This is a genomic window from Castellaniella hirudinis (genome assembly GCF_042651965.1).
GTDB lineage: Bacteria > Pseudomonadota > Gammaproteobacteria > Burkholderiales > Burkholderiaceae_B > Castellaniella > Castellaniella hirudinis.
The window spans coordinates 110,781-225,016 of sequence record NZ_JBHSDY010000004.1 but is presented as its reverse complement, the minus strand read 5'-3'; the positions used below and the strand labels follow the sequence as shown (position 1 = coordinate 225,016).

General features: G+C 66.2%; 98 protein-coding genes, 1 tRNA gene and 1 riboswitch (2 of these 100 cut by a window edge). Of the genes, 57 read left to right on the top strand and 42 right to left on the bottom strand.

Annotated elements, in window-relative coordinates:
* The 4 genes from ACFO0J_RS08115 to ACFO0J_RS08100 all read right to left on the bottom strand — a co-directional run.
* Positions 1–463 carry the 5' portion of an AI-2E family transporter gene (locus tag ACFO0J_RS08115; protein WP_376812565.1) on the bottom strand. The gene continues 656 nt to the left of window position 1, outside the view, so 463 of the gene's 1,119 nt are visible here — the first part of the coding sequence; it begins with the start codon at positions 461–463; its stop codon lies beyond the left edge, outside the window.
* A gap of 23 nt (positions 464–486) precedes the next feature.
* Positions 487–1,716 carry a DUF3422 domain-containing protein gene (locus tag ACFO0J_RS08110; protein WP_376812564.1) on the bottom strand — a complete coding sequence of 410 codons (1,230 nt, stop codon included), beginning with the start codon at positions 1,714–1,716 and terminating at the stop codon, positions 487–489.
* A gap of 129 nt (positions 1,717–1,845) precedes the next feature.
* Complete coding sequence (locus ACFO0J_RS08105; RefSeq protein ID WP_376812563.1) at positions 1,846–2,079, bottom strand: hypothetical protein; 234 nt, start codon at positions 2,077–2,079, stop codon at positions 1,846–1,848.
* A 267-nt stretch (positions 2,080–2,346) separates the two neighbouring features.
* Positions 2,347–2,910, bottom strand: coding sequence for a DUF488 domain-containing protein (locus tag ACFO0J_RS08100; RefSeq protein WP_376812562.1), 564 nt, complete (start codon positions 2,908–2,910; stop codon positions 2,347–2,349).
* 123 nt (positions 2,911–3,033) lie between these two features.
* Here ACFO0J_RS08100 and ACFO0J_RS08095 point away from each other — a divergent pair, with 123 nt between their 5' ends.
* The gene (locus ACFO0J_RS08095) at positions 3,034–3,417 is read left to right on the top strand and encodes an RNA-binding S4 domain-containing protein (protein ID WP_376812561.1); all 384 of its coding nucleotides are present in this window, start codon (positions 3,034–3,036) and stop codon (positions 3,415–3,417) included.
* Between the two features lie 33 nt (positions 3,418–3,450).
* Here ACFO0J_RS08095 and ACFO0J_RS08090 read toward each other — a convergent pair whose 3' ends face one another.
* The 6 genes from ACFO0J_RS08090 to ACFO0J_RS08065 all read right to left on the bottom strand — a co-directional run bounded on the left by ACFO0J_RS08090 (position 3,451) and on the right by ACFO0J_RS08065 (position 12,240).
* Complete coding sequence (locus ACFO0J_RS08090) at positions 3,451–5,142, bottom strand: bifunctional diguanylate cyclase/phosphodiesterase (protein WP_376812560.1); 1,692 nt, start codon at positions 5,140–5,142, stop codon at positions 3,451–3,453.
* A gap of 200 nt (positions 5,143–5,342) precedes the next feature.
* Positions 5,343–6,221: a DUF6999 family protein gene (locus tag ACFO0J_RS08085; protein ID WP_376812559.1), complete on the bottom strand. Its 879-nt coding sequence runs from the start codon at positions 6,219–6,221 to the stop codon at positions 5,343–5,345.
* Positions 6,218–8,185, bottom strand: coding sequence for an iron-containing redox enzyme family protein (locus tag ACFO0J_RS08080; protein WP_376812558.1), 1,968 nt, complete (start codon positions 8,183–8,185; stop codon positions 6,218–6,220). Before ACFO0J_RS08080 ends, ACFO0J_RS08085 begins: the two co-directional genes overlap by 4 nt.
* Before the next feature lie 35 nt (positions 8,186–8,220).
* A complete protein-coding gene (locus tag ACFO0J_RS08075) occupies positions 8,221–9,129 on the bottom strand; it encodes a fatty acid desaturase (protein ID WP_376812557.1) in 909 nt (302 codons plus the stop codon).
* A complete protein-coding gene (locus ACFO0J_RS08070) occupies positions 9,113–9,889 on the bottom strand; it encodes a sterol desaturase family protein (RefSeq protein WP_376812556.1) in 777 nt (258 codons plus the stop codon). Before ACFO0J_RS08070 ends, ACFO0J_RS08075 begins: the two co-directional genes overlap by 17 nt.
* 212 nt (positions 9,890–10,101) lie before the next feature.
* Positions 10,102–12,240 (bottom strand): 3-hydroxyacyl-CoA dehydrogenase NAD-binding domain-containing protein, encoded by a 2,139-nt coding sequence (locus tag ACFO0J_RS08065; RefSeq protein WP_376812555.1) that lies wholly within the window; start codon positions 12,238–12,240, stop codon positions 10,102–10,104.
* A 151-nt stretch (positions 12,241–12,391) separates the two neighbouring features.
* Between ACFO0J_RS08065 and ACFO0J_RS08060 the strand changes: the two genes are divergently transcribed.
* The 3 genes from ACFO0J_RS08060 to ACFO0J_RS08050 all read left to right on the top strand — a co-directional run bounded on the left by ACFO0J_RS08060 (position 12,392) and on the right by ACFO0J_RS08050 (position 14,366).
* On the top strand, positions 12,392–13,318 hold the full coding sequence (locus ACFO0J_RS08060) for a LysR family transcriptional regulator (RefSeq protein WP_376812590.1): 927 nt from the start codon (positions 12,392–12,394) through the stop codon (positions 13,316–13,318).
* A gap of 69 nt (positions 13,319–13,387) precedes the next feature.
* Positions 13,388–14,062: a DUF3313 domain-containing protein gene (locus ACFO0J_RS08055; protein WP_376812554.1), complete on the top strand. Its 675-nt coding sequence runs from the start codon at positions 13,388–13,390 to the stop codon at positions 14,060–14,062.
* A gap of 82 nt (positions 14,063–14,144) precedes the next feature.
* Entirely contained in the window at positions 14,145–14,366 is a 222-nt protein-coding gene (locus ACFO0J_RS08050) for a hypothetical protein (RefSeq protein ID WP_376812553.1), read from the top strand.
* On the opposite strand, the gene ACFO0J_RS08045 is transcribed toward ACFO0J_RS08050, so the two are convergent.
* Positions 14,367–15,272, bottom strand: a complete 906-nt coding sequence (locus tag ACFO0J_RS08045; protein WP_376812552.1) for a LysR family transcriptional regulator — start codon at positions 15,270–15,272, stop codon at positions 14,367–14,369.
* 121 nt (positions 15,273–15,393) lie between these two features.
* On the opposite strand from ACFO0J_RS08045, the gene ACFO0J_RS08040 reads away from it, so the two are divergent.
* A complete protein-coding gene (locus ACFO0J_RS08040; protein WP_376812551.1) occupies positions 15,394–16,689 on the top strand; it encodes an SGNH/GDSL hydrolase family protein in 1,296 nt (431 codons plus the stop codon).
* Positions 16,686–17,906, top strand: coding sequence for an MFS transporter (locus tag ACFO0J_RS08035; protein WP_376812550.1), 1,221 nt, complete (start codon positions 16,686–16,688; stop codon positions 17,904–17,906). Before ACFO0J_RS08040 ends, ACFO0J_RS08035 begins: the two co-directional genes overlap by 4 nt.
* Before the next feature lie 12 nt (positions 17,907–17,918).
* On the opposite strand, the gene ACFO0J_RS08030 is transcribed toward ACFO0J_RS08035, so the two are convergent.
* The 7 genes from ACFO0J_RS08030 to ACFO0J_RS08000 form a co-directional block, all read right to left on the bottom strand.
* On the bottom strand, positions 17,919–18,359 hold the full coding sequence (locus ACFO0J_RS08030; protein ID WP_376812549.1) for a hypothetical protein: 441 nt from the start codon (positions 18,357–18,359) through the stop codon (positions 17,919–17,921).
* A gap of 56 nt (positions 18,360–18,415) precedes the next feature.
* Positions 18,416–18,781, bottom strand: coding sequence for a pyrimidine dimer DNA glycosylase/endonuclease V (locus ACFO0J_RS08025; RefSeq protein ID WP_376812548.1), 366 nt, complete (start codon positions 18,779–18,781; stop codon positions 18,416–18,418).
* A gap of 104 nt (positions 18,782–18,885) precedes the next feature.
* Positions 18,886–18,961: transfer RNA gene (locus tag ACFO0J_RS08020), tRNA-Asn, on the bottom strand.
* 70 nt (positions 18,962–19,031) lie between these two features.
* A complete protein-coding gene (locus ACFO0J_RS08015; protein ID WP_376812547.1) occupies positions 19,032–20,654 on the bottom strand; it encodes a DHA2 family efflux MFS transporter permease subunit in 1,623 nt (540 codons plus the stop codon).
* A complete protein-coding gene (locus ACFO0J_RS08010; protein WP_376812546.1) occupies positions 20,651–21,853 on the bottom strand; it encodes an HlyD family efflux transporter periplasmic adaptor subunit in 1,203 nt (400 codons plus the stop codon). The genes ACFO0J_RS08015 and ACFO0J_RS08010 overlap by 4 nt, the downstream gene beginning before the upstream one ends.
* Before the next feature lie 19 nt (positions 21,854–21,872).
* Positions 21,873–23,300 carry an efflux transporter outer membrane subunit gene (locus ACFO0J_RS08005; protein ID WP_376812545.1) on the bottom strand — a complete coding sequence of 476 codons (1,428 nt, stop codon included), beginning with the start codon at positions 23,298–23,300 and terminating at the stop codon, positions 21,873–21,875.
* A 103-nt stretch (positions 23,301–23,403) separates the two neighbouring features.
* Positions 23,404–23,952, bottom strand: a complete 549-nt coding sequence (locus ACFO0J_RS08000) for a MarR family winged helix-turn-helix transcriptional regulator (RefSeq protein ID WP_376812544.1) — start codon at positions 23,950–23,952, stop codon at positions 23,404–23,406.
* Between the two features lie 24 nt (positions 23,953–23,976).
* Between ACFO0J_RS08000 and ACFO0J_RS07995 the strand changes: the two genes are divergently transcribed.
* Positions 23,977–24,915 (top strand): DMT family transporter, encoded by a 939-nt coding sequence (locus ACFO0J_RS07995; RefSeq protein WP_376812589.1) that lies wholly within the window; start codon positions 23,977–23,979, stop codon positions 24,913–24,915.
* On the opposite strand, the gene ACFO0J_RS07990 is transcribed toward ACFO0J_RS07995, so the two are convergent.
* From ACFO0J_RS07990 to norR, 6 genes are all read right to left on the bottom strand, one after another.
* Positions 24,912–25,262, bottom strand: a complete 351-nt coding sequence (locus ACFO0J_RS07990; RefSeq protein WP_376812543.1) for an ArsC family reductase — start codon at positions 25,260–25,262, stop codon at positions 24,912–24,914. The genes ACFO0J_RS07995 and ACFO0J_RS07990 overlap by 4 nt on opposite strands.
* Entirely contained in the window at positions 25,259–26,443 is a 1,185-nt protein-coding gene (locus ACFO0J_RS07985; RefSeq protein WP_376812542.1) for a DUF3734 domain-containing protein, read from the bottom strand. The genes ACFO0J_RS07990 and ACFO0J_RS07985 overlap by 4 nt, the downstream gene beginning before the upstream one ends.
* A complete protein-coding gene (locus ACFO0J_RS07980) occupies positions 26,430–27,329 on the bottom strand; it encodes a LysR substrate-binding domain-containing protein (RefSeq protein WP_376812541.1) in 900 nt (299 codons plus the stop codon). Before ACFO0J_RS07980 ends, ACFO0J_RS07985 begins: the two co-directional genes overlap by 14 nt.
* A gap of 38 nt (positions 27,330–27,367) precedes the next feature.
* The gene (locus ACFO0J_RS07975; protein ID WP_376812540.1) at positions 27,368–27,745 is read right to left on the bottom strand and encodes a SirB2 family protein; all 378 of its coding nucleotides are present in this window, start codon (positions 27,743–27,745) and stop codon (positions 27,368–27,370) included.
* 7 nt (positions 27,746–27,752) lie between these two features.
* Complete coding sequence (locus ACFO0J_RS07970; protein WP_376812539.1) at positions 27,753–29,543, bottom strand: ABC transporter ATP-binding protein/permease; 1,791 nt, start codon at positions 29,541–29,543, stop codon at positions 27,753–27,755.
* A gap of 106 nt (positions 29,544–29,649) precedes the next feature.
* Positions 29,650–31,254 carry a nitric oxide reductase transcriptional regulator NorR gene (norR, locus tag ACFO0J_RS07965; RefSeq protein WP_376812538.1) on the bottom strand — a complete coding sequence of 535 codons (1,605 nt, stop codon included), beginning with the start codon at positions 31,252–31,254 and terminating at the stop codon, positions 29,650–29,652.
* A 195-nt stretch (positions 31,255–31,449) separates the two neighbouring features.
* Here norR and ACFO0J_RS07960 point away from each other — a divergent pair, with 195 nt between their 5' ends.
* Positions 31,450–33,729 (top strand): nitric-oxide reductase large subunit, encoded by a 2,280-nt coding sequence (locus ACFO0J_RS07960; protein WP_376812537.1) that lies wholly within the window; start codon positions 31,450–31,452, stop codon positions 33,727–33,729.
* A 96-nt stretch (positions 33,730–33,825) separates the two neighbouring features.
* Here ACFO0J_RS07960 and ACFO0J_RS07955 read toward each other — a convergent pair whose 3' ends face one another.
* The 3 genes from ACFO0J_RS07955 to panD form a co-directional block, all read right to left on the bottom strand.
* Positions 33,826–34,266, bottom strand: a complete 441-nt coding sequence (locus tag ACFO0J_RS07955; protein ID WP_376812536.1) for a nucleoside deaminase — start codon at positions 34,264–34,266, stop codon at positions 33,826–33,828.
* Positions 34,267–34,373: 107 nt separating this feature from the next.
* Positions 34,374–35,639, bottom strand: a complete 1,266-nt coding sequence (locus tag ACFO0J_RS07950; RefSeq protein ID WP_376812535.1) for a purine-cytosine permease family protein — start codon at positions 35,637–35,639, stop codon at positions 34,374–34,376.
* A gap of 53 nt (positions 35,640–35,692) precedes the next feature.
* Positions 35,693–35,785: riboswitch (TPP riboswitch) on the bottom strand.
* A gap of 156 nt (positions 35,786–35,941) precedes the next feature.
* The gene (gene panD / locus ACFO0J_RS07945) at positions 35,942–36,355 is read right to left on the bottom strand and encodes an aspartate 1-decarboxylase (protein WP_376812534.1); all 414 of its coding nucleotides are present in this window, start codon (positions 36,353–36,355) and stop codon (positions 35,942–35,944) included.
* Positions 36,356–36,541: 186 nt separating this feature from the next.
* Between panD and ACFO0J_RS07940 the strand changes: the two genes are divergently transcribed.
* Positions 36,542–38,158, top strand: a complete 1,617-nt coding sequence (locus ACFO0J_RS07940; protein ID WP_376812533.1) for a SulP family inorganic anion transporter — start codon at positions 36,542–36,544, stop codon at positions 38,156–38,158.
* Between the two features lie 54 nt (positions 38,159–38,212).
* On the opposite strand, the gene ACFO0J_RS07935 is transcribed toward ACFO0J_RS07940, so the two are convergent.
* Positions 38,213–38,779, bottom strand: a complete 567-nt coding sequence (locus ACFO0J_RS07935; RefSeq protein ID WP_376812532.1) for a TetR/AcrR family transcriptional regulator — start codon at positions 38,777–38,779, stop codon at positions 38,213–38,215.
* A 202-nt stretch (positions 38,780–38,981) separates the two neighbouring features.
* Between ACFO0J_RS07935 and ACFO0J_RS07930 the strand changes: the two genes are divergently transcribed.
* Positions 38,982–39,989, top strand: a complete 1,008-nt coding sequence (locus tag ACFO0J_RS07930; RefSeq protein WP_376812531.1) for an NAD(P)-dependent oxidoreductase — start codon at positions 38,982–38,984, stop codon at positions 39,987–39,989.
* Between the two features lie 17 nt (positions 39,990–40,006).
* Positions 40,007–41,017 carry a saccharopine dehydrogenase family protein gene (locus tag ACFO0J_RS07925; protein ID WP_376812530.1) on the top strand — a complete coding sequence of 337 codons (1,011 nt, stop codon included), beginning with the start codon at positions 40,007–40,009 and terminating at the stop codon, positions 41,015–41,017.
* A 6-nt stretch (positions 41,018–41,023) separates the two neighbouring features.
* Here the strand turns inward: ACFO0J_RS07925 and ACFO0J_RS07920 are convergent, their stop codons facing one another.
* Genes ACFO0J_RS07920 through ACFO0J_RS07900 form a run of 5 tightly spaced genes read right to left on the bottom strand, consistent with a single transcriptional unit; the run spans position 41,024 to position 44,805 of the window.
* Positions 41,024–41,203, bottom strand: a complete 180-nt coding sequence (locus tag ACFO0J_RS07920; protein WP_376812588.1) for a ribbon-helix-helix protein, CopG family — start codon at positions 41,201–41,203, stop codon at positions 41,024–41,026.
* Between the two features lie 11 nt (positions 41,204–41,214).
* Complete coding sequence (locus ACFO0J_RS07915) at positions 41,215–41,964, bottom strand: lipoyl protein ligase domain-containing protein (RefSeq protein WP_376812529.1); 750 nt, start codon at positions 41,962–41,964, stop codon at positions 41,215–41,217.
* A gap of 8 nt (positions 41,965–41,972) precedes the next feature.
* A complete protein-coding gene (locus ACFO0J_RS07910; protein ID WP_376812528.1) occupies positions 41,973–42,443 on the bottom strand; it encodes a TM2 domain-containing protein in 471 nt (156 codons plus the stop codon).
* 60 nt (positions 42,444–42,503) lie between these two features.
* Entirely contained in the window at positions 42,504–43,997 is a 1,494-nt protein-coding gene (glpK, locus tag ACFO0J_RS07905) for a glycerol kinase GlpK (protein ID WP_376812527.1), read from the bottom strand.
* Between the two features lie 34 nt (positions 43,998–44,031).
* Positions 44,032–44,805 (bottom strand): DeoR/GlpR family DNA-binding transcription regulator, encoded by a 774-nt coding sequence (locus tag ACFO0J_RS07900; protein WP_376812526.1) that lies wholly within the window; start codon positions 44,803–44,805, stop codon positions 44,032–44,034.
* Between the two features lie 132 nt (positions 44,806–44,937).
* On the opposite strand from ACFO0J_RS07900, the gene ACFO0J_RS07895 reads away from it, so the two are divergent.
* The 24 genes from ACFO0J_RS07895 (at position 44,938) to ACFO0J_RS07780 (ending at position 71,911) form a co-directional block, all read left to right on the top strand.
* Positions 44,938–46,011, top strand: coding sequence for an ABC transporter ATP-binding protein (locus ACFO0J_RS07895; RefSeq protein WP_376812525.1), 1,074 nt, complete (start codon positions 44,938–44,940; stop codon positions 46,009–46,011).
* 1 nt (position 46,012) lies between these two features.
* Entirely contained in the window at positions 46,013–47,092 is a 1,080-nt protein-coding gene (locus ACFO0J_RS07890; RefSeq protein WP_376812524.1) for an ABC transporter ATP-binding protein, read from the top strand.
* The gene (locus tag ACFO0J_RS07885; protein WP_376812523.1) at positions 47,089–47,982 is read left to right on the top strand and encodes a carbohydrate ABC transporter permease; all 894 of its coding nucleotides are present in this window, start codon (positions 47,089–47,091) and stop codon (positions 47,980–47,982) included. Before ACFO0J_RS07890 ends, ACFO0J_RS07885 begins: the two co-directional genes overlap by 4 nt.
* Positions 47,975–48,793 carry a carbohydrate ABC transporter permease gene (locus tag ACFO0J_RS07880; protein WP_376812522.1) on the top strand — a complete coding sequence of 273 codons (819 nt, stop codon included), beginning with the start codon at positions 47,975–47,977 and terminating at the stop codon, positions 48,791–48,793. Before ACFO0J_RS07885 ends, ACFO0J_RS07880 begins: the two co-directional genes overlap by 8 nt.
* Positions 48,794–48,823: 30 nt before the next feature.
* Positions 48,824–49,132 (top strand): DUF2160 domain-containing protein, encoded by a 309-nt coding sequence (locus tag ACFO0J_RS07875; RefSeq protein ID WP_376812521.1) that lies wholly within the window; start codon positions 48,824–48,826, stop codon positions 49,130–49,132.
* Positions 49,133–49,222: 90 nt separating this feature from the next.
* Complete coding sequence (locus ACFO0J_RS07870; RefSeq protein WP_376812520.1) at positions 49,223–50,956, top strand: ABC transporter substrate-binding protein; 1,734 nt, start codon at positions 49,223–49,225, stop codon at positions 50,954–50,956.
* A gap of 14 nt (positions 50,957–50,970) precedes the next feature.
* The gene (locus tag ACFO0J_RS07865; RefSeq protein ID WP_376812519.1) at positions 50,971–52,578 is read left to right on the top strand and encodes a glycerol-3-phosphate dehydrogenase/oxidase; all 1,608 of its coding nucleotides are present in this window, start codon (positions 50,971–50,973) and stop codon (positions 52,576–52,578) included.
* Between the two features lie 335 nt (positions 52,579–52,913).
* On the top strand, positions 52,914–53,234 hold the full coding sequence (gene flhD, locus ACFO0J_RS07860) for a flagellar transcriptional regulator FlhD (RefSeq protein ID WP_376812518.1): 321 nt from the start codon (positions 52,914–52,916) through the stop codon (positions 53,232–53,234).
* A 4-nt stretch (positions 53,235–53,238) separates the two neighbouring features.
* The gene (gene flhC, locus ACFO0J_RS07855; RefSeq protein WP_376812517.1) at positions 53,239–53,802 is read left to right on the top strand and encodes a flagellar transcriptional regulator FlhC; all 564 of its coding nucleotides are present in this window, start codon (positions 53,239–53,241) and stop codon (positions 53,800–53,802) included.
* A gap of 107 nt (positions 53,803–53,909) precedes the next feature.
* The gene (motA, locus tag ACFO0J_RS07850) at positions 53,910–54,782 is read left to right on the top strand and encodes a flagellar motor stator protein MotA (protein ID WP_376812516.1); all 873 of its coding nucleotides are present in this window, start codon (positions 53,910–53,912) and stop codon (positions 54,780–54,782) included.
* 18 nt (positions 54,783–54,800) lie between these two features.
* A complete protein-coding gene (motB, locus tag ACFO0J_RS07845) occupies positions 54,801–55,913 on the top strand; it encodes a flagellar motor protein MotB (protein ID WP_376812515.1) in 1,113 nt (370 codons plus the stop codon).
* 9 nt (positions 55,914–55,922) lie between these two features.
* Positions 55,923–58,004, top strand: a complete 2,082-nt coding sequence (cheA, locus tag ACFO0J_RS07840) for a chemotaxis protein CheA (RefSeq protein ID WP_376812514.1) — start codon at positions 55,923–55,925, stop codon at positions 58,002–58,004.
* A gap of 23 nt (positions 58,005–58,027) precedes the next feature.
* Positions 58,028–58,525, top strand: a complete 498-nt coding sequence (locus tag ACFO0J_RS07835) for a chemotaxis protein CheW (protein ID WP_376812513.1) — start codon at positions 58,028–58,030, stop codon at positions 58,523–58,525.
* 64 nt (positions 58,526–58,589) lie between these two features.
* Positions 58,590–60,329: a methyl-accepting chemotaxis protein gene (locus ACFO0J_RS07830; protein WP_376812512.1), complete on the top strand. Its 1,740-nt coding sequence runs from the start codon at positions 58,590–58,592 to the stop codon at positions 60,327–60,329.
* 23 nt (positions 60,330–60,352) lie between these two features.
* Positions 60,353–61,201, top strand: a complete 849-nt coding sequence (locus ACFO0J_RS07825) for a CheR family methyltransferase (protein WP_376812511.1) — start codon at positions 60,353–60,355, stop codon at positions 61,199–61,201.
* Between the two features lie 21 nt (positions 61,202–61,222).
* Positions 61,223–62,290, top strand: coding sequence for a protein-glutamate methylesterase/protein-glutamine glutaminase (locus ACFO0J_RS07820; protein ID WP_376812510.1), 1,068 nt, complete (start codon positions 61,223–61,225; stop codon positions 62,288–62,290).
* 64 nt (positions 62,291–62,354) lie between these two features.
* Positions 62,355–62,738 carry a chemotaxis response regulator CheY gene (gene cheY / locus ACFO0J_RS07815; protein ID WP_376812509.1) on the top strand — a complete coding sequence of 128 codons (384 nt, stop codon included), beginning with the start codon at positions 62,355–62,357 and terminating at the stop codon, positions 62,736–62,738.
* A 13-nt stretch (positions 62,739–62,751) separates the two neighbouring features.
* Complete coding sequence (gene cheZ / locus ACFO0J_RS07810; protein ID WP_376812508.1) at positions 62,752–63,396, top strand: protein phosphatase CheZ; 645 nt, start codon at positions 62,752–62,754, stop codon at positions 63,394–63,396.
* A gap of 254 nt (positions 63,397–63,650) precedes the next feature.
* Positions 63,651–65,204 (top strand): methyl-accepting chemotaxis protein, encoded by a 1,554-nt coding sequence (locus ACFO0J_RS07805; protein WP_376812507.1) that lies wholly within the window; start codon positions 63,651–63,653, stop codon positions 65,202–65,204.
* An 89-nt stretch (positions 65,205–65,293) separates the two neighbouring features.
* Positions 65,294–66,457, top strand: coding sequence for a flagellar biosynthesis protein FlhB (gene flhB / locus ACFO0J_RS07800; RefSeq protein WP_376812506.1), 1,164 nt, complete (start codon positions 65,294–65,296; stop codon positions 66,455–66,457).
* Positions 66,454–68,568 carry a flagellar biosynthesis protein FlhA gene (gene flhA / locus ACFO0J_RS07795; RefSeq protein ID WP_376812505.1) on the top strand — a complete coding sequence of 705 codons (2,115 nt, stop codon included), beginning with the start codon at positions 66,454–66,456 and terminating at the stop codon, positions 68,566–68,568. Before flhB ends, flhA begins: the two co-directional genes overlap by 4 nt.
* Positions 68,565–70,946 carry a flagellar biosynthesis protein FlhF gene (gene flhF, locus ACFO0J_RS07790; RefSeq protein ID WP_376812504.1) on the top strand — a complete coding sequence of 794 codons (2,382 nt, stop codon included), beginning with the start codon at positions 68,565–68,567 and terminating at the stop codon, positions 70,944–70,946. Before flhA ends, flhF begins: the two co-directional genes overlap by 4 nt.
* 265 nt (positions 70,947–71,211) lie before the next feature.
* Positions 71,212–71,553 carry a toxin-antitoxin system TumE family protein gene (locus ACFO0J_RS07785; protein WP_376812503.1) on the top strand — a complete coding sequence of 114 codons (342 nt, stop codon included), beginning with the start codon at positions 71,212–71,214 and terminating at the stop codon, positions 71,551–71,553.
* Position 71,554: 1 nt separating this feature from the next.
* Complete coding sequence (locus ACFO0J_RS07780; protein WP_376812502.1) at positions 71,555–71,911, top strand: HVO_A0114 family putative DNA-binding protein; 357 nt, start codon at positions 71,555–71,557, stop codon at positions 71,909–71,911.
* A gap of 3 nt (positions 71,912–71,914) precedes the next feature.
* Here ACFO0J_RS07780 and ACFO0J_RS07775 read toward each other — a convergent pair whose 3' ends face one another.
* From ACFO0J_RS07775 to flgA, 3 genes are all read right to left on the bottom strand, one after another.
* The gene (locus ACFO0J_RS07775) at positions 71,915–72,358 is read right to left on the bottom strand and encodes a flagella synthesis protein FlgN (RefSeq protein WP_376812501.1); all 444 of its coding nucleotides are present in this window, start codon (positions 72,356–72,358) and stop codon (positions 71,915–71,917) included.
* Positions 72,355–72,642 carry a flagellar biosynthesis anti-sigma factor FlgM gene (gene flgM, locus ACFO0J_RS07770; RefSeq protein ID WP_376812500.1) on the bottom strand — a complete coding sequence of 96 codons (288 nt, stop codon included), beginning with the start codon at positions 72,640–72,642 and terminating at the stop codon, positions 72,355–72,357. The genes ACFO0J_RS07775 and flgM overlap by 4 nt, the downstream gene beginning before the upstream one ends.
* A gap of 106 nt (positions 72,643–72,748) precedes the next feature.
* Positions 72,749–73,453, bottom strand: a complete 705-nt coding sequence (gene flgA / locus ACFO0J_RS07765; protein WP_376812499.1) for a flagellar basal body P-ring formation chaperone FlgA — start codon at positions 73,451–73,453, stop codon at positions 72,749–72,751.
* 224 nt (positions 73,454–73,677) lie between these two features.
* Between flgA and flgB the strand changes: the two genes are divergently transcribed.
* From flgB to flgL, 11 genes are all read left to right on the top strand, one after another.
* On the top strand, positions 73,678–74,091 hold the full coding sequence (gene flgB, locus ACFO0J_RS07760; protein WP_376812498.1) for a flagellar basal body rod protein FlgB: 414 nt from the start codon (positions 73,678–73,680) through the stop codon (positions 74,089–74,091).
* A gap of 23 nt (positions 74,092–74,114) precedes the next feature.
* Positions 74,115–74,522, top strand: a complete 408-nt coding sequence (gene flgC, locus ACFO0J_RS07755; RefSeq protein WP_376812497.1) for a flagellar basal body rod protein FlgC — start codon at positions 74,115–74,117, stop codon at positions 74,520–74,522.
* 11 nt (positions 74,523–74,533) lie between these two features.
* Positions 74,534–75,223 (top strand): flagellar hook capping FlgD N-terminal domain-containing protein, encoded by a 690-nt coding sequence (locus ACFO0J_RS07750; RefSeq protein WP_376812496.1) that lies wholly within the window; start codon positions 74,534–74,536, stop codon positions 75,221–75,223.
* 69 nt (positions 75,224–75,292) lie between these two features.
* Positions 75,293–76,978, top strand: a complete 1,686-nt coding sequence (locus tag ACFO0J_RS07745; RefSeq protein WP_376812495.1) for a flagellar hook-basal body complex protein — start codon at positions 75,293–75,295, stop codon at positions 76,976–76,978.
* 14 nt (positions 76,979–76,992) lie between these two features.
* On the top strand, positions 76,993–77,742 hold the full coding sequence (flgF, locus tag ACFO0J_RS07740) for a flagellar basal-body rod protein FlgF (protein WP_376812494.1): 750 nt from the start codon (positions 76,993–76,995) through the stop codon (positions 77,740–77,742).
* Between the two features lie 32 nt (positions 77,743–77,774).
* Positions 77,775–78,560, top strand: coding sequence for a flagellar basal-body rod protein FlgG (flgG, locus tag ACFO0J_RS07735; RefSeq protein ID WP_376812493.1), 786 nt, complete (start codon positions 77,775–77,777; stop codon positions 78,558–78,560).
* Between the two features lie 11 nt (positions 78,561–78,571).
* Positions 78,572–79,264 carry a flagellar basal body L-ring protein FlgH gene (locus ACFO0J_RS07730; protein WP_376812492.1) on the top strand — a complete coding sequence of 231 codons (693 nt, stop codon included), beginning with the start codon at positions 78,572–78,574 and terminating at the stop codon, positions 79,262–79,264.
* Between the two features lie 4 nt (positions 79,265–79,268).
* Positions 79,269–80,414 carry a flagellar basal body P-ring protein FlgI gene (locus ACFO0J_RS07725; RefSeq protein ID WP_376812491.1) on the top strand — a complete coding sequence of 382 codons (1,146 nt, stop codon included), beginning with the start codon at positions 79,269–79,271 and terminating at the stop codon, positions 80,412–80,414.
* Between the two features lie 7 nt (positions 80,415–80,421).
* Positions 80,422–81,393: a flagellar assembly peptidoglycan hydrolase FlgJ gene (flgJ, locus tag ACFO0J_RS07720; RefSeq protein WP_376812490.1), complete on the top strand. Its 972-nt coding sequence runs from the start codon at positions 80,422–80,424 to the stop codon at positions 81,391–81,393.
* Positions 81,394–81,512: 119 nt separating this feature from the next.
* Positions 81,513–83,192: a flagellar hook-associated protein FlgK gene (gene flgK, locus ACFO0J_RS07715; RefSeq protein ID WP_376812489.1), complete on the top strand. Its 1,680-nt coding sequence runs from the start codon at positions 81,513–81,515 to the stop codon at positions 83,190–83,192.
* 23 nt (positions 83,193–83,215) lie between these two features.
* The gene (gene flgL / locus ACFO0J_RS07710) at positions 83,216–84,475 is read left to right on the top strand and encodes a flagellar hook-associated protein FlgL (RefSeq protein WP_376812488.1); all 1,260 of its coding nucleotides are present in this window, start codon (positions 83,216–83,218) and stop codon (positions 84,473–84,475) included.
* 51 nt (positions 84,476–84,526) lie between these two features.
* Here flgL and ACFO0J_RS07705 read toward each other — a convergent pair whose 3' ends face one another.
* The 3 genes from ACFO0J_RS07705 to ACFO0J_RS07695 form a co-directional block, all read right to left on the bottom strand.
* Positions 84,527–86,692 carry a capsular biosynthesis protein gene (locus ACFO0J_RS07705; RefSeq protein WP_376812487.1) on the bottom strand — a complete coding sequence of 722 codons (2,166 nt, stop codon included), beginning with the start codon at positions 86,690–86,692 and terminating at the stop codon, positions 84,527–84,529.
* A gap of 75 nt (positions 86,693–86,767) precedes the next feature.
* Positions 86,768–88,852, bottom strand: coding sequence for a glycosyltransferase (locus tag ACFO0J_RS07700; RefSeq protein WP_376812486.1), 2,085 nt, complete (start codon positions 88,850–88,852; stop codon positions 86,768–86,770).
* A gap of 23 nt (positions 88,853–88,875) precedes the next feature.
* Positions 88,876–90,129 (bottom strand): glycosyltransferase family 2 protein, encoded by a 1,254-nt coding sequence (locus tag ACFO0J_RS07695; RefSeq protein WP_376812485.1) that lies wholly within the window; start codon positions 90,127–90,129, stop codon positions 88,876–88,878.
* Between the two features lie 305 nt (positions 90,130–90,434).
* Between ACFO0J_RS07695 and ACFO0J_RS07690 the strand changes: the two genes are divergently transcribed.
* From ACFO0J_RS07690 to ACFO0J_RS07650, 9 genes are read left to right on the top strand one after another with little or no spacing between them, the layout of a single operon-like run.
* The gene (locus ACFO0J_RS07690; protein WP_376812484.1) at positions 90,435–91,208 is read left to right on the top strand and encodes an ABC transporter permease; all 774 of its coding nucleotides are present in this window, start codon (positions 90,435–90,437) and stop codon (positions 91,206–91,208) included.
* Positions 91,209–91,228: 20 nt separating this feature from the next.
* Positions 91,229–91,957 (top strand): ABC transporter ATP-binding protein, encoded by a 729-nt coding sequence (locus ACFO0J_RS07685; protein WP_376812483.1) that lies wholly within the window; start codon positions 91,229–91,231, stop codon positions 91,955–91,957.
* A gap of 17 nt (positions 91,958–91,974) precedes the next feature.
* Entirely contained in the window at positions 91,975–93,138 is a 1,164-nt protein-coding gene (locus ACFO0J_RS07680) for a KpsE/RkpR family capsule polysaccharide export protein (protein ID WP_376812482.1), read from the top strand.
* Between the two features lie 28 nt (positions 93,139–93,166).
* On the top strand, positions 93,167–95,251 hold the full coding sequence (locus ACFO0J_RS07675; protein WP_376812481.1) for a glycosyltransferase: 2,085 nt from the start codon (positions 93,167–93,169) through the stop codon (positions 95,249–95,251).
* 30 nt (positions 95,252–95,281) lie between these two features.
* On the top strand, positions 95,282–96,364 hold the full coding sequence (locus ACFO0J_RS07670; RefSeq protein WP_376812480.1) for a polysaccharide biosynthesis/export family protein: 1,083 nt from the start codon (positions 95,282–95,284) through the stop codon (positions 96,362–96,364).
* 35 nt (positions 96,365–96,399) lie between these two features.
* A complete protein-coding gene (locus ACFO0J_RS07665; RefSeq protein ID WP_376812479.1) occupies positions 96,400–98,457 on the top strand; it encodes a capsular polysaccharide biosynthesis protein in 2,058 nt (685 codons plus the stop codon).
* On the top strand, positions 98,454–99,677 hold the full coding sequence (locus tag ACFO0J_RS07660) for a capsule biosynthesis protein (RefSeq protein ID WP_376812478.1): 1,224 nt from the start codon (positions 98,454–98,456) through the stop codon (positions 99,675–99,677). The genes ACFO0J_RS07665 and ACFO0J_RS07660 overlap by 4 nt, the downstream gene beginning before the upstream one ends.
* On the top strand, positions 99,674–100,438 hold the full coding sequence (locus tag ACFO0J_RS07655) for an SDR family NAD(P)-dependent oxidoreductase (protein ID WP_376812477.1): 765 nt from the start codon (positions 99,674–99,676) through the stop codon (positions 100,436–100,438). Before ACFO0J_RS07660 ends, ACFO0J_RS07655 begins: the two co-directional genes overlap by 4 nt.
* Entirely contained in the window at positions 100,428–101,933 is a 1,506-nt protein-coding gene (locus ACFO0J_RS07650) for an LTA synthase family protein (RefSeq protein WP_376812476.1), read from the top strand. Before ACFO0J_RS07655 ends, ACFO0J_RS07650 begins: the two co-directional genes overlap by 11 nt.
* Before the next feature lie 13 nt (positions 101,934–101,946).
* Here ACFO0J_RS07650 and ACFO0J_RS07645 read toward each other — a convergent pair whose 3' ends face one another.
* On the bottom strand, positions 101,947–103,290 hold the full coding sequence (locus tag ACFO0J_RS07645) for an aminotransferase class I/II-fold pyridoxal phosphate-dependent enzyme (RefSeq protein ID WP_376812475.1): 1,344 nt from the start codon (positions 103,288–103,290) through the stop codon (positions 101,947–101,949).
* Positions 103,287–110,855, bottom strand: a complete 7,569-nt coding sequence (locus tag ACFO0J_RS07640) for an SDR family NAD(P)-dependent oxidoreductase (RefSeq protein ID WP_376812474.1) — start codon at positions 110,853–110,855, stop codon at positions 103,287–103,289. The genes ACFO0J_RS07645 and ACFO0J_RS07640 overlap by 4 nt, the downstream gene beginning before the upstream one ends.
* Positions 110,856–111,319: 464 nt before the next feature.
* Between ACFO0J_RS07640 and ACFO0J_RS07635 the strand changes: the two genes are divergently transcribed.
* Complete coding sequence (locus ACFO0J_RS07635) at positions 111,320–113,152, top strand: methyl-accepting chemotaxis protein (protein WP_376812473.1); 1,833 nt, start codon at positions 111,320–111,322, stop codon at positions 113,150–113,152.
* Positions 113,153–113,154: 2 nt separating this feature from the next.
* A complete protein-coding gene (locus tag ACFO0J_RS07630) occupies positions 113,155–113,925 on the top strand; it encodes a hypothetical protein (RefSeq protein ID WP_376812472.1) in 771 nt (256 codons plus the stop codon).
* 54 nt (positions 113,926–113,979) lie between these two features.
* On the opposite strand, the gene fliR is transcribed toward ACFO0J_RS07630, so the two are convergent.
* A protein-coding gene (gene fliR / locus ACFO0J_RS07625) for a flagellar biosynthetic protein FliR (protein WP_376812471.1) crosses the window boundary here: on the bottom strand, positions 113,980–114,236 show its end. Its footprint extends 529 nt past the window's final position; the window shows 257 of its 786 coding nt (coding positions 530–786); its start codon lies beyond the right edge, outside the window; the stop codon is at positions 113,980–113,982.

Here is a 114,236-nt window from a genome sequence, read left to right as displayed (position 1 = left end):
GGCCGACGTTGACGGCCTGCTTGGCCAGGAGCTGGCTGACCTGCAGGGCGCCGGCGGACAGTTTTTCACGGATGCTGAGCAGATCGCCCAGGCCGAAGGAATCCAGCCAGCCATGCACGGAGGGCGGCAGGGCGGCGACGACCTGCTCGTAGTAGCCGCCCAGATTCAACTGGCCGGAATTGATGCGCGAGTACAGCCCCGCGACTTCGTTGGCCAGTGAGGCGGCGATGAACAGCATCGGCAGAATCACGATCAGGGTGATGCACAGCAGCGTCAGAAAGGCCGCCAGGCTGGGGCTGCGCCCGCCCATGAGGTGCAGCAGGCGCCGCTGCATGGGGCTGAAGATGACCGCCAGCACGCCGCCCCAGAAGATCGCCGCATAAAAGGGCATCAGGATGCTGATGAAGGCAATCGAGACGGCGGCCAGCAGCAGCAGGAAACTGCGAAAGTGCAGGGTGGGCATGGTTGGACTGTATGTCTGGGGCGTCAGTGGCGCCGGGTGTTATGGATGCGATAGGCGATGATGCCGATGATCAGCGCCGCCAGCGGCGTGCCGGCCAGCAGGGCCGTGCGGGGCGGCAGCTCGAATCCCAGCGTGAGGACGCCCTGGTACAGCAGTTTGAACAGGCTGAACAGATAATAGCTGATGGCGATGATGGACAGGCCTTCCACCGCCTTCTGGATCTTGATCTGGGTTTCGGCGCGGGTGCTCAGGTTGTACAGGATCTGGCTGTTCTGCTCCTCCATCTCGACCTGGACGCGGGCCTGCAGCAGATTGCTCAGGTGGGAAACCGCGCTGCCGATGCGGCCCAGGCGCTGGTCGGTGGAGGCGCAGTAGCGCACCGTGGGGCGAAAGCGCTGGGCGATGAAGGTGCCCAGTTGCTGGCAGTCGCCGGTGCGGCTTTCGTGCAGTTCCGCGATGCGCTCGAACACCAGTTCGGCATAGGCCTCGGTGGCGCTGAAGCGCAGCCGCGTGCGCGCGCTGGTCTGCGTGATCCGGGCCGACAGGCGGGTGATGCGTTCCAGCAGGGCCTTGATGTCCTGAGGCTCGGCGCGGGCGTTGGCGTCGGACAGGGTGGCCAGTTCCTGTTCGTACTGGCGCAGTTCGCCGCCCAGGTCGCGGGCGACGGGCAGGGTCAGGGATGCCATCAGGCGGTAGGTCTCGACTTCGAGCAGCCGGCGCACCATGCGGCCCAGCCGCCGGTTGTCGAACGCCCGGTTGAGCACCAGCATGCGATTCAGTCCGTTGCCGTTCAGGCGCAGGTCGCTCCAGACAGTGGCCTTGCCGTCGTCCAGGTTGGAGCCGACCGGATCCTTGAGACCGTAGTCGTCGATCGATCCGCGCCAGGTGGCCTCGGATTCCACGCAGACCTGGACGGCGTTGATCAGCAGGGCGCTGTGGACCTCGGCGACCTCAGCCAGGACGGACGGCAGGGCGGCCCAGGGGACGGGCTGGGCGCCGGGCATCACCAGGGTCAGGGTCAGGAATTCGGTGTGGCGTTCCCATTTCAACCGCGCGCCGCCCACGGGGAATTCGCCCTGGGGCAGGGCGGGGTCCGCCAGCGCGACGTGCCGGTCGCACAGCGAGCGGACGATGGCCTCCGCCGCCTCGTGCTCGTCGAGGAAAGCCAGGTGAAAGACCTGCGCCGGCGCGTCGAAATACATCGAGGGGCGGGCGTGCAGCTCGTTGTGCAGGGCGTTGCGGTGCGGGTGCATGCGGTGGACAGGAGGGAAACGGAAAAGGAACCCAGTGTATCGGAAGTACCCGTGCGGAAGTATGAAAAATAAAAACGTAAAAAAAACGCCGCAGGCATCGCCTGCGGCGTCTGAAGAAGCATGGATCGGTCAGGCGGGGGTTTTCGGCGCCTTGGCGTGTTGAGTCTTCATGCCGGTGTGGCTCTTTTTCGCCTTGGCGTGATGAGCAGGCATTTTCTTGTCGTGGTGGGGAGCGGCCTGCGTGCTCGATTGCGCGGCGGGCTGTCCGGCGGGCGCATTCGCGGCGAAGGCGGACGCCGTGGTGAGACCGAGAACGGCGGCCGAGCAGGCAACCAGGAAGGCAAGGCGGGAACGGGTCGTCATGACATCAACTCCAGTGAGTGCCCCGACACCCTTGTGTCCGGGCGGTGGCGGACCACCTGATGCTCAGAACGCCGGGCGGGGCGGAAGTTCGTCCCGGTTTTCCGCCGTTTGTAATGCTCCATTTCATCGGATCGAGGGTGCGGGAAGTGTGGAGCGAGGCGCAGCGCGGCTCTCCGGCCGAGGGGGCAATCAGGCCGGATGCAGGTGATTACGAGGCTGACGGCCGGTTGAACGTCGCTGCGGTTCGAGGGGTGGGGCAGCCCGGCGTCAGTGCGTGGAGGGCGTGGCTTGTGCATCCGTGGGCATCGGATAGACGACCGTGCCGTCGTTGCGGACCATGGCGCCGGGCGTCAGGCGGGCGGGCTCCAGCCGGCCGGCCCCCATGATGTGGAGCACGGGAATGCCCCGGGCGATCAGGTGGTCGGCCACGATGCGGCGATGGCAGCGCCACCAGACCGATTCCGAGCACATCATGGCAGCGGGCCGCGCCTGGCCCTGTGCGATGAGCGCGTCCAGCCCCAGGCGGAATTCGTCACTCAGGGCGTAGTCCGCATAATGGTGGAAGCTGTCGTTTTCCCAAAACCCGTTCGTGTCGGGCGGCACGGTCTTCGATTTGCCGCGCAGGCCGCCCAGGGCGCTCATGTGTTCGTACGCGATGCCATGGACGGCCAGCGATTCGGGCAGCGTGTCCCGGTTGAATTGCGGGTTGGTCCGCGAGCGCGGCACCGTGCGGATGTCGGCCAAGCATAGGATGCCGGCCTGCGTCAGCAGGGCGACGAAGTCGTCCAGGCTGCGGGTCGAGTGGCCGATGGTGTAGAGCGGTGATGTCATTCCTGGCCCCCGGATTCCCAGTATGCTTGAAAGCGTGCAAGCGGATGCGGGCAGTGGGCCCGTACGCCTTTCAGCACACGATAGTCCCATTGGCGCGCCGCGAACAGGCAGGATGGAGGGGTGATGGACAGGATGCGACTCGACAAGTGGCTGTGGGCCGCTCGTTTCTACAAGACCCGCAGCCTGGCGACGCACGAGATCGATGCGGGGCGGGTGCTGGTCGGCGGTCAGCAGGCCAAGCCTGCCCGCGAGATCGGCGAGGATGATCTGATTGAAGTGCGTCGGGCCGGCCAGCCGCCGGTGCAGGTCCGGGTGCGCGCGCTCAGCCTGGTGCGCGGGCCGGCGCCCCAGGCCGCGCGGCTGTACGAGGAAACGCCCGACAGCGTGGCGGCGCGGGCACATGCGGCTGAAATGCGCCGCCTGGCGCCTGAGCCGGCCCGGGATTTCGATGAAGGCCGTCCCACCAAGCGCGATCGGCGGCAGATGGACCGTTGGCGGGGGCGGTGAAGGTGCGCAGGGGCTTCCGTGCGCCTGCGGCGCTCAGCGCGATTCGCCCGATGTTTTTTTGTCGTGGTACATGGCCTGGTCGGCGTGCTTGAGCAGGGATTGCGGATCCTCGCCGTCGCGCGGGTACAAGGCCACGCCCATGGCGACGCCCAGCGTGACTTCGACGCCTTCAGGGATGCCCTGCAGCGTGCGTAGGGGCTGTTGAAGTTCGGCTTCGATTTTTTCCCGGACGCTTTGTATCTGGCGCTCTTGGCTGACGCCCTCCAGAACGGCGACGAATTCATCGCCGCCCAGGCGGGCCAACAGGTCGTCGTCGCGCAACTGGGCCTTGATGCGCTGCGCCACCTCGGTCAACGCGCGGTCGCCGTTGTCGTGTCCCCATTGGTCGTTGAGCGGCTTGAAGCGGTTGAGATCCAGGAACAGCAGCGCGAAGCGCTGCGGCGGCTGGCCTTCCGGCGTCGGCCCCGTCAGGGCATCGAGGCTGTGCTGCAAGGCATTGCGATTGATGCAGCCCGTGAGCGGATCGGTGAACAGCCGGTGGCGCATGTGCTGGAAATTGTCGGCCAGTTCGCCGATTTCATCCTTGCGCCTGAGGGTGATCGGCGTATTGATTTCGCCCTGGCCGACGCGGCGCACGGCATGGGTCAGCGTGCGCATGTCCCGGGCGACCCCGCCGAAGACCCAGAGGCCGAGCCCCAGGGCGATCCCGAGCGCGAGCAGGCCCAGCGCCATGACGAGGACGACGTCGCTGCGGATGCCGGCGACCATGTCATCGTGCGGCACCGCCACGATGGCCAGCCAGTCCAGGCCCTGGCCGTCGGTGACGCGGCGGTAGGCGTACTGGATGGATGTGCCGTCGGCGTCCGTGTACAGGGCCGTGTCCAGGACCGGGCCGTCGATCTGGAACAGCGGGCGCAGGTGCCGGTAGACGGACAGCAGCATCGGATCGACCCGGTGGGCCGCGTTGATGCGCTGCGGCGGGGCGTTCGGCATTTCGCGCAGATTGGGCAGGTCCGAACCGGCGATCAGTTGGCCGTTGGCCTCCAGAATGAAGGCCCGCGCACCCGCACTCAGGGAGAGGGCGCCCAGGAATTGCTGGAGTGAGCGCAGGGAAATGTCGGCCGCGACCACGCCTTCGAACTCGCCCGTGTCGGAAAATACCTTGCGTGCCCGGGTGATGACCAGGTCGTGCGCACTGAAGTCGATGTAGGTCGGTGTCCAGGTGTAAGCCTCTGCGGACGCCTGGGCCTGCTTGAACCAGGGGCGCGAGCGGGGCTCGAACAAAGCGTCCTCTGTACTCGTAAACACAGGGGCGGCGTTCATGCCGTGCTGAACGAAGAAATAGCGGTGCGCGCCGGCGACCGTCTTGATGCGCAGTTCCGCACGGTCCTGGCCTTCACGCTTCAGTCCGGCCCCCTGTCCGGCGATGTTGGCGTAGTAGACATAGGCGCCGGGCTGTTCATCGAGCCAGGTGGCGGACCAGAGGCGATCCTGCAGGGCCGGTAGGTTCTCGACCAGATCGGGCGCGGCCGTCATTTGCGTGGGGAAGGCGACTTCCAGCATGGCCCGGGACTGGTAGATGTTGCGGTCGATCGCTTCGCCGATGCGCTCCACCATTTCGATCATGAGCTGGCGCGAGAGCGTGGAGACCATGCGCGTTCCAGTCCAGTACCAGAGCACACCCAGCGACCCCGTCAGGAGCGCGATCAGCACCACGAAGGGCATGACCAGTGAAAGTTTGAGCGAAGAGCGTCTGTTGATGCGCTGCCTGGAGGAGGCGCGATGCTGGGGCGGCGTGGAGGTCAACGTGTGTCGGTTTCGTTACAAAATACGTCCTAAGTAGAGCAGAAATTGACTGACAAGGCCAATCACGCCGCTCGGACCCGTGAGACCCGCAGGGGCGATAGGGCCAATCGCCGGCCCCATCACGCGGGCTGCTCGTCGGCCGCCTTTGTTTCCATCAGCAGGCTGTGCAGCATCTCGGTCGACAGTCCATGCAGCACCAGGCGATGGCCGGCGCGCAGGGTGGACAGCGGCACCAAGGGATGGTGGTTGTTGACCAGGATCAGGTGTTGCGGCGCCCCCAGCAGCTTGGCCGCATAGATGCCGATGGTCTCGTCCAGTTGCAGAGAATTGGCTGCGCGCCAGAAGTCGTTGTCCGTCAGCAGCAACTGATAGAGCGGGGTGAACAGTTCGATGGCGCTTTGCAGATCCAGGAAGTTCAGCCGGCTTCGCGGCATGTCCTCCAGTAATAGCGCCGGGTCGCGGATCATCGAGAAGTCGAGCTGTTCGGGGGCGTGCAGGTCGACCCCGGCTTCGCGCAGCGCCTGGTTCAGGCGGATGACGAAATTGAACAGGTTCAGGTCGTGCTTGACGAAGAGTTCGTCTTTCAAGTCATCAATGTGACGCGGTTCGAGCGGCGTGGTCGTGATGGCGACGGGCGCATTGGCTGCGATGAAGGACAGGATCTGCGCGCCCAGATGGAAGTGCCGCAGAATGAGCCAGTTGGCTTCCGGCGAGACGAAGCGCTTGAGCCCCCAGGCAAGGATGCGGTGCAGCAGTCTGGAGTGCGACCAGCGGCGCGGCAAAAAGGTCTTGATGATCTGGATCAGGATGATGAAGGCGCGCGCCAGCGGCCGCAGAAACGGCAGCAAGTATTGGCGCGAGGCGCAACTGGAGTCCGTCAGCCACGCTTTTTTCACCTTGTCCGGCAGGGGCGTGCTGCGATCCAGATAGAGCGCCAGCCAGGGGCTGGGATTGGCGGGGTCGTGCCCCTGGGCCAGGAATTCCGGTTCCGGGTTCATGCGCCTTCGTCCTCCATGACGTGGTGGAACTGCATCAGATAGAGCGCGGCGGTGCGGCGGGCGGTGTCGATGATGCGTTGCTCCGCCCGGTCATCCTCGGCGCAGTCCAGCGCCAGTTCCACCGCCGACAGCCAGCGTGCCAGGTGATGTTCATCGTTGTGGCCATGGTATTCCAGGAAGCGGAACGCGTCGGGCGGCAGGCTCAGGCCGGCCCTGAGCAGCGGCAGCAGCGCCGGTACGATGCGCTGGCCCGTGCCTTCGATGATGTAGATGGCGCCCAGCAGCCCGATCGGGTCGCGTGTCGCCGCCAGGCCATGCAGATAGGCGTTCAGCGCCTCGCCGCCCGGGTTGCGGCGCAAGGCGCCGATCTCGTCCACAGTGCCGCCCGCGTGGCGGTAGTCGCGGAACAGGATCTCGAAGTCGTTCTGTTCTTCGCCGGCGTGCAGGTCGATCAGCGCGGCCAGCGGCGCATAGCGTCCGGACAGCGACGCCGCGCCTTCGCGCATCCATCGGCTGCCCTCGCGCACCTGCGGTATCCAGTGTTCCATCCAGCGCAGATAGTCGGCGGTCCGGAACCGGCGTTCGCGCAGGCGGCGCACGACCGGCGTGCGCCAGACCTGCGAACGGTAGCCGTGCCAGATCGCCGCCAGTTCGGTCAGCAGACCGCCCAGGCCGTGCGGCGCCGTCGCCGGATCGTGCGGCGGGGTGATGAGGTCGGCATGGGTGTGGGCGGCGGTATCAGCATCCGCGCCCGTGTGGCGCGCGTGCGCGCCGGCGGCGGTTGCGATGGACGCTGTGCCGGTCGCAGTGTCGGCCGCCGGCCGGGCCTGCGCGGCTTCGGCCTCCAGCAGCATATAGGCCGCCATGAAACGCCCGGACTCCGGGACGTAGCAGAAAATCTGCTCGCCCGGTTTCACCTCGCGCGTCTCCAGGAATTCCGCCAGCATGATCAGGATGGAGGCCGCTCCGGTATTGCCGCGCCACGCCAGATTGCTGAACCAGCGCTCGCGGGGGATCACCAGGCCCGCTTTGTGCATCAGGTCTTCGACGACGGGGATGAATTTCTCGGACGAATAGTGGCACAGGAAATGGTCCACCTGCGCCGGGTTCAGCCAGCCGTCGCGGACCAACTGGGCGTATTCATGGATACCGATGTCGAACAGGTGCGGCAGCAGGCGGATGTCCTGGCGCAAGGACAGCGCGCCGTCAGCCTCGGCTTCGGCCCAGGAAGGATAATCCAGGTGATTTTTTTGGCCGCCGACCGGCAGCCCCAGTTGCATGCAGACAGGATAGTCGCCGGAGAACGCGCGCTGGTGCACCCATTTCAGGCGCAGGCGGACGCCCTGCGAGGTGCCCGGCAACGGCCGGCCGGTGTGGCCGAGCAGCACCGCGCCTGCGCCGTCCGACAGCATCCAGCGCAGGAAGTGCGCGTCGAAATCGGCGTCGTAGCCTTGTGTCGCGAAGCGCGACCGCTTGAACAGCCGCGACGGCAGTTCGCTGGCCACCGCCAGCGCGCTGCCGTGCCCGCCCAGTTCCACGGCCTGCGCAGCCGCCTGGATGGCCGAGACGCTGGCCGCGCAGATGCCGTGTACCGATAGGGTTTCCATGGGCGGCGCGGCCAGCTCGCCCTGGATCATGTTCGCGAACCCCGGCATCAGCGCATCCCCGCCCGATGAGCCGCTGGCCAGCAGCGACACGGCCGACAGATCGCTGTCGCCGCGCCGCAGGCAGTCGCGGATGGCATGGGCCGCCATCTGCGCGTTGCTGAAGACCGTCGCGCCGGTTGAGTCGATCGCGTAGTGGCGTTGCCGGATGCCGTTCTCGGCCAGGATGCGGTGCTTGATCCGCTTGGACAGGCGGTTCAGCGGCGCGATGTAGTGGTCCATGTCCTCGTTGGACACGGGCTCGCCCGGCATGAAATAGCCGGCGCTTTCCAGATAGACACGATGAAATGCAGTGGGCATGGCGAGGGCCTGGGAGTCAGAGTGGGCGGGCGGCGCTAGTGAACGTGTTCGGGCGCCATGCGTGAGCGGCTGCGAAAACGCGGGGCGAAAGCGCCCAGCACGAAGACGCGGCACATGTAGGGCAGCAGGCCGCGCTCGCGCAGCGCCGGGTCGATGCGGTTGCGGTAGTGTTCGCGATGCAGCCGGGTCAGGTCGGCCCAATGCGCGCGTGAATGCTCGTGATGCGCGGTGTGCAGGCCGATGTTGAACAACAGCGGATTGACCAGCCCTTCGAAATTGCGCGCATAGTCCAGGCCGGCCAGGGACCGGGGGCCGCCGTCGGCATGCGCGTGTTGCAGGTAGTTGGTCGCCAGCAGCCAATGCAGTCCGTGCAACTGCGGGATGATGACGAAGATCAGGGCCTTGGCGGGATTCACGGCCAGCAGGCCGATCCACAGACCCAGCCAGACACCGTACTGCGCCATGCAGTAGCGCCAGACGCCCGGCCGGTGGCGGCGCAGGCGGCCCAGCCAGGAAAAGAACAGGGGATACAGCGCCCAGGCGGCCTGGAACGGATGGATCAGATAGCCTCGCAGATGGTTCGTATCGCCGCCGAAGCGATACGTCCGCGTCATGTCCCCCGGGCCGTGGCGGTAACGATGGTGATTGGCCACGTGCGCCGGATAGAAGACGAACGTAGGGTGCCCTTGCAGCAGCGTGATCCAGCAGTCGGTCGCGCGATTGGCCCAACGCCCGCGCCACATCCGCAGGTGTGTGTGATTGTGGTGGATGACGCCGACGCCCAGTGTCAGGAACAGCATCAGCCCGTACAGCGGCCACCAGAATCCGTATATCCACTGCCAGGCCGCCAGCGACGGCAGGGCGGCCAGGTAGACCAGGCTTTGCCAGTCGCGCCGGCGGCGCAGCGACGGCAGCCTGCGCGGTGGTTCAGGTCTGACTGTCAAGCGAGGCCCGTTGCCGGAAAGCCTTTAGCGGGCCGGCCGCCGCATCGGCCTGCAGCCGGGTGCGGAACAGGCGGTCCATGAAGGTGAATTGAAAGCCGTAGTTGCCGTTGTAGCAGGCATGGTGCAAATGATGGCGCCGGCTGGCGGCAAACCAATGCGCGTAAGACACGCGGGGGAAGAAATCGTAATTGGCGTGGCCGATGCAGTTGAAGAACAGGCTGAACAGCGGCACGGCAAGCAGCGACCAGAAGCTGAAATCATGCAGCACCATGGGCAGCAGGATCACATTGCCCAGCATCAAGGCCTCGATGGGATGGAAGCTGTACGTGGAGAAGGGCGTGGTCACGACCGAGCGGTGATGCGGCAGATGAAAGCGCCGCAGCAGCCTGGTATGCAGCAGTCGGTGGTTGATCCAGAAATGCACGTCGTTCCAGATCATCAAGACCAGGATCTCGGCCAGGATCTGCGGCCAGCCGGCATCCGGGGCCAGGCCGGCCCATCCCAGTTGCAGCAGCCCCCACGGGAAAATCATGCCTGTGCCGAACAGCAGGATGGACAGGCCGGACAGCGTGAGCTCGCGCCGCAACTGGCCGGGGGCGAGCGGACGCGGGTCCAGCCGGCGCCCGATGCCCAGGGCGGGCAGCAGACGGTGCGTCAACAGCCAGGTCGTCGCGCCGAAGACCAGGTAGATGCCGCCGAAAAACAGCAAGCCCGCCTGCATGACCTGCCAAGCAGACAAGGCCGCGAAAGCGTGGGCCATAACGGTTGGGTTTTACCGGAGAATGGCTTGCATCATAAGCGATTCGTTGGATGGCGGGGGGGGGAGGGGGACGGGGCAGCGCATATCCGAAGGGAGCGAAAGCGTTTGCACACTGCGACAGTGGTCCTGGTCAATCATGGAAAGCTTGTGTGGCACGCGCAGCGAAACGGATGTCTTGGTCGCATTGGCAAGCTCTCGCATGATCGGTCTCCTCAGCCTTGCTTGGACTGGTTCAAGTCATTGAAATGTCTGCCTTGCTCGACGAGTTCGACGAGCAGCGGCGATGGTTTCCAGAAATGGGGGTCTTCGGCCGCGAAGGCGCGAATGTCCGCCAGGACGACGTCCAGCCCGACGTGATCGGCATAGTGCAGCGGCCCGCCACGGTAGCGGGGAAAGCCGAAGCCGTACAGCATGGCCACGTCCACATCCAACGGCCGCAAGGCGATGCCCTGGTGCACGACGTTGGCGGCTTCGTTGATCATGGCGGCCATGTAGCGGCGCATGATGTCTTCTTGCGTGAAGGCGCGTGGGGCGGCCCCGGCCTTCCGCCGTTCTTCGTCCATGATGGCCAGGACTTCGGGATCTTCTTGTCCTGCGCGGCCGCCTTCCGGATACAGGTACCAGCCGCGGCCGGTCTTCTGTCCGAACCAGCCGCGTTCACACAGGCGGTCGGCGATCGGCACATAGCGCAGGTTTGGGTCCCGGGTGGGGGCCCGACGCTTGCGCGCGGCCCAGCCGATGTCGCCGCCGGCCAGGTCGGCGACCTGGAAAGGCCCCATGGGAAAGCCGAAGCCGCGTACGGCCTGATCGATCTGATAGGGCGAGGCGCCGTCAGCCAGCATGTAGTCGGCGGCCAAGCGGTAGACGGCCAGGATCCGGTTGCCGATGAAGCCATCGCAGACGCCCGCCCGCACGGCGACCTTCTTCAGGCGCCGCGCCAGGGCGAAGCCGGTGGCCACGACATCGTCGGCGACCTGGTCCGGCACGACGATCTCCAGCAGCTTCATGATGTTGGCCGGCGAAAAAAAGTGCAGCCCGATCACGTCCTGCGGCCGAGACACGGTTTTCGCCAACTGATCGATGTCCAGATAGGAGGTGTTGCTGGCCAGCACGGCGCCCGGCTTGCAGGCCCGATCCAGTTCGGCGAAGACGGCGGATTTCACCGCCATGTCCTCGAATACGGCCTCTACCACCAGATCCGCGTCCGCCAGGGCTTGATAGTCGGTGGCGCCGGACCACATGCCCAGGCGGCGGTCGCGTTCGGCGGCGTCCAGGCGGCCGCGCTTGACCAGACTGTCATAGACCTTGGCGACATTGGCCCGGCCGCGCTCGAGACTGGGCTCGTCGCGTTCGATCATGGTCACCGGCAAGCCGGCGTCCAGCATGGCGACGGCGATCCCCGCCCCCATCGTGCCCCCGCCGACGATGCCGACCCGATCCAGCGGACGCGGCTGCGCCCGGCCCGCTTCCGGGACCTTGGCCGCTTCGCGTTCGGCGAAGAATGTGTGGATCAAGGCTTGTCGCTGAGGGGTGTCCAGGCACTGCCGGAAATAGTCCCGCTCAAGGCGCAGGCCTTCGTCGAAAGGCCGGTCCAGGACCGCCTGGACGGCATCGATGATGCGCGCCGGGGAAAACAGGCCCCGGTATTTTTTGTTCAACGACGCCCGCGCGGCATCCAGCGCCTGGCTGGCGGCAGGCATGTCCGCAACGGCAATGCGCAGGTCCCGCGTCGGGCGGACCGGCGCCCCGGACGCCGCCAGCTCGCGGGCATAGGCCAGGCCGGCCTGCACAGGATCGGTTCCGTCGACCCATCGATCCACCAGCCCCAGGGCCTGGGCCTGCCGGGCGCCGATGGGCTTGCCGTCCAGCATCAGATCCAGGGCGGCTTCGACCCCCATCAGGCGCGGGGCGCGCTGTGTGCCGCCGGCGCCCGGCAGCAGGCCCAGCGTGACTTCCGGCAAGGCGAATTTCGCGCCCGGCAGCGCTAGGCGATAGTGGGCCGCCAGAACCACTTCCAGGCCGCCGCCCAGGGCGGATCCCTGTACCGCCGCGACGACGGGTTTGGTACAGGCCTCGATGCGATTGCAGACGTCCGTCAGCAGCGGAGGCTGCGGCGGTTTGCCGAATTCGCGGATATCGGCGCCTGCGATGAAATGGCGACCCGCACCCAGCACCAGAACGGCCTGGACCTCCGGATCCTGTTCGGCGGCCTCGATCGCTGCCATCAGGCCTTGACGCACCGCGACCCCCAGCGCGTTGACGGGTGGATGGTCGATCGTGATGACGAACACAGAACCTTCCCGACGGGAAGTCACGACGTCCTGCGTCGGGTGGGCTGGGTGGGGGGCCATTCGAGAGTCTCCATGCGATTGATCTTGATGCGCGCGTGGCGGCGCGCCGTTTGGAGAATCATTCTTTCACTGTTCAATAGGCTTTACAATGTCATAGGTGATTGACATACTGTCAAAAATTATTTGACAAAACATCATGCACCCTCATTCTTTGAATGCGGAATCCCTGGTATTCCTGGCGGACATCCTGGATGCGGGCAACCTCAGCGCCGCCGCCCGCAGACTGAAAATGACCCGGGCCAACGTCAGCTATCACCTGAACCGCCTGGAGCAAACCCTGGGGCAGCAACTGGTGCGCCGCACGACCCGTCGCACCGAACCCACGGAAGTCGGCTTGCGGCTCTACGAGCACGGCTGCCGGATCCGCACCGAACTGGCCATTGCGCAGGACTCTGTGCGCGAACTGGGCCATCAACTGCGCGGCCGCCTGCGCCTGAGCATTCCCAGCGGTTTCGGTCAGGCGGTGATGGGGCCCTGGCTGCTGGATTTCAAACGCCAGCACCCCGGCATCGTGCTGGACGTCACGTTTGAAAATCATCTGCCGGACATGCTGCGCGACGAAACGGACATTTCCGTGCGGGTCATGACCAATCCCCCCCAGAACCTGGTGGCCCGTTCGCTGGGGGCCGTGCGCCACATCGCCTGCGCAGCGCAAAGCTATATCGAGCAACACGGCCTGCCTGACACGCTGGAAGGCCTGCCCATGGCGCCCGTCCTCACCGCCGGGGTGGCGGGCCGCCAGTTGCGGCTGTCCGCCTATCGCGATCAGCAACGCCAGACAGTCCTGCTGGAGCCCACGCTGATGTCGGAAAACTTCCAGTTCCTGCACCAGGCCGTCATGGCCGGACTGGGCATCGGCATCATCCCGGATTACCTGGTGCAGGATGAGATCGCATGCGGCGCGGTGCGGACTATCCTGGACGACTGGCAACTGAGCATCTTCGGCACGGAAATGTTCATGCTCTATATGCCCAACCGCTACCACACGCGGGCGACGTCGACGTTCATCGAATACATCCTGGCCCGTGCGCAGGCCCGGGCGACCCCTGGTCGGCCAGGGGACATTGATCCGCATTGACATCGTCGGCCATCCCCTTTAAGTTTCAAGACTTTCTGTCATGAAAATAAACAGAGAGGGGGTAGGACAATGATGAAGCTATTCGCTGCAGGGGCCTGTCTGGCGCTGCTGACCGCTTGCGCCACGACGCAGCCGTCGCGGGCGCCCGTTGAGGCTCAGTCGGGTTTTCTGCATGACTACAGCCTGCTGACGTCCGACCCGCAGGATCCCGGTTTCCGGCATTACACCGCGCCGGACCTGCGTCCCGGGAAATACCGCAGCTTCCTCGTCGAGGATGTGTCGTTCATCATCAATACCAACCAGGGCTACCAGGTGCTCGATACTGCGCGCTTGCGGGACCTGTCCGACTACTTCAGGTCGCAGATGACGACGATGCTGCAGGCCCGGCAGTACAAGATCGTCAAGGCCGCCGGCCCGGGCGTGGCGCGCCTGCGGGTGGCCGTGGTGGGGTTGGCGCAGGTTTCACCGGGGTTCAAGGTGACGGATCTGGTTCCGGCGAAGATGCTGTTCAATGTCGCCCGCATGGCCACCGACACGAGCCCGCACATGCTGCGGATGACGATCGAAGGCGAGGTGCTGGATAGTGTGTCGGGCCGGGTGCTGGGGGCCACGATCGACGGCCGTGAAAGCGGTGCGACGGTGGCGGGGGGCGCCACGCCGGCCTCAGCCGATCAGGTGCACGAGCTGATCGATTTCTGGGTGGCGCGTTTGGGCCAGCGCCTGGATCGCGCAGCGGGACGCTGAGGCGGTACGCGGCGAACCGGAAAAATCCATTCCGGCCGGGGTCGAGTGCCTTCCCATCAACCTTACTGTCGGGGCCGATGATATGGCGACCTTTATCCTGATTGCCGGAGGCTGGCAGGGCGGGCGGGACGTCCCGCGCAAGACCTATGTCGGCGCGCATGGATGGGAGGGCAGCCCGTTTCGGGAACTCTTTGGACGCCTGAGCGCCGATCCGGAGTGGTCGACCATTGCCCTCGATTGCGGTCACAACGTGGCTCGGCTGAAGCCCGATGCCCTGGCCGAGATATTACTGGCCCAGCTCTGATCAATCCATGTCGACGTGTTCAGCCAGGAAATCCAAAAAAGCCCGCACGCGCAGAGGCAGGTAGCCGCCTTGGCCGACATAGACGGCGTGGACTTCTTCCAGGTCGCCGGGGTTGCTGTCTTCGAGTACGGGGATCAGGCGGCCGGCGGCAATGTCGTCCCGCACTTGGAAAGCGGCCAGGCGTGCCAAGCCCAGGCCCGCCAGTGCCAGGCGGTGCAGCGCTTCGCCGTCGCCGGCCTGCGCATTGCCGCCGACCGGCACGACGACATCCTGGCCGTGATGCCGTAAGGGCCAGCCGGGCTGCGCACGGACATAGTTCGCGCCCAAGCGGTTGTGGGCCGACAGTGCATCAGGTGTGGTCGGCGTGCCGTGGCGCATCAGATAGCCGGGCGCGCCGACGATCATCATGCGCGTGGCCCCCAGCGCGCGTGCCACCAGATTCGAGCTTTTCAAGGGACCGGCCCGTACAGCCACATCGGTGCGCTGCTCCAGGATGTCGATGACCTCATCGGTCAGCACGATGTCCAGCGTCACGTCGGGATGATGCGCCAGAAACTTCGGTACGAGCGGCAGCAGGAAGTGGTGGCCGAAGGGCACATTGGCATTGACCCTCAACCGGCCTCGTGGCGTGGCCTCGGCGCTTGCGCAGCGTTCCGCTTCATTCAGGTCGGCCAGGATGCGCACCCCTCGCTCGTAAAACGCGCAGCCTTCGGGGGTGAGCTGGAGCTGCCGCGTGGAGCGGTTCACGAGTCGCGTGCCCAGGCGCTGCTCCAGGCGCGCCACCAGCTTGCTGACGGCCGAAGGCGTCATGCCGCAGGCGCGCGCGGCGGCGGAGAAACCGCCCAACTCGATGACGCGCACGAAGACCTCCAGTTCGCCGGATCGGTTGACGTCCATACGGGCCATGCCTGCTCCTTGATGAGTTCGGCTCACAGGTGATGTGCCGGTGAAGAGTCTAGTTCATTCATGTCTTTGAATTCATAATTTTCTCATTAAATGATCTTGAATTCATCATTGAGGAATGAGCATGAAATCACTGTTTGAGGCCTCGGCCGCCGCCATGCTGGCTTTGGCATTGTCGGCAGGGCTTGCCGCGCCTGTCTGGGCACAGTCGCACTGGGTGGCCACGTGGCAAGCCAGTCCGCAGCCGGTATGGGGGGCGGATTTTCTGTTTCCGACCTATGTGCCAGCGGCGTTGAATGACCAGACCGTTCGTCAAGTGGCGCGGGTCAGTATGGGAGGGGAGCGTCTGCGCATCGTGCTGTCCAATGCTGACGGGCGCGCGCCGATCAAGGTCGGTCAGGCCACCGTCGCGCAGCCGGCTGGAGAGGGCGCCGTCGCCGCCGATCATCCGAGGACCGTGACGTTTGGCGGTCAGGAGGCGGCGACCATCTTGCCCGGCGCGTCGCTGCTCAGCGATCCGGTGGCTTTGCCGGTTCCCGCGCTGTCGCAAGTCGCTGTCAGCGTCTATCTGCCGCACGTGACGCCCATGCAGACCTTCCATTGGGATGGACGGCAGACCGGCTGGATTGTTGCGGGCGATCAGACCCGGGCGAGCGTGTTGCAGATGACCGCGCAAAGCAGCACCTCGGCCCGACTGCTGTTAGCGGGCATCCAGGTTGAGACGGAGCAGCCCGCACGCGCCGTGGCCGTGCTCGGCGACTCCATTACCGATGGCGCAAGCGCCGGCCTGGATCAGGACAGCCGTTGGCCGGATTTCCTGGCCGCCCGTCTCGTGCCGAGGGGTGTCGCCGTCGTCAATGCCGGTATCTCCGGCGCGCGGCTGTTGTCCGATGGCATGGGCGCCAATGCCTTGGCGCGACTCGATCGCGACGTGTTGTCGCAGCCCGGCGTGCAAAGCGTCATCGTGATGCTGGGTATCAACGACATCTCCTGGCCGGGCACGGCCTTCGCCCCTGATGCGGCGCGCCCGTCGCTGGACGAGATGAAGGCAGGATTCCGTCAGTTGATCGGGCAGGCTCATAGCCGCGGGGTGCGTGTCATTGGCGCGACGCTCACGCCGTTCGAAGGCGCGTTGCCGGATACGCCGCTGGACAACTACTACCGCGCGGATAAGGACGCCATGCGCCATGCGCTGAATGAATGGATACGCCACGGCGGTGCGTTCGATGCCGTCATTGACTTTGATGCGGCACTGCGTGATCCCGCGCATCCGGCCCGCATGGCGCGACGCTTTGATTCCGGCGACCATTTGCATCCGGGTGATGAGGGCAACCGGGCCATGGCCGAGGCCGTCGACCTCGAGGTGCTGCTGCCGGGGCTGGATGATCCGCTTGCGATGATGGAAGAGGTGGCGCGATGAGCCAGGACCGCCGCACACACCCTGGCGTTTGGGCGCTTGCCGTCACCGCGTTTGCCATCGGCGTGGCCGAGTTCATCGTGGTCGGGATTCTCCCGTCCATCGCCCTGGATCTGGGCGTGTCGCTGTCGCGCGCGGGCGGCCTGGTCGGACTCTATGCGCTGGCGCTTGCCATCGGAACGCCCGTCGTCGTGCTGGCCTTGGCGCGATGGCCGCGTAAACCGCTCTTGCTCGTTCTGGTCGCTCTCTTTCTGGCGGGCAACCTGCTGTCCGCCTTATCGACGAGCTACGCCGCCTTGCTGGCCGGCCGCATCGTCACGGCGGTGGCGCATGGCAGCTTTTTCGCAATCGGCGCCACCGTGGCGGCACGGCTGGCTCCGCGAGGGCAGGCCAGTCGCGCGATTGCCGTCATGTTTGCCGGGTTGACCGTGGCCATGGTGGTCGGCGTTCCGCTGGGCAGCCTGGTCGGCAATGGATTAGGATGGCGTTTGCCGTTCTTCGCCGTGGCTGCGCTGGCTGCGATCGCCTTGGTCGTGACTGCGCGATGGGTGCCAGTCTTGCCGGTGCAGGCGGCCGGCCCGGTCGGCACACAACTCGCCGCATTGGGGCGGCCGGCGATCATCGCGATGATGGGCATCACCATTTTTGGATTTGGCGCGAGCTTCACCGCCTTTACCTTCATTACCCCCATCCTGACCGACGTCACCGGATTCCCGACCCATGCGGCAAGCCTGCTGCTGGTGGTGTTCGGCGCGGCAACCTTGGTGGGCAATATGGCCGGCGGGCGCTGGGCGGCCACGCTTGGCTGGCCGCTTGCCCTGCGGCGGATGTTGCTGGGTTTGTCGTTTGTGCTTGTCGCCCTGGCGTTGGCGCTGCCCTGCAAAGCCGCGATGGCGCCGCTGCTCTTTATGTGGGGTGTGCTGGCGTTTGGCATGTCGCCGGGCTTTCAGGCCGGGATGCTGGAAACCGCGCAACGCTGGACGCCGCGTGCAGTGGACTTTGCCTCGGCCTTGAATATCTCTGCTTTCAACCTGGGGATCACACTGGGCGAAACGCTGGGCAGCGCCTTGGTCGCATGCGACCAGATGGTGATGACGCCCTGGGCGGGCGTCGTGCTTGCCGCGATGGCGCAATTGCCGCTGGCATGGCTGGTGCGTCGATCGGGTTTCGGCACCATTTCGCGCCCCGCTGAGTTGAAAGGTTCGCGGAGCGAATCTTAGGCGTCGCCTTTTTTACCACTGGCCTTGAGTTTCACACCGTGTCTGCCCGGACTCTGTCTTGCCGCATGCGGTCGTGCCTCTTTTGTCAAACCGGATCTCGGTACGACCTTTAGGCGCGGTAGTATCGCTGCGGTGTGGCGAGTGCACATTGCTGTTGAGCATGTCCTGGTTTTGCATTTGAGTGCGCAACGACTGTGCCTGAGCCTCTTGCTCTTTGCGCTTTACGTCCGATAGCGCTTTGTTGAATTTTTCGCTGAACTCGGAATCTCGTGCGGATCTGTCCTGAGGGGCTTGCAGGACACCTCGTGCGGCGCCGTTGGGTGAGGAATCGCCATGAGTCACGCGTAGGCTCTTGGCGTCTTCCCTGGAGAGGGTGTATTGCGCTTGCGCAATATTGCAGGTCTGAATGCCAAGGCTGAGTAACCCGACCAGTGCAAGAGTCCGTGTATTCATGTGTTCCCTTTTAGTGATCCTTGCTCGGCATAGCGTCGTTCATTATTACAAAAAGGTTATGCGCCTCGCTCCCTGATTCTGGCTCGGTTCAGTGCCAGCGCTTCGTCGGTCGGCTCCCAGTCGATCCAGTAGGCGTCGGGCGTTCCAGGGAAATCCTCCCTGCGGACACCGGAAAACGTGGGCTTGTACCCGCGCCTTTTCATCTCGCCGATCAGTTCCGCGTGGCGTCTGGCCAGGTACCCCAATCGGGTATAGAAGAAGAGCAGATGGCCTTTGCCGAGGGTGTATATCGCCGGCTGGGACAGGTTCCCGCGAGCAGCGGCTTTCTCTGCAAGCGCGAACACCCTGGGCAGTTCCCGGTACTCGGCGACGAGATGGGGGCCGCTGAGTTCTTCGACGGGGACGCAGTTGATGCGGGTCATGGTGTCCTGATTGGGCGAAAGCTGTTTGATGACAGCGTCACATAAACCGGCACATACGGACAAAACAAAAGGACCTAGGCTTTCACCTAAGTCCTTGAATTTCTTGGCTCCCCGACCAGGGCTCGAACCTGGGACCTGCGGATTAACAGTCCGTCGCTCTACCGACTGAGCTATCGGGGAACTGCGAAGAAGCGAAACTATAGCACAAATTTCTGGGCGCGCGCAAAGCGCATCGCTTCATGCAAAAAAATCAATGCGCGCCGCCTCCCGCGGCCGATCCGCCGTGGGCCGAGGTCTTCGGCCGGGCCAGCCAGATCAGGCCGATCAGGACCAGGAAAATCAGCGCCGAGGCGTAGAAGATGTCGGTGGCCGACATGGTGTAGGCCTGCTGATTGATGACCCCGTCCAGCATGCCCGCGCCGCGCTGCGGGCTCACGCCCAGGTTCTGCAGGCCGCCCATGATGTGGTCGAAAGCCGGCTCGCCGGGGCGGGCGACTTCGGTCAGGCGGCTGTGGTGCAGCGAGGCGCGGTTGTCCCAGATCGTGGTGGTGATCGAGGTCCCGAAGGCGCCGCAGACCAGGCGGAAGAAGTTCGACAGGCCGGCGGCGGCGGGGATCCGGTCGGGGCTCAGGCCCGACAGCGAGATCGTCGTCAGCGGGATGAAGAAAGTCGCCATGGCCGCCCCCTGGATGAAGGTGGGCAGCATCACCGTGTACAGGTCCACGCTGGTGTTGAACTGGGCGCGCATATAGCTGATCAGAGCGAAGATCAGGAAGGCGATGGTGGCGATGGGGCGCGGGTCGTGGCGGGCCAGCAGCTTGCCTACCACGGGCGACAGGATGATGGCCAGGATGCCCACCGGGGCCGAGGCGACGCCTGCCCAGGTGGCCGTGTAGCCCATGGTGTTCTGCAGCCACAGGGGCAGCAGCACGACGGTGCCGAAGAACACGCCGTAGGCGACCGACAGGGCGATGGTGCCGGAGGTGAAGTTGCGCTGCGCGAACAGGGTCAGGTCCACCACCGGGTGCGCGGCGGTCAGTTCCCAGATCACGAAATAGACGAAGGCCACGACCGAGACCACGGCCAGCACGCAGATCAGCGGGCTGGCGAACCATTCCAGTTCCTTGCCCTTGTCCAGCAGCAGTTGCAGGGCGCCGACCCAGACGACCAGCAGGATCAGGCCCATGCGGTCGATGGGCAGGTGGATGCGGCGCGTGTCCCGTTCCTTGTAGACCTGCCATGAGGCCCAGCCGGCGATCAGGCCGACGGGGACGTTGATGTAGAAGATCCAGGACCAGGCGTAGTTGTCCGAGATCCAGCCGCCCAGCAGCGGCCCGGCGATGGGGCCGACCAGGATGGTCATGGACCAGAGCGCCAGGGCCATGCCGGCTTTGGCCCGGGGGTAGCTGGCGAGCATCAGGGACTGCGACAGCGGGATCATCGGCCCGGCCACGGCGCCTTGCAGCACGCGGAAGAACACCAGCGATTCCAGCGACCAGGCGAAGCCGCACAGCCAGGAGCTGATGACGAACAGCATCACGGACAGCACGAACAGGCGCACCTGGCCGAAGCGCTGCGTCAGCCAGCCGGTCAGCGGCACGGTGATGGCGTTGGCCACGGCGAACGAGGTGATGACCCAGGTGCCCTGGGTGGCGCTGACCCCCAGGTCGCCGGCGATCGTGGGGATGGAGACGTTGGCGATGGACGAGTCCAGCACATTCATGAACACGGCCGCCGACAGGGCGATGGTGCCGAAGGTGCGGGCGCTGCCTTCCAGGGGCGGATAGCCCCCGGCGGGCGGCTGGGCCGGGGCGGCGGGGGCCTCCGGCGCCTGATCGGCCGCGTCGTCCGGAAGAGAGGATGCAGTGCTCATGAGGCGGTGTTGTCCTGGATGATCTGCTGGATGCGGGCGTCGACCTCGGCCGGGTCATGATCGTAGACCGGGGTGCTCAGGGCCGGTTCGGCCGCCTGGCCGCCTTGCCGGCTGGCGTCCGTCTGTTCCGGCGTGGAGGACAGGTCGACCTCGGCCGTCATGGACAGGCCCACGCGCAGGGGATGTGCCTGGAGTTCCTTCGGGTCCAGGCGGATGCGCACAGGTACCCGTTGGATGACCTTGATCCAGTTGCCGCTGGCGTTTTGCGCCGGCAGCAGGGCGAAGGCGCTGCCGCTGCCGGCAGCGATGCCGGCGACCGTACCGTGATAGGCGATCTTGCTGCCGTACAGGTCGGAGACCAGCTTGACCTGCTGGCCGGGCTGCATGGCGTCGAGCTGGTTTTCCTTGAAGTTGGCTTCCACCCACAGGCTGTCCAGCGGCACGATCGTCATCAGCGACGTACCCGGCTGGATGCGTTGCCCCAGTTGGACGGAGCGCTGGGCGACCATGCCGCCCACCGGGGCCAGGACGTGTGTGCGCACGCTGGACAGCCAGGCCTGGCGCACCTGATCGGCTGCCTGCAGCACGTCGGGGTGGGTGGCCACGGTGCTGCCCCGGGTCAGGGCCTGGTTGGTGGCCAGTTTGGCGCGCGCGGCGGCCAGGCCGGCGCGGGCCTGGGCCAGGCTGGCCTCTGCGGATTTCACGGCGACCTGGGCGTGCAGCAGTTCCTCGCCGCTGACGCCGCCGGTGCCGCGCAGCGCGTTGCGCCGCTGCAGGTCGTTGCGTGCCTTGCTGAGCTGGGTGTCCGCCTGTTCGACGTTGGCCTCGCCCACGGCGACGTCGGCCGCCAGGGCGTCGTTCTGCACGAACAGCGTCTGGGTGCGGCGCACGGTCTGGGCCAGGGCGGCTTCGGCCTGGGCCAGGGCGATGTCCGTGTCGCTGCCGTCCAGGGTCACCAGGCGGGTGCCCTGGGTGATGGTCTGGGTTTCCTCGGCGCCGATGGCGATGACCGTGCCGGGAATCTGGGCGCTGACCTGTACCAGATTGCCGTGCACGTAGGCGTCGTCAGTGGATTCGTAGTGGGAGGCGAAGATCAGCCACCACGCGCCATAGAGCAGGCCGGCCAGGACGAAAATGCCGGTGGCCCAGAGCATCAGGCGGGTGCGGGCGGGGGAGTTGCTGGGGCTGGATGCAGTCATGATGCGGTCGAAGAAAAGTTTATTGTCGGGTCGAGGTCGCGGCGGCGCGCGGGGCGCCGTCGTCCTGGACGTAGCCGCCGCCCAGGGCGGTCGCCAGTTGCACGTCCAGCAGATAGGCGCGGGCGTGCAGGTCGGTGGTCTGCACGGTCTGCTTCAGGGCTTCGCTTTGCGCCAGCAGCACTTGCACGAAGTCGCCCAGGCCGGCTTTATAGCGGCTCAGGGCCACGTCATAGGCCGAGGTGATGGCCTTCATGCTGGCTTCCTGGTGGCGGATCTGTTCTTGCAGCGACTGGATCGAATCGCGGGCATCGGCCACTTCGCGCAGCGCGCCCAGGACGGTTTCGTTGTAGCGGGCGATGGCCTCGTCGCGCTCGGCGCGGCGGCCCTCCAGCCGGGCGTTCAGGCCGCCGGCATTGAAGATCGGCAGGGTGATGACCGGGCCGGCGCCGTAGTTTTCGCTGCTGCTGCGCACCAGCTTGTCCAGGCCCAGCGACAGGTAGCCGAAGCTGGCCGACAAGTCGATGTTGGGCAGGAAGTCGGCCTTGGCGGCGGAGACTTCGGCGCCGGCGGCTTCGGCCTGCAGGCGGGCGGCGGTGATGTCGGCGCGCCGGCCCAGCAGGGCCATGGGCAGTCGACCCGGGATGTCGGGCGGCAGCGCGGCGCCCGGGCGTGCGGCCAGCGCCGGCAGTTGCTCGGGAGATCGGCCCAGCAGGGCGGCGAGCTGGTGGTGCAGCAACTGGACGTTGTTGTTCGCCTGGCTGAGCTGTACCCGGGCGGATGAGACCGCCGAGTCGGCCTGGTCCACGTCCACCTGGGTGCCCAGGCCGTTCTTGTAGCGGTCGCGGGTGATGTCCAGGGCTTCCTGCAGCTTGCTGGCGATGTGGCCGATGGCGTCGGCCTGGGCCTGGGCGTTTTGCGACTGAAAGTACGCCTGGGAGACGGCCGAGACCAACAGCACGCGGGCCTGCTGGCGGCTGGCTTCGGCAGCGGCGGCGCGCTGCCTGGCAGCGCCCGCCAGCGCGCGTTGGCGCCCCCACAGGTCCAGATTGAAGTCCAACTGCAGTCCCAGTCCGGTGTCGGTCTCGTATGAACCGCCCAGAGGGGGCGGATAGATGTAGTTTTCGCTGTAGCGCTGCCGCGTCAAATGGTAGTTGGCGTTGACTTGCGGCCATTGCACGGCGCGTGCGCCGCGCGCGGCCGCCCGGGCCACGCGCACGCGGGCGGCGGCGGCGTCCAGGGACGGGTTCGATTGCAGGGCCTGGTCGATCAGACCGTCCAATTGGGCGTCCTGGTAGCGCGTCCACCAGCGGTCGCCCGGCCAGGCGAGGGCGGTGTCGGTCAGTCCCAGGGCCTGGGCGTCGAGTGCCTTGGTGGCGGGGGAACCCGGGTCCATGGGGGCGCAGGCGGAGAGCGAGAGAGCGAGCAGCAGGGGGATGAGGGGTTTCATGCTGACAGGAAGCTGAATATTGTTGATCGGGTCTGTATCTGACTAGTCAGTGATCAGAGGGCAGTATGCACCTTTGCGAGGCGTTGTGGCGTGTCAGGGGGTGTCAGGGCGTGTCGGTGGGGGCCGAGGTGTCGGCCGACTGCTGCAGATAGTGTTCGCCGTTGACGATCATGCGCTTGAGCAGGGCGATCAGCATGTGGATCTCGTCTTCGGAGAAGCCGTTCAGGTGGACGTTGAGCGCCTGGGAAATGGCGGGCAGGATCTGGTCCGCCACCGCGCGGCCTTCGTCCGTCGGCACGATCTTGACGACGCGCCGGTCTTCGGGCACGCGTTCGCGCCGCACGAAGCCCTTGGATTCCAGCCGGTCCAGCATGCGCGTGGTAGCGCCCGTGTCCACGTCCAGGACGCGGGCCAGTTCGGCCGGAGTGTCGATGCCTCGGACCAGGATGAGCAGCAGGGGACGCCATTGGTTGGCCGTCAGGCCTATGGGGCAGGTCTGCAGGTCGATGACCCGGTGCAGCAGGTTATGGACATGTTTGACGAGCAGCCCGACGTTGCGTTCGGGGCTGAGGTCGCCGGAAGTGCCGCTGTAATACTGGCAGGCGCTGTCTTGCGGCAGAGGGGAGGGGCCGTTCGGCCTGGTGTCTTGCATGCTAAAATTCTACAGCATCAATATCTGACTAGGCAAGTAAAAATGGGGCTACCCTCCCGCAGCATGTTCTGGACCGGCTTTGTGCTGGCGGGTCTGGGAGCGGTGCTGTTCTCAGCCAAGGCGATCGTCGCCAAGCTGCTGTACCTGCACGGGGTGGATGCGCTGGATGTGATCGGTTTTCGCATGCTGTTGGCGCTGCCGTTTTTTGCCGCCATCGCACTGACCCAGATGGGGCGCGTGCGCCGAGGCCTGCTGACACCGCTGAGCCGGCGCGACAGCCTGCGCATCGCGGTATTGGGTTTCATCGGCTATTACCTGTCCAGCCTCCTGGATTTCCTGGGGCTGCAATACATTTCCGCCGGACTGGAACGCCTGATCCTGTTCCTGGCGCCGACCTTCGTGCTGCTGTTTTCCGCCTGGTTCCTGCGCAAGCCCATTGCCGCACGCCAGTGGCTGGCCATGGCCCTGGCCTACGGCGGGGTCGCCCTGGTGTTCTGGGCCGACCTGTCGATCACGGGAGAAGATGTCGTACTGGGTTCGGCCTGCGTGCTGGGTTCGGCGTTTTCCTATGCCATGTACCTGATCGGTTCGGGCGAACTGGTCGAGCGGGTCACGGCCACCCGGCTGACGGCTTACGCGATGACGGTCTCGGCCGGGGTGACGATGGTGCACTTTTTCACGGTCAAGGGGGTGGCGGGCCTGGACCAGGGCTGGCCGGTCTACGGCCTGTCGCTCATCCACGCGACGGTCAACACGGTGTTGCCGACCTTCATGATCATGTGGTCGGTGGCGCGCATCGGCGCGCCGCTGACGGCCCAGTTGGGCCTGCTGGGGCCGGTGTCGATCCTGTTCCTGGCCTGGCTGTTCCTGGGCGAGCCGATCACGACCCTGCAGGTGGCGGGTACGGTGCTGGTGGCGATTTCAGCCCTGGTGCTGGGGCACCGGCCTAAGGTCAAGGGCTAGAGCTTCTCCGCCCAGGCCGTCTCGTTGAAGCCCACGGTCACGCTGCCGTCGGGCCATTCGACCACGGGGCGCTTGATGAGGCTGGCCTGATCCCGCATCAGCCGAGTGGCGCCGGCGGCATCCTGGATCTGCGCCTGCAATTCGGGCGGCAGTTTGCGCCAGGTCGTGCCCTGGCGGTTGATGAGTTTTTCCCAACCCGTCTGGGCGATCCACTGCGGCAATCGCGCCTCGGGCACGCCGGCTTTCTTGAAGTCGTGAAACTGGTAGGGCTGCTGCCGCGCGTCCAGCCAGGCGCGGGCTTTCTTGACGGTGTCGCAGTTGGGAATGCCGTAGAGGATCAGGCTCATTTCATGTTCTCTTCGATTTCGTCGCGGTGCACGTCGTGGGTGACGAAGCCGGCCTCGTTGTCGGGCATGGCCAGGTAGCGGGGATGGGCCAGGGTGCTGCGGATGTCCTGCAGGCCCGTGGCCCAGTGTTCCCGCATCGTCGCCAGGCCGAACTGGAAGTCGCGGAAATGCTGCTCGTAGGGTTTGTCGCGGTAGATCAGGTGGATGATGTTGCTGCGCTTGTCGCTGGCCAGTTCGGCGGCCTGCCGGCAGGCCAGGATGTCGTTGCGCCGTCTGGCCGGCACCTGATCCAGGACTTCGCGCAGCAGGCGCTGCATTTTGCGGTAGGCGCGCATCTGGTCGGTGACCAACCGGGTGCGGCTGGAATAGCGGATGTCCTGGATGCGGTCGCTGACCTCGCTCAGGCTGCGCGGCACCGGGCCGCGCGCCGACCAGAGATCCACCTGGAACACCAGCGTGTCGCGGGCCAGGTTCCGCTCCAGGATCCGGGACAGCGGGGTGTTGGACACCAGACCGCCGTCCCAGTAATACTCGCCTTCGATCTCGATGGCCGGGAAGGCCGGGGGCAGGGCGCCCGAGGCCATGAAATGCTCCGGCCCCAGACGGGTGCGGCGGTTGTCGAAATAGGTGAAATTGCCGGTGCGCACATTCACGGCGCCGACCGACACGTGCAGCCCGCCGTCGTTGATGCGGTCGAAATCGCACAGGGATTCCAGCGTGTCCTTCAGGGGCCGGGTGTCGTAGTGGCCGACGCGGGCCGGGTCCAGTGCGGCGGACAGGGCGGCGGGTGGGAAACGCGGATGGAAAAAGCCTTTCTGGCCCACCATCAGGGCGCTGCCGGCATGGACCACCCCCAGAAACTGGCGCGCCAGGTCGTTGACCTGGAACAGGCTTTGTTCCAGCAGGGGATTGGCCGCCGGACCGACATAGGGCTGGCAGATGGTGTTCCAGAACTCATGCAGCCGTTCGACGCGCTGTTCGACCGGGTTGCCGGCGATGATGGCGGCGTTCAGCGCGCCGATGGAAATGCCGGCCAGGTCGGTCAGCTCGATCCCGGCCTCGTTCAGGCCTTCGTAGACACCCGCCTGGTAGGCGCCCAGCGCGCCGCCGCCTTGCAGCACCAGGGCGCGGGTTTCATAGGCCTGGGCGGCGGCAGCCGGGCGGGATTCAGTCTTGGACATGGGTTCCGGTCTCCAGGGAATGCAGAAAGGCTTCGATCAGGGCGCCGCGGTAGCGGCTGCGGTGCAGCACGATGGACAGGCGCCGGTCCAGTTGCAGAAAGGGCGTGCGCAGCACGCGCAAGCGGCCCGTCGCCACGGCGTCCAGGGTGGCGGCGTAGGGCAGGCAGGCGATGCCCAGGCCGGCGATCACGGCCTGCTTGATGGCCTCGATCTGACCCAGTTCCAGCAGGATTCGGCCCGGAGGCAGCGCGGTCATGGCCTGTTCCGTCAGGCTGCGGGTGGCCGAGCCGCGCTCGCGCAGGATCCAGCGGGCGTCCGAGAAATCCCGGGGCTGCAGGCGTGCGCGTTGCGCCAGCGGGTGCGCCGGCGCGGCGCAGACCACCAGCGCATCGTTGCGCCAGGGCAGGGTTTCCAGTTGGGCATGGTGCACGGGACCTTCGACGCAGGCAATGTCGACGGCATGGTCGAGCAGCATGCGTGTGATGTCGCGGGTATTGTCCACGGTCAGATGCAGGGCCACCATGGGATGTTGGGCCGTGATGGGCCCCAGAAGTTCCCCCACCAGGTAGTTGCCGACCGTGTTGCTGGCGCCGATGCGCAGTTCGCCCTCCAGGGCGCCGTGGGCGTCGCGGTGGCGGCGTTGCATGTCGCTGAGGCGCTCCAGGATTTCGCGGGCCAGCGGCAGTTGTTCCGCCCCCTGGGCGTTCAGGCGCAGGCGGCCCCGTTCGCGGTCGAACAGGGCGGCGCCCAGTTGGCGTTCCAGTTCGCCCAGCGCCATGCTGATGGCGGGCTGGGTCAGGTGGAGCTGGTCGGCGGCCTGGCGCACGCCCCCGGTCGTGGCGACCGCGACGAAGACTTCAAGCTGGCGGATGCTGAGGCCGAGCATGGAAAACGGGCCTCCGAATGATATAAATTTTATTTATATCATGCGAACCAGGAGGCCGGGTTCTTGGTCAGCGCCACGCCTACGATGTAGGCGAAGATCGCCACGGCGCAGACGGCGGCGATCAGCCGCGCCTTGGGCGTACGGCCGCGCTTGATGGCGTAGGTGCCCACGCCGATGTAGGCGATCAGCAGCACGATCTTGGTCAGGATCCAGGGCTGTTCGGGGCCGATCATGGCCGCCAGGATCACCCCGCAGGTCAGCAGCACGGTATCGATCACGTGCGGCAGAATGCGCACCAGGCGGTGCTGCAGCAGGGCCGAGCCGGTGACGGACCAATAGGCCCGGATGACGAACAGGATGATGCTCAGGCTGACGGCGGTGACGTGCAGGTGCTTGATAGGCAGATAGTAGTTCATGGGGTCCTTATTCGATCGGGTTTAAAGTCCAGCCGCCGCTTTCGCCTTGCAGCGACAGTTCGGCGCCGTGGTGCCGGCGCAGCGTGCTGCGGTGCCCCACGCTGATGATCCGGGCGTCCGGCAATTGTTCGCGCAGCAGGCGGTACATGGCGTCTTCCAGGCCCTCGTCCATGGCGGACGTGGCTTCGTCCAGGAAAGCAGCCTGGGGTTTTGCGATCAGCAGGCGGCCGAAGGCCAGGCGTTGCTGCTCACCCAGGGACAGGATGCGGCTCCAGTCGTCCTCGACGTCGAGCTGGTCGTGCAGATGGCCCAGTTGCACGCGGTCCAGGATGGCTTCGTCCTGGCCGGGCGGGACCGAGTCGGCGGGCTGGGGATAGTGTAGCGCCTGGCGCAGGGTGCCCAGGGGCAGGTAGGGCTTCTGGGCCAGGAACAGGGCGGACGTGTCCGGGCGGATGATTTCGCCCGAGCCGTGCGGCCAGATGCCGGCGAGCATGCGCAGCAGCGTGGTCTTGCCTGCGCCCGACGGGCCGCGTACCAGCAGCGGCTGGCTGGGGGTGACTTCGAGGTTCAGATCCCGGATCAGCGCATGGCCGTCGGGGCGGTTGACGGTGACGCCCAGCAGCGCCAGGCGGCCGCCGTCCTGGTGCGTGTGAGGCAGCTTCATGGCCCGGGCCGCGTCGATGGTGTCGTCGAATCCGGCCAGACGCTCCAGCGTGGCGCGGTACGTGGCGAAGCTGTCGTAGATGTTGCGGAAGAAGGACAGATTGTCCTGCAGGCGGCCGAAGGCCTGGGCGGTCTGGATCAGGTCGCCCAGGCTGATCTGCTTGGAAAAGAAGCGCGCCGCTTGCAGGATGAAGGGAAAGACCACGGCGGTCTGGGTCACGACGAAGTTGAAGCCCAGGAACTTCAGGGACCGGTAGATGATGTCCCAGGCATTGCCGATCACCCGCGCGAAGCCGTGCCGCAGCGTCCGGCCCTCGACGCGTTCGCCTCGGTAGAAGGCGATGCTTTCGGCGTATTCGCGCACCCGCACCAGGGCGTAGCGGTAGTCGGCGTTCAGTTTTTCGTTCAGGAAATTCAGCCGGATGAGCGGTTTGCCGATCCAGATGGCCAGGATGGTGGCCAGGAACACGTAGATGAAGACCAGGAACACCATGGCCCGGGGGATCTCGTGGCCCAGTACGGTCATGGGGCCGGACAGGTTCCACAGAATCGCGGTGAAGGCGATGGTGGACACGAGCGCGTTGATCAGCCCGACGGCCAGGGTCATGGAGGTCTGGGCGAAATTGGTGATGTCCTGCTGGATCCGCTGGTCCGGGTTGTCGGCCAGGTGACTGAGCGATTGCGAACGGTAGTAGGCCTGCCCTTGCATCCAGCGGCTCAGCAACTGCTCATTGAGCCATTCGCGCCAATGCACGACAAAGGCCTGCTGCACGTAGAAATCGAACAGCGAGCGGACCACGTGCACGGCGGCCAGCAGCGCGAACAACAGCATGGCCGCCCAGAAACCGGGCTCGTCCAGCTTCTGCAGCGCGCTGTACATGGTGTTGTACCAATTGGAAAACAGCACATCCAGGCGGACGGCTGCGAGCGTCAGCAGCAGGATCAGGGAGACGCCGGCCAGGGGTTTCCAACTGCGGCGCAGAGAAAAATAGCCGGCGCTCAGGCGCCGGAACTGCCGCCCCCAGCGCGTGAAGCGCGACAGGCCCCAGACCGTGGCAATACCGACCAGCAGAGTGAGCGCATACGCCTTGGCCAGCCACAGGCCGCTTTCGATCAGAAGGTCTTGCCATTGCATGGGACGCGGTTCCTTGAGGGAGGATCGGAGGCGCCCGCCAAAATGGGCCGGGCGAAAGGATTGTAGTTGGAGGCGGGGCGCTGCGGAATAGTTCCTGCGCCCGGGCTCAGCACATCGCGCCGGGCTCGTGCTTCATGCCCAGGCGGCGGGCGAGCTTGTGCAGATTGCTGGGGTCCAGCCCCAGCGTGCGCGCGGCCTGGGCCCAGTTGCCGTGGTGGGCGGCCAGGGCTTCGCCGATGGCCTGGCGCTGGCAGGCATCGACGCTGTCGCGCAGCGGCGGGATTTCGTCGGCGGGCCTGGGGTCTGACTGCGGCGCCGGCGTGTCGCCTCCCGGGGCGCGCAGGCCGGTCGGCGCGCGGGCGCCGGCTGGGGCCTCGGACGGGGCTTCGGGCTCGCCGACGTCCAGGTCCAGCAGTTCCGGGCCGATGGTCAGCACCTGATCGCGCGAGGCGCCGCGGCTGAGCATCTTCAGCGCGGCGCGGCTGATCACGTGCTCCAGTTCGCGCACGTTGCCGGGCCAGGGATATTGGCGCAGCGCGCGCTCGGCCTCGTAGGACAGGCGCACCCCGCGCAGTCCCAGGCGCGCGCGGCTGAACTCCAGGAAATGGCCGGCCAGGATCAGGACGTCGCGGTCGCGCTCGCGCAGCGGCGGGATCGGGATGGGGTAGACCGAGAGGCGGTGGTACAGGTCGGTGCGGAACAGCCCCGCCTGGGTGTTGGCCTTCAGGTCGCGGTTGGTGGCGGCGATGATGCGCACGTCGGTCTTGATCACCTGGTCCGTGCCCAGCCGCTGGATTTCACCGTTTTGCAGCACGCGCAGCAGCTTGGCCTGCAGGCTGAGCGGCAGCTCTCCGACCTCGTCCAGGAACAGGGTGCCGCCCTGGGCGGCCTCGAAACGTCCGGGGCGATCGGATGTCGCCCCCGAGAAGGCGCCCTTGACGTGGCCGAACAGCTCGCTTTCGGCCAGGGACTCGGGCAGCGCGGCGCAGTTCACCTGGATCATGGCCTGCTGGCTGCGGCGCGAATGGCGGTGCAGGCGCCGGGCGAACAGATCCTTGCCCACGCCGGTTTCGCCCAGCAGCAGAATGGGCAGGTCGGAATCGGCCACCAGGTCCAGTTCGTGCAGCAGCGACTGGATCGCCTCGCTGCGTCCCAGGATCTCGGTGGCTTCGCCGATGCGCTCCAGCCCTTGCTGCGTGCTGCCCAGTTGGCGCAGCTGGCGGTTTTCCCGTTCCAGGTCGGTGACCCGCACGGCGGCTTGCAGGATCAGGCCCAGCCGCTGCAAGCGCTCGTGCGCCGCTGCGTCAAAAGTGCCGGTCGTCAGCGCATCCAGCGTGATGATGCCCCAGGGGCGGTCTTGCCGGTACAGCGCCAGGCCCATGCAGTCGTGCACCGGCAGCGGGGAACCTTTGCGGTCGTCCAGCAGGCCGTCATAGGGGTCGGGCAGCACGCTCTGGGGATCGAACCAGGTGGGCTCCCGGCGCGCCAGGATGGTGGCAAAGCGTGGATGCTGGGCGACGATGAAGCGCCGCCCCAGGGCTTCGTGGGCCAGGCCGGAGGCGGCAACCAGGTGCAGGGTGTCGGCCGCGTCCAGCACCAGCAGGCCGACCGCGTCGCAGGCAAAGGCCTGGCGGATGGTCGTGGCGGCGCGTTGCAGGCGTACGCCGTCGGGCAGGTCGGCGGACAGATCGTCCAGGAGTGTGGTTTCCATGGGGTGATTTATACCATTTAACGGTATTTTTCACCCTGGCGTGGAGGGTAAAAAATACCGCTTTTGATCTATATCAGTAGTTTCCCTAGGTAATGAAGTTGGCACGATTATTGCTTGAAGAAAAGTGAAGCAATGAACGTGGCGCCATTCCGGCGTCGTATCCAGAACCTCTCGCGGCTGCAGAAGGAGCGCAGAATGGGTGAGTACAAGAAGTTATGGTGGACGCTGATCGGCGTTCTGATAGTGGCATTCGGCATCCTGGGATGGATGGGCAAAGAGGTCTACAACCAGGCGCCCCCCATCCCGGCCCAGGTGGTCACGGCTGACGGCAAGGTCCTCATGACCGAAACCCAGATCCTGGACGGCCAGAGCGCCTGGCAGTCGGCAGGCGGGATGACGGTCGGCTCGATCTGGGGGCACGGCGCCTACCAGGCGCCGGACTGGACCGCCGACTGGCTGCACCGTGAACTGTCCGCCTGGCTGGATCTGGCTGCGCAGGAAAAGTCCGGGGTGAATTTCGCCCAGTTGGACGGGGACGCCCAGGCCATGCTGCAGCGCCGCCTGAAGGAAGAATACCGCAAGAACACCTATGACGCCGCTACCGGCGCCGTCACGGTGTCCGACCGGCGCGCCCAGGCCATCGCCCAGACGGCGGTGTACTACGACAAGCTGTTCGGCGACGACGCCTCCCTGCACGAGTCGCGCAAGCACTTCGCCATGAAGGAAGGCACGCTGCCTTCGCCGGAAGCCCGCGCCCGTCTGGCGAACTTCTTCTTCTGGACGGCCTGGTCCGCCTCGACCAACCGGCCGGACATGGAATCCAGCTACACCAACAACTGGCCGCATGAGCCGCTGATCGACAACGTGCCGACGGCGGAAAACATCATCTGGTCCGTCATGAGCGTCATCATCCTGATCGCGGGCGTGGGCCTGCTGGTCTGGGGCTGGGCCTTCACGCGCAAGGAGCACGACGACGGCCCCGCGCCGGCGCGCGATCCGCTGCTGCAGATCCCGCTGACCGCCTCGCAGCGCGGCCTGGGCAAGTACCTGTTCCTGGTCGTGGCCTTGTTCGTCGCGCAGATCTTCATCGGCGGCTTCACGGCGCACTATACCGTCGAAGGGCAGACCTTCTATGGCATCAACGTGTCCGAATGGCTGCCGTATTCCCTGGTGCGCACCTGGCACATCCAGGCGGCCCTGTTCTGGATCGCCACCGGGTTCCTGGCCGCCGGCCTGTTCCTGGTGCCGATCCTCAACGGCGGCAAGGACCCCAAGCACCAGAAGCTCGGCGTGGACGTCCTGTTCTGGGCGCTGATCCTGGTGGTCGTGGGTTCGTTCACCGGCAACTTCGCGGCGATCGCCCACTGGCTCCCGGCCGAATGGAACTTCTGGCTCGGCCATCAGGGCTATGAATACGTCGAGCTCGGCCGTCTGTGGCAGATCGGCAAGTTCCTGGGCATCGTGTTCTGGCTGTTCCTGATGCTGCGCGGCATCGTGCCGGCGCTCAAGCAAAAGGACGGCGACAAGAACCTGCTGGCCCTGTTCAGCGCCTCGGTGATCTGCATCGGCCTGTTCTACGGCGCCGGCCTGGCCTACGGCGAAAAGACTCACCTCTCCGTCATGGAATACTGGCGCTGGTGGGTGGTGCACCTGTGGGTCGAAGGCTTCTTCGAAGTGTTCGCCACCACGGCGCTGGCCTTCATCTTCTCGACCATGGGTCTGGTGTCCAAGCGCGGCGCCACGATCGCCAGCCTGAGCGCGGCCATCCTGTTCATGCTGGGCGGTACGCCGGGCACGCTGCACCACCTGTACTTCTCGGGCACCACCACGCCGATCATGGCCATCGCCGCCTCGTTCAGCGCGCTGGAAGTCGTGCCGCTGGTCGTGCTGGGCTATGAAGCCTGGGAAAACTGGCGCCTGAAGGAACGCGCCCCGTGGATGGAAAACCTGCGCTGGCCGCTGAAGTTCTTCGTCGCCGTGGCCTTCTGGAACATGTTCGGCGCCGGGGTGTTCGGCTTCATGGTCAACCCGCCGATCGCGCTCTACTACATCCAGGGCATGAACACCACGGCAGTCCACGCGCACGCGGCGCTGTTCGGTGTGTACGGCTTCCTGGCGCTGGGCTTCACCTTGTTCGTGCTGCGCTACCTGCGTCCCAACATGCAGTTCAATGAAAGCCTGATGAAGACCTCTTTCTGGGGCATGAACCTGGGCCTGGTGATGATGATCTCCCTGAGCCTGCTGCCCATCGGCCTGATGCAGTTCCACGCCAGCTACAGCGTGGGTGTCTGGTGGGCCCGTGGCGAGACCTTCATGCAGCAGGAGATCCTGCAGACCCTGCGCTGGGTCCGGACCTTCGGCGACGTGGTGTTCATCGTCGGCGGCCTGGGCGTGATGTGGCAGGTCGTGACCGCGCTGTTCGACAGCAAGGCTGCCCCGGCCGCCGATGCCGGTCTGGCCGCGCAGCGCGCATAAGCAATCCCGTCTTGCAAAGGGGGCCCGAAACGGACCCCCGGCCTGGCCCGCCTCCAAAGGAGGCGGGCTTTTTCATGGTGCGTCCGCGCCCGCGCCTCAGACCCCGATGTCCTCGTTCCAGAGGTGCGGCTGTTCGGCGATGAAGCGGCGCATCAGTTCCAGGCATTCCGGATCCTGCAGGACCTCGATCCCGACGCCGCGCGAGCGCAGCAGTTCTTCTTCGCCCATGAAGGTCTGGTTCTCGCCGATGATCACCCGGGGGATGCCGTACAGCAGGATCGTCCCGCTGCACATCGGGCACGGCGACAGGGTGGTGTAGAGCGTGGATTCGCGGTAGACGTCGGCCGTGCGGCGGCCGGCGTTCTCGAGCGCGTCCATCTCGCCGTGCAGGATGGCGCTGCCTTTTTGCACGCGCCGGTTGTGGCCCCGGCCGATGATCTCGCCGCGATAGACGATCACCGAGCCGATGGGGATGCCGCCTTCAGCCAGTCCCTGGCGTGCTTCTTCGATGGCCGCCCGCATGAAGGGGTCGTTCATGGTTCCGTCTCCCGGAAAGTCCTTGATGCCTGCATCATACGGGCAGCGGGACCGCGGGGGAACCCGGGGGAGGCGGTCCGAAGGCCGCCTTCAGACGTCCAGGGGGATCAGGCCGCCTGCGCAGTCCGCGCCCCGGCCCGTGCGCTGAGCGCTCCCAGCGCGCAGGTCAGCAGCAGCGTCGGCAGGGCGCTGCCGTATTGCGGCGCCCACTGCGCCAGGGCGTGGTAAACCGCGATCCCCAGGATCCAGATCAGCGCCGGAGCGGCGTGCAGCGCGCGCGGCGCCTCGGTCAGGCGGGCGGGCTGCGTGCCCAGACGGCCCAGGATGGTGCCGAACAGCGGCACGAAGACCGAGCTGAGCGTCAGCAGAAACGGTTCCAGCGTATGCATGGGCAGCACCATCGCCAGCCCGATCGAGACCGCGGCCAGAATCGTGCCCCAGGTCTTCAGGTTCATCCCTTGCCACAGACTGTGGGCGGACACGGAGCCCGAATACAAGTCGCCGTAGGTGTTGTCCAGTTCGTCGATCAGGATCAGGCCCAGGGCCACCAGGCCGCCTTGCGCCAGCAGCAGGGCGGCCACCATGTCGAGTTCCGGGCCGGTCACGGTGATCACCAGCACGCCCAGCGCGTAGCACCAGATGTTGGCGATTGCATAGCCCAGCCAGGTGCCGCCCAGGGCGCCCCGGCTGCTGCGGCCATGCCGGGCGTAGTCCGCGACCAGCGGCAGCCAGGACACCGGCATGGCGATCACCAGATCCAGCGCCTGGAAGGCATTCATGCTGCCGTCGCCGGCGCGCTGCCACAGGGCCTGCAGCCCGTCGGTATCCAGCTTGAGGGCGAACTGGGCGGTCAGCCAGATCAGCGACAGGATCACCAGGGGCAGGCCGATGCGGCTGACGATGCGCCGCACCAGGGTGATCATGGAGCCGCGCAGCAGCGCCAGGACGACCAGTCCCCAGAACAGCGTGGGCAGCACCAGCCCCATGTCCATGTCCAGGGCCTGCCGGGCGATGGCGATGGTGCCGTCGCGCATCACGACCAGTTCGAAGGTCGCCCAGCCCAGCAACTGCACGATGTTCAGCAGCACGGGCAGCCGGGCGAAGCGCTGACCGTAGACGGCGTGGATCAGACCCGCGCTGGACAGGCCGCTGTCGCAGCCCAGGCGGGCCACCCAGGCCAGCAGGCCGGCGCCCAGGATCGAGCCTGCGACCACGGCGATCAGGGCGTCGCGCGTGCCCAGGGCCGGCACCAGGTAGGCGCCGACCTGCATCACCAGCAAGCCGACGCCCAGGCTGAACCACAGGGCGGCATGATCGTGCCAGCCGAACACGCGTTCGGGGGCGGAGGAGGCGAGGGGAGCGGAGGTCTGCATGGCGTGCCGGTCGGAATAAGGCAGGAGGCAGACGCGGGCGGAGGACGAGCAGCCGCCGGTGCGAGCTGCTTTCCTGCGCGAGGATGATCTCAATCAGGTTCGAAGGGACTGTCTCAGCCGCCGCGGCGGCACCCCTAGCGAGGCTCGGTAATCGGTGTATCGGGTTCGATTGTAGGATCGGTCTGGCCGGGGGGCAAGTATCCGTGCCCTCTTCGGCCGGAGCACGAGACGGGAAGCCGAAGACAGTGCTGATTGCACGGCGAGGCGACCCAACGACATGATCCGGCCGAATGGGGCGCGGATCAGTCGAAGTGCACGATCTCGAAGCTCAGCCGGCCTTGCGCGTCGCGGCCGACGGAATAGCCCAGGTGTTCGCGCACGCTGTTGTCGGGGTGGAAGGTCAGCACCACCGGCTTGATGTGTTCCAGTTCGGACTCCTGGATGTATTCCGAGTTGGCGATGATGACTTCGTCGCCGCGCTGGCAGGTGCGCGCCGCAGCGCCGTTCAGAATGCAGCAGCGCGAGCCGCGCTCACCGTAGATCACGTAGGTGCTGATGCGCGCGCCCGAATTCTTGTTCCAGATGTCCACGAATTCCATGGGCAGGATGCCGGCGGCTTCGCAGTGGTCGGGGTCCAGCGTGATGGAGCCGTGGTAATCCAGGTCAGCCCCGGTGACGCGAATGCCATGCAGTTTGGCGCGGACGATTTTTCTCACTTGGAATCCAGAGGAGGAAATTGAGCAGCCAGCATTCTAGCGCGTTGCACTGCAGCATCAGTCCTTGTGCCGAAATCACCTCTGGTATGTGCGTCTCATTATAATAAGATGATCATCGGATGAGGCCGTGATCCGCAGGGGCGGCACGGGCGCCGCATTCGGGTATGGGGTTCGGGAAAAGATCGTATGTTTGCTGCACGGGAAGCCTGGAAAGCCGGGCTGTGGGCTCCCAGACACTGGGCCGGCAATATCGTTGCCGGGTTGATCGTCGGCGTGGTGGCCTTGCCGCTGGCCATGGCCTTCGCAATCGCCTCCGGGGTCAAGCCGGAACAGGGCCTGTACACCGCCATCGTGGCGGGGGTGGTGGTGTCCCTGTTCGGCGGCAGCCGGACGCAGATCGCCGGCCCCACGGGGGCCTTCATCGTGATTCTGTCGGGCATCGTCGCCGAACACGGGGTCGCGGGCCTGCAACTGGCCACCCTGATGGCGGGCCTGATGCTGTGCGCCTTCGGCCTGGCCCGCCTGGGGGGCGTGATCCGCTACATTCCGCTGCCGGTGATCCTGGGCTTCACGGCCGGGATCGGCATCATCATCTGGGTCGGGCAGTGGCAGGCCTTCTTCGGCCTGCCGGCGGTGCCCGGACAGTTCTTCCATGAAAAGCTCTGGTTCCTGCTGCGCAATCTGCCCAACCTGGATTGGGTGACCACTGCATTCGGCTTCGGGTCGCTGGCGCTGGTGCTGCTGCCTCGGCGGGTATCGGTGCTGCGGCGGGTCCCCGGCCCGTTGCTGGCCCTGGTCGCAGCGACGCTGCTGCAGGGGCTGTGCCAGTTCCCGCAACTGGCCACCATCGGCAGCACCTTTGGTGAGTTGCCGCGCGGCTTGCCGATGCCGCAGTGGCCCGACAGCGGGCTGGACCGGATCGTGCCGCTGATCGGTCCGGCGTTCACCATCGCCTTGCTGGGCGCCATCGAATCCTTGTTGTCGGCCGTGGTCTCCGACAATATGGCCGGGACGCGGCATGACTCGAACGCCGAACTGTTCGGCCAGGGCCTGGCCAATGTAATCAGCCCCCTGTTCGGCGGGATCGCGGCCACGGGCGCCATTGCCCGGACCGCCACCAGCATCCGCAGCGGCGGCACCGCGCCCCTGGCCGGCGTGGTGCATGCCCTGGTGCTGGTGCTGGTGCTGCTGGTGTTGGCGCCCCTGGCGCGCAATATTCCCCTGGCCACCCTGGCCGCGATTCTGTTCGTCGTCGCCTGGAACATGAGCGAGGCGCACCGTGTGGTGCGCCTGGTCCGGCACGCGCCGCGCGCCGACGCCGTCATCCTGGGCCTGACGCTGCTGTTGACGGTCTTTGCCGACCTGGTCGTGGCGGTCAATATCGGCATCGTGCTGTCGGTCCTGCATTTTCTGCGCCGCATGGCCGCCAGCGTGGACGTGGCGCCGGTGGCGATCCCGGATGCGGTTCCGGAAAACGGCCCGCGCATCCGCGCGCTCAGGGTCCGGGGGCCGCTGTTCTTTGCGGCGGTCGAGCCCCTGCGGGCGGCATTTCGGGCCGAACCCGCAGACGTGCTGATTCTGTGCCTGGATCAGGCGCCGTTCGCCGACGCCACGGCGCTGCAGGCGCTGGATGATGAGATCGCGGCCGCGCATGTGCGCGGTATGCGCGTGATTCTGTGCGGCGCCGACGCCCGCATCCGCGCCAAGCTGAACCGCATGGGAACCTTGTCCCGCCTGGGCGGGAGGGACTTTCAGCCTGACCTGGCGGCGGCGCTGGACGCGGTGGGACGGGCGGCCGGCTAGACCGCCAAGCCGATGGCCGGACCGGCCGCGCGTCGGTTCCCCCCGCTTCGTCGATCAGGCCGGTTCACCGACCGCGCTGATGATCAGGGCCGTCAGGTTCGACGCCGCGGTTCCGAGGCTCGTCCTTCCCCGGATCATGTCCCGCGCAATCGCCTCGCCCGCGCCATAAATGCCGATGCAGCGCAGCCGCAAGGTATCGTCGGGCAGGCGGGTGAACGGCGCCAGCGCCTCCTGGTAAATGGCCACGTACCCGTCGACCAGCTCCTGCTGGACCGTCTCCATCTGATCGTCGCCTTTCAGGGCGGCTGACAGGGCGTGCCATTCCGGGCCCACTGTGACGTAGCAGTTCATGTAGGCGTTGCCGACGATCCGGGCGATGTCCGCCAGCCGTTTCGGGGATTGCGCCAGAGCGTCCAGCAGCACCCGGACCTGCTTGGCGTCGATTTGCCGGTACATCGCGGTCAGCAGGCCGGCTCGCGTCCCGAAGTGTTCATAGGCCACCGGCTTGCTCACCCCCGCCGATTCGGCCAGCGCGCCCAGCGTGAGCGCATCCGTGCCGTGGTCGCGGACGATCTCCATGGCCGTGTCCAGCAGTTGTTGCCGTCTGTCGGCCTTCGTCATTCTGGATGTGGCGTGTTTTTTCATGGGCGGCGTTTGTCTTTGTCGATCAGTGGGCGGGAGGCATGCGCGGAGCGCTTGACGTTTCGTGGATGAGAGTATAACCTACCAACAGTAACTTACTAATGGTAGGTTACGGCAGTCCCCCTTTCTTCTTTCTCCTGGACGATATTTCACCATGACAGACCATCCTTTTCCTGTATTGATGATCGGAGGCGCCGGCGTCGTCGGCGCGCATGCGGTACGAATCCTGCGCCAGCTTCATCCCACGCTGCCCCTGGCCATCGCGGGGCGCAGCCTGGCCCGCGCGCAGGCGCTGGCCGATGAAGTGGGCCATGCGGCGGCCGTCGCCGTCGACCTGACGCGGCAGGACCTGGGCCTGCCCGCCGGATCGCGCTACAGCGCCATCGTCATCTTCTTGAAGGACGACAGGCTCAATGCGATGCGTTATGCGCAGCGGCAGGGGACGCCGTTCATCTGCCTGTCCAGCAGCACGTTCGAGATCGGGCTGGAGGTCGCCCAGTTCATTCATGGACCCGGCAAGGCGCCGATCTACCTGGCCGGGCACTGGCTGGCCGGGGCGTCGCTGATGCCCGCGCTGCTGCTCGCCCGGGAGTATCGCGAGATCGATGAAATACACCTTGGCGTGCTCGTGGATGAAATGGATCTGGGCGGTCCTGCGGCGCACGCGGATTATGAGCGGATCGTTGGCAGCAGCCCCGCCGCGCTGGTCCTGAAGGAGGGCCGGTTTGCCTGGGTCAAGGGCGATGATGCGAAAACCGAGGTGCGCGGCATCGACGGCGTGGTCCGGCAGGCGGATGCCTATGCGCCTTTCGACATCATCAGCCTGGCCGCCGCGACGAATGCGCGCAACATCCGGCTGGATTTGGTCGTGGGGGAATCGGCTTCCAGGCGGCGCGGGGAAGCCTTCTCGACGGAAATGCAGATCACGGTCGACGGCATCCTGGCCACGGGATCGCGCGCGCGCAGCGTGCATCAGATCGTCCATCCCGCCGGCCAGGCGCCGCTGACCGGTCTCGGGGCGGCCCTGGCGGTAGAGCGGCTGGTCGGTGCCAGAGGAGACGATCCGGTGGCGCCTGGCCTGTACATGCCCGAGCTGCTGATCGACCCTGCCTATTATGTGAGCCGCATGTCGGAGTTTGGGGCGCGCATGGCGCGGCAGGACGAACCGGTGGGAGCGCATATCCAATGAATACGGATACGAATACAATGGCGCCCGTGCTGATCCTGGGGGGCTACGGCAGCCTGGGCAGCGGAGTCGCCCGGATGTTGCGGCGGCTGCACCCGGCTCTGCCCATTACGATCGCCGGCAGGAACCTGCAGGCGGCGGAAACATTGGCCCTGGAGATCGGAGCGGCAAGCGCGGTCTCCGTCGATCTGGGGCGGACCGACCTGGGACTGCCCGCCGGCCGCGAGTACAGCGCGGTGGTCACCGCGCTTCGGGACCTGTCGCTGAACTCGATGCGCTATGCGCAAGGGATGAAGATCCCCTATCTGGCCTTGTCGGATGCGCCGTTCGAAATCGGACCGCTGGCCGCGCGGTTCATGCATGACCCGCATAGCGCGGTGATGCTGCTGGGCCACGGCATTGGCGGCGTTCCCGCGCTGGCGGCGCTTCATTTCGCCAAAGGCTTCGAGTCCGTCGATCGGATCGACATCGGCCTGATATTCGATCCCCAGGATCCGTTCGGGCCCGCGTCTGCCGTGGATATGGCGCATATCGCCGAGGACGGGCCTCCCTCGCTGATCCTGGAGCGGGGCGCATGGCGCTGGGGCGACAGTCCGGCGTCCGACGACCGGCCGATCACGGGGCCCGGCGGTGTGCGGCACGAGGGGCAGGCCGTCGGCCTGCTCGACGTGCTCAGCCTGGCTTCGGTGATGCCGCAAGGTTCGATCCGCGTGGATGCCGCCCAGGGGCCGACGCAGAGCAGCAGGGCGGGTGGGAAACCGTCTCACGAGGTCGTCATCGAGATTGAGGGGAAGACGCTCGACGGCAGCCACGGCCGCCATCGTTACGCGCTGATCGACGGCGACGGCTATGCCGCGCTCAGCGCGCGCGGCATAGCCGTCGCCGTGGAAACCATGCTGGGTCTTGTCGGCGGCCCGCCGCCGCCCGCCGGGCTTTATTTCCCGGAGAGCGTGATGGATACCGACCACTTCATGGATCGGCTGAGGTCATTCGGCGTCTCGATCGGCCAGGAGGTGGGGCCGGATGCATGAAAGGCGCTATGGCCGGGCGCGCGGCTTGCTGGGCGTCCAGTCCACGTCGTGCCGGGCCAGGTATTCCCGGATCAGTTGCCGCACCACTTGCGACGGCGTCAGGTCCTGAGTGGCGCAGAGCTGTTCGAAGGCTTTCTTCTTGTTGGGGTCGATCAGCACCGTCAGGCGGGCGGTCTTGTTTTCCAGCGGGGGCGGGCTCATGGTTCGGGTCTCGGTCGGGCCGGCGTCGTGGCCGGCAGCGGCAGTCGGGTCCGCAGGGTTTCTTGTAATCGGGCTTTCAGGGCCGCCGGGAAATCCGGGCGTTCGGCCGGCGGCAGCAGGCGGTCCAGCGTCTCGGTGCGGTCCGCGTCGTAGCGGCGGGCCGAACCCAGCGCGGCTTCCAGCGCATTGGCGCGCGCCGTCAGTTCCGCAGGATCGCCTTGCACCAGGATCAGGGCGTGGACGAGTCCCACGTGGCGGTCGGGCGCGTGCCCCGGAATGCGCCGCCAGACCTGTGCGGTGCCTGCGATTTTGCGGGTCGGGGACGGCACGGCCAGATTGTACCTGCCGTCGCAGAACGAGCCCTCGACCGCCTGCGCCCGGGTTTCGATGCCGAAGGCGGCCAGCGTGTCGCCGATCAGCGCGCACAGGTGCCGGTAGAAGGCTTCGGAATGGTCCAGGGGGCGGCCGGCGAAGACCTGCGCCAGGCTCAGATTCAGGATGCCGGGTCCCTGGGGCACCACGCCGCCGCCCGATTGGCGTACGTGAACGGGACAGCCCCGGGCCGCGAAGTCGGCCTGGACGGCCGCGAACCCCGGGCGGGCCGCATACGTGCGCGGCACCACCAGCCCCGGCGCCGCGGTCCACAGACAGGCCACGGGCTCCCGGGCGGCCGGGGCCAGCAGGACTTCGTCGGCCAGCGGCCCGGCGGCGGGGTCGGCGTCCAGCAGGCGATACGTGTCAGTCAAGCAAGCCTCTAAGAAAGCTGGGTCGCCGCGAAGGTCTCTTCGTCCATGAACAGATAGCGGATCGCGTCGATCAGGCCCAGCACCACGGCCAGGGGCAGGAAGATCCAGCAGAGGACCAGCAGGCCCAGGCCCCAGCCGACCTGGCCCAGGTAGAAGCGGTGCGCGCCCAGCCAGCCCAGGAACAGGGCCAGCACGATGGCGATCTTGCGCTGGCTGGCCGGGCGGCCCAGGGTCTCGCCGCGCGAACGCAGAATCCACAGGCTGGCAGGGACGGTCAGGGCCAGCGCCAGCAGCACCTTGCCGGTGTGGGCGCGCAGATAGTCCGCTGCGGCGTAATACAGGTCGCCGAAATTACGGATCAGCACGCCCGTCAGGGACGAAATCCAGGCAAAGACTTCGCCGAAGACGGTTTCCCCGAAGCTCAGGGCGAGCAGGATGACGAGGAAGATCGCTACGATCAGGATCAGTTTCTTCAGCACGGAGGTCCCTTGTGAAGCCCGCGCGGGCGCCAAGCCTCATTCTATCGGGAATGCGGGCGTTCAGCGCGCGCAGGCCTGGCGGATTGCGTGATCCCATTCGGCCAGGCGTCCGGCCGCCTCGTCGCGCGGCATGGCCGGCTCGAAGCGCCGTTCGACGCGCCACAGCGATTCCAGTTCCTGCAGGTCGGCGTAGACGCCTGCCTGCAGGCCGGCCAGAAAGGCCGCTCCCAGCGCCGTGGTCTCGACCATGGTGGGACGCAGCACGGGGATGCCCAGCAGGTCCGCCTGGAACTGCATCAGCAGGTCGTTGACGCAGGCGCCGCCGTCCACGCGCAGTTCGCGCAGCGGCGCCGCGCCGGCTTCCTGGGCGTCGCGGCTCATGGCGTGCAGCAGCGCGGCGCTCTGGTAGGCGATGCTCTCCAGGGCGGCCCGGGCGATGTGGGCCATGGTGGTGCCGCGCGTCAGGCCGGTGATGGTGCCGCGCGCCTCGGGATCCCACCAGGGCGCGCCCAGGCCGGTGAAGGCGGGCACGAACATCACGCCGCCCGAATCCGGCACGCTGCGGGCCAGTTCCTCGATGTCGCCGCTGCGCACAAAAGCGCGCAAGCCGTCGCGCAGCCACTGCACCACGGCGCCGCCCACGAACACGCTGCCTTCCAGGGCGTAGGCAGGCAGGCGGTCGGGCTGCGCCGCGCTGGTCGTCACCAGGCCGTTGCCGGACACCTGGAACTGTTCACCCGTGTGCATCAGCATGAAGCAGCCCGTGCCGTAGGTGTTCTTGGCCATGCCGGGGCGGAAGCACGCCTGGCCGAACAGGGCGCTCTGCTGGTCCCCGGCCACGCCGCAGATCGGCACGGCGCAGCCCAGAATATCCGGGTCGGCGGCGCCGAAATCCGCCGAAGAGGGCAGGATGTCCGGCATCATGCGCGCCGGCACGTCCAGCCGGTCCAGCAGTTCCGGGGCCCAGGTGTTGGTGTGCACGTCCATCAACATGGTGCGCGCCGCGTTGCTGACGTCGGTCAGGTGATGGCGGCCGCCGGTCAGTTTCCAGATCAGCCAACTGTCGATGGTGCCGAACAGCAGCTCGCCCGCCTGCGCGCGGGCGCGCGCGCCGGGCACGTGGTCCAGGATCCACTTCAGTTTGGTCGCGGAAAAATAAGCGTCGATGCGCAAGCCGGTGCGTTGCAGGATCTCGGGTTCCAGGCCCTGCGCGCGCAGTTCCGCGCAAGTCGGCTCGGCGCGCCGGTCCTGCCAGACGATGGCGTGGTGGATCGGTTCCCCGGTGCGGCGGTCCCAGACCACGGTGGTCTCGCGCTGGTTGGTGATGCCGATGGCGCGGATGTCGCGCGCGGCGATGCCCGCCCGGTGCAGGGCCTCGGCGATCGTGTCGCGCTGCGTCTGCCAGATTTCCAGGGGATCGTGTTCGACCCAGCCGGGCTGGGGGTAGTGCTGGGTGAATTCGCGCTGCGCCAGGCCCACGATGCGGCCCTGGCGGTCAAAGACGATGCTGCGGGTGCTGGAAGTGCCCTGGTCCAGGGCGAGCAGGTAAGTCATGCCTTCGCGACTCCTTGGTGCGTGTGAACGGGCCCTAGATATCTTCGGGAGCGATGACGCAGTCCACGCCGGCGGCCTTGAGCAGGCCGGGAAAGGGCTCCGGGGGGCGGGCGTTGGTGAACAGGCGGCCGATCTGGGACAGCTCCCCCAGCCGGACCATGGCCGGCCGGTGGAACTTGCTGGTGTCGGCGGCCATCCAGACTTCCCGGGCCGACTGCATGATGGCCTGGGACACCTTGACCTCGCGGAAGTCGTAGTCGCGCAGCGTGCCGTCGGCCTCGATGCCGGAAATCCCCATCAGGGCGATGTCGGCGCGAAACTGGCGGATGAATTCCACCGTGGCCTCTCCCACGATGCCCAGATCGCGGGGGCGCACGCTGCCGCCGGCCAGAATGACTTCGCAGCCGGGCTGCCGGCCCAGGGTGTAGGCCACGTTGACGTTGTTGGTGATGATGCGCAGCCCCGTATGGTTGGACAGGGCGCGTGCGATGGCTTCGGTGGTGGTGCCGATATTGATCAGCAGCGAACAGTCGTTGGGGATTTCGCGGGCGATGGCCTGGGCGATGCGTTCCTTTTCGCCGGCATGCAACTGGGCGCGCTGGCGGTAGGCGATGTTCTCGATGGTCGAATTGGGCAGCCGGACGCCGCCGTGGAAGCGGACCAGCAGGTTGGCCTCGGCCAGGCGCTGGACGTCGCGGCGGACGGTCTGGACCGTGACGTCCAGGTCGCCGGCCAGGGTCTCCAGGCTGCAGGAACCCGAGCCCTGCAGGCGGTTGAGCAGCTTGATCTGACGAGGATTGGGGTGCATGGAATCAGCTTTTGTCATGACCGGCACACTGTACAGCGAAAGGAAAAGAAAAAATCCTAGGGTTTATATGGACAGAAAAAAGAGTAAAAACGAACAATAATTCACAAAAAGGAACTTTTGGAGTAAGGGTCCATGCAACTCAAGCTGGCGCGCGTCGGCAAGAAAGTCGGCGCCGAAACCTGGCTGCACCCCCTGGATCTGGCGCCGCGCGAATCCGCGGTCACAGTCCTGCTGGGGGTGACCCGCGCGGGCAAGACCAGCCTGATGCGGCTGATGGCCGGCCTGGATGCGCCCACCACGGGCCGCGTCCTGGTCGACGACATCGACGTCACCGGCCTGCCGGTGCGCCACCGCAACGTCGCCATGGTGTATCAGCAGTTCATCAATTACCCGTCCATGACGGTTGCCGCCAATATTGCCTCGCCGCTGCGGCTGCGCGGTGAAGCCGATGCCATGTCCCGGGTGCGTGAAATCGCGCGCTCCCTGCATATCGACGAATTTCTGGACCGCCTGCCCGCTGAACTGTCCGGCGGCCAGCAGCAGCGCGTCGCCCTGGCGCGCGCCCTGGCCAAGGACGCGCCCCTGATGCTGCTGGACGAACCGCTCGTCAATCTGGACTACAAGCTGCGCGAAGAACTGCGCGAGGAACTGGGCACGCTGTTCGAGCAGGGCCGCTCCACCGTCATCTATGCCACGACCGAACCCGGCGAGGCGCTGCTGCTCGGGGGCTATACGGCCGTGCTGGATCAGGGCGAGCTGCTGCAATACGGCCCCACGCTGGACGTGTTCCGTCGGCCCGCGTCGATCCGGGTGGCGCGCGCCTTCAGCGATCCCCCCATGAATTTCCTGGCGGCCCGCGCCGACCGCGCGGCGGTCAGCCTGCGCGCCCTGACCGAAGTGAACCTGCCGGCCGGCCAGGACGTGCCCGACGGCGACGTGACCGTGGGCTTGCGCGCGGCCGACCTGTCGCTGACCGACCAGGGCGGCGACTGCCGGATTCCGGGACGGGTCCAACTGGCCGAAATCTCCGGCTCCGCCACCTTCGTCCACGCCGACACGCCTGTCGGCAGTCTGGTGGCCCAGGTGCCGGGCGTCCAGCATCACGGCCTGGGCGACGCCGTCACCCTGCATTTCTCCAGCCGCCGGGCCTATGTGTTCGGGCCGGACGAATCCCTGCTGCGGGCGCCCCTGGCGCAGGAGGCCTGACATGGCGCGCATCGAACTTCAACTGGCGCACAGCTACGCGCGCACGGTCCATTCCGACGCCGACTATGCGCTGCTGCCGCTGGACATCACCTTCGAGGACGGCGGAGCCTACGCCTTGCTGGGGCCGTCGGGCTGCGGCAAGACCACCATGCTCAACATCATCTCGGGTCTGGTCACGCCGTCGCATGGCGCCATCCGTTTCGACGGCGTGGATCGCACCCGCGCCACGCCCCAGGAACGCAACATCGCCCAGGTGTTCCAGTTTCCCGTCATCTACGACACCATGACGGTGGGCGAAAACCTGGCGTTTCCCCTGCGCAACCGAAAGGTGCCGGCCGACCGGATCCGCGAGCGGGTCGGGCGCATTGCCGAAATGCTCGACCTGTCCGCCCAGCTCGATCAGCGTGCGGCCAATCTGGCGGCCGACGCCAAGCAGAAAATTTCTCTGGGACGCGGGCTGGTGCGTCCGGACGTCTCGGCGGTGCTGTTCGACGAGCCCCTGACGGTGATCGATCCCCACCTGAAATGGGAACTGCGCCGCAAGCTCAAGCAGATCCACCACGAACTGGGCCTGACGCTGATCTACGTGACCCACGACCAGGTCGAGGCCATGACCTTTGCCGATCAGGTGCTGGTGATGGCGCGCGGCCGGGTGGTGCAGCAGGGCGCCCCGGCGGACCTGTTCGAACGCCCGCGCCACACCTTTGTCGGCCACTTCATCGGCTCGCCCGGCATGAATCTGCTGCCGGTCGAGGCGCGTGCGGACGGCGCGCTCTGGCTGGGCGAACAGCGCCTGGGCCGCCCGGAGGGGGTGGCGCTGCCGGCCGGGCCGCTGACCCTGGGCATCCGGCCCGAATACCTGTGCCTGGCGTCCGAGGGTGACGCGGACACGGTGCCGGCCACGGTCACCCAGGTGCGCCACGTGGGCACCCGCCAGCTGCTCGGCGCTCGGGTCGGCGACCAGGAAGTCAAAGTCCATCTGCCGGCCGACGCCGTGCCGCCCGCCGTCGGCGCGGCCGTGCGCCTGGCGCTGGTCGGCCCCCATACCCGCTATTACCGCGACGAGGAGCTTGTCGAATGAGCGCGACCGTCAAACCCGTCAATCAAAAGGCCTGGTGGCTGATCCTGCCGGTGATTCTGTGCGTGGCGTTTTCTGCCATCATCCCGCTGATGACCGTGGTCAATTACTCGGTCCAGGACATCATCTCGCCGGACAATGCGGTGTTCGTCGGCACCGAGTGGTTCACGGCCATCATGCGCGACGAAGACCTGCACGCCGCCTTGTGGCGCCAGCTGCTGTTCTCCGGCGCCGTGCTGGCGATTGAAATCCCCCTGGGCGTGATGCTGGCCCTGTCCATGCCGGCGCGCAGCTGGCGGGCCTCGGCCGTGCTGGTGATCGTGTCCCTGTCGCTGCTGATTCCCTGGAACGTGGTGGGCACCATCTGGCAGATCTTCGGCCGCACCGACATCGGCCTGTTCGGCTGGACGCTGGCCCGCCTGGGACTGGACTACAGCTACGTCGGCAATCCCGTCCACGCCTGGCTGACCGTGCTGCTGATGGATATCTGGCACTGGACGCCGCTGGTGGCGCTGCTGGCCTACGCCGGCCTGCAATCCATCCCCGAGGCCTATTACCAGGCCGCCAGCATCGACGGCGCCAGCAAATGGGCGGTGTTCCGCTACATCCAGTTGCCCAAGATGCGCGGCGTGCTGATGATCGCCGTGCTGCTGCGCTTCATGGACAGTTTCATGATCTACACCGAACCGTTTGTGCTGACGGGCGGCGGGCCGGGCAATTCCACGACGTTCCTCAGCCAGTACCTGACGCAAAAGGCCATCGGCCAGTTCGACATGGGGCCTGCCGCCGCTTTTTCCCTGATCTATTTCCTGATCATCCTGATGTTCTGTTTCGTGCTGTACAACTGGATGCTGCGCGTCGGCACCCGGGATGCGGAGGCCGCCCATGACTGACCGTTCGTTCCTGCCGCGCAAGCGCACCGTCTTTCTGATCCTGTATCTGGTGTTTGCCTTGCTCCCCATCTACTGGATGGTGGTCATGAGCTTCAAGACCAATCAGGGCATCCTGGCCGAATTTTCTCTGTTCCCCCGTGAATTCACGCTGGACAATTACCGGCTGATCCTGACCGACCCGTCCTGGTATATGGGCTACGTCAATAGCCTGATCTACGTCTGCCTGAACATGATCATGGCGATTGCCGTGGCCTTGCCTGCGGCCTACGCGTTTTCGCGCTATTCCTTCCTGGGCGACAAGCATGTGTTCTTCTGGCTGCTGACCAACCGCATGACGCCGCCCGCCGTGTTCCTGCTGCCGTTCTTCCAGCTTTACACCACGCTGGGGCTGATGGATACGCATTGGGCCGTGGCCTCGGCGCACCTGCTGTTCAACGTGCCGCTGGCGGTCTGGATCCTGGAAGGCTTCATGAGCGGCATCCCGCGCGAAATCGACGAGACCGCCTATATCGACGGCTACAGCTTCCCACGCTTCTTCCTGACGATCTTCCTGCCGCTGATCAAGTCGGGGGTCGGGGTGGCGGCCTTCTTCTGCTTCATGTTCAGCTGGGTGGAGCTGCTGCTGGCGCGCACGCTGACCAGCGTGGATGCCAAACCCATCGTGGCCATCATGACCCGCACCGTTTCGGCCTCGGGCATGGACTGGGCCACCCTGGCGGCAGCCGGCACGCTCACCATCGTGCCGGGCGCCATCGTCATCTGGTTCGTGCGCCACTACATCGCGAAGGGCTTCGCGATGGGCCGGGTCTGAATGGCCCAACAGGAATACTAGGAATACGCCATGTTCAATTGGATGGTCTGGACCACCCCCACCGCCGTGTTCTTCATCTGCATCGTGCTGATGCTGGCGTGCATGACGGTCTGGGAAATCCGTTCGCCCACGGTGCTGCGCAAGGGTTTTCTGCCCATGGCGACCACGCGCGGCGACCGCCTGTTCATCGGCCTGCTGGCGGCCGCGTACATCAATCTGGCCTTTCTCGGGCTGGGCGAGACGTTGATGGAATGGTTCTCGCTGGATGAGGAGCCCTCTGTCTGGATCAGCTTCGTGCTGTCCATGGGGGTGCTGGCGTTCATCATGCGCAAAGCCTGACAAAACCGTTTTTACGCATTTCCGGCGCCGGCCTATTTCCCCGGGCGGCGCCGGCAGACAGGGCAGGGGAGTCCACAAGAGGAGATCACGATGAAATTCCGCCACACCGCCTTGGCGCTGGCCGTCGCCTGCGCCCTGGGAAGCCAGGCCGCCTGGGCCGGCCCCGCCGAGGCCCAGAAGTGGGTCGACACCGAATTCCAGCCTTCCACGCTGAGCAAGGATCAGCAGATGGCGGAAATGCAGTGGTTCATCGATGCCGCCGCCAAGCTCAAGGCGCAGGGCGTCAATGAAATCAACGTGGTCTCCGAGACCATCACCACCCACGAATACGAATCCAAGGTCCTGGCCAAGGCCTTCACGGAAATCACCGGGATCAAGGTCAACCATGATCTGATCCAGGAAGGCGACGTGGTTGAAAAACTGCAGACCTCGATGCTGTCGGGCAAGTCCATCTACGACGGCTGGATTTCCGATTCCGACCTGATCGGCATGCACTATCGCTATGGCGAAGTCCTGTCGCTCACCGACTATATGGAAGGCGACGGCAAGGCCTACACCAACCCGGGCCTGGACCTGAAGGACTTCATCGGCACGTCCTTCACCACGGCGCCGGACGGCAAGATGTACCAGTTGCCCGACCAGCAGTTCGCCAATCTGTACTGGTTCCGCTACGACCTGTTCAACCGGCCCGACCTGAAAGAGAAGTTCAAGGCCAAGTACGGCTACGAGCTGGGCGTGCCGGTCACCTGGACCGCCTACGAGGACATCGCCAAGTTCTTCTCCGAGGACATCAAGACCCTGGACGGCAAGCCCATCTACGGGCACATGGATTACGGCAAGAAGGATCCGTCCCTGGGCTGGCGCTTCACCGACGCGTGGCTGTCGATGGCGGGGTCGGCCGACAAGGGCACCCCCAACGGCATGCCGGTGGACGAGTGGGGCATCCGTGTGGCCGACGACAAGTGCACGCCGGTGGGCGCGTCCGTGGCGCGCGGCGGGGCGACCAACTCGCCGGCCGCCGTCTACGCGCTGACCAAGTACATCGACTGGATGAAGAAATACGCGCCCAAGACGGCGCTGGGCATGACCTTTTCCGAATCCGGCCCCGTGCCGGCCCAGGGCGAGATCGCCCAGCAGATCTTCTGGTACACCGCTTTTACGGCGGACATGACCAAGAAAGGCCTGCCGGTGGTCAACGAGGACGGCACGCCCAAGTGGCGCATGGCGCCGGCGCCGCACGGTCCCTACTGGAAGGACGGCATGCAGAACGGCTACCAGGACGTGGGTTCGTGGACTTTCTTCAAGAACCATGACGCGAACAAGGTCGCCGCCGCCTGGCTGTACGCCCAGTTCGTGACTGCCAAGACGACCTCGCTGAAGAAATCCATCGAGGGCCTGACCTTCATCCGCGACAGCGACATCCACAGCGACTACTTCACCAAGAACGCCGACAAATACGGCGGCCTGATCGAGTTCTACCGCAGCCCGGCGCGGGTGGCCTGGACTCCGACCGGCACCAACGTGCCGGATTATCCGAAGCTCGCGCAGTTGTGGTGGCGCAGCGTGTCCCAGGCGATCGCCGGGGAAAAGACGCCGCAGCAGGCGATGGACAATCTGGCCAGCGAAATGGACAAGGTCATGGCCCGCCTGGAACGTGCCGGCATGAAGCGCTGCGCGCCCAAGCTCAACGAAAAGAGCGATCCGGCCAAGTGGCTCAGCGACGATCACGCCCCGTGGAAGAAGCTGGCCAACGAGAATCCGAAGCCGGAAACCGTGTCCTACGATTCTCTGCTGCAGGCCTGGAAAGAAGGCCGCGTCCGTTGAGGGGAGTGTGAACGATGTCCCAGACTGCTGTGCTGCCGCCCGTCACGACGGATCGGGATCGATTGCTGCATGACCTCGAGGCCTTGTCCGAGGTCGATCTGATCGTCATCGGCGGCGGCGCCAGCGGCCTGGGCGTCGCCCTGGATGCCCGGCTGCGGGGCCTGTCGGTCCTGCTGCTGGAATCCAATGATTTTGCCGGCGGCACTTCCTCGCGCGCGACCAAGCTCGTGCACGGTGGGGTCCGCTATCTGGCCCAGGGCAATATCAGCCTGGTGCGCGAGGCCCTGCACGAACGCCGGGCGTTGCTGAACAATGCGCCGCACCTGGCCCAACCCCTGGCCTTCGTCATGCCCGCTTACCGGCCCTGGGAGGTGCCGTTCTACGGCACCGGCCTGAAGGTCTATGACGCCCTGGCCGGCTCCGCCAGCCTGGGGCGCACCGAGTGGCTGGGGCGCGCCCGCACGGCGGACCAGTTGCCGGGCCTCAAGACCGCCGGCCTGTTCGGCGGCGTCAAATATTGGGATGGCCAGTTCGACGATGCCCGGCTGGCCCTGACGTTGGCGCGCACGGCCGCCGCCCAGGGCGCCCTGCTGCTGAACTACTGTCCCGTCGTCGACGTGCTGCACGAAAACGGCCGCGTCAGCGGCGTGCGCTGGCGCGACGCCCTGGACGCCGCCGGGCGCGAGGGCACGGTCCGCGCCCGCTGCGTCATCAACGCCACCGGCGTCTGGGTCGACGACCTGCGCCGCCTGGACGACGCGGCCCGGGGGCAGGACACCACCCCCATGGTGGCGCCCAGTCAAGGGGTGCACCTGGTGGTCGACCGGTCGTTCATGCCGTCGTCCGAGGCCTTGCTGGTCCCGCGCACCCGCGACGGCCGCGTGCTGTTCGCCGTGCCCTGGCTGGGGCACCTGATTCTGGGGACCACCGATACGCCGCGCGACGCCGTGGCGCGCGAGCCCCGGGCGCTGCCCGAGGAAATAGCGTTCATTCTGAATGAATCTGCCCACGTGCTGGCGCGTGCGCCCCGGGCCGGGGACGTGCTCAGCGTCTGGGTCGGGCTGCGCCCCCTGGTGCGGCCTGCGCACGAGGACGAGGGCGGCACCAAGACCATCAGCCGCGAACACACCGTCCGGGTCAGCCCGTCCGGGCTGGTCACCGTGACCGGTGGCAAATGGACCACCTACCGTTCCATGGCCGAAGACGTGCTGCGCCATTGCCAGGACGCGGGGCTGGTGCCGGCTTTGCCGCCCGGCCGCACGGCCGGCTTTTCGCTGCTGGGCGCACCGCCGCCCGGCGCGCCCGCCACCCGCCTGACGGATTCGCCGGGGCTGCATGTCTACGGCACCGAGGCCGCCGACGTCCAGGCGCTGCCGGGGGCCGATCAGGACCTGGGCCTGGGGCTGACCGAAGCCATGGTCCGCCATGCCGCACGCCGCGAATACGCCCGCACCGTCGAAGACGTATTGGCTCGCCGCCACCGGATGCTGTTTTTGCATGCGGACCGGGCGATGCAGGCGGCGCCTGCCGTGGCCCGCATCCTAGCCGAGGAAATCGGGTCTGATGGGGATCCGGACGCCTTTCTGGGGCTGGCCGAACAGTACCGCCACGTCCCGGCCTGACCTCGATCCTAAGTTACGTATTGTTGCCGGTGGGCAACATTTATCAGGGTAAATCACTATCCGCCCTCGGATTTTCCCTGATGTAATAACGTTTATTAACAATATTTGCTTTTGTTAAATGTTAAGTGACGTCAAATTCAAGGGCAGTTAAGGCTATACTCCTACCGTTCATGTCAAATATGCATGAAAATGTATTTTTGATGTCTGGATTTAATTGTTGTGACTGTCAATTTGTGACAATTGATTCAGGTGCGGGCATCGCCATCGGCCTGATTGCTGAAGTGATGAAGCCGGTTTCCGTTCGCGGAACCCGGCAATAGCCAAAAAGGTATCTCATGTCCACTCTCGATTCCACGTTGTTGAATGACATCCGCGAGGTCAATCTGTCCTACCTGATGTTGGCCCAGCGCCTGCTGCGTGAAAATCTGGCCGCCGGCATGTTCCGGCTGGGCTTTGACGCCGATGTCGCGGAAATCATCCTCAACCTGTCACCCGCCCAGATCGTCCGGCTGGCCGGCTCCAATTCCGTGCTGTGCGCCTTCCGCCTGAACGACGCCCAGTTGCTCAACTCCCTGACGCACGAGGTCCTGGGCGGTGTGCTGCAGCAAGCGCATTCCACCATCCTGATGGCTCGGCAGGAAACCGTGTCAGTCTAACCCCATGTCCAGCAAGAGCGTTTCCAGGGAAGCCGACGACATCCTGCTCGCGACGGACATGATCCGTCTGGGAGCCCGCCTGCAGGTGCTGCAGGCCGAGACTTCCCTCAGTTATGACCGGCTGGCGCGCCTGTACCGCGAGGTCAAGGGCGCCTCGCCCCCCAAGGGCATGCTGCCGTTTTCGGTGGACTGGTTCATGACCTGGCTGCCGAACATCCATTCCAGCCTGTTCTACAACATCTACCGGTACATGGATGCCTTCACCCCGGCGAAGAAATCGCAGGCGCTGGTGGAGGCCTATCGCCTGTACCTGGAGCAGTCCTCGGTGGGCCTGCAGCCCGGCGAGGGCCCCGACGAACCGGTACTCAGCTTCACGCGCGCCTGGATGCTGGTGCGTTTCTTCGAAAGCGGGCTGGTGCAACTGTCCGGCTGTCAGCAATGCCGGGGCCTGTTCGTCGCCCATGCGCACGATCCCGAATCGGGGTTCGTCTGCGCCATCTGCAAGCCGCCGCCCCGGGCGGGCAAGACCCGCGCACGCCGCCGGTCGGCGGCGCGTATGCCGGCCTGAGCGGGCGGACCCGGGGATTTGTGGACAAAAAGACCTGTTTAACCATGCTTTTGAATGCAGGAAAACAGGCGATGATGGCGGTATTCTGACTCTCAAGGCGTGCGCACGTGTTTATCATCCTGGGATACCTGATCGTATTCGTTGGGGTCTTCGCCAGTTTTGTCGGCATGGGCGGCCACATGGGCGCCCTGTGGCAGCCCTTCGAGTTCACCCTGATCGGCGGTGCGGCCCTGGGCGCGTATATCGCCGCCAGCAACGGCGCCTCGATCAAGCTGCTGCTGCATGCCATTCCCAAGGCCATCAAGCGCAGCCCCTATGGCAAGCCGCTGTACATGGAACTGCTGGCGCTGCTGTACACCTTGTTGAACAAGGCCCGGCGTGACGGGCTGATGTCGATCGAGTCCGACATCGAAGACCCCAAAGCCAGCGCCATCTTCACCCAGTATCCCCAGGTCCAGAAGGACGCCAAGCTGATGGAGTTCCTGACGGACTACCTGCGCATCATGATCAGCGGCAACATGAATTCCTTCGAGATCGAAACGCTGATGGACCAGGAAATCGAGGCCCTGCACAACGAGCATCACACGCCGGTCAATGCCGTGCGCGCCGTGGCCGACGGTCTGCCCGCTTTCGGGATCGTGGCCGCCGTGCTGGGGGTGGTCAAGGCCCTGGCGGCCGTCGATCAGCCGCCGGCCGTCCTGGCCGACCTGATTTCCAAGGCCATGGTGGGCACCTTCCTGGGTATTCTGCTGTCCTACGGCTTCTGCGCGCCGTTCGCCTCGGCGGTCGAGCGCCAGTCGGTGGCCTCGATCAAGGTGCTTGAATGCATCAAGGTCACCCTGCTCGCCAGCATGAACGGCTACCCGCCGCCCCTGGCCGTCGAATTCGGCCGTAAAGTCCTGTTCTCGTCCGTCCGTCCCTCGTTCTCCGAGCTCGAAGCCCACGTGCGGCAGACGAAGAACCAGACGGCGGGCCGCTGACGGTAGGGGACAAGGGGTATGGCCAAGAACGATACCGGCCGCGTCGTCGTCCGCCGCAAGCGGGCCTACGGCGAATCCCATCACGGGGGTAGCTGGAAGATCGCCTACGCGGATTTCATGACCGCGATGATGGCATTCTTCCTGGTGATGTGGCTGCTGCTGCTGGTGCCCAAGAAGGACCTCCAGTCCATCGCCGAATACTTCCGCATGCCGCTGATGACGGCCATCACGGGCGGCGAGAAAATGGACAACAGCAAGTCCAAGATTCCCGGCGGCGATCCCAGTGTGATCCCCAATCCGCATCCCCTGCCTCAGGCCAAGCCCCAGGTCGACAACGACCGCGAAAGCGATGCGGAGCGGATGGAGGACGAGGCCGACCAGGAAAACCTGGAAAACCTGAAGCAGAAGCTCGACAACCTGATCGAGCACAATCCGACGCTGATGCAGTTCAGGCCCCAGTTGCTGCTGGACATGACGCCCGACGGCCTGCGCATCCAGATCCTGGACCAGCAGAATCGGCCGATGTTCACCACCGGCAGCGCGGTGGTGCAGACCTATATGCGCGACATCCTGCGGGAACTTGCTCCGCTGATCAGCCAGCTGCCGAATTCGATCACGATCTCCGGCCACACCGATGCGCTGCGCTATGCCTCGGGCGACCGCAACTACAGCAACTGGGAACTGTCTGCGGATCGCGCCAATGCCGCGCGCCGCGAGCTGGTCGCGGGCGGCCTGGTGGAAAACAAGGTCAAACGCATCCTGGGCATGGGCAATACCATCGACCTGGTCAAGGACGATCCGATGGCGGCCGTCAATCGCCGGATCAGCATCCTGATGCTCAATCGGCGCGCGGAGCGGCGTATCGACGAGCAGAGCGCCTCGGGCCGGGATAGCGTCGAACTGCAGAAACGATTGGAACTGTTGCGGCATCCTGCGTCTGCAGACGGCGCCGCGCCGCACCCCGGCGCAGGTTCCCGCGCCACGCCGGCCGCTGCGCCGGCGCCGGCTGTTTCCGCACCGGCCGCAGGCGCCGCCTCCGGGCCGGGCGCCGCGACTGTATCCCCCCCAGCGGGGCAATCCACAGGCACGCCGGGCGTTTCCCCGTCCGGCGTATCCAGCAATCAAGGGTGAGGACGGATCATGAGTGCAGGCGTGGACCTGAGTGAGTTTTTCGACACCTTCTTCGATGAGGCCGATGAACTGCTGACCAATATGGAACAGCAGTTGCTGAACCTCGATCTGGAACAGCCGGACCCGGACGTGCTCAACGGCATCTTCCGGGCCGCGCACTCCATCAAGGGCGGGGCGGGCACCTTCGGCTGTTTCGAGGAACTGGCCAAGACCACCCACTTGCTGGAAAACCTTCTGGACCTGATCCGTCACGGGGAAATGCCCCTGCGTCAGGACATGATCGACCTCTTTCTGGAGACCAAGGACGTGTTGACCGATCAAGTCGCCGCCTATCGTAGCTCGGGAAAGCCCGATCAGCAGGTCTATGAGCGCATCTGCGCCCAATTGCGCCAGCTGGCCCTGGAACAGCAGCAGGGCGGGGCGGCGCCGGCCGCCGCACCTGCCCCCGTCGCGACTCCCGCGCCCGCTCCGGCGGCGCCTGCGCCGGCCCCCCAGGCCGCGGCGCCCGCAGGCGACCTGCCGGTCCGGGTCCGGATCAGCCGCATCCAGGACAAGGACGTCGAATCCCTGGCCAATGAAATGGCCCTCATGGGGCAGATCCTGCACCGCGATCACAGTGGCGGCGACTTGACGCTGTGGTTGCAGACCACCACCTCGGCCGATGACCTCGAGGCCGTGTGCTGCTTCATCGTCAATGCCGATCAAGTGTCCGTTGCCCGCGAAGCCGTTCCGGGCGCCGCGCCGGCCGCCGTCGCGCCCGTTGCTGAAGCGCCCGTTGCGCCGGCCGAACCCGCGCCTGCTCCGGTCGCGGAGGCCGCTCCCGTCCAGGATGCGCCGGAACCGGCCGCTTCCCGGGAGGCCGCGGAATCCGCCGACAAGTCCAGCGGCTCCAAGGCCGCCAAGCCCAAGGAAAGCGGCACCATCCGCGTGGGTGTGGAAAAAGTCGACCAGATCATCAACCTGGTTGGCGAACTCGTCATCACCCAGGCCATGCTGCTGCAGACCTCGCAGACGCTGGACCCGGTGCTGCACGACCGCCTGCTCAACGGCATCGAGCAGCTCGAGCGCAATGCCCGCGACCTCCAGGAGGCCGTGATGTCCATCCGCATGATGCCGATGGACTACGTCTTCAGCCGCTTCCCGCGCGTGGTGCGGGAAAACGCCACCAAGCTGGGCAAGCGCATCCGGCTGGTCACCAAGGGCCAGGCCACCGAACTGGACAAGAGCCTGATCGAACGCATCATCGATCCGCTGACCCACCTGGTGCGCAACAGCCTGGACCACGGCCTGGAAGTGCCGGACGCGCGGATTGCCCAGGGCAAGGACCCGGAAGGCACCCTGACCCTGTCGGCCCAGCACAACGGCGGCCAGATCATCATCGACGTGATCGACGACGGCGCCGGTCTGAACCGCGAACGGATCCTGAAAAAGGCCATCGCCTCCGGCTTCCCCGTGTCGGAGGCGACGCCCGACGACGAACTCTGGCAACTGATCTTCGCGCCGGGCTTCTCCACGGCGGAAAAAATCACCGACATTTCCGGCCGCGGGGTCGGCATGGACGTGGTGCGACGCAATATCCAGAGCATGGGCGGCCATGTGCAGCTGGCTTCGCGCAAGGGCGAGGGCACCACCACCCGCATCGTGCTGCCCCTGACGCTGGCCATCCTGGACGGGATGTCGGTCAAGGTGGGTGAAGAGACCTTCATCCTGCCGCTGTCTCACGTCACCGAATCGATGCAGGCGACGGACGAGCAGATCCACCGCATTTCCGAGACCGAGCAGGTCCTGCACGTGCGCGGCGAATACCTGCCCATCGTCGCTTTGCACGAAATCTTCAACGTGGCGCAGGCCGAAACCGACCTGACCCGGGCCATTGCCGTGATCCTCCAGGCCGAGGACCAGCGTTTCGCCCTGATGGTGGATCACCTGATCGGCCAGCATCAGGTCGTGGTCAAGAATCTCGAAACCAACTATCGCAAGGTGCCGGGCATTTCGGCCGCCACGATTCTGGGCGACGGCAGCGTGGCCCTGATCGTCGACGTGTTCGCCCTGCGTCGCACCACCTCGCTGCGGGCCGGCGCGGCCGCCTGACCCGCATTCCACACGGAGCCATCATGAATCAAGCCACCCCCACGCAAGCGCAGGGAGAAACCCAGGGCAAGGAATTCCTGATCTTCACCCTGGCCAACCAGGAATACGGGATCGATATCCTCAAGGTCCAGGAAATCCGGGGCTATGACAGCCAGACCGTCACGCGCATCGCCAACGTGCCGTCCTTCGTCAAGGGCGTCACCAATCTGCGCGGCGTGATCGTACCCATCGTCGATCTGCGCCTGAAGTTCAATATGGACAACGTGGAATACACCTCGCAGACCGTGGTGGTGATCCTCAACGTCCGTTCCCGGATCGTGGGCGTGGTGGTCGACGGCGTGTCCGACGTGCTGATTCTGCAGAATGCGCAGATCAGCGCGGCGCCGCAGTTCGGCTCCGCATTCTCCACCGAGCACCTGACCGGCATCGGCACCGTCGGCGAACGCATGCTGATTCTGGTGGACATCGAAAAGCTCATGACCAGCGAAGAAATGGCGCTGGTCGAGGAGGCGGTCGCCTGATTGATCGGGCGGCTCATCTTTTTCCTACCCCCCCGGCGGGCTTCACACACTGGGTTTTGATCTCATGAAATCAGGCGGAAAATCGCTCATCGGCGCCCTCAAGGTCCGCACCAGTCTGATCCTGGTGCTGGTGTTCTTCTTTTTCATGCTCATCTCGGGGGCGCTTCTGGGCGTGCTGTCCCTGAAGATGAACAATGACGCGCTGCGTAAAATCACCACCGATGACGCAACCGTCCTCCTGCTGGACGAATCTGTCGGCCGTTACCGCGAAGTCCAGGTGCTGATGGGCCGGACGCTGGGCAGCATCGTCATCAACAGCGATCTGGCCAATAGCGCCATCCTGTCCGGCTGGGGGGGCGCGGACGCATCGACCGGCGCCAGCACGCTCAGCGAAGGGTCACAGGCCCTGATCGCCCTGGCCGAAACCCGCTTGAAGCAGGCGCATGAGACGCTCGACCGCTTCCGCGAGGCCGCCCGGGCGAGCATGAGCGAGGACGAGCAGGCTGGGCTGGTCGAGCAGATCGTCCAGTCCTACACCGGCCTGCTCAACCAGGAACTGCCGGCCGTACTCACGCAGCTCAAGGCCGGCGACATCGAACAGTACGAAAAGCTGCAGTCCGAGCGGATCGAACCCGCCGAACGCCGTTTCGAGCAGGCCGTCCAGTCGCTCAAGCAGCGCCAGCAGGAGGTGACCGCCCGAGCGGTGGCGGATGAGGCCGATCACCTGCGTTTGGTGGTCCTCATCGTGGGCGCGTCCATGGTGGTGGCGCTGCTGTTTGCCGTGGCCGCCTACCTGTTCCTGCAGCGTGTGGTGCTGCGTCCGCTGCGCGAGGCCGGCCGGCATTTCGACCGGATTGCGGCGGGCGACCTGACCGAGACCATCCACGTGCCCTCGCGCAACGAGATCGGCGTGCTTTACCTGGCCATGCAGCGCATGCAGGAAAGCCTGGTGCGCATGGTCTCCACGGTGCGCGGCGGCGTGGGCGAGATCCGCCTGGGCGCCCAGGAAATCTTCGCCGGCAACACCGACCTGAGCAGCCGCACCGAGCAGCAGGCGGCGTCCCTGCAGCAGACCGCCGCCAGCATGGAACAACTGGCCAGCACCGTGCGCCAGAATTCCGACAACGCCGCCCAGGCCGACCAGCTTGCCAAGACGGCCGCGGACGTGGCCCAGCGCGGCGGCGCCGCCGTCACCAGCGTGGCCGAGACCATGACCGGCATCACCGAAAGCTCGGGCAAGATGGCCGAGATCGTCAGCGTGATCGACGGCATCGCCTTCCAGACCAACATCCTGGCCCTGAATGCGGCGGTCGAAGCCGCCCGCGCGGGCGAGCAGGGCAAGGGTTTTGCCGTCGTGGCCGGCGAGGTCCGTTCGCTGGCGCAGCGCAGTTCCCAGGCCGCCAAGGAAATCAAGGGCCTGATCGACGATTCCGTGACGCGGGTGCGCCAGGGTTCGGAGCGCGTCCAGGACGCGGGGCGCATCATGGGCGAGATCGTCCAGTCGGTGCAGGGCGTCACGGCCATCATGAACGAGATTTCCTCGGCTTCGCGCGAGCAGGCTGACGGCATCAGCCAGATCAACACGGCGGTCAACGACATGGACCACGTCGTGCAGCAGAACGCCGCCCTGGTGCAGGAAGCAGCCAGCGCCGCCGGCTCTCTGCAGGACCAGGCCGAGCACCTCAGCACCGCTGTTGCCGCCTTCCAGCTCAATGAGGGCGGGGCGGTGATCGACGTCCAGGGCGGGCAACTGGGCTATACTCCGCGCGCCGGCCAGCCGGCTTTGGCGCTGGAACAGGCCTGACCCCGATTCCAGACGACACCGCCATGATTCATGATGCACCCTCCGCCTCTTATTTTTCGCAGCCGGCCCTGCCCAGGGCCGACGCGGCGGATCTGGCCCGTGCCGTGCAGGTGCTGCACCGGCGGGCGGGCATCATCCTGGGTGATCATAAAAAGGACATGGCGGCGCGCACCCTGGGCTTGCGGGCGCATCACGCCGGCGCGGCCTCAGTGCGCAGCTACCTGGACCACCTGGAACAGAACCCGCAGGCCGATGAGTGGGACCGCTTCATCAGCGCCTTCACGATCAATCACACGGCTTTCTTTCGTGAGCAGCATCACTTCGGCATCCTGGCCGATTTCGTGCGCACGCGCCGCAAGCCGATCTCCGTCTGGTGCTGCGCCTCGTCCACCGGCGAGGAACCCTATACCCTGGCCATGACGCTGCACGACGCCTGTGGTCAGTCCGATGCCGGCATCTCGGTGGTGGCGACGGACATCGACACCCAGGCCCTGGCGCAGGCGCGCAAGGGTGTCTATACCCTGGATCGCGTCAAGCCGGTGCCGCCCGAATTCCTGCGGCGCTATTTCCTGCGCGGGGCGGGACGCCAGGCCGGCATGGCCATGGTCAAGCCCGTGATCCGCAATCTGGTGACCTTCGAAGAGTTGAATCTGGTGTCGCCCAGCTGGGTGACCAGCAGCCAGAAGTTCGATGCGATCTTCTGCCGCAACACCATGATCTATTTCGACAAGCCGACTCAGACCAAGATTCTGGAGCGTTTCGTGCCTCTGCTCAAACCGGGCGGCCTGATGTTCGCGGGCCACTCGGAAAACTTCACTTACCTGACCAAATCCCTGCGTCTTCAGGGGCAGACGGTCTATTCCGTCGCCTGATCCGGGGGAGCCCTGCTGAAAATGGCTGTCAATAAGAAAATCCGCGTGTTGTGCGTCGATGACTCCGCCCTGGTGCGCAGTCTGATGACGGAAATCATCAATGCCCACCCCGATCTGGAGGTCGTCGCCACCGCACCCGATCCGCTCATCGCGCGTGAACTCATCAAGCAGCACAATCCCGACGTGCTGACCCTGGACGTCGAAATGCCGCGCATGGACGGCCTGGACTTCCTGGAACGGCTGATGCGCCTGCGTCCCATGCCGGTGGTGATGGTGTCTTCGCTGACCGAGCGCAATTCCGAGGTCACCATCCGGGCCCTGGAACTGGGTGCGGTCGATTTCGTCACCAAGCCCAAGCTGGGGCTGCGCGACGGCCTGCTGGACTACGGCGACATGATCGCCGACAAGATCCGCGCCGCTTCGCACGCCCGCCTGCGCCCGCGTCCGGCCCAGCCGGGGGGCGAGACGGTCCGGCCGCGTCTGTCGGGCACGTTCTCGACGACTGAAAAACTCATCATGATCGGTTCGTCCACGGGCGGCACCGAGGCCATCCGCCACGTGCTTGAACCTTTGCCGGCCAACAGCCCGGCGATCATGATCACGCAGCACATGCCGGCCGGCTTCACCAAGTCCTTCGTGCAGCGCCTGGACGGTCTGTGCGCCGTGCAAGTCCACGAGGCCGAGGACGGCCAGCGGGTGCTGCCCGGCCACGTCTATCTGGCCCCGGGCGGCGTGGCGCACATGAAGCTGGCCCGTTCGGGCGCCAACTACGTGGTGAAGCTGGAATACACCGACCCCGTGAACCGCCACCGGCCTTCCGTGGACGTGCTGTTCAATTCGGCCGCCCAGGTGGCCGGCAAGAACGCCATCGGCGTCATTTTGACGGGGATGGGCAAGGACGGAGCCCAGGGCCTGCTGGCGATGCGCCAGGCGGGCGCACGCACGTTCGCCCAGGACGAGGCCAGTTGTGTCGTTTTTGGCATGCCGCGCGAGGCGCTGCTGATCGGCGCCGCCGAAGAAGCGGTCCCGCTGGATGAGCTCAGCGAACGTATCCTGAAAAGCGCCGGCGCCTTCGGGAACCGGGTTTGAACGATTTGAACAGAGGCGTCGGGTACCCGAATACCCTGCTTTTTTATTGATTGGAGAGTGACACGTGGTACAGAAAACGATGAAAATCCTGGTCGTCGACGACTTCCCCACCATGCGCCGGATCGTCAAGAACCTGCTCAAAGACTTGGGATTCGAGAACGTCGATGAAGCCGAAGACGGCGCCCAGGGGCTGGAAAAACTGCGCAACGGCGGCTTCGAGTTCGTGGTGTCGGACTGGAACATGCCCAATATGGACGGGCTGACCATGTTGCAGAACATCCGCGCCGATCCGAACCTGGCCAGCCTGCCGGTGCTGATGGTCACGGCCGAGGCCAAGAAGGAAAACATCATCGCGGCGGCCCAGGCCGGCGCCAGCGGCTATGTGGTCAAACCCTTCACGGCGGCCACCCTGGAAGAAAAGCTGAACAAGATCTTCGAAAAACTCTGACCGGAGGCGCATCATGACGACGGAGCAATCTTCCGGCCAGTCCGATTTCGTGGAACCTTCGATGGAGTTGATCCATCGCATCGCCCTGGTCACGCGCACCCTGCGCGTGAGCATGCGCGAACTGGGCCTGGATCAGGCCATCCAGGACGCCGCCCACGCCATTCCCGACGCGCGCGACCGCCTGCACTACGTGGCCCAGATGACCGAGCAGGCTGCCAATCGCGTGCTCAATGCGGCCGAGCAGATCCAGCCCTGGCAGGACTCGATGCAGCGTGACGCCAAGGCCCTGGACGCCCGCTGGCAGGACTGGTTCGATCATCCGGTCGAGCTCGACCAGGCGCGTTCGCTGGTGGACGAGACCCGGGCCTTCCTGAAGGACGTCCCTGAAAAGACCCAGGCGTCGCAGAACAACCTGATGGAAATCATCATGGCCCAGGACTTCCAGGACCTGACCGGCCAGGTGATCATGAAGATGCTGGGCGTGATCGGCGCCATCGAGACCGAGCTGGTCCAGGTGCTGATCGACAGCGTGCCTCAGGAAAAACGCGAAGAGACCAAGACGCTGCTCAACGGCCCGGTGGTCAACGCCGAAGGCAAGAACGACGTGGTCACCAACCAGGACCAGGTCGATGACCTGCTCGCAAGCCTGGGATTCTGATGGATGAGTCGGGGCTTGCATCGATCCCTGCGGACTGATGCAAGCCAGGCGAATCCGGGCGCCTTGCAAGGCACGAGGTGGGGAAGTACGGCGGTTTTAGGCCGTTCCCAGGGTTTTCCCTCGACAATGTGACTTTGGAGAGAATGTAAGCTTCGAGTAAGTCCTGAAACTCAATATGGACCGACCCGGGCGGGGAGACGATGCTCCCGGGGGCTTCATGGCCGGCACCGGCCCTTTTTTCTAAGGGAGGCAGCATGTCCGTCACACGTGGAAGAACCCTCGGGCTGGGACGCCTGATCCGGCAATTGCGGCGCGGCAGGGCGACCCTGAATGATCGCGCCTGGACCTTCAGTCCCTTGGCGCTTCCCGTCGGCCGCTTCCTGGGGGCTTTGCGCGAACGCTTCGTCGTCATGCGCCAGTCCAGCATCCGCATCGCCATCAACGCCGCTCGCCTGCAGGCGCATACCCAGGCGTGCGAAACCATGGCCGACGAGCAGGCCCGAGAGGCCGAGAGTCTGTCCGCCCAGGGCACCCAGATCGCCAGCCTGTCGCAGCAGACCAATGACATCGTGGCGGGCGCCGCCGGCGTGTTCCGCCAGCAGCTCGGGGGCTTGCGCGCCACCCAGGAACAACTGGCCGACTTGAACCGGCGGGTGGCCCGGGTGTCGACGCAGATGCAGTCTTTTTCCGAGGTCATCGCCCAGCTCAGCCGCCGCGCGCGTTCGGTCGAGGATACCAGCCGCCTGATCAAGGACATCGCGCTGCAGACCCATCTGCTGGCCCTGAACGCAGGGGTCGAGGCCGCCCGTGCCGGAGAAGCCGGCCGGGGCTTCGCCGTGGTCGCCAGCGAGGTCGGCAAGCTGGCCGAGCGCGTCAATGCGGCCACCGGCGACATTGTCCAGCAAACCGGGGAAATCCTCGGGCTGGTGTCCGACACCGAACGGCAGAGCCAGTCCATCCATACCGATATGCGCGCCTCCGACCGGCTCGTGGGCGATTTTGCCGGGCAGTTCGATGGCCTGGTGCGCGAGCTGGGCAGTGTCGGCAGCCAACTGGACGGCGTGGCCGACCACGTCGCCCAGGTCAACCAGACCAACCAGGACATGAGCCGGTCCATCGGCCTCATCGCCCAGCACAGCGCCATCCTGCGCCAGCGCATGGAATCGATGCGCGAGCAGGTGCACGGCGTGCGCGCCCAGACCGAAAGCCTGCAGGAAATGCTCGCAGCCTGGCGCACCGGCGCCACGCCGTTCGACGACCTGGAGACCCGCCTGGACCTGCTGCGTGATCGCTGCGCCGGGCTGCTGCGCCAGGCCCGCGCCGACGGCCTGGATGTCTTCGACAAAGCCTATCGCCAGATTCCCGGCAGCCGGCCGCCGCGCTATCACGTGGCCTATGATCAGGCCGTCGATCAGGCCCTGCAGGGCATTCTCGACGGCGTGCTGGACCAGGTGCCGCATGGCTACTACGCGATTCTGGTGGACATGAACGGCTATGCGCCGACGCACAATCGCCGCTATTCCCGCCCGCCCACCGGGGACGTGGCCCACGACACGCTGCACGCGCGTGACAAACGCCTGTTCGACGACCAGATCAGCCGGGGGGCGATCGCCAACCGGGGGGGCGTGCTGTGCCAGACCTACATGCGCGACACCGGCGAAATCATCACCGACGTCTCCGTGCCCCTGGATCTGGACGGCGCGCGCTGGGGCGCCGTGCGGATCGGCCTGGACTATCTGCAGTTCGAGCAGGCCCTGGCGCCTGCAGAGACTCCCGCGGCGGTCGGCGCGCAGCTTGCAAGCCCTTGAATTGCCGCGCCTAATGCGCTTTTATCCGTGCTTCGTGCTGACGGCCTGGACACTACAATCCAGGCTGTTTGCATGGTTGTCGGCTGAGCATGGCCCAGGATAGCGATCTCGAAAAAACAGAAGCAGCCACTCCACGGCGCCTGGAAAAGGCGCGCGAGGAAGGACAGGTCGCGCGTTCGCGCGAGCTGGGCACCTTCATGGCCTTGATCGGCGGCATCAGCGCGCTGTGGCTCGGGGGCGAGACGATCTTCCGCACGTTGCGCGGCATCGTGCACAACGGTCTGTGGTTCGACCCCCGGATTGCGCGCGATCCCCAGGTCATGCTCAATGTGGCGGGCGATTCCGCCTGGCATGGGCTGCTGATCGTGCTGCCGTTCATGGCGTTGCTGCTGGTGATCGGCATCTTTTCCTCGGTGGCGCTGGGGGGCTTTCTGTTGTCGCCCAAGGCGCTGGAGCCCAAGTTCAGCCGGCTCAGCCCGTTGTCGGGGATCAAGCGCCTGTTCGGCGTGCAGAGCCTGATCGAACTGCTCAAGACCCTGGCCAAGGCGGGGCTGGTCGGCTTCATCGGCGTCAAGGTCATCTGGGCCTATCGGGACGATATGCTGGCCCTGTCGCGCATGGCGCCCACCGAGGCCCTGGCGCGCGGGCTGGATCTGGCCGCGATGTGCTGCCTGTTGATTGCCTCGTCGCTGATCATCATCGTGCTGATCGACGTGCCCTGGCAGCTCTGGAACCACGCCAAGCAACTGCGGATGTCCAAGGAAGACGTCAAGCAGGAACACAAGGACAGCGACGGCGACCCCCATGTCAAGGGCCGCATCCGCCAGCAGCAGCGCACCATGGCGCGGCGGCGCATGATGAGCGCGGTGCCCGAGGCCGATGTGGTGGTCACCAACCCGACCCATTACGCCGTGGCGCTGCGCTACAGCGAAGGGCAGGGCGGCGCGCCCGTGGTGGTGGCCAAAGGCACCCGTCTGATCGCCGCGCAGATCCGCGAACTGGCCGACCGGCACGGCGTCGCCCTGCTGGAGGCTCCGCCGCTCGCGCGCGCTCTTTATCATCACGTCGAGATCGACCGGGAAATCCCCGCCGCCCTGTACGCCGCCGTGGCCGAGGTCCTGGCCTGGGTCTATCAGCTGCGCAACTGGCAGCAGGGCTCGGGTACACTGCCGCAGGCGCCGCAGGACCTGCGCGTGCCGCCCGAACTCGATCCGCAACAAGGCCCTGAACCGGCCCTCGTCCCCGCCTCATGAACAGCTTCCTGGATTTCCTCAAGACCCACGGCTCCGGGCATGCCCGCCTGATGGCCGGGCCCGTGCTGATCCTCATGGTCCTGGCCATGATGATCCTGCCGCTGCCGCCGTTCATCCTGGACCTGTTGTTCTCCTTCAACATTTCCCTGTCGGTGATGATTCTGCTGGTGGCCATGTTCACGCGCAAGCCGCTGGACTTCGCCGCCTTTCCCTCGGTGCTGCTGTTCGCCACCTTGCTGCGCCTGTCCCTGAACGTGGCCTCCACCCGGGTGGTGCTGCTGCACGGCCATAAGGGCCCGGACGCTGCCGGGCAGGTCATCGAGGCCTTCGGCCATTTTCTGGTGGGCGGCAACTTTGCCGTCGGCATCGTGGTGTTCATCATCCTGGTGATCATCAACTTCACCGTCATCACCAAGGGTGCGGGCCGTATCGCCGAAGTCGGCGCGCGTTTCACCCTGGACGCCATGCCCGGCAAGCAGATGGCCATCGACGCCGATCTGAATGCCGGCCTGATCGGCGAGGACGAGGCCCGCAAGCGGCGCGCCGAAGTTTCCCAGGAAGCCGAGTTCTACGGCGCCATGGACGGCGCCAGCAAGTTCGTGCGCGGGGACGCCGTGGCCGGCCTGCTGATCATGGTGATCAACATCATCGGCGGCCTGATCGTCGGCATGGTCCAGCACGGCATGTCGGCTTCCGACGCGGGCGCCGTCTATACCTTGCTGACCATCGGTGACGGTCTGGTGGCGCAGATCCCGGCGCTGGTGATCTCCACCGCCGCCGGTGTGGTGGTCTCGCGCGTGGCCAACGATCAGGACGTCGGCCAGCAGATGATCGGGCAGTTGTTCTCCAATCCCAACGTGATGTTCATCACCGCCGGGATCCTGGCGCTGATGGGCCTGATCCCCAACATGCCGCACGTGGCCTTCCTGCTGCTGGCGGCCATCATCGGCGGGAGCGGCTGGCTGGTGCTGCAGCGCCAGCAGCGCGAGCAGCAGGCGGCCGCCGCCGAGCCGGGGCAGGAACAGGCGGCCGCCGTGGCCGCCGCCGCCGAAGCCAGTTGGGATGACGTGGCGCCCGTCGATCCGCTGGGCCTGGAGGTCGGCTACCGCCTGATCTCCCTGGTGGACCATCAGCAAAACGGCGAACTGTTGCACCGCATTCGCAGCCTGCGCAAGAAATTCGCCCAGGAAATGGGCTTTCTGCCCCCGGTCGTGCATATTCGCGACAATCTGGAAATCAAGCCCACGGACTACCGCATCATGCTGTTTGGTGTGGAGATCGGTCGCGGCGTGGCCCAGACCGGGCAGTGGCTGGCCATCGACCCGGGCGGGGTGACGGGCGCCGTCCAGGGTACGCCGACCAAGGATCCGGCGTTCGGTCTGCCTGCGTTCTGGATCGATCCGGCCCTGCGCGAGCAGGCGCAGATCGCCGGCTACACCGTGGTCGATACCGCCACGGTGGTGGCCACCCACCTGAATCACCTGATGCATCGCTACGGGTCGCGCCTGCTGGGCCGCCAGGAAACCCAGCAGTTGCTGGACCACGTCGCCCGCGACGTGCCCAAGCTGGTCGAGGACCTGGTGCCCAAGACCATCACCCTGCCGCAACTGCAGAACCTGTTGCGCAGCCTGCTCGACGAGGACGTGCCCATCCGCGACATGCGCAGCATCCTCGAAACCATCACCGAGCACGCTCCGCGCCTGGCCGCCCTCAATCCGACCGGCACCGGACCGAATCTGGACGAATTGCTGGCCCAGGTCCGGGTGGCGCTGGGACGGGCCATTGTCCAGCATTGGTTCGCGGGCGAGACGGAATTGCGCGTCATCGGCCTGGATGCCCGCCTGGAGCGTGTGCTGACGCAGGCCCTGGGCAGCAGCGGCGCCCTCGAACCCGGCCTGGCGGAAAATCTGCTGCGCGACGTCGAGCGCATCGTTCAGGGCCAGGAAGACCGGGGCGAGGCCCCGGTGCTGGTGGTGCCGCCGGTCTTGCGCGCTTCGATGTCACGCTTCCTGCGCCATCACCTGCCGCACATGGCGGTGCTCTCCAGCGCCGAGATCCCTGAAGAGCGTATCATTCGCGTCACTGCGGTCGTCGGCGGGAGTGCTGCGTGAACATCAGTCGTTTTTTCGGTGCCACCAACCGCGAGGCCATGCGGCAGGTGCGCCTTGCCCTGGGCTCCGACGCCCTGATCATTTCCAATAAGCGGGTCAGCGGCGGGGTCGAGATTCTCGCCACCGACCAGACTTCCCTGCCTGAAAGCAGTCCGGCGGCGCCCGCCTCGCCGGCGTCGGCGCCGTCCATGGCGCCCCGGCCCGCCACGGCGCCCGCAGCGCATGCGCCGCAGGCCGCGCAGCATCCTGCGCATCACCATCCCGCGCAGGCTGCGCCGGGGCATCATGCCCCCGGCCCGCAGGGCGCGGATCTGATGGGCGTCATCGGCGAGCTCAAGGGCTCGCTGGAAACCCGCATCGACGAATTGCTGTGGGGCAGCCAGTTACGCCGTTCCCCGCAGGCGGTCACGCTGTTCCAGAACCTGCTGCGCTTCGGCTTCAGCACGGCGCTGCTGCGGGCCATGCTGAAGCACATGCCGGAGCAGGCCGCCGCCCGGGGCGCCCTGCAGTGGGCGCGCAATGAACTGGTCCGCCATCTGCCGGTCCTGGAATCCGAGGACGCCCTGTGGCAGCCCGGCCTGGCGCTGGCCCTGGTCGGTCCCACCGGGGTGGGCAAGACCACGACCGTGGCCAAGCTCGCCGCCCGCTGCGTGCGCCGCAGCGGCCCGGGCAGCCTGGTGCTGGTGACGACCGATACCTACCGGATCGGCGCTCACGAACAGTTGAAAATTTACGGCCAGATGCTGCGTGTGCCGGTGCACGTCGTGCAGGACGTCCATGAAATGCGCCGTGTGATTCAGAGCGTGCGCCCCGACCAGACCTTGCTGATCGACAATGTCGGCATCAGCCAGCGCGATCGCTACATCCACGAGCAGGCCGCCTTGCTGGCGGGCGCCGGACGCAAGGTCGAGCGCCTGTTGGTGCTCAACGCCGTCAGCCATGGCGACACGCTGGACGAGGTCGCCCGATCCTACGCCGGCGACGGCGGCACGCCGCTGCGCGGCTGCATCGTCTCCAAGATCGACGAGGCTTCACGCCTGGGCGCCGCCCTGGACACGGCGATCCGCTACAAACTGCCGATCCATTATGTGTCCAATGGGCAGAAAGTCCCGGAAAACCTGCTGTTCCTGACGGCCGCCGAACTGATGGACCGGGCGCTGGCGCCGGCCCAGGCCGGCCGTACCCTGTATGCGCCCACCGAGGCCGATCTGGCTGCGCTGCTGTCCATGACCCAGCCGGCCGACAATGCGGATGCCGCCGCCGAGCGCCGCCGCCAGCAGATTCTGCTGCCGCAGTTGCTGACCGGTTCCTCGCGCGGGGACGCCCTGGGCATGGATCAGTTGCAGGCCGCCGTAGCCCTGCAGGACGAGGACCCGGTGCTGTCCGAGGCCTACGACCTGTGGCGCAGCCGCGCGGCGGGCGACCTGCCGCCGGCCGCCGAGGCCATCGAACATCTGCGCCGGGTCGCCCATGGCGGTCTGGATGAAACCCGGCCGGGCCTGGTCGTGCACACGCGCCAGTCCCTGGACTGGCAAGGCCGGCGCGGCGCCTGGTCGGGGACCGCCTGGTTCGACGACCAGGGCCGGCCGCTGGCTGCCGCGACGCAGCAGGCGGGGCTGGCGGATGGCTGGCATACGCCCAAGGGCGCCCAGTTCTCTGCACCTTCGGCTGCCGATGTCCTGTTGGCGCAGATCGACACCGAAACCGAGGATGCGCCGACTGCCGTCCTGCACGTCTTTGACGGCGGCAGCCAGGCGCTGCAGCGCGACCTGAGCGCCCGCGATTGCCGCTGGCTGGCCGCCAGCAGCCCTCGTACCCGGGTCTATCTGGATGACGAACCCTGTGTGCTGTCGGCGGCGGTCCAGCCCCTGATGTATCAGCCGCTGGACGCGCAGGCCTTTTGGCCGCTGCTGTCGGCGGCGGGCCTGGAAAGCGCCCAGCCGGCCTGGTGGGCGGCGGCAGGGCAGGCCGAACTGCGCACCCGGGGCGAGCCCGCTTTGCCGATCCGGATCTTCAGCCTGCGGGCGGTGGATCCCCGCGATGGCCGCTTGTTGAAGGTCTGGTACGCTGTGGCCGGGATGGCCGTGGAGCCCGACGCCCACCGGATCGCGCGCGCCTTGCTGCTGCGCCAGGAGTGCCAGGCGGCCTGGCGCCAGGCGACGCCGTTGCTGGCCGACGCCGGCCGTGAGCCGCTGGTCGATCGGGCGGTGTTTGCGGCGCAGATGGGCCTGGCCGCCTGGCGCCTGGCGCAGGACCCGGCGCTGGCGCCGGCGGCCCGCGTCGCCGCCCGCATGCTGGGCGCCGACCGGCTCGCGCCGCGTCAGGCCCATGCGGGGCTGCTCAAGCTGTATGCGCTGAAAGAGTTGCTGGCGAATTGACGTAGATCGATACGAGGCGATGGGACAAACGGGGCAGATGGTTGAGATGTGACCTTTCTATCCCTCAGGATTTCCCAGTCTGGTAAGCCGGATAGAGCTTGCTCAGAATAGGGCTTCCCGTGCCTGGAAGCCCGCTATGATCGCCAGCAAACGATCCCTTGCTGTCTCACATTCTTTTCCTCGCCGCGCCGGTGCTTCTGTATTGCAATCTTGAGTGGGTTGTGATCCAGTGATAACATGGGGGCGCGTGAAGCGAGATGAAAGCTTGGATACGCTGTTGCTGCTTGATGGCGAATCATTCATGGCAGACGAAGCTGGCAGGCGGTGGGTCAAGTTTGAGGTGAAGCCAGTTGAGGTTACTGCGCATCGACCCCATGGCATCAAGTATTCATTGACGCTTCATGATGCGGATGGCGAGCGTATTCTTGGCTTTGACAACGCACATCCTGTCAGAGAAGGCACGGGTCCAGGTGCGCGGACCAGGATCGAATATGACCATAAACATGTCGGTAAGCGCATCCGCTTCTACGCATATATGGATGCCGCTACTTTACTGAGTGATTTCTGGCAAGAAGTCGGACAGCTATTGCAAGAAAGGAGCCTCTAACATGCCGATGCTGAAGGTCGGTATCGCCTCGCTGGAGCAATACAAGGCCAGGACACTTGCGATTGCTCGGGGTGAGTACAAACCTGAACCTGGCGAACCCAAGGTCTGGTTTCAGTCTATTGAAAGCCTGTCCCAGGTCTTGTCGGACAAAAATCGGGCCTTGTTGGCATTGATTGCAGATACCAAACCGCAATCGCTCAACGAACTAGCCCTGAAGACCGGTCGGGCCAAGTCCAATCTTTCGCGCACACTGCGTACGCTAGAGCGGTATGGCTTGATCCGCTTCGAGCAGGGGGTTGGGCGACAATTGGCCCCTCGGACGAATTACGCGGGGATCTCATTGGAGATGCCGTTCTGATTTTTACCGCGGTCGTCGCAGCCGCCCGCGGGCGTCGTACAGATCCTGATTCACCAGGGAATGCAGCGTATCCAGCGCCCGCTGGTTGTGTTCCATATAGGTGTGCAGGATCTGGCCGTTGTCCTGATTCAGGCGGCTGGCCCGATCGGCGCGTTCGAACAGCGCGTCGAAGGCCGGGCGCAGTTCTGGCTGGATGGCGCAGGCGGCGTTGATGCCGGCGGCCGTGTCAGGCTGTTCCATTTCGCCCAGGATGCGGACGCGGTCCTGGTCCAGTTGCCCCAGGCGTTCTGCGTAATCGTTCTTGCGCTGGGTCTGTTCGGCCAGGGCGAGATTCGTGGGGGTGTCGTCCAGCAAGGCGGCCGATTCGGCTTCCAGCGCCTGGATGAATTCATCCAGCAGGGCCGATTGGGCCTGCACGCACTGCAGCAGGTCGTCCGCCAGGCTCATTTCAGCAAATCACGGACGCTGGCCAGCAGGCCGTCGGCGATGCGGCTGGGGTCGATTTTCAGTTCGCCGGAGGCCAGTGCGTCGCGGATTTGCTGGACGCGCTCGATCTGGACGTCGGCATCGCTGTCGTTCAGGGCGGCCAGATGACGGGCGGCCGGACTGAGGTCTACTGCCGTGCGGCTGCCGGCGACTGCGCCGGACGAGGCATGGGAGGCCGTGTCGCCGCGCGTTCCCCCGGCCACCCCGTTCAGCAGGGGGTTGGACGAAGTGGAATTGATTTTCAAGACTCGTCTCCGGGTTGGGTGGGTGGGATCATTGGTGCATCCCTGGTAACGGCGGGTCGGGCGAATTCTTTAGGCGATGATTGAAAGTGATCAAAGCCTGATGCTCCTACATCATAACCTGGACCGTGTGGGCGTCGATCACCGTGCCGGTGATGATCTGTCCCCCCGGGGTGCGGACCTGGATCCGGGCGCCGGGGCCGCCGGATTCCAGGGCCTGGCCCTCGCTGCTGGCGACGAAGCCGACGCCGCGCGCCACGGTGCGGACCTGCTGGCCGCGCTCGATGGCGTTGGGATCGCGCAAGGCGCCGGATTCGATCGCGCCCCCGGCGCGGATGCGGCGCGTGGCGATCCAGCCGACGATGCGGGCCGGATCGCCGATCAGCCGGCGGTTGCGCAGCAAGTCGCCTTCGCGGGTGTCCAGGTCGTCCAGGCTGAGCGCCTCGTCGCGCTGGATCAGGCGGTTGGCGACATAGTAGGTGCCCTGGATCTGGACGCTGGCCTGCAGGTAGATCGTCCAGGGCTGCGGCGCCAGGCAGCGGATCGTCACCGGCGTGCGCGGCTGCAGGCCCGAACCGGACAGGGACGCCTCCATCTGTGCGCAGGCCGCCTGGTTCACGATGCGTGGGGCGTCCACATGGATGACGGCCCGGCCCGGCCAGGTCGCCGCCTGTTCTTTCAGCAGGACCTCGGCCTGGGCGACGAGGGCCGCCGGGTCCTGCAGAGCGGGGCGGGCGGCCTGGGCGCGTGCCGGCCCCGGCAGGGCGGCCGGCAGCAGCAAGGGCAGAAGCAGCAGGAATCGGGATGCGCGCATGACGTTTATTGTAGGTGACCAGTACGTCCGCCGAGCCGCTTTCTGTCAATTTATGTCAACAGCCCCCGCAACGGCTGAATAGGGCTTCAAACCCCGCTTTGTTTTGGCCTTTATCCCCCTGGAGGGGACCGTACTATGGTGGCGTGCGATAAAGCCGCGAATGGTCGGGGGATCATTTGGTGCACGGTGGCGCGCACTCCGCTCATCCGTTTCAGTGTAAAGCCATGATCGATCGTATCGGCAAGGACTTCGAGTTCTACCAGAAAGCCCTGGCCCTGCGCCAGCAGCGGCAGGAAATCCTGGCGTCCAACATCGCCAACACCGACACGCCCAACTACAAGGCGCGTGACATCGATTTCAACGCCACCCTGCGCGAAGCCATGGGCGAGGGCGGTCTGCCGCGCCTGCCGGACACTTCCCTGACCCTGACCTCGGCGCGCCATATTCCGGCTCGCGCCCACACCAGCGGTCCCGCCCAGGAACTGTATCGCGTGCCGTCCCAGCCCAGCCTGGACGGCAACACGGTCGAAATGGACGCCGAGCGCATCCAGTTCGCGGACAACACCATGCGCTACCAGACGGACCTGCAAGTCCTGAACGGCCGCATCAAATCCCTGCTGGCCGCGATCCAGCAATAACCGGCTGCGCCACGGAAACCGCCATGTCCACCTTCAGCATTTTCCAGATTGCCGGTTCCGCGCTGTCGGCCCAGTCCCAGCGCATGAACGTCACGGCCAGCAATATCGCCAATGCCGAGAGCGCCGTCGGTCCCGACGGCCAGCCCTACAAGGCCCGCCAGGTCGTGTTCCAGATGACGCCCTCGGCCCGTTCCGAGGCCGTCGGCGGTGTGCAGGTCGCCTCGGTTCTCGAAAGCAACGCGCCTCCGCGCATCAAATACGACCCCGGCAACCCCTTGGCGGACGGCCAGGGCTACGTCACCCTGCCCAATGTCGACGTCGTCGCCGAGACCGTCAACATGATTTCCGCCTCGCGGTCTTATCAGGCCAATGTGGAAGTGATCAACACGGCCAAGTCACTGATGGCCAAGACCCTCACCCTGGGTCAATAAGGAGTCCCGCCATGTCCACTGTCAACGACGTCTACGGCTCGAACGCCGCTTCCGCGCTGGCCAATGCCCAGACCAAGAACCTGATGGGCGACACCCAGGACCGTTTCCTGACCCTGCTGGTCACGCAACTGCAGAACCAGGATCCCCTGAACCCCATGGACAACGCCGAGGTCACCTCGCAGATTGCGCAGTTGTCCATGGTCAACGGCATCCAGGGCCTGAACAACACGCTGCTGGCGCTGTCGGGCCAGATGGACATGTCCCAGTCCCTGCAGGCCGCCGGCCTGATCGGCAAGGACATCCTCTATCCGGGCGAAAAAATCTCGCTGGGCAGCGATCCCGATTCGGGCGTCAAGTCCGCCACGCCCTTCGGCGTCGACCTGATGTCCGGCGCGGCCAAGACCAAGGTCACCATCCTGGATGCCACCGGCAAGGCCGTGCGCGAATACGAATTCGACGAAGCCAGGGATGCCGGCATCTATCCGATGAGCTGGGACGGCCTGGATTCGTCCGGCGCGCCCGTGCCGGACGGCGCCTACACCGTCCAGGTGGCGGCTTCCGACGCCAACGGCAAGGCCGTTTCCGCCGAGACGCTGACCTCGGGCCACATCAACAGCATCGCCTACACCTCCGAAGGCCTGAAGCTGAACCTGGCCATGGGTCAAAAGATTTCCTTGCTGGACATCCGGCAAGTCATGTAATCCGGACGGCGAACGCGCCGCGCCGCCGTTTCAACGAATCAACGCCATACGCACTGAAAGAGGTCAATCATGGGTTTCGGTCAAGGTCTCAGCGGTCTGAACGCCGCCTCGCAAAACCTGGATGTCATCGGCAACAACATCGCCAACTCCGGCACCGTGGGGTTCAAGACCGGCACGGCCACCTTCGCCGACGTCTACGCCAGTTCGCGCGTCGGCCTGGGCGTGCAGGTCGCGTCCATCAACCAGCGCTTCACCACCGGGATCGTGTCCACGTCGGGCAATCAGTTCGACATGGCCATCGACGGGGCCAAGGGCCTGTTCGTGGTGACCCAGCCCAACGGCGCCACGCTGTACACCCGCAACGGCCAGTTCCTGGCCGACAAGGATCACTTCATCGTCAATGCCCAAGGGCAGCGGCTGATGGGCTACGCGCCGGGCGGCACCAACCTGATTCCCATGACCGTGCCGGTAGGGAATATCGATCCGCAGGCAACGACCACGATTACCAACAAGGTGAATCTGGATGCGAATGCGGATCCTGCCAGCACGCCGGAAACGATTGGTAGGCTTTCTTTGACTGATGCTGCGGGTGCGACGACCAATTACTACTATCGTTTGAATGGTACGACATACACCTGGGTGAATCAGGACGGAAGTGTGGGTACCCCTCCTCCCGCAGGGACATACCAATCCTGGGATACTCCGCCGACGCAGGTTTCAATAGCGAGTGGTGTCCCGACGCCGGCTGCATTTCCGACTACTGGCGGAAATATTCCCGGTGATGCAACGACAGTGGGCACTGTTAACTTGACCGATAGTACAGGGACTACAACGACGCCCTATTACTACACTGTGACTGGTGGCGTGTATACCTGGTATACGGATGCAACCGGTGCTACGACAGGGAATGTTCCTCCTGATGCGGCCTATTCAAGTGGAGGGGTTTCGGGTTCGGCTGTGGTGGTTGATGCAAGCAATCAGCCAGATGTGACGCCGACAAATTCAAGTAACGTAGCGTACGTTGCTCCAACGCCTATCGCCTTTGATCCCACCAACCCCCAGTCTTTTTCAAAAATGGTTCCGCTGACGGTCTATGACTCGTTGGGGAACGAACACCGTGTCGAGCAGTACTACTCCAAGCGCGAAGCAGTAGGCGGCAACAGTGTCTGGGAAGTCAATTATGTCGTTGATGGTGTGCCCCCCGTGCCGCCGGCCAATACCGCGACTTTGACCTTTGACCCTGCGGGACGTCTGGTGTCTGGTTCGCCTGCCACGATCAGTTTCACCCCTGGCGGTACCACGTCGCCGGCTAATCCGGTGTCGATTCAGGTGGCCTATGACGGTTCCACCCAGTTCGGCGGCAGCTATTCTCAGGACTTCGTCCAGAACGGTTATGCGACCGGCGAATACGCCAGCATGTCCATCGGTTCTGATGGTTCGCTGATCGCCAATTACACCAACGGCGCCAAGCAGACCATGGGCACGCTGGCCCTGGCCGACTTCGCCAATCTGCAGGGCTTGCAGCCGGTCGGGGGCAATGCCTGGGCCGAGACCGCCAATTCCGGCCAGCCCATCGTGGGCACCCCGGGCAGCAACGGGCTGGCCACCATCAAGGGCCAGGCGGTGGAAGAATCCAACGTGGACATGAGCCAGGAACTGGTCAATATGATCATTGCCCAGCGCACCTATCAGGCCAATGCCCAGACGATCAAGACGCAGGACCAGATCCTGCAGACCTTGATCACCATGCGTTAAACGAGTCGCCCGGCATGGATCGCATCCTCTACACCGCCTCCAACGGCGCGGCCCGCATTCTGGAACAGCAGTCGGTCATTTCCAACAATATGGCCAATGTTTCCACGACCGGGTTTCGCGAGCAGATGGCGATCTACCGGTCCGTGCCGGTGGTGCCCCAGGCGGGCGAACTGCCCACCCGGGTCAGCACCGTGGCCTCGACCCCGGGCAGCCATTTCCGCCAGGGCATCATGGCCGAGACCGGCCATTCCCTGGATGCCGCCATTTCCGGGGACGGCTGGTTCGCCGTGCAGACCCCGCAGGGCGAGGCCTATACCCGCGCGGGCGAATTTGCCGTCAACGATCAGAACCAACTGGTCACGCACACCGGTTTGCCGGTGCTGTCGGCCGACGGTCAACCCATTGAAATCCCCGAGCGCGGCAGCGTGACCTTTGCCACGGACGGCCAGATCAGCGCGTTGGGCGCGGGCGACAATCCCCGCGACATCCAGTTGCTGGCGCAACTGAAGCTGGTCAATCCGCCCAAGGATCAACTGGTGCGCAGCGACGACGGCCTGTTCCGTACGGCCGGCGGCCAGCCGGTCCAGCCGGACGAAGCCGTCCGGATCGCCCCCGGTTTCATCGAAAAGAGCAACGTCAATCCGGCCGCCATGATGGTGTCCATGATTTCCAACGCCCGTCAGTTCGAGCTGCAGATGCAAGTCATCAAGAACGCCAGCACCAACGAAGAACGCGGCAATTCGATTCTTTCAGCGGCGGGCTAAGCCCGCCGCGACCCTTTGACAGGCACGAAGACATGATACGTTCCCTGTGGATCGCCAAGACCGGTCTGGAAACCCAGCAGACCAACATGGATGTGATTTCCAATAACCTGGCCAACGTCAACACCACGGGCTTCAAGCGCAGCCGCGCCGTGTTCGAGGACTTGATGTACCAGACGATGCGCCAGCCCGGCGCCGCCGTCGGTGCGGCCAACCAGTTGCCCTCGGGCCTGCAGATCGGTACCGGCGCGCGCGTGGTGGCCACCGAACGCATCCACACCGACGGCGGGCTGAAGGAAACCGGCAATGCGCTGGACGTCGCCATCCTGGGCAAGGGCTTTCTGCAGGTGGAAATGCCGGACGGCTCGTTTGCCTACACACGCGACGGCAGCATCCAGCGCGACCAGAACGGCATGCTGGTGACGGCGGGCGGCTACCCCATCCAGCCGGGCATCAATATCCCCGACAATGCGCTGTCCATCTCGATTTCGCGCGACGGCACGGTGTCCGTGACCCAGCCGGGCGCGGCCGGCACCAACGTCGAGGTCGGCCAGTTGCAACTGTCGACCTTCATCAACCCGACCGGCTTGCAGAGCATGGGCGAGAACCTGTATCTGGAAACCGACGCCTCGGGGCCGGCCAATCTGCTGCAGCCCGGGCTGGACGGCGCGGGGACGCTGATGCAGAACTACGTGGAAACGTCCAACGTCAACGTGGCCGAGGAACTGGTGAACATGATCACCACCCAGCGCGCCTTTGAAATGAACAGCAAGGCCGTGCAGACGTCCGACCAGATGCTTGGTCGCCTGACCCAGTTGTAAGCAGGATGTCCATGAAGGGATCGCGTCGTTGGGCGAGAGCGTGGGTGGTCATGCTCTCGCTGGTGGTGTCCGGGTGCGCACTGGTGCCGCCCGAGCCGATCGTCACGGGGCCGCTGACCGCGCCGCCCCCGCCCCAGATGCCGCCGATGGCGGAAGCCAACGGCTCCATCTATCAGCCCACGGCCTACGGCAACTATCCGTTGTTCGAGGATCGCCGGCCGCGCAATGTGGGCGATATCGTCACGATCGTGATCCAGGAAAAAACCAACGCGGCCAAGAACGTCAATACCAACACCAACCGCAGCGGCAGCGCGTCCATGGGCATCGGGCTGAGTCCGGATTTCCTGCCCGATGAGCTTGGGGCGAAGCAGAATTTCGACGCGACCGGCGGCAACCAGTCCAAAGGCACGGGTTCCAGCAGCGCCAACAATCTGTTCACCGGCACCTTGACGACCACCGTGATCGGCGTGCTGCCCAACGGCAATCTGCAGATCGCCGGGGAAAAGCAGATCGCCATCAATCGCGGCAGCGAATACGTGCGCTTTTCCGGCGTGGTGGACCCGCGCTCGATCACCGGCAACGGCACGGTGGCCTCGACCCAGGTGGCCGACGCCCGCATCGAATACCGCAGCAAGGGCGTGATGGACGAAGTCCAGACCATGGGCTGGTTGCAGCGCTTCTTCCTCAATATCGCCCCGTTCTGACCTCATGGCCGCCTCATTGATTTCACTTCCTTCCTTCGCACGCCGCCTGACCGCCGGCGCGCTGGCCCTGTGCCTGGGCGCACTGCTGCCGCTGGGCGCCGCCCAGGCCGAACGCATCAAGGATCTGGCGTCCTTCACCGGCGTGCGGGAAAACCAGTTGATCGGCTACGGCCTGGTGGTCGGCCTGGACGGCAGCGGCGACCAGGTGCGCCAGACGCCCTTCACCCAGCAGAGCCTGACCAATATGCTGTCGCAACTGGGGGTGACCGTGCCCCAGGGCACCAATATGCAGGTCAAGAACGTGGCTGCCGTCATGGTGACGACGCGCCTGCCGGCCTTTGCCCAGCCGGGGCAGAGCCTGGACGTGGTGGTGTCGTCCATGGGGAATGCCAAGAGCCTGCGCGGCGGCACGCTGCTGATGACGCCGCTCAAGGGTGCCAACGGTCAGGTCTATGCGCTGGCCCAGGGCAATTTGCTGGTCGGCGGCGCAGGCGCGTCCCAGGGCGGGGCCAGCGTCCAGGTCAATCAGTTGAACGGCGGCACCATCCCCGACGGGGCCATCGTCGAACGCGGCGTGCCCACGACCTATGCCCAGAACGGCATCGTGCGCCTGGAACTGAACACCAGCGACTTCGGCATTGCCCAGAACGTCGTGACGGCGCTCAATCGCAAGTTCGGCGCGCAGACGGCGACCGCGCTGAATGGCCGCACCATCGAACTGAACGCGCCCGCCGACCCCAAGGCGCAGCTCGCCTTCCTGTCCCAGGTGGAAAACCTGCAGGTCGGCCTGCCGCCCGCCCGCGCCCGGGTGGTCATCAATGCGCGCACGGGTTCGGTGGTGATGAACCGCACCGTCACGATTCAAGAGGCTGCCATCGCCTACGGCAATCTGTCGGTCACCATCAGCCCGCAGCAGCAAGTCAGCCAGCCGACGACGCCTTTTGGCGGCGGCCAGACTGTGGTGACGAACAATACCCAGATCGAGATGCGCAGCGAAGGCGGCGCCATCCAGCGCGTCACCACCAGCGCCAATCTGGCCGACGTGGTCCGTGGCCTGAATGCCCTGGGGGCGACGCCGCAGGACCTGCTGTCGATCCTGCAGAACCTCAAGAGCGCCGGCGCCCTGCGTGCCGATCTGGAAGTGATCTGAGGCCGCCATGGAATTCGTGTCGCATGCGCCCTTGCTGAGTCCCGATGCCACGCCTTCGGCGCTGGACTTCAGCAGCCTGAACACCCTGAAGCGGGGTGTGCAGGTCGGCGGGCATGCCGCCCAGAGCCAGCAGCGCGAGGTCGCGCGCCAGTTCGAGGCGATCTTCATCCAGATGATGCTCAAGCAGGCGCGCCAGCAGTCGTCACAGATGCCGTCGCTATTCGATTCCCAGGCGACGCGCATGGCCCAGAGCATGAGCGACGAGCAGGCCGCGCTGGCGATGGCCAACCCCGGTTTGGGCCTGGCGGACGCGCTGATGGCGCAGATGCAGGGCGGAGTGCTGAAAGAACCGCTCGATCCGCTGGCCAATCCGCCCGAGGCGGCCCGTTCGCGCCTGCCGGGCCTGCAGTCGCGTATCGGCGAAGGCCATCGCGAAATGGCCGGCTCCATCACGTCCCTGATCAATATGCTGGCGCGGCGCGGGGCGGGCGACCGGATCGGCGGCGCCATCCAGGGCGCACCGGCCCATATCCGCACCTTTGTGGACCGCATGAGCGCCGCCGCCGAACTGGCGTCCCAGCGCAGCGGCGTGCCGGCCAAGCTGATCCTCAGCCAGGCGGCGCTGGAATCCGGCTGGGGCGAACGCGAAATCCGCCGCCCGGATGGCCGCAGCAGCCACAATCTGTTCGGTATCAAGGCCGGCGGCAATTGGCGCGGCGAGGTGGTCCATGTGATGACCACGGAATACGAGGACGGTGTGGCGCGTCGCGTGTCGCAGCCGTTCCGCGCCTATGGGTCCTACGCCGAATCCTTCCAGGATTATGCCGAGCTGGTCGGCGGCAACGGCCGCTATGACAAGGTCGTCGCTGCGCCGTCCGCCGAGGCGGCCGCCCGGCGTATCCAGGAAGCCGGTTATGCCACCGATCCGGGCTATGCCAACAAGCTGATTTCCATCATGGGCTATTTCAACGCGCGTTGAGCGCGCCGCCCGCCTGCGGGGCGCAACCCTAAATTTCCGGGCGCGCCTGCCGTTATGATCAGGGAAGAATTCCGGAACGCGCTCATCCGGCGCGTCCGCAACCGATAGGATTGCAGCATATGAATCTGGCGAATCTCGGCAAGGCAGGCCTTCTGGTCGCGCAAAACCGTCTGCAGACGGCCGGGCACAACATCAATAACGCCGCGACTGCGGGTTACAGCCGCCAGACCGTCCTGTCGCAAACGGCGGGGGCCACCCCGACGTCGGGCGGCTGGATCGGCCGGGGCGTGCAGGCCGTCAGCGTGCAGCGTTCGTATGACAATTTCCTGCAGAACCAGCTCACCAGTTCGCTGACGCGCGGCGCCGCCCTGAAGACCTACGGCGACCAGGTCAGTCAGATCAACAATCTGGTGGCGGATCGTACGGTGGGCATTTCCCCGGGCATCCAGAAATTCTTCGACAGCCTGGACGCGGTGGCCTCGGCCCCGGCCGACGTGGCTGCGCGCCAGGAACTGATCGGCCAGGCCAACAGCCTGGCGGCCCAGATCCGCGACGCCAACGCTTTCCTGGACAGCCAGCGCGTCAACGTCAATACCCAGATCGACACCACAGTCACCCAGATCAACAGCTATCTGGATCGCATCCAGGACCTGAACCGCCAGATCACCACGGCCAAGGCCACCAACCCGGACCAGCCGCCCAACGATCTGCTGGACCAGCGCGATCAACTGGTCAGTGAACTGGGCCAGTTGGTGGACGTCCAGGCCTACGAGCAGGACGACCGCGTCAGCATCACCATCGGCAATGGCCAGACCGTGCTGGGCGGGGACTCCATCTACTACCTGGAAGCCCACCCGTCCAAGGCCGATCCGTCCCGCCTGGCGGTCCACTACACCACCAAGGACGCGGCGGGCAACGCCGTTCCCATCGAGATGGAAGACAAGCGGATCACCGGCGGCAAGCTGGGCGGCCTGCTGACCTTCCGCTCCGATGCGCTGGACGCCACCCAAAACGACCTGGGACGTGTCGCGCTGGGGATCTCCATCGCCCTGAACGAGCAGCACGCCAAGGGCTTCGACCTGTCCGGCACCCCGGGCGGCCAGTTCTTCAATGTGGGGACGCCCAAGGTCATCGGCAACGAAAAGAACAGCGCCACGGCGGGCACGCCGACCGCTGCATACGTGCCCGGCGAATTGTCCAAGATCACCAACCAGGACTACCGGGTCGAGTTCGACGGCACGAACTACAAGGTCACGCGGGTGCCCGAAGGCACGACGATATCCCCCACGATCAACGGCACCAAGCTCAGCTTTGACGGGGTGGAAATCGAGACGGCGGGGATGGCGCCGGCGGCCAACGATAGCTGGCTGGTCCAGCCCACGCGCGATGCGGCGGCGGCCATGACGGTCGCGATCAGCGATCCGGCCAAGATTGCTGCGGCGGGCGAGTCCGCGCCCGGTTCGGGGGTGGGGGCCGGTACCGCCAACGGCGACAATGCCCTGGAACTGGCTGCCCTGCGTGACAAGAAAGTGCTGTCCAATGGCACCCTGGGCATGAACGAAGCCTACTCCCAATTGGTCAACGTCGTGGCGGTCAAGACCCAGCAGAACACGACTGCGCAAAAGGCCCAGGAAACCCTGATCGCCCAGAATTTTTCCGCCCAGCAGGCCGTGTCCGGCGTCAATCTGGACGAAGAGTACATCAATCTGCAGCAGTTCCAGGATCAATACCGCGCCGCCGCGCGGCTGATCGACACGGCCTCGACTCTGTTCGACACCTTGCTCAGCCTGCGTAATTAAGCCGCGATTTTCAGGATTCCATCATGCGCGTCAGCTCCAGCCTCGTTTTCCAGACCGGCCTGAACACCATCAACAAGCAGCAGTCCGATCTGATGCATCTGTACCAGCAGATCGGCACCGGCCAGAAGATGGTCACCCCGGCCGATGACCCCCTGGGCGCCTCGCAAGCCATCAATCTGTCGCAGTCCCAGGCCCAGAACGTCCGCTATGCGGACAACCGCGCAGTCGCCAACCAGAACCTGGGCACCGAGGAAGACGCGCTCAGCAGCCTGACGCTGCTGCTGCAAGACGTGCGTACCCGGCTGGTCGAGATCGGTAACGGCACGCTGTCGGACGCCGACCGTGGCACCCTGGCGGGCATCCTGCGCCAGGCGCAAGCCACGGCCCTGGGCATTGCCAATACGACCGATGGCAACGGGCAATATCTGTTTTCGGGTTCCCGTGGCGACATCCCGGCTTACGACGCCAATGGAAACTATGATGGCGACTCGTTGCAGCGCCTGATCCAGGCCGACCAGACCCGCCGCATTGCCGGAGGCGACGTCGGCTCAGACGTCTTCCAGCGCGCCCAGCCGGGTACGCGGGATTATCTGTCGGCGGCGGACGCGGGCAATAATGGCACGGCCATCCTGGGCCGGGCGGCGATTGCCGATTACGCGCAGGGCAACGCCGATGCCAAGTTTTCGTTCGACATCCAGTTCGATGCCACCGGCAATAACTATACGGTGACGGCGACCGCGCTGGCGGCGGATCCGGCGGCGACGCCTCCGATCGCAGTGGGCGATGTGGTGACGACGACGCATGCCTGGACTCCAGGCCAGAAATCGCTGGATCTGGGCGTGGGTACGACCCTGGAAATCAACGGCGAGCCTGCCGCCAACGATCAATTCACCGCCGAGCCCCTGAAGCATTCGACCGGACTGAACCTGTTCCAGGCCATGGGCGCGCTGGCCGATGCCCTGGAACAACCCATTCAGGGGGATCAAACGGCCTCGACCAGTCTGCGTAACCTGATGAACACCACGTCGCAGACGCTGGCCACCCTGTACGACAATGTGCTGACGGTGCGCGCTTCCGTGGGTTCGCGCATGAACGAACTGACCGCCCTGAACAACACGGGCGCCCAGCGCAATCTGGGCTATGCCGCCGCCTTGTCCGGCATCGAGGATCTGGACTACTACGAGGCCACCACGCAGCTCAGCCTGCGCAAGATGGCGCTGGAAGGCGCGGGCCTCGCGTTCCAGACCATCCAGGGCCTGAGCCTGTTCAACCGGGGCAAATAAGCCCCGGCGGACGCTGCGCATCCCGGGGCTTGCAAGCCGATTTGCGAGGGCTCAGGCCGGGCTGCCCTGCAGGAAACGGTCCAGGATGCGGCGGCTTTCCGCCACATCGCCGTTCCTCAGCTTGTGCATGGCCAGTTCGATGTTGGCCTCGCGGTCCATCGGTGAGGTCTGGATCACGCGTTGCGCGCTGGCGATGACCTCATCGGCATCGGCGCTGTTCGAGCGGCGTGCCAGGAACTCGCGCTTGTGCGCGTCCGCCAGCGAACGCCGCAAAGAGACCAGGCCCTGATAGGCGGGGTCGATCGACTGAATGCCGTCGAGGGCCTCCTCTGCATCCCGCAAGCGTTCTTCGACCAGGCATTTGCGAAATTCCCGGGCCAGCGCACGCAGGCATTTGTCGATGTGCTCATGCGCGGTGTTCAGTTCCATGGCGCCGCTTTGCGACAACTGCGCATAGACACGTGCGGCGGTCTGGTAGGCGCCCAGTTGCGACAGTTTTGTCGCAGCCAGCGCGGCGGTCTCGCGCCCGGCGGGCAGGGGCGCGCCGGCCAGGCGCCGCCAGCATTCGATGGCTGCGCGCGTCTGCCCCCGTGCCTGCAATTGCTTGGCGGCGCGCTGGACATAGCGCGGATCGACTGGATCGAGCTGGGCCAGGCGGCCCAGCAGCGTCACGGTCTCGCTGCTGTGCTGGTATTCCGGGTGGGTTTCATAGGCTTTCAGCAGGCGCCGGTAGGCCTGGTTGATCTGATCGGGGTGGTCCGCCTGATCATCGTGCGGCAGCGACTGCAGGGCGTAGAACGCGCTGAGGGAGGGCAGCAGGGCCCCGGTGCGGCCGGTGCGCTTGACTTCGCGCGAGGCGCGCTTGAGCACCGCCGCGCGTGCCGCGTCCAGGCCGGCCTGGTCCACGCCGGGTGTGCGGGCCAGCGCATTCACCAGATTGGCGGCATCCGCCAGCAGGGTGTGCGCGCGGGAAGCAAGACGCAGCGCGCGCGCGGCGTCGGCGGCCGCGTACTGGCTGAAGGCCTGCTCGGCCTGTGTATTCCGGCCTTGCCTGGAATGGATGTGGCCCAGCAGCAGGGCGGTCTTTTCGTTGTGCTCTTTGGCCTGCGATTCGGTGGCCCAGTCGCGGGCCTTGTCGTAGTCGCCGACTTTCATCGCGCCTTCAGCCGCCTGGCGCAGGATGCGGGGGCTGCGGTTGCTGTCGATGGCCAGGGCGATGGACCAGGCATCCAGGATGTCGTCGGTCTGGTTCAGGGCGGTCACGGCGCGCGCGCGCAGCACATAGGCGATCGGGCTGCCGTTCTTGAGTTCGATGGCGCGGTTGATGAGCAGCAGGGCGTTGTCCCATTCGAGCTCGCTCGCGGATGTCTTGGCGCGTTCGATGCACTGCCTCCAGTCCAGCGGCTCGATGGTTTCGGCAGCATTCCGGTCGGCCGATCCCAGCAGTGTTTCGCAGATCGCGTGACCCACCAGCTTGGCGAAGGTCGGTGTGTAGTGGGCCGTGTCCCGGCCTTCGTCGGGCATGCCGCGGCTTTGGCCGAAATGCGCGAGCAGCGCGCCGGGGTCGACCAGGGGAATGCCCAGGGCGCTTGCCGCCAGCGTGACGGTCTCGACCATCTGGGCGCGGTCGGCGATGAGGCGGTTTTCGGCGTTGATCGCGTTGCAGTGGGTGACGAGGACGAAGGTGTCGCCCAGCAGTTGCTGGATCGTTTTCAGGTCGTCCAGGATTTCCTGCGCGTTCTGCGTGCGCATGACCGTGTGGCTGAGCGCATGCCGCACGTGTTCGGGGACATGGGCGAAGCCGGGCGCCGCCTGCAGGGCCGTCTGGCGCTTGTCCAGCGCCTCGCGCGAGGCGTGGTCGAAGAAAATCTTCAGGAGTTCGGGGCAGAAGCTCAGTGCTTCCTTGAAGCGCACCAATTGCAGATGCTTGCCGTCCAGTTCCAGCACCTTGATCGAACTGATTTCGACCACGTGGCGCGTATCGGCCGGCTGGGCATCGGCGGCATTGGACTCGCGCAGCGGTTCGCTGGAAATGAAGGGCCAGACGTGTTCCGGCAGGGTGATCTCACCGCGCATGTAGCGGATGGCCTGGATGGTTTCCTTGGTGTTGTGCGTGAAGCCGTACAGCAGACGATTGTCCAGGACGAAGTTTCGCGGCGCCTGGAGTTTGGTCATGGGGCCTGCCACGCGGCAGGAACCGATCGTCGAGATGATCATCGTTCAATACTCCTTCTTCTGTGCATCAGAGTGAAAATGTGCGGGACGGACGGGCCGTTCCGGCGGCTGGCGGGATCAGGAGGCTTTCATCCGCAGCAGGCCCGGCTCGGCGTGCACGCCGGCAAGCGCGGCGGGCTGGGGCTCTGCGGCCTGCATGAAAAAGTCGTCCAGGGCCTGTTCCAGCGGCGGATATTCGCGTGCGAGGCGCTCCCGGGCCCGCTTTCCCATGGCGCGCGCGACCTCCGGATCTTCCATGAGCTCCAGCAGCCTGTGCGCGATGTCGGCGGCGCCTTGTGAGTAATCGATATGCGCGCCGCTGCGCCCGGGCTCGACGAGCTCGGCATAGGCGGGGTTGAGACCGACCGCCGGGCAGATGCCGTGGGCCATGCTTTCCAGCAGGCTGGCGGTGGGGGGCAGCGCGGCGATTTCGGCTTGCGCCGGAATATAAGGAAACAGCGCCAGCTCCACACGGGCCAGCAATTGTTCGCGTGAGGGCAGATCGCTGATGTCAGTCAGGCAGAACAACTGATCGTCGGGCAGGCCGATGGAAACTGCATGGCGGCGCATGAGCGCGGCGGTTTTCGAGTCGCTCAACACCAGCAGCGCGGTGTCCGGGCGGCGCAGGGCGATTTCGGCATAGATGTCAATGACCGCGCGGGCCAGGGCCGGGTCGGGATGGTCGTCGGTCAGCGCCAGCACGCGCTTGCCTTGCAGGGCGGCCAGCGTGCTTTCCACCTCCGGCGCCGCGGCCTTGCGCCCCCTGGTTGACGGCAAGGGCAGCGGCGGGAGGAGGGCGGTTTCCCGGGGACTGCCCAGCAGTTGCTGGACGGCGTGGCGCATGGCTTGCGAACCGAGCGCGACCAGGTCGGCGTCGACGATGGCTTCGGACACGAGCTTGAGCTCCAGGCGTCCGCGTTCCGACAGCTTGTGGCTGACGGTCGCCTTGCGGAAGTAGTCCAGTCCGAGCAGCACCAGGCCGTAGGGGACGCGCAAGGTGTGAGCGGCAGCGCTCGCCGCGATGGCGCAGCGCAGGCCGTCCCAGGCCAGCACGGCCCGCGGCGGTTTGCCGACCGTCGCCGCGAGCACGGCCTCGGACAGCGCGTTGGCGGCGTCCTCGATGGCTTGCGTGCGCCCGGGCTCCGCGTCGACGGCCTTGTACACCACGCCGTCGAGCACGATGTCCGCTTGAGGCAGCTCCTCGCGCAGTCTGGCGCCCGCCCGCACCGCATCGTCCGGAGCCAGGCTGATCACGCAGACGTTGCCGTAGCGCCGGCGCAGCAGCGCCGCATGGCGGTGCAAGGCGTTGCTGGCCGCGTTCCGGCCATGCAGCAGCGATGTGGGCGCGACGATGACGATGGGGCCGTCCGCGTTGAAGTCGAAGGCCTGGCGGGGCCGGGGAGCGCGCCGCGCCGCGCGGCGCATCAGCTCGTGCGCGTTGCACACCCGCCGGGCGCGCTGCTGTTCGGCTGTATTGAATTCCACGCCCGTGTTCTGGGCGTGTGCGAGGAGCTTGGCGGGCGCGGTCACCAGGCCGGCGTCGTAAAGGCTGAACGCCAGTTGCCGGACGTGCGGAGCATTCGGGTCGAGGGTCAGGAGCTGTTCGGCGATTTGTTCGGCAATATGCGGGTAGCTGCTGCGTGCCCATTTGGCGACTTCACAATAGACCTTGACCTTGGTCTGCGCAGGCCAGGCCTGCTTTGAGATCCAGAGGATGACTTCGGCATCCCGCACGCGGTGCGCGTAGTCCAGGGCCTCCTTGATGGCGCCGGCGGTTTCCGCAGGCAGGACGGTCGGGGCGGGATGGGGGTTGAGCGGCATCTGGCGCCGTTCTCTCTTGTGGGCGCCGGACAGCCTGTATAGCCGCAAGGGCAGCATCACGTAGTCGGTCAGGCTGCGCGCGCGCGTCACTTCCTGGCCGAACCGCCAGGTCAGGGTGCGTTTTTGCCGGGCGAGCTGCTGGTTCGACTCGCGCAGCAGGGCCTTCATCCCGGCCAGGTCTTTTTCGGCCTGGAGCCGCGCCGCGCGCTCCTGCTCCAGGCGTGCAACCATCAGTTCATTCTCCTGCGTGAGGTGACGCAGCCGTTCGGGCTGCGTGGCAACGCGCCGCGCGGCGGCGTCGGCGATGGGAAGGGCATGCGGGATCGAAGGTCTGGAAGACATGGTTTTCTTGAACGTGAGAAGGATCAACGGTCCCCGGCGGCTTCCCGGAGGTGCCGGCGCACCCACGACTCCCGGTAGGCGATGCGGGCCTGCCGGCCCTCGGCGCTTGCCAGGCCTGATTGGGGGGCTTGAGTCAATGAGCCGGTCCGGTGCAGCGCCAGGGTCTGGACGTCCGGGGTGCGCAGCAGGGCGTTTCCGCCCAGGCGCAAGGCGATGCGGTGCTCGTATTCCTCGTCGGCGCCGAAGCGGGTTTCGTCGAAGACGCCGACATCGCGCAGAACCGAGCGTTGCATCATGAGCGAGCAGGGGTTGTGGCGGGACAAGGGGAATATTCGAGGTGCGACAAGGATTCCATCCTCCGAGATGCGGATCAGTCTGCTGACCGTGGCCGTCGCTCCGGACAGCGTCAGAGCTTGCCATTGGGACGCAATACGCTGCGGCAACATAATGTCGTCCGCGTCCAGGAACGTAATGAAATCACCGCTTGCGTAGCGGATGCCGATATTCCTGGCGGCATAGGTCCCGTTATTCGGAAATTGCAGAGCAACGATACGCGGATTTTCAGAAGCCAGCCGGCGCATATGTTGGAATGTGTGATCTTGCGAGCCGTCATCAATGGAAATGATTTCAATATTAGGATAGGTCTGATTCAGTACGGAGCGCAGGGCGGTTTCTACATAAGGGGCGGCATTATATGCGCAAATAATGACGGAAATGCGGGGGGCGTTTCGTCCGGAAGCCGTGTTAGGCGCCTCGGGTTTTGCAATGAAATCGGCCAATCTCAGCGGCGTGTCGGCGTCGATGATGGAATTGCTGTCATTCATCAGAAGACTATTCAATAGTTTTCTGGCCTGGGAGAATTCTCCGGCCCGGCAGTGCAGCGCAGCAAGAATTGCACGCAAATCTTTTGATTTTCTAAATTCTCGGGCATGTGCGCGGACGATGTCGAATCCTCTGCCCGGGTCGTCTTCCGCCAGCGCGAGCGCGGCTTTCAAGCCCCATTCTCCGGGCGTCAGCCACTGTGCCGCTCCCCGGGGATTCCAGCGGGCGAGCGTCAGGGCATATAGGCGTCTCTCGACGTCGGAAACACGTGCAATATAGCGGCCCGGATCGATCAGGGTCTGCGGGCCATGGAATTCCAGATGGGCCCGCAGGCGAGCAAGGCGAAATTCCGACCAGATCGAGGGGGATGTTTCCAGACTTGTCCTGAATAATCCGATTCTATTCAGCACGACGGCGTTATCGGGCGATTTATCATAGAGCTCGTGGACACGCATGCGTCGAGTAAGACGATGTATTCTTTTCTGATAAAGATTGAGAAGATGTCTGAACAAGAGCGGGTCTGCCGGATCGGATGGTCCGATTATAGGGCGGTGTGTGAATCAATTATCTTTCGTTTTATTTCAAAGCCATGTTTGATTTGATTTGATAAGAATTGAAATCCGGGTGATTTTCCATCCCCGTATCATTCATCCCGATTATCCGGGCCGCTTGCCGGTCCGGTTTCAAATCCATGCCCGGCCCCGGCCGGGGAATGACGATGATCGGGAGATGGCCGGATGATTCAAGGCGGGGCGGGCGGGTGAGCGCAACGGCGCTGCAAGTGCAGCTCAGGGTCGTTCTGTCGCTGGTGTTCCGCGAGACGCGTGTGCGGTTTGGCGGCACGCGGCTGGGTTATCTGTGGGCGCTGATCGAACCGATCCTGCACGTTGCCGTGTTGTCGGCGATCTACGTCGTGTGGGGCAGGATCGCGCCCATGGGGAACCTGCAGATGTTCTTCATCACCGGGATCATGCCGTTCTTCCTGTTCAGCCATACCTCGTCGCAGCTTTCCCGGGCCATCTCGTCAAACGTATCGCTGCTGCGCCTGCCGCCGATCACGCACATGGACATCATCTTCGCCAAGGCGCTGCTGCAAGGGCTGACCTGGATCATCGTGTTCTGCATGCTGCTGTTCATCGTGATGCTGGGCGGCAAGCTGATGTTGCCCGAGGTCGTGGAGGAGTGCGGCGCAGCCGCGTTCTTCACGTTCTTGCTGGGATTCGGCATCGGGCTGAACAACGCGGTGCTGAATGTGATGTTCAAGGCATGGGATCGCGTCTACAGCGCCGTCACGCGCCCCTTGTACCTGCTGTCCGGCGTGTTTTACCTGGTGGATTCCTTGCCCGACAAGGCGCGGCACGTGCTGGTCTGGAACCCTTTGGTGCATGCCATCGAGTGGTTTCGCGAAGGCTACTTCGCGAACTTCAGTTCGCTGACGCTGGACAGAGGCTATCTCATCAAGTGGTCGGTCGCCAGCGTGGTGATCGGCTTGTGCATGGAGCGTGCGTTCCGCCGCCGCCTGCATACGCGCTGACCTGCGGCCAGCCCCGGTTTATGGAGGATCCGATGCTTGAACTCAGGCATATCTCGAAGAGTTTTCGTTCCAAGAAAGGCATCAAGCGCGTGCTTGACGATATTTCCTTCACCTTCCCCCGGGGCGAGAACGTCGCCATCCTGGGCGGCAACGGTTCGGGGAAATCGACGCTGGTGCGGATGATTTGCGGCATGGAACTGCCCGATTCCGGTCGTGTCCGGCGCGCCGGCAAGGTGTCTTTTCCGCTGGGTTTCGCCGGCGCCGTCAGCCCCAATATGACAGGCCGCGACAACGTGCGTTTTGCGGCGCGCATCTACGGCGCCGATGTCGGACAGGTAGAACGCTTCGTCTACGAATTCTCGGAACTTGGCAGGGCCTACGACCTGCCGGTGGTCACCTATGCCAACAGCATGCGGGCGCGGCTGTCCTACGGGATTTCCATTGCATTGAAGTTCGATATGTACGTGGCCGACGAAATGGTCGCCGTGGGTGATCCCGCCTTCAAGCGCAAGTGCCTGGACGTGTTCGCCGAGCGCGCCAAGGATGCGACGGTGCTGATCGTGTCCAGTCTGACCACGTCGCCGACGCGGTTCTGTTCCAGCGGCATGGTGCTCAGGGACGGCAGGTTGGGCGAACTCATGCCGCTGCCCGATGCCATTGCGGCCTATGACGGCACGGCCCGGAAGGCCGCCGCGTCGCCTGATCCCGAATCGCCTGATCCCGCGTCGCCTGCGGGCGCTGCACACTGAACCCCACGAGTCGCTGCATGACGAGTCCAGAACAAGTCTATACAGGGCCACGCCTGCCCGACGACACCACGCCACCCACGATGAGCCGCCTGCGTTGGTCGGCGATTCTGGTCATCGGCGTGCCCGCGGTCCTGCTGGCCGTTTATTTATGCTTTATCGCCGCCGGGCAATACGTCTCGGAAGCGCGGTTCGGTCTGCGCGTGGGCTCGCAGGCGCAGGAAGCGGGCGCGGGTTCGCAAAGCCATCCCATGGCGGGCGCAGCGGGCATGACCACGGAACTGTTCGTTGACTCCTTCGCGGTGGTCGATTACGTGCAATCGCGTCAGATCGTGCAGGAACTCGACAAGACCCTGGATCTGCGCAAGATGTGGTCGCGCCCGCTGCTGGATTTCTGGTATGGCATGGATCCGGACGCCACACGAGAAGGCCTGTGGCGGCAGTGGAAACGCATGGTCGATGTCCAGTTCGATATCTCCACGGGCGCCATCATCCTGAAGGTGCGCGCCTTCTCGCCCGAGGATTCACTGACGCTGGCGCAGGCCATTCTGGATGCCAGCGAGAAACTGGTGAACCGGATGTCGGCGAAATCGCGACAGGACGGCGTCCGCTTCGCGGCCAACGAGGTCGCGGAGGCCGAGAAACGGCTGGTCGAAGCCCGGCTGGGGGTCCAGTCGCTGCGGGAGCGCACCGGCGTCCAGGACCCGTTCAAAGAAGCCGAGGCCAACCTGGCGTTGGCCGCCAAGTTGCGCGGCGATATTGCGATGGAGGCGACCCAGTTGGAGGCCTTGCGCAGCGGCGGTCTGTCCGGCGGCCCGGCCTATGAGCGGGTGCGGGCGCGACACGAGGCGCTCAAGCGCCAGTTGGCCGATCTCACCAACCACCAGATCAGCGCAGGCGAAGGCAAGAACGCGCTGTCCGGCCTGCTGCGCGAGTACGAGGCGGCCGAGACGCAGCGGCAGTTTGCGGAAGCCTTTTACACCGGCGCGCTCAAGGCGCTGGAGGACGCACGCGCGCTGGCCTCGCGGCAAGTGCTGTACACGGTGGTCGCGGCGCAGCCGCAGTTGGCCGATGAAACGCTTTATCCGCGTCGCATCGTGGATACCGCACTGGGCGTATTGGCGCTGTTCATTCTGTGGATCGTCGGGGTGCTGGTGACTTACGCGATCAAGGACCACGCCTGAGCCGGCCGCCACAACAAGGAACCAAGACATGTTTTCCCTGCTTTCCAGATTGCGGCGGCCCAGCCGCGCCGAGCATGACCAGAAGACTGCCTCCGGCAAGCCGTACGCGGCGGTGCCGGGGCTGCTGGCGGCGGCGTTGGCGACGACCGGCGACGAGCCGGCGGAGCCCGATCGCGACTTGCTGCAGCAGGCGCGCCACGCCTTGGAATCCCGCATCGAGGCCGACGATCCGCTGGGCGCGGTGCCCGAACTGCTCGGCTATGTCCAGCAGTATCCCCAGGTCGAGCTGTTCCAGGTGCTGGTCGCGCGCTGCCTGGAGGCCGCCCACAAACCGGACGACAGCCTGATCGTATGGCGTGGCATCCACCAGCGCTTTCCCGACTCGTCCGACGCGTTCATCCTGATGCTGCGCGGCGTCAAGCGCCAGTTGGGCGTCGAGGCCGGTCGAAAGGAAATGGAGCTGTACTTTTCCGGCGGCAGCGTCGCGGCCAAGGATATTTTGCTGGAGGCCAAAAGCTGGGATGAGCTTGGCGACGCCGAGCAGGCCGGGGCTTGTTTCGAACGGCTGGCGCAATCGCATCCGGCGTTCGAGACGGGCTACGCGGCCTGGTCGAAGTCGCTGCTGCGGCGTGGTCATCCATGGCGCGCACGGCAGGTACTGGAACAGGGCATCGAAGTCCTGGGAGACGATGCGCGCAAGCTGAAGCGCCGTCTCACGGAATTGAATGGCGACCTGATCGCCTTGCGGCGGCTGGGCGTGGATGGCGAAGACAGGGAAACGCCGGTCAGCATCCTGGTGCTGGAAAAACTGTTCGAGGAAATCGGGCGGCGGCGCAATGCCGAATACGATCCCCCCGACGAGTCGTTCGTCGGGCCCGTGCTGATGATCAACGGTTCGCTGGGCGCCGGCGGCGCGGAGCGGCAGTTCGTCAACACGGCCATCGCCCTGCAGTCTGCGATCCAGGAGGGTCGATCCATCGCGGGTTATCCGGTGCTGGGTCCGGTGCAGGTCGTGTGCCGTTCGCTGCGCAGCCGCGAGGGCGCCGATTTCTTTGCCGCCACGTTGAAGGAGGCCGGGATTCCGGTCTCCGTCTATTCGGACATGGCGGAGTGGGGCGGCTGCGAAGTCTCCTCGCTGCTCAGTCCCTATCGCGACTATCTGCGTTTCCTGCCCAGGCAGATCGTGGAGGGCACCACCAAGCTGACTGACGTCATGCGGGTGTCGGTGCCCTCGGTGGTCCATATCTGGCAGGACGGTTCGATCTTTGCGACCGCGCTGGCCGCGCTGCTGGCCGGCGTGCCGCGCATCGTGCTGTCGGTGCGGACCATGCCCCCGGTGGATCGCCCGGATCGCTACCGCATCGAGTACGACACGATCTATCGGGCGCTGCTGCGGATGCGCGGCGTGGCGCTCAGTTCCAACTCCGGCTTCGCCGCGCAGCGCTATGCGGATTGGCTCGGGCTGGACGCGCGCAGCATTCCCGTCGTCTACAACGGCCTGGCGCCGCTGGCGGCGACCGAGGATGAGGCGTGCCGGCGCCTGTGGGATGCTTTCGCGGCGGGCACGCCGGCGGGCGCCTACACCATCGGCACCGTCATGCGGGTGGACGACAACAAGCGCCCCTTTCTTTGGGTGGAGGCTGCCCACCGCTACGTGCAGGCCAATCCGGAGGCCCGTTTCGTCGTGGTGGGCGGGGGGCCGCTGCTGGAACCGGTCAAGGAATTCGCGCAGCGGCTCGGCCTGGAAGGCCGCGTGCTGTTCACCGGTATTTCGCGGCGTGTGGGCTTCTGGCTCTCGCATTTCGACGCGTTCATGTTGCTGTCGCGCTTCGAGGGGCTGCCCAATGTGCTCATCGAAGCGCAGTTCTCGGGCGTTCCGGTGGTGACGACGCTGGCCGGCGGCGCCGGCGAAGCGGTGCGCGAAGGCGTGACGGGCGTGACGCTGCCGGCCGGCGAGATCGAGGCGTCGGACGTGGTGCGGGCCTTGGAGAAAGTCCGTGAGATGTGCCGCGACGATCCCGACATCGGCGCCGCGGCGCGCAACTGGGCCACGGCGCGGTTCTCGCTCGAGCAGATGATCGGGGCCACCGTCAATTGCTATGTCAACGCCTGAGGGCATGAGCCCGCGTTCTGGAACGGAATCATGAATACACGAATTTTGCGTTTTACCGCGCTCTGCGCGCTGGCCCTCCTGTCGGGCTGCAGCGTGTTGTCCGGGTCCGGTCCGACGCGCTCAGCCATCCTGGACGGCACGACGGATCCTGCCGCCCTGTACGAGGTGGTGGATCTGCAGGCCGGCACGATCGCGCCGTACCTGCTGGACAAGAGCCGCAAGGACGATGGCGGGACTTCCGAGGGGTATGCCGGCGACATCCGGGTGATGCCGGGTGACGTGCTGCGTCTTCTGGTGGCCGACAGCGTCGAGGGGGGCCTGTTCGCGCCGCTGGCGGCGGGCGGCACCGTCTTCGAGGCCGTGCGCGTGGATGCCAGGGGAACGATCTCGCTGCCTTACACGGGCCGCCTGAAAGTGCAGGGCAAGTCGCTCGCCGCGATCGAAGAACTGGTCAAGAGCAAGCTGCGGCATTCGGCTGCGGTGCAGCCGCAGGTCATGGTGGATCTGGCCGACGACCGCAGCAATTCCGTATTGGTGGCGGGGGCGGTGCCCAATCCCGGGCGCTTTGGCGGCATCAAGGCGCCGCTGACGGCGCTGGACGCCATTACGCTGGCCGGCGGGTCCAAGCTGCCGGCCTATCAGGCCGATGTGGTCATCCGTCATGGCCGCGAGGTGAGGCGGATTCCGTACTACCAATTGCTCAATGGCCGGAACGTGTCTGTGGAGCCGCGCTCGGAACTGGTGGTCGAGCCCAATCTGAAGCGCTTCGTCGCCATGGGCGCGATCAGCAAGCCCGGCCTGCATGAGCTGCCCTCCAATCGGACCAATCTGCTGGACGCGCTGGGCGTGGCCGGGGGCTTGAATGACCGGGCGGCGGATGCCACTGGTGTGTTCGTCTTCCGCCTGGACGGCAAGACGGCGGCCGGCGCGCCCAAGCCCGTCGTGTTCCGCCTGAACATGCGCAAGCCCGAATCCATGTTCCTGGCCAAGCAGTTCGAACTGCTGCCGGAGGATGTCGTTTACGTCAGCAACTCGCCGATGTACGAGTGGGAGAAGATCATCACGCCGATCGTGCAGGTCCTCATCGTGGGCCAGAGCGCGACCCGATACTGATGGTTGAAAAAGAACGGCGAACGCCGGCTGCGGGCATGATAGAAATCCATTCTGCGGGCATTGCCCGCATCCCTTTCCTGGAGGCGCTGCTGGGCGCATCCATCCGGCGGGGCAGGGGCCCGACGGGTCTGCATGCCGGAAGGCCGGATGCCGTGGCCGGCTGGGGGCTGCGGCCCTCGGCGCAGGCGGCGCGCAGGCGGGCCGCCCGGCTGGGCGTGCCCTATCTGGCGCTGGAGGACGGGTTTTTGCGGTCATTCGGCGCGGGCGCGGACACTCCGGCGGTTTCCATGGTGATGGATACGCAAGGCATTTACTACGATGCGAGCCGGCCGTCCGCGCTCGAATCCATGCTGGCCTCGGACCGTGATCTGCTGGAGGGCATCGAGGACGACGTGGACGAGGCGATGGCGCTGGTCAAGACGCACCGTCTCAGCAAATACAACCATGCCGGCACGGCCTGCCCGCCGCTGTCGGCGCATGGCAGGCCGTGTGTGCTGGTGGTGGACCAGACGGTGGGCGACATGAGTGTCACGATGGCCGGCGCGGATGCGGCCACGTTCACCGAACTGCTGGCGACCGCCCGGCGCGAGCATCCCGGCGCGTTGTGCATCGTGAAGACGCATCCCGAGGTCAGCTCGGGGCGCAAGCGCGGTTACCTGACGCACACAGTCGATGACGCCGATACGCGGGTGTTGCGCGAGGCGGTGAATCCGCTGGCCTTGCTGGAGCAGGTGGATCATCTGTATGTGGTCAGCTCGCAGATGGGGTATGAGGGTCTGCTGATGGGCAAGCCGGTCACCTGCCTGGGCATGCCCTGGTATGCGGGCTGGGGACTGACCCGTGACCGTCTTGCGTGCGAGCGCCGCAGCCGTCAGCGCAGCGTGCGGGAACTGTTCGCTGCGGCCTATTTTCATTACAGCCGCTATCTGGACCCGGTCAGCCGTCGGCGGGGCAGCATTTTCGATGCGATTGCCTGGCTGCTGCGGCAGCGCGCCATGGCCGAGCGTTTGCCGCGCCGGATGATTTGCGTGGGCTTCCGGCGCTGGAAGGCCGCTCACGTGCGGCCCATGCTGGCGCCGTGGCCGGAGCGCGTGCTGTTCGTGCCGGACATGCGGCGCGCGCAGGCCCTGGAACCCGGCCCTGAGGACGCGCTGGTGCATTGGAGCGCGGGGGCGCCCGAGGCGCTCATGCGCCTGGCGGATCGGACGGGTTGCCCGATGCTGCGCATGGAAGACGGCTTCGTGCGCTCGGTGGGCCTGGGCTCGGACCTGATCCGGCCCTTGAGCCTGGCGCTCGACGGACGGGGCATGTATTTCGATCCCAGCGGGCCGAGCGATCTGGAGCGGACGCTGAACCACGCGCGCTTCACGTCCGGGGAACTGGCCGTCGCCCGCCGGGTGCGGGCGTTCATGGTGGCGCACGGCATCACCAAGTACAACCTGGAGCCGGGACGGCCGGTGGCATGGGGTTCGTCGGGCCGGGAGGTGGTGCTGGTGCCGGGCCAGGTCGAGGATGATGTGTCCGTGCGCCTGGGCTGCGGGCCGGTGGCGGACAATCTGGCCTTGCTGCGCGCGACGCGCGACGCGTGCCCCGATGCTTATATCGTCTACAAGCCGCATCCGGACGTGTCATCGGGCAACCGCCGCGGCGCGCTGGCCCGTGGCGATCTGTGCGGGCTGGCCGACCATGTCGAGGCCGAGGCGTCGGTGGTGTCGTGCATCGAGGCCTGCGACGTGGTGCATACGATGACCTCGCTTTCCGGCTTCGATGCCTTGTTGCGTGGCAAGCGCGTGGTGGCGCACGGCCGGCCGTTCTACGCCGGTTGGGGGCTGACCGAGGACCGCATGGCGCTACCGCGCCGCGAACGGACGCTGACGCTGGACGAGCTGGTGGCGGGCGTCTTGCTGCGCTACCCGATCTATTGGGACTGGGAGCTCAAAGGCTATACCACCTGCGAGGCCGTTTTGCATCGGATCGTCGAAACGCGTGATGCGCTGGAGCGCGCGGGCAGGCTGAAAAGCCTGCGGGTCGGCTATGCGCGGCGCCAGTGGCGCAAGCTCGACGCGCTGTTGCGCGCGCAGTTCGCGTCATGAAGCGGTCCTACCTGTTTTTGCAAGGGGTGTGCTCGCCTTTCTTTTCGCGCCTGGGCGCGCGCCTGCACGCGGACGGGGCCGAGGTGTCCAGGGTGAATTTCACGGCGGGTGACGCCGCTTATTGGCGCAATGGCGAAGCGCACGCATTTCGCGGCGGCCTGCAGGCCCTGCCCGCGTTCTACGAGGCCGTGTTCGCGCAGCGCGGCGCGACCGACATCGTGCTGTTCGGCGATTGTCGGCCCGTGCACCGGCCGGCCATTGAACTGGCGCGCCGGAAAGGCCTGCGGATTCACGTGTTCGAGGAAGGCTATTTCCGGCCGCACTGGATCACGCTGGAGCGCGGCGGTGTGAACGCGTATTCGGCCCTGCCGCGCGATCCCGCGTGGTACCGGGAGGCGGCGCGCCGGATGGGGGCCGCACCGGATGCGCAGCGGTTTCCGGCGCCGTTCTGGAACCGCGCCGGGCACGACGTGGCGTATCACCTGTGCGGGGCCTTGAATGCGGCCTGCTTTCCGCGCTATCGCGGCCACGCGCCGTATGGCGCAGTACGCGAGTACACGGCTTACCTGCGGCGTGCGGCGCGGTTGCGGTGGCGCGCCCGCCGCGATGCGCTGGCCGTGGCGCGCGTGAGTTCGGGGTCGCGGCCGTATTACCTGTTGCCCTTGCAGCTCGAAGGCGACGCGCAGATCAGGGACCATTCGCCGTTTCACGGGATGCGGCAGGTGCTGGCGCTGGCGATTGCTTCCTTCGCGCGGCACGCGCCCGTCCATAGCCTGCTGGTCGTGAAGAATCACCCGCTGGACCCGGGCCTGGCGCATCACGAGGCGGGGGTGCGCGAACTGGCGCGTGTCCAGGGCGTCGCCGATCGCGTCCTTTACCTGGAATGCGGCCATCTGCCCAGTCTGCTGGCGCGAGCGGCGGGCGTGGTGACCGTCAACAGCACGGTCGGCGCGGCGGCGCTGGAGCGGGGCTGCCCGACGCTGGCCTTGAGCCGGGCCATTTATCACCTGGAGGGACTGACGTTCCAGGGCGGGCTCGACGCGTTCTGGCAGGCGGCGGAGCCGCCGGACCGGCCGCTCTTTCACGCCTTCAAGGCGGCCGTGGTCCATGCCACGCAGATCAACGGCGGGTTCTACAGCGAGCCGGGCATTGCCTTGGCCGTGGAACGTGCGGCCGAGCGGATGCGCCGGCCACGGTCCCTGCTCGAGGAGATGCTATGACGCGGACCGTTGTGCTGATCACGGGCGCCACGGGCGCCATCGGCCAGGCCCTGGCCGAGGCGTATGCCGCGCCGGGTGTGTCGCTGGTCTTGTTGGGCAGGCGGACCGGGGTGCTGCGCGAACTGGCGGCGCGTTGCGAAGCGCGCGGCGCCCGGGTGCGCACGACCGTGCTGGACTTGCGCGACCGTGCAGCGCTGCAGATGTGGCTGGACGGGCAGGTGGACGAGGCGCTGCCGGATCTTGCCATCATCAATGCGGGCGTCAATCTCTCGGCGTCGCAACCGGGGCGCGGGGAGGACTGGGACGAGGTGGACGGCCTGCTGGAGCTCAATGTGCGGGCCTCGTTGAGGATCGCCCATGCCTTGGGCGAGCGCATGAGGCGCCGGGGCGCCGGCCAGATTGCCCTGATGAGCTCCCAGGCGGCGTGGCGCGGACTGCCCGCCACACCCAGCTACAGCGCCAGCAAGGCCGCGCTGAAAGCATACGGCGAGGCGTTGCGTGACGGCCTGGCGCGGTACGGCGTGCGCGTCAATGTCGTGATGCCCGGGTATGTGAGTTCGCCGATGTGCGCGGCCATGCCCGGCCCCAAGCCGTTTGAATGGGACGCCGCCCGTGCCGCGCGCCGTATCCGGCGCGGCCTCGCCGCCAACCGTGCGCGCATCAGTTTCCCCTTTCCTCTGAGCCTGGGCTGCTGGCTGCTGGCGGGTCTGCCGCCCGGTCTTTCCGGGCGCGTGTTGAGCTGGCTGGGCTATGGCGCTTGAGGCATGCGCTCTGGCCGCGCCCTTGGCCGGCGGCCTGGTGCTGTCCTGGGCGCTGGAGGCGTGCCTGTCGCTGCGCCCGCGGCCTCCCTGGCGCCGTCCGGCCAGCGCCGTGATCCTGCATGCCGGGCTGTGGATGTGCGCTTTCGCGTTGGCCTGGGCGCTCGCGCGTCGGCCGTACTTCGCGGCCGCACTGGCCTTGGCCGGCGCGGGCCTGATCGTCGTGGTCAACAATGCCAAGTATCAGGCCTTGCGCGAGCCCTTTGTGTGGGCGGATTTCGAATACTTTACCGACGCCTTGCGGCATCCCAGGCTGTATCTGCCCTTTCTGGGCCCCTGGCGGGCCCTGGGCGCGGCAGCCGGCGCCGGCGCGGCCCTGGCCTCGGGGCTGATGCTGGAGGAGCCGGAGTCTTCTTGGGCGGGCGCCATGGCGGTGGGGTTCGGCGGCGCGGTGATGGCCGTAGCGGCAGGCCGCCGGCAGGTCCGCGTCACCTTCGATGCGCGCAAGGATTTGCGCCGCCTGGGCTTGGCCATGGCGCTGTGGCGTTACGCCGGCAGCGAACGGCAGGCGCAAGAACCCCCGGCCACCCCGTTTTCTGCGCCGCCGCCGCAGCGGCCGCCCGTGTTGCCGGACTTGGTTTCCGTGCAGAGCGAGTCGTTCTTCGATCCGCGCGGCTGCTATCCGCAGGTGCGTCCCGAACTGCTCGCGGCATTCGATGCCTTGTGCGCGCAAGCCTGCGCGCACGGGCCGCTGCGGGTGGCGTCCTGGGGCGCCAATACGGTGCGTACGGAGTTCGCCTTCCTGTCGGGCCTGGACGCGGGTCGGCAGGGGGTGCATCGGTATCAGCCGTACCGGCGCCTGGCGCGCAGCGGGCTGGCCTCGCTGGCCGGCTATCTGCGCGAACTGGGTTACCGGACCGTGTGCGTGCACCCCTATCATGGCAGTTTCTATGGACGCGATCGAGTGCTGCCTCTGCTGGGGTTCGACGAGTTCATCGATATTTCGGCCTTCGAGGGCGGGGCGCCCGGACACCCCTACGTGGGCGACCGGGAGGTCGCCGCATGGGTGATCGAGCTGCTGGGGCGTGAACGGACCGGGCCGCTGTACGTGCACGTCATCACCATGGAGAACCATGGACCGCTGCATTGGGAGCGCGTCGACGCCGGGGACGCGGCGGCCGTCTGCCGCGAGCCGCTGCCGGAGGATTGCCGGGATCTCGTGGCCTACTGTCGTCACCTGCGCAATGCCGACGCCATGTTCGGGATGCTTGCGTCCGCGCTGGCCGCCTCGCCGCGCCCGGCGGGCCTGTGCCTGTATGGCGATCATGTGCCGATCATGCCCGGCGTCTACCGGCGCCTGGGCGCGCCGTCGGGCGAGACGGACTACGTGATCTGGCGTCCGGACGGGCCGGCGGGCGCGCCGCCGGCCGCCCCGCTGGCGGCCAGCGACCTGGGGCCGGCGTTCATGGCGCACATGGGACTGATGTCCGCGCCCTGAGCCGCAGGCGGTGTCATAGGCGCTCCACCTCTTCGGCCAGGGCGTCCACCGTGTAGGCGATGTCGGCCTCGCTGTGTTCGCTGCAGAGGAAGAAGCGCAGGCGCGCCGACTGCTCGGGAACGGCGGGGTACAGGATGGGCTGCGCGTTGATGCCGCGTGCGAACAGTGCGGCGGACAGCCGGGCCGCCCGCAGCGAGTGGCCGACGATGGCGGGTACGATGGCCAGGCCGGCGCTCGTGCCGGTATCGATGCCCGCGTGGCGCGCCCGGGCGAGGAAGCTCGCTCCCCGTGCCTGCAGTGCCGCCACGCGCTCCGGCAGGTCTCGCATGCGGCGCAGCGCCGCGAGGCATGCCGCCGCCACGGGAGGCGGCATGCCGACGCTGTACAGGAAGCCCGGCGCCAGGAACTTCAGGTGTTCGACCAGCGCGGTCTCGCCCGCAATGTAGCCGCCGCAGCCCGCCAGCGTCTTGCTGAGCGTGCCCATCCAGATGTCCACGTCGTCGCCCGCCAGGCCGTAGTGTTCGCGGATGCCGTGGCCGTGCCGTCCCATGACGCCCAGAGAATGCGCTTCGTCCACCATGAGGAACACCCGATGGCGGCGTTTGATTTCGACGTAGCGGGGCAGATCGGGGTAATCGCCGTCCATGCTGTAGAGGCCTTCCAGCACGACCAGCACGCGCTCGAAGTCGCGGCGGTGGGTCTGCAGCAGCGCATCGAGTGCTTCGGGATCGTTGTGGGGGGAGGGCAGACGCTTGGCCCCGGAAAGCTGGATGCCTTGCAACACGCTGTTGTGGATCAGTTCGTCGTGCACGATCAGGTCTTTGGGGCCGAACAGCAACCCCAGCGTGGACACGTTGGTGGCGTGGCCGCTGACGAAGGTGACGGCGGCATCGACGCCGTACAGCGCGGCCAGCGCTTCCTCCAGTTCCCGGTGGATGGGCCGCTCACCCGACACCAGGCGGCTGGCCGAGACCGATGTGCCGTAACGGTCGACGGCGCGCTTGGCGGCCTCGTTGACCGCCGGGTCGCCGGACAGGCCCAGATAGTTGTAGCTGGCGAAGTTGAGGTAGCTTGCGCCCGCAATGCGGGTCGAGGCGCCGGCGCCGCCTTCATGCAGTTTGAAGAATGGACTGCCCACGCCCAGTCTGGCGGCGCCTTCGCTGATGATCTGAAGCTGCTGATAGCCGGGATGCAGCGCGAAGCGGTAGTGCTGTTCGGGCACGTCCCGTCCCTGGGCGGCGGCGGGCTGGCGGCCTGCGTTCTTGAGCTTGCGTTGCAGCGCGTCCTGGATGAGCCGTTGTTTGAGGCCGGCGGCGAGGCCCGGGCGGCGCTTGTCTGCGAGGGTGTCCCGCGTCATTGGGCAAGTCCTTGTTCGGTTTCTGTCCGGCTGGCGCGCACGCGGCGGGAGATCGCCTCGATATCCTCGGGCGCCGCTGTCTGGGCATGTTGCGCGGCGAGGCGCTCGATATGCGTGGCGATGCCGTCGTCTGCCTCGTCGTCGTGGCGCGTGTCGCCGCGCAGGGCCGGGATCAGGCGCGCGCTCAACTTGTCGAGGGTCGGGCTTTCGCTCAGCGCCATGACCGGCAGGCGGATGCCGAACCGGCTTTCCAGGGCCACCATCAGTTCGACGCCCATCAAGGAATCCAGACCGATGTCGTAGAGCGAGCGTCCCGGATCGACCTTGTCGGCCGGCACCCGGAGGATCTCGCCGACCTCCTGCTGGAGGAGTTCGATGATGCGCGGCGCGAGCGCCGCGTCGTCCAGCTCGGCCAGTTGCGCCAGCAGGTCGTCCGAGGAATGGCCGTCGTCCCGGGCTTCTCCCGCCAGGCGCGCGAGGTCGGCGTAACGCGGCGTCGCGGCGGCGGGCAGGTGACGGGCCAGCGCATGCCAATCCAGCTCCAGCACGGCCAGCTCGTCCGTCCCGGAAAGCAGCATGTCCTCCAGGGCCGAGAGCGCCTGCGCGGCGGGCGTGGCGGAACCCCCCATGCGGTGCTGGAGCGCCTGCTTGATCGTGTCGTTGCGGGCCAGATAGCCGGCGTCGTCGATGGCGCCCCAGCGGGGGCACGTGGCGGGCAGGCCTTGTGAGCGCCGCCATCTGGCCAGGGCTTCCAGCCCCGCGTTGGCGGCCACGTAGGCGCTCTGGCCGGGGTTGCCGAACAGTGTCGTGGCTGATGAAAACAGCACGAAGCAGTCCAGCGGGTCGTCGCGGGTGAGTTCATGCAGCAGGATCGCGCCTTGCAGCTTGGGCGCAAGCACGCGGGTGATCTGCGCTGCGTCCGCGCTTTGGGCCAGGCCGTCTTCGATGACGGCGGCGGCATGGATCACGCCCCGCAGGGGCGGGCATGCCGCGCGCACGTGCGACAACAGGGCCTGCAGCGCCTGTACGTCCGTGACGTCGCAGGCCTGCGCGATGACCGAGACGCCGCGCTCACGCAGCGAGGCGACGGCCTGCAGCGCGGCTTCGGTAGTCGGACCCGTGCGGCTGACCAGGACTAAATGACGCGCGCCCTTGTCGGCCAGCCATTGCGCGGCGCGCAGGCCGAAGCCGGACAGGCCGCCCGTGACCAGGTAGCTGCCGTCGGGCGCGAGCGCCAGAGCGGGTTCGGGGCCATGCGGCGCCGTTTCGGGCAGGCCGCCGTGGTAGGTCACGACGACCTTGCCGATCTGGCGCGATTGCTGCATGTAGCGGAAGGCGGCGACGATGTCGCGCGCCTCGAACACGCGCTGAGGCAGCGGGCGCAGCGCGCCTTGGCTGAAGAGCGCCATCATGTCGCGGTACAGCGTGCGCGCCAGTTCGGGGCGTGCGGCGAGCAATTGGTCCGCATCGATGCCGAAATAGCTGATGTTGTTGCGAAAGGGGCGCAGGCCGATGCGCGTGTTCTCGTAGAAGTCGCGTTTGCCCAGTTCCAGGAAGCGGCCGAACGGCGCCAGCACGTCGAGATTGCGGCGCACCGCCTCGCCCGCGAGCGAATTGAGCACCACATCCACGCCCTGTCCGCCGGTCCGGGCGAGGATGTCTTCCGCGTACGACAGTGAGCGGGAATCGTAGACCTGCGACACGCCCATCAGCCGCAGGAAATCGCGCTTCTCCTCGGTGCCCGCCGTGGCGTGGATTTCCGCGCCACGCCATTGGGCGTACTGGACGGCGGCGATGCCGACGCCGCCGGCGGCGCCGTGTATCAGGATCTTTTCGCCGGGGGCGAGCCGGGCCAGGTGGTGCAGCGCGTAATAGACGGTGAAGAACGTGCTGGGAATGGTGGCGGCGGCCTCGAACGTCACGCCTTCGGGGAGGGCGGCCACGGCGGTCGTTCCGGTGGTGACGGTGTCGCCGAAACTGGCGGGGCCGAAGCCCATCACCGGATCGCCCGGGGCGTAGCCGGTGACCGCTGCGCCGCAGCGCACGACCGTGCCGGCGAATTCCAGGCCGAGCGTCGGACCGGCATAGCCGTTTTCCAGCGCTTCGTCGGCGAGCAGGCCCAGCGCGTACATGACATCGCGGAAATTCAGGCCCGTGGCCTGGACGCGCACCTCGATCTCATCATCGGCGGGCGCTCGACGGTCGTGGGATTCCCAGCGCAGATTGCGCAACTGTCCGGGCAGCTCGAATCCGAGCTTGCGCACGCAAGGCGTCGGCGCGCACGCCGGGGCGGGCCGGGGCGCCGCGCGCAGGCGCGGCGCGTAGCGCGTACCCTCCGCCGTCAGCACGATTTCCCGCTCTGCGTCGGGGGCGCGCAGCTCGTTCATGAGGGCGGCCAGCGGCGCGGCGTCGGCGGCCGCGGGCAGGTCCAGCAGACGAACGGCGGTGACGGCCGCCTCATTCATCAGACTGCGTCCGTAACCGGCCAGCGCCGCGCCGGACAGGCCGCGCATCTCATCGGATGGCGCGTCATCGGGGGGATGCGCGCCGGCCGTCAGCAGCCACAGCGCGGCAGGCGGGTCCTGGCGCTCGCAGGCGCGCAAGGCTGCGGCGGCCAGCGCGCAGCGGCGCGCGGCCGTGCCGTCCCCATCCGCATACAGGCCGGCGGCATGCACCACGTGCGCATAGGCGCCTGACAGCGCCGGCGCGGGCAGCGTGTCGGCGGGTGCGTTCGCGTCCAGGGACAGTTTCGTCACCTTGCACCCGCTGCTGCGCAAGGCCCGCGCCAGCGAGGCGGCCAGCCTGGCGCCCGGGCCGGACGTGTCCGCCAGCAGCAACCAGCGTTCGGCCCCGGAGGGCGATTGCGGATACGCGAGAGCGGTTTCGGGCAGTTCGCCGGCGCGGGCATGGAGCACATACGCCCCGGCCATCGTGCCGGCCGCCAGTTCCAGGGGCGGTTCGCAGGCGCAGCCCAGGGCCTGCAGTTCCTGGCGCCAGAAGGCCGGCGTTTGTTGCATGGAAAGCTTGCCGCCGTCCACGGCGTCGATCCACCATTCGGGACGCGCGCCGAAGACGAAGTCGGCCCAACGCGCGGGATGGTGCGCCGTCAGGATCAAGGCGGCGCCCGGAGCGAGGCGTGCGCGGGCCTCATGCAGCGCGGCGCGGGCGTCGCTCAAGCAGTCGAAATCGCACTGCACGATGGCCAGGTCCACCGTGGCGTCCGGGGCGTCGGCTTGTTCGTCCGGATCGCCGATCCGGCGCACCGCGGCGTCGGGGTAGTCCGCGAGTCGCGCCGCTGCGGCCTCGCGGCCGTCTTCGCCCGTTGCCGCGTAGCAGTAATCGGCGTGCCGGAAATCCAGGACGGCGCAGCAGTCGGCGCCGAACCAGGGAGCGTGCGCGCCGACCTCCAGGACCCGCAGACGGCGGCCCGGCGGCAGGCTGTCCTGGGCGGCCGAGAGGATGCGGCCCAAGGCCCGGGCCAGGTGTCGGCGGGCGGGCGCGGCGAGCAGATGATGGGCCAGATCCCGGTGGGTGAACTGGGAGGCGGCGGCGTCTTCCGCGCGGTACAGGCCTTGCAGCATCGCGGGCAGGCGCAGGCCGATCCGCCCCGCGGCAAGGCTGGGCCCGAAATGTTCCGGGTATTCGCGTTCCAGCGTATGCCAGATGTCGGCGGCAGCGGGTTCGCCGGCGGATTCCGGCGTCAGGGACCAGCCGTCGTCAAAGCGGGTGGCGAGACCGGCGCTTTCCGCGCGCCGGAGCAGCATGTCCAGGAAGGGGGCGAGCGCCGGTGTGCGGGCGCGGTGCTGCGCCAGCGTGGCGTCCGTCAGTCGGTCCGGCGCATCGACCAGGGTCCGCAGGGCCTCGATGCCGTAGCGCTCGCAGAGCGCGTCCAGCAAGGGTTCGGCTTCTTCGGCGTACCGCGTATAGAGGGGGGCTGCCGCCGCTTGCGCCAGGGCGTCGGACAAGGCCTGTTCCAATCCCTGCAGCGGGACGCCCGGGGCGGCGTCAGCGCGCGGGCGCGGCGTCAAGACCTCTTGTACGAAACTGAGACGATCTCCGGCGGCCTTCATGAGGCGCACGCTGCGCAGGCTGACTTCGGCCAGCGCCGCGATCGCTTCGCCATCGTCGGCGTACAGTGAGATATCGACCGTCAGCGCATGGGCGGAACGGCGCCGCAGCCGGAGTTGCGCATAACGCGGCGCCGCCGTGCCGACGCGCAGCGACAGCCTGCCGACGCGGACCGGCACGAACGCCAGTCCGCGTCGGGCATCGGCATCGTCCGCCAGCAGGTGCGCCGCCAACTGGAACGCGCCATCCAGCCGGGCAGGCGCCAGGTGAGCGGCCTGGCCGCCTTCGTCCGGCCGCAGGGCCGCCAGCACGGTGCGAGCGTCCAGACGCCAGCCGCGCTCGATCAACTGGTAGGCGGGGCCGTAGTTCAGGCCCACGGCGCGCATCAGCGCCTCGTGTCCGGCAGCCAGAAAGTCCGGCGCGCGGTCCGGCGGCGCGGGCAGTGGCGATCGCAGACGCGAATCCGAGGGCTCGGAAAGCAGTCTGGCGCTCGCGTGCAGCGTCCAGTCGTCCGTGCTGCCCAGCTCCCGTGCACGGATGTGCATCCGGCCGTCGTCCGGTTCGAGCGTGGTGCGCAGCAATTTGGACGGGGCACCCGCCAGCAGCAGCGGGGCATGGATTTCGAGGTTTTCCAGTTCGGCATGCGCCGCGGGGTGCTGCTGCAACGCGGCTGCCAGCGCCAGTTCCGCAAAGCCTGCGCCGGGGAATACGATGGCGCCGCCTACGACATGGTCGGCAAGCGCAGGGTGGAGGTGCGTGTCGAGCTGATTTTCCCAGGCGGCCTCGTGCTGGGCCAGGCGGTGGCCCAGCAAGGGATGCACCCGATGACGCTGAAGCTGGCCCAGCGATTCGGGCGTGTCCGGATGCCAGTGCCGCTCGCGCTGCCAGGGGTACGTGGGCAAGGCGTGGAATCGTCCCGGGCGCGGGAACACGCGCTCCCAGCGTACCGGTGCGCCTGCGAGCAAGGCTTGCGCGGCCGTGGCGCGGATCCGGGCCGGATCGTCTTCGCCCTGGCTCGCCGTCGTCAGGACGCGGCCGGTGCGCTCGGCGCGCTTGAGTGCGTCGTTGAGATAGCCGCGCAGTACGGCGTGGGGGCCGATCTCGATGAAGAGGGTGTAGCCTTGCTGGATGGCATCCGCGGCCGCCTGCTCGAAGCGTACCGGCCGGCGGATGTTGCGCCACCAGTAGCCGGCGTCGAGCTGCGGCGCCGCCTGTGCGGCATCATCGACGGTGGAGAGGAAGGGGCGGCGCATGGGAGACGGCCGCAGCGCGCCGAGCGCGTCGGCCAATCCGGCCTGCAGGCCGTCCATGGCCGGACTATGGAAGGCATAGTCCAGGTCCAGACGCTTGCTGGCCACGCCCCGGTCCTGCAGCGCGGTTTCCAGGCGGGACAGCGCGGTCTTGCCGCCGGCGATCGTGGCGCCGCGCGAGCTGTTGTAGCCGGCCACGAAGAGTTCCGGGGCCAGTTCCAGTTCATCGATCAGCGCTTGCGCGCCGTCGCCGTCAATCCCCACGGCGCTCATCTGTCCGCTGCCCAGGGTCATGCCCTGCAAGCGGCTGCGGTGGTAGATCACCCGCACTGCGTCGGCCAGGGAGAGCGCGCCGCAGGCCCAGGCGGCGGCGACTTCGCCCACGCTGTGTCCCATGACGGCGGCGGGCGCGATGCCTTGCCGGGCCAGCATGCGGGTGATGCCGACCTGCAGGGCGAAGAGCGCGGGCTGCGCGAATTCCGTGCGGCCGAGGCGCATGCTGTCCAGGCCGCCTGCCAAGTCGTCCGCCAGGCGGTAGCCGGCCAGCGGTTCGAACAGGGCGTCGATGTCGTCGATGGCGCGGCGAAAATCCGGGTCTGCGAGCAGCGCCCGCCCCATGCCCGCCCATTGCGAGCCGTTGCCGGAGTAAACGAACACCGGGCCTTGGGCGTCAGGCAGTGGCTCGGCGGTCTCGATGGCCGGTTCGGTTTCGCCTGCGGCGAAGCGCTGCAGGCTCTGCACAGGGTCCTCTCCGTCCCTGGGGCAGGAGACCAGGGCGCGATAGGCGTGCCAGTCGCGCCGCCGGGCCGCCTGGTAGGCGGCGTCGTAGCGGGCTGCGCGGTCCAGTCCTTCGAGGTGCGCCGCCATGTCGCGCGCGGCGGCGCGCAGCGCCTGCGGACTGCGGCCCGAGAGGATGAGCGGGAAGTCGGCCGGCTCGCCGGACGTGGCCGTGTCGGCGGCGTCGGGCTCGTCCGGGCTGTGCAGGATCACGTGCGCGTTCGCGCCGCCGAACCCGAACGAGTTCACGCCTATGACCAGGCGGCCGGCGGCCGGCAGCGGGCGCGGCTGCGTCACGATGTCGAGATTCCATTCCCGGGTCCGTATCGCCGGATTCAGCGTGCGGATGCCGATCGTGGCGGGCACCTGGCGGTGCTGCAGGCTGAACACGGCTTTGACGAGTCCGGCCACGCCGGACGCCGCCTCCAGGTGCCCCATATTGCTTTTCACGGAACCGATGGGCAGCGGCCGGTCCGAGGCGCGGTGACGCCCCAGCGCCTCGCCAATGGCGCGCGTTTCGATAGGGTCGCCCACCGGGGTGCCCGTGCCGTGGGCTTCCAGATAGTCGATCTCGTCGGGCCGGATGCCGGCGCGGGCGTAGGCGCCGCGCAGCAGCGCGGCCTGCGCCTCGGCGCTGGGCACGGCCAGGCCGGACTTGTGGCCGTCGGTGTTGATGGCGGTGCCGGCGACGATCGCCAGGATCGGATCGCCCTCCGCGACCGCGCGGTCCAGGTCCTTGAGCAGGAACAGGCCGCCGCCTTCGGCGCGCACGTAGCCGTCGCCCGCCGCGTCGAAGGCGTTGCAGCGGCCCCGTCGGGACAGCATCGAGGCCTTGGAAAAGACCAGAAAGCCGTAGGGATGGAGATGCAGGCTGATCCCGCCCGACAGCGCTTGCGAGATTTCGCCGGATTCGATGGCGCGGCAGGCATGGTGAAAAGCCACCATGGACGACGAGCAGGCGGTGTCTATGGCCAGGCTCGGACCGCGCAGATCATAGACGTATGAAATGCGGTTGGCGGCGATGCTGGTGGCGTTGCCGGTGGCGAATGGGGCGTCGAGCACGCCGAGATCCCCGGAGAGGCGGTAGGCGTAGTCGGCGCTGGAGATCCCGATATAGACGCCGCAATCGCTGCCGCGCAATCCGGACGGCCGGACCCCGGCGTTTTCCATGGTTTCCCAGGCAAGCTCCAGCAACAGGCGCTGTTGCGGGTCCATGAGACAGGCTTCGCGCGGCGAGATGCCGAAGAAGCCGGCGTCGAAGCCGGAGATGTCGCCCAGCGAGCCCGCCGCCTGGGAGTAAGTCGTTCCGGGGTGCTCGCGCAGGGGGTGGTGGTAGGCGGAAGCGGCCCAGCGGCCGGGATCGACTTCGGTGACGAGATGACGGCCCTGCAGGAGATCGGGCCAGTAGCGGGTGGTGTCGGTGCTGGGGAATCGGAACGAAAGTCCAATGAGGGCAACACGCTTTGCCATGTGGAATCCTTATTGCAAAGTCCGTGGCATTCTAGGGGCCGTGCGACGTCGAAGTATTTCAAGTCCCGACATTCTTAATGCCAACGTAGCACCCGGCGACGCGGGCCGGCGCCATGTGCCGTCAGGGCAGCGCCGGCGCCGCTGGAACGCTTGATTACATGGTTTCCAGGATGTTTACACGCCTTCAACGGGGGGACGCGCACCGGGTCGACCCGCATGCGGCGTTCGATCCGTGAGCCGGTATCGCTGTAATACGGCCCGAAAAAAGGCTAATCTACGGTCCCATATCAGGAGGGGCTTTGCGCGATGTGTGTAAAAGGCTGAATCCCGATGTAATTTTTTGCCTGTCCCCTGATCATCTGGGCGGGCAATCCCGATGAGTAGGGCCTACAAGGTCCTATTTTCTTTGGAAGCACCCCGGCGCCGGCATGGCATGCTGGGGCAACCTACAAGGTAGAGGCGACATGAAGAAGATTTCCATCAACCTGTCCCTGCGCGCCCGGCTGACGTTGGTCGTGGCGTTGCTGTCCTTGCTGACGTTCGCAGCGGTGGGTGGTGCCTGGTTCGTCCAGCAGGAAAGCCAGCGCACGGTAGGACAGTTGTCGGCCATCGGGGTTCAGGCGAACTCCGAGGTCAAGAATGCGTATATTTATGCCCAGCAGGCGGCCACTCAGGTCGACGGGGCGCTGGGCATCGCCAATGAAAAGCAGCGTCTTTGGGAGTTGGACCAGGCCGACCAGTTGTTGAAGCGCTCGCGCGACAGCATGGCATCCCTGAAGGCCTCGGACACCCTGACCGGTTCGGCCGGAGAGTCCCTGGCGCACATGCTGGATGCGTCCTTCAACGACTATTGGACCCAGGTCGAGCAGCTGCGCGATTTCGCGGCCAAGCAGGACGCCAAGGGTTTCGAGGCCCTGAAGCGCGGCCGTTTGCGCGGCGCGGCGCGGGGCATGGACCGGGTGTTCGGTCAGTTCGACAAATTCATCCAGGACAGCAGCTCGGCCTCGCGCGATGCGTTGGCGCAGTTGTTCCACTGGGCCAATATGGGCCTGCTGGCGCTGCTGGTCGTGGCGGTGGTGCTGGCCTTGATGGCCTACCGGATGCTGATGCGCACGGTGCTGATGCCCCTGCGGGCCGTGGGCCGCCATCTGCAGCGCATTGCGAGCGGCGATCTGCGCGTGAGCATCCTGCCGCGCTCCGACGACGAGATCGGCACCTTGCTGCGCGGCCTGAAAGCGATGCGTGACAGCCTGGAAGCCATGATCTCCGGGGTGCGGGGGCGGATGGGGCAGATGGCCGGCGGCGCCCAGCGCATCGCGGCGGGCAATCTGGATCTGAGCAGCCGCACGGACGAGCAGGCCGCGGCCTTGCAGCAGACGGCGGCCAGCATGGAACAACTGGCCAGCACGGTCAAGCAGAACGCCGACAATGCCCAGCAGGCCAATCAACTGGCGCAGACGGCGTCCCAGGTGGCCTCGCGCGGCGGTGAAGTGGTGAGCGAGGTCGTCTCCACCATGGAAGGCATTTCGGGCAGTTCGCAGAAGATCGCCGACATCGTGGGGGTGATCGACAGCATCGCCTTCCAGACCAACATCCTGGCGCTGAATGCGGCGGTCGAGGCCGCCCGTGCCGGTGAGCAGGGACGCGGTTTTGCCGTGGTCGCCGGCGAGGTGCGTGCGCTGGCCCAGCGTTCGGCCGGCGCCGCCAAGGAAATCAAGACGCTGATCGACGATTCCGTCAACCGGGTCGGCGCGGGCTCGTCGCAAGTCCAGCGGGCCGGCGAAACCATGCGGGAAATCGTCGAGGCCGTCACCCGTGTGTCGAACATCATGAGCGAGATCACCGCCGCGACCATCGAGCAGTCCTCGGGCATCGACCAGATCAATCTGGCGATCACGCAGATGGACGCCGTGACCCAGCAGAACGCGTCGCTGGTGCAGCAGGCAGCGGAATCGGCCGGCTCGCTGGAAGCCCTGGCCACCGAGGTCAGCCAAGCCATGGCCGTATTCCAGATCGAGGACGCTGCCGCCGACGCGGGGACGCCGCCGCTTGCCGCCGCGCCGGCCGCGGCTGCGCCGTCATCGACTGGGTCGATCGAGTCCGAGCCGAAGGCTGAGCGGGCGGCGACTGCCGGTTCGGCGGCCGCCGCAGAGACGGAGCCGAAGCCCGCTCGGGGTGCCGGGGGCGCAGCCCGGCCGGCGCGTCCGGCCGGCGTCTCGGCGCCTCGGCTGCCCGCCGCGCGCACGACGACACCCGCTCGCCAGCCGGCGCGTGAGGATGAATGGGAGGAGTTTTGAACATGGGGTTTTTCTGTGCGCGCCGGATGAACGGGCGTATTTCGGAGGGGGCGACGGTGGTGGGCGCCCGGCGGTTGCGCTGGGCCGCTCTGGCGGTCTCGGCCGCCTTGCTGTCGGCCTGCTCGACCACCGGTGAATCCTTCAGGACGTCGGGGTTGAACCAGATCGTGACGGGCCGCACGACGATGGAGCAGGCGTCCGGCTATCTGGGAGCCCAGCCGGTGGATGTCTGGCGTCAGGGTGACACCACGCTGGCCCGCTGGGCCTACAAGGGCACCGTCGCCACGGACGCCGTGTATTTCCGCCAGGAGGCCTGGTTGCGTTTTGGCCCCGACGGCACCTTCCAGCGCATGGAGAATTCCGTCAATCTGCCGCCCAAGCAGCATCCTCGGACGGCAGAAGAAGCCGACCGCGAGGCCCGGGCCGAACAAGAGCGGATCGCACGCGAGGCGCCGCCCCAGACCGTCGTCGTGCAGTCACCGGAGGCAACGGATGCTGCCGTCGCCGCGCCCGTCGCCGTACCGGTCGTCGATGACATCCAGCCCGCGTCTCTGGCCATTCCGCCGGATGCGGCCGCCTCGCCCGCTCAGCCGGCCAAGTCCGCGAAGCCGGTCCGGTCCGGCCAGTCTGCCAAAGCCGGCCGATCCTCCGCCGCAGCGAAACCATCCGCTGCAGGCGCTCAGGGCGCCGCCTCTGCCGCCAACCCGTTGCTGCCGGCCGGCACCAAGGTCATTCCCGGGGTCACCTATCCGGTGCAAAAGCAGGGCCATTGAGACAGGCTGGGGCGGGGAACCGCCGCCGCCCGGATTCGTCTGCGGCGGCTGAGCCTACAACCCTGCCAGGCCGCGTGCGACACGGGCCATGGCCTGGTAGCCGCCCTCGAACAGGCCGGCCAGGAACTCGCCGCTCTGGGGCAGCACGATGGCCAGGGTGATCAGGCCCGTGGTCAGGGAGATCGGGAAACCGATGGCGAACACCGACAGTTGCTGCGCGGTGCGGTTCAGGATGCCCATCGACAGGTTGATGGTCAGCAGCACGATGACCAGCGGCAGCGCCAGCAGGATGCCCGAGATCCAGAGCTGGG

What these genes read in the sequence shown, in the direction of transcription:
- ACFO0J_RS07670 (WP_376812480.1), top strand. Translation starts at nt 95,282, where the DNA reads ATGAATACACGAATTTTGCGTTTTACCGCGCTCTGCGCGCTGGCCCTC.
- flgL (WP_376812488.1), top strand. Translation starts at nt 83,216, where the DNA reads ATGCGCGTCAGCTCCAGCCTCGTTTTCCAGACCGGCCTGAACACCATC.
- ACFO0J_RS07640 (WP_376812474.1), bottom strand. Translation starts at nt 110,855, where the DNA reads ATGGCAAAGCGTGTTGCCCTCATTGGACTTTCGTTCCGATTCCCCAGC.
- ACFO0J_RS07970 (WP_376812539.1), bottom strand. Translation starts at nt 29,543, where the DNA reads ATGCAATGGCAAGACCTTCTGATCGAAAGCGGCCTGTGGCTGGCCAAG.
- ACFO0J_RS07675 (WP_376812481.1), top strand. Translation starts at nt 93,167, where the DNA reads ATGTTTTCCCTGCTTTCCAGATTGCGGCGGCCCAGCCGCGCCGAGCAT.
- ACFO0J_RS07885 (WP_376812523.1), top strand. Translation starts at nt 47,089, where the DNA reads ATGAGCGCGACCGTCAAACCCGTCAATCAAAAGGCCTGGTGGCTGATC.
- ACFO0J_RS07705 (WP_376812487.1), bottom strand. Translation starts at nt 86,692, where the DNA reads ATGATCATCTCGACGATCGGTTCCTGCCGCGTGGCAGGCCCCATGACC.
- ACFO0J_RS07895 (WP_376812525.1), top strand. Translation starts at nt 44,938, where the DNA reads ATGCAACTCAAGCTGGCGCGCGTCGGCAAGAAAGTCGGCGCCGAAACC.
- ACFO0J_RS08055 (WP_376812554.1), top strand. Translation starts at nt 13,388, where the DNA reads ATGATGAAGCTATTCGCTGCAGGGGCCTGTCTGGCGCTGCTGACCGCT.
- ACFO0J_RS07630 (WP_376812472.1), top strand. Translation starts at nt 113,155, where the DNA reads ATGGGGTTTTTCTGTGCGCGCCGGATGAACGGGCGTATTTCGGAGGGG.
- ACFO0J_RS07875 (WP_376812521.1), top strand. Translation starts at nt 48,824, where the DNA reads ATGTTCAATTGGATGGTCTGGACCACCCCCACCGCCGTGTTCTTCATC.
- ACFO0J_RS07880 (WP_376812522.1), top strand. Translation starts at nt 47,975, where the DNA reads ATGACTGACCGTTCGTTCCTGCCGCGCAAGCGCACCGTCTTTCTGATC.
- ACFO0J_RS07955 (WP_376812536.1), bottom strand. Translation starts at nt 34,266, where the DNA reads ATGAACGACCCCTTCATGCGGGCGGCCATCGAAGAAGCACGCCAGGGA.
- ACFO0J_RS07870 (WP_376812520.1), top strand. Translation starts at nt 49,223, where the DNA reads ATGAAATTCCGCCACACCGCCTTGGCGCTGGCCGTCGCCTGCGCCCTG.
- ACFO0J_RS07685 (WP_376812483.1), top strand. Translation starts at nt 91,229, where the DNA reads ATGGAGGATCCGATGCTTGAACTCAGGCATATCTCGAAGAGTTTTCGT.
- ACFO0J_RS08030 (WP_376812549.1), bottom strand. Translation starts at nt 18,359, where the DNA reads ATGAATACACGGACTCTTGCACTGGTCGGGTTACTCAGCCTTGGCATT.
- flgF (WP_376812494.1), top strand. Translation starts at nt 76,993, where the DNA reads ATGGATCGCATCCTCTACACCGCCTCCAACGGCGCGGCCCGCATTCTG.
- ACFO0J_RS08105 (WP_376812563.1), bottom strand. Translation starts at nt 2,079, where the DNA reads ATGACGACCCGTTCCCGCCTTGCCTTCCTGGTTGCCTGCTCGGCCGCC.
- ACFO0J_RS07825 (WP_376812511.1), top strand. Translation starts at nt 60,353, where the DNA reads ATGATTCATGATGCACCCTCCGCCTCTTATTTTTCGCAGCCGGCCCTG.
- ACFO0J_RS08095 (WP_376812561.1), top strand. Translation starts at nt 3,034, where the DNA reads ATGGACAGGATGCGACTCGACAAGTGGCTGTGGGCCGCTCGTTTCTAC.
- ACFO0J_RS07835 (WP_376812513.1), top strand. Translation starts at nt 58,028, where the DNA reads ATGAATCAAGCCACCCCCACGCAAGCGCAGGGAGAAACCCAGGGCAAG.
- ACFO0J_RS07635 (WP_376812473.1), top strand. Translation starts at nt 111,320, where the DNA reads ATGAAGAAGATTTCCATCAACCTGTCCCTGCGCGCCCGGCTGACGTTG.
- ACFO0J_RS08045 (WP_376812552.1), bottom strand. Translation starts at nt 15,272, where the DNA reads ATGGCCCGTATGGACGTCAACCGATCCGGCGAACTGGAGGTCTTCGTG.
- ACFO0J_RS07725 (WP_376812491.1), top strand. Translation starts at nt 79,269, where the DNA reads ATGGCCGCCTCATTGATTTCACTTCCTTCCTTCGCACGCCGCCTGACC.
- ACFO0J_RS08025 (WP_376812548.1), bottom strand. Translation starts at nt 18,781, where the DNA reads ATGACCCGCATCAACTGCGTCCCCGTCGAAGAACTCAGCGGCCCCCAT.
- flgJ (WP_376812490.1), top strand. Translation starts at nt 80,422, where the DNA reads ATGGAATTCGTGTCGCATGCGCCCTTGCTGAGTCCCGATGCCACGCCT.
- flgC (WP_376812497.1), top strand. Translation starts at nt 74,115, where the DNA reads ATGTCCACCTTCAGCATTTTCCAGATTGCCGGTTCCGCGCTGTCGGCC.
- ACFO0J_RS07975 (WP_376812540.1), bottom strand. Translation starts at nt 27,745, where the DNA reads ATGAACTACTATCTGCCTATCAAGCACCTGCACGTCACCGCCGTCAGC.
- ACFO0J_RS07925 (WP_376812530.1), top strand. Translation starts at nt 40,007, where the DNA reads ATGGCGCCCGTGCTGATCCTGGGGGGCTACGGCAGCCTGGGCAGCGGA.
- ACFO0J_RS08080 (WP_376812558.1), bottom strand. Translation starts at nt 8,185, where the DNA reads ATGCCCACTGCATTTCATCGTGTCTATCTGGAAAGCGCCGGCTATTTC.
- ACFO0J_RS07830 (WP_376812512.1), top strand. Translation starts at nt 58,590, where the DNA reads ATGAAATCAGGCGGAAAATCGCTCATCGGCGCCCTCAAGGTCCGCACC.
- ACFO0J_RS07695 (WP_376812485.1), bottom strand. Translation starts at nt 90,129, where the DNA reads ATGCGTGTCCACGAGCTCTATGATAAATCGCCCGATAACGCCGTCGTG.
- ACFO0J_RS07750 (WP_376812496.1), top strand. Translation starts at nt 74,534, where the DNA reads ATGTCCACTGTCAACGACGTCTACGGCTCGAACGCCGCTTCCGCGCTG.
- flhA (WP_376812505.1), top strand. Translation starts at nt 66,454, where the DNA reads ATGAACAGCTTCCTGGATTTCCTCAAGACCCACGGCTCCGGGCATGCC.
- ACFO0J_RS07930 (WP_376812531.1), top strand. Translation starts at nt 38,982, where the DNA reads ATGATCGGAGGCGCCGGCGTCGTCGGCGCGCATGCGGTACGAATCCTG.
- ACFO0J_RS07660 (WP_376812478.1), top strand. Translation starts at nt 98,454, where the DNA reads ATGAAGCGGTCCTACCTGTTTTTGCAAGGGGTGTGCTCGCCTTTCTTT.
- ACFO0J_RS07780 (WP_376812502.1), top strand. Translation starts at nt 71,555, where the DNA reads ATGCCGATGCTGAAGGTCGGTATCGCCTCGCTGGAGCAATACAAGGCC.
- ACFO0J_RS08010 (WP_376812546.1), bottom strand. Translation starts at nt 21,853, where the DNA reads ATGACTGCATCCAGCCCCAGCAACTCCCCCGCCCGCACCCGCCTGATG.
- ACFO0J_RS08085 (WP_376812559.1), bottom strand. Translation starts at nt 6,221, where the DNA reads ATGAACCCGGAACCGGAATTCCTGGCCCAGGGGCACGACCCCGCCAAT.
- ACFO0J_RS07865 (WP_376812519.1), top strand. Translation starts at nt 50,971, where the DNA reads ATGTCCCAGACTGCTGTGCTGCCGCCCGTCACGACGGATCGGGATCGA.
- flhB (WP_376812506.1), top strand. Translation starts at nt 65,294, where the DNA reads ATGGCCCAGGATAGCGATCTCGAAAAAACAGAAGCAGCCACTCCACGG.
- ACFO0J_RS07645 (WP_376812475.1), bottom strand. Translation starts at nt 103,290, where the DNA reads ATGACGCGGGACACCCTCGCAGACAAGCGCCGCCCGGGCCTCGCCGCC.
- ACFO0J_RS07940 (WP_376812533.1), top strand. Translation starts at nt 36,542, where the DNA reads ATGTTTGCTGCACGGGAAGCCTGGAAAGCCGGGCTGTGGGCTCCCAGA.
- ACFO0J_RS07985 (WP_376812542.1), bottom strand. Translation starts at nt 26,443, where the DNA reads ATGTCCAAGACTGAATCCCGCCCGGCTGCCGCCGCCCAGGCCTATGAA.
- ACFO0J_RS08100 (WP_376812562.1), bottom strand. Translation starts at nt 2,910, where the DNA reads ATGACATCACCGCTCTACACCATCGGCCACTCGACCCGCAGCCTGGAC.
- flgB (WP_376812498.1), top strand. Translation starts at nt 73,678, where the DNA reads ATGATCGATCGTATCGGCAAGGACTTCGAGTTCTACCAGAAAGCCCTG.
- ACFO0J_RS07960 (WP_376812537.1), top strand. Translation starts at nt 31,450, where the DNA reads ATGGGTGAGTACAAGAAGTTATGGTGGACGCTGATCGGCGTTCTGATA.
- ACFO0J_RS07655 (WP_376812477.1), top strand. Translation starts at nt 99,674, where the DNA reads ATGACGCGGACCGTTGTGCTGATCACGGGCGCCACGGGCGCCATCGGC.
- ACFO0J_RS07820 (WP_376812510.1), top strand. Translation starts at nt 61,223, where the DNA reads ATGGCTGTCAATAAGAAAATCCGCGTGTTGTGCGTCGATGACTCCGCC.
- ACFO0J_RS07775 (WP_376812501.1), bottom strand. Translation starts at nt 72,358, where the DNA reads ATGAGCCTGGCGGACGACCTGCTGCAGTGCGTGCAGGCCCAATCGGCC.
- ACFO0J_RS07665 (WP_376812479.1), top strand. Translation starts at nt 96,400, where the DNA reads ATGATAGAAATCCATTCTGCGGGCATTGCCCGCATCCCTTTCCTGGAG.
- ACFO0J_RS07700 (WP_376812486.1), bottom strand. Translation starts at nt 88,852, where the DNA reads ATGTCTTCCAGACCTTCGATCCCGCATGCCCTTCCCATCGCCGACGCC.
- ACFO0J_RS08070 (WP_376812556.1), bottom strand. Translation starts at nt 9,889, where the DNA reads ATGGCCCACGCTTTCGCGGCCTTGTCTGCTTGGCAGGTCATGCAGGCG.
- ACFO0J_RS08035 (WP_376812550.1), top strand. Translation starts at nt 16,686, where the DNA reads ATGAGCCAGGACCGCCGCACACACCCTGGCGTTTGGGCGCTTGCCGTC.
- ACFO0J_RS08065 (WP_376812555.1), bottom strand. Translation starts at nt 12,240, where the DNA reads ATGGCCCCCCACCCAGCCCACCCGACGCAGGACGTCGTGACTTCCCGT.
- flhC (WP_376812517.1), top strand. Translation starts at nt 53,239, where the DNA reads ATGTCCAGCAAGAGCGTTTCCAGGGAAGCCGACGACATCCTGCTCGCG.
- ACFO0J_RS07805 (WP_376812507.1), top strand. Translation starts at nt 63,651, where the DNA reads ATGTCCGTCACACGTGGAAGAACCCTCGGGCTGGGACGCCTGATCCGG.
- ACFO0J_RS07950 (WP_376812535.1), bottom strand. Translation starts at nt 35,639, where the DNA reads ATGCAGACCTCCGCTCCCCTCGCCTCCTCCGCCCCCGAACGCGTGTTC.
- flgG (WP_376812493.1), top strand. Translation starts at nt 77,775, where the DNA reads ATGATACGTTCCCTGTGGATCGCCAAGACCGGTCTGGAAACCCAGCAG.
- ACFO0J_RS07730 (WP_376812492.1), top strand. Translation starts at nt 78,572, where the DNA reads ATGAAGGGATCGCGTCGTTGGGCGAGAGCGTGGGTGGTCATGCTCTCG.
- glpK (WP_376812527.1), bottom strand. Translation starts at nt 43,997, where the DNA reads ATGACTTACCTGCTCGCCCTGGACCAGGGCACTTCCAGCACCCGCAGC.
- ACFO0J_RS08050 (WP_376812553.1), top strand. Translation starts at nt 14,145, where the DNA reads ATGGCGACCTTTATCCTGATTGCCGGAGGCTGGCAGGGCGGGCGGGAC.
- cheA (WP_376812514.1), top strand. Translation starts at nt 55,923, where the DNA reads ATGAGTGCAGGCGTGGACCTGAGTGAGTTTTTCGACACCTTCTTCGAT.
- ACFO0J_RS07890 (WP_376812524.1), top strand. Translation starts at nt 46,013, where the DNA reads ATGGCGCGCATCGAACTTCAACTGGCGCACAGCTACGCGCGCACGGTC.
- ACFO0J_RS08090 (WP_376812560.1), bottom strand. Translation starts at nt 5,142, where the DNA reads ATGCCCTTCGTGGTGCTGATCGCGCTCCTGACGGGGTCGCTGGGTGTG.
- norR (WP_376812538.1), bottom strand. Translation starts at nt 31,254, where the DNA reads ATGGAAACCACACTCCTGGACGATCTGTCCGCCGACCTGCCCGACGGC.
- ACFO0J_RS07900 (WP_376812526.1), bottom strand. Translation starts at nt 44,805, where the DNA reads ATGCACCCCAATCCTCGTCAGATCAAGCTGCTCAACCGCCTGCAGGGC.
- flgK (WP_376812489.1), top strand. Translation starts at nt 81,513, where the DNA reads ATGAATCTGGCGAATCTCGGCAAGGCAGGCCTTCTGGTCGCGCAAAAC.
- cheZ (WP_376812508.1), top strand. Translation starts at nt 62,752, where the DNA reads ATGACGACGGAGCAATCTTCCGGCCAGTCCGATTTCGTGGAACCTTCG.
- flhD (WP_376812518.1), top strand. Translation starts at nt 52,914, where the DNA reads ATGTCCACTCTCGATTCCACGTTGTTGAATGACATCCGCGAGGTCAAT.
- ACFO0J_RS07745 (WP_376812495.1), top strand. Translation starts at nt 75,293, where the DNA reads ATGGGTTTCGGTCAAGGTCTCAGCGGTCTGAACGCCGCCTCGCAAAAC.
- ACFO0J_RS08015 (WP_376812547.1), bottom strand. Translation starts at nt 20,654, where the DNA reads ATGAGCACTGCATCCTCTCTTCCGGACGACGCGGCCGATCAGGCGCCG.
- ACFO0J_RS08110 (WP_376812564.1), bottom strand. Translation starts at nt 1,716, where the DNA reads ATGCACCCGCACCGCAACGCCCTGCACAACGAGCTGCACGCCCGCCCC.
- ACFO0J_RS08040 (WP_376812551.1), top strand. Translation starts at nt 15,394, where the DNA reads ATGAAATCACTGTTTGAGGCCTCGGCCGCCGCCATGCTGGCTTTGGCA.
- motB (WP_376812515.1), top strand. Translation starts at nt 54,801, where the DNA reads ATGGCCAAGAACGATACCGGCCGCGTCGTCGTCCGCCGCAAGCGGGCC.
- ACFO0J_RS08000 (WP_376812544.1), bottom strand. Translation starts at nt 23,952, where the DNA reads ATGCAAGACACCAGGCCGAACGGCCCCTCCCCTCTGCCGCAAGACAGC.
- ACFO0J_RS07980 (WP_376812541.1), bottom strand. Translation starts at nt 27,329, where the DNA reads ATGCTCGGCCTCAGCATCCGCCAGCTTGAAGTCTTCGTCGCGGTCGCC.
- ACFO0J_RS07650 (WP_376812476.1), top strand. Translation starts at nt 100,428, where the DNA reads ATGGCGCTTGAGGCATGCGCTCTGGCCGCGCCCTTGGCCGGCGGCCTG.
- ACFO0J_RS08005 (WP_376812545.1), bottom strand. Translation starts at nt 23,300, where the DNA reads ATGAAACCCCTCATCCCCCTGCTGCTCGCTCTCTCGCTCTCCGCCTGC.
- ACFO0J_RS07935 (WP_376812532.1), bottom strand. Translation starts at nt 38,779, where the DNA reads ATGACGAAGGCCGACAGACGGCAACAACTGCTGGACACGGCCATGGAG.
- ACFO0J_RS07680 (WP_376812482.1), top strand. Translation starts at nt 91,975, where the DNA reads ATGACGAGTCCAGAACAAGTCTATACAGGGCCACGCCTGCCCGACGAC.
- ACFO0J_RS07990 (WP_376812543.1), bottom strand. Translation starts at nt 25,262, where the DNA reads ATGAGCCTGATCCTCTACGGCATTCCCAACTGCGACACCGTCAAGAAA.
- flgA (WP_376812499.1), bottom strand. Translation starts at nt 73,453, where the DNA reads ATGCGCGCATCCCGATTCCTGCTGCTTCTGCCCTTGCTGCTGCCGGCC.